The following is a 108527-nucleotide window of genomic DNA, read 5'->3' as shown; positions in this document are numbered from 1 at the left end:
CGTTCGACGACTTGGTCGTCTGCGAAAACGACTACAACAGTCTCGAACTGAGCATGATGCTCGACCTCTGTGTGACCCAGCACGACGGCGACGTGCTGCTGTTCACGCACAAACAAGAGGAGTAAGGGCCGCGGCGGTGAGCGCCTTTCGGTCGCTTCGGTACGTCGCTGACTGAGCCCGTGGTCTCGCGTTCGTCTCCCGGCCGCGGGCGACGAGGACGACCGCCCGGTTATGCCCGGTTATTCGCGCGGCGGGAGGCCGTTTTCGTCGATGACCTCGCCGTCGTCGTCGACGGTGACGATGCCGCGGTTGTTGACCGCGTAGGGGTCCAAGCCGACTTCTTGGAGGAACTGCTTGTAGAGCCGCTCGGCCGTCTCGGCGTCCTTCTGACGGTCGGAGGCGCGGTCGCAGAGCTCGACGAGGTCTTCGGGCACGTCGTTCTCGTGGACGATCCAGTGGTTGATGAGGTCCGACAGCCGCCGGATGGGCGAGGTGAAGTGGCCGTAGATGTCGAAGTTGAGCGCGTAGTGGCCGCCGAAGGGGTCGTTCATGTACTTCGCGCGGGGCATGACCTTCAGCACGGCGCGCTGAATCTTGTTCAGCGTGCGGGAGTTCGCGCTCTCCAAGGCGTCGTTGACGGCCTTCCGGGGCTCGTCCCACGACGTGGACTGGATGCTCACGCCGTCGAGTTCGGTGATTTCGCGGAGCGCCTTGTCCCACTGGTCGGGAGTGGGTTGCGGGTGGACGCGGTACATCGCCTCGACGCCGCGGTTCCACATGAGTTCGTGCGTGACGGCCTTGTTCGCCTTCAGCATGCACTCCTCGATGATGGTGTGGGCGCGGTCGCGGCTCGGGTTGAGAACGAGCGAGCCGTCTTCCTTGCGCTGTTCGTGGAGTTGGTCGGCGAGGTCGAAGACCAGCGCGTTCTCCTCGTGGAGGGGGAGGTCGGGGTCTTCCAGCCGGTTTTCACACTGCGTGTAGGTGAGCCGTTCGTTGGAGTGGATGACGGACTTGTAGATGTCGATAGACTCGAACGAGAGCGTGTCCTTCTTGATCTCCATCTCGACGGTGTGGGCGAGTCGGTCCTCCTCGGGGACGAGAGAACAGACCGTCTCGGCCAGCGCCGGCGGGAGCATGTGGATGGTGTAGGCGGGGAGGTAGACGGTGTTGCCGCGCTTGACGGCCTCGGCCCACATCTCCGAACCGGGGTGGACGTAGTGGGTCACGTCGGCGATGTGGACCCACAGCGTGTACGTCTCCTCGTTCTCGCGGATGCTCAGGGCGTCGTCGAAGTCCTGGGCGTCGACGGGGTCTGTCGTCCACGTCGTGAGGTCTCGGAGGTCCTTGCGGTGTTCCAACTCGTCTTCGATCTCCTCGTGGACGCCGTCGGTGCGCGCACGCGCCTCCGAGAGGACTTCCGGCGGGAACTTGTCTCGAATCTCGAACTCCTCGAACAGGTCCTCGCGCTTGTTCTGGAGGTGTCGCGCGAGTTCGGCGTCTATCTCCACCGGTCCTTGCCCTTCGGCGGTCCCGGCGTACGCCTGCGCGTCGTCTGACATAGCCCCGACTAGACGGGGCAGGGAGAAATGAGTGTCGGGCACGAGCCGCGACGAGAGGGAAACGACGTCACTCGTGAGCACGCTCGCGCGCGCCCCGGCGGCGGGCCAAGGAAAGCGACCTCAGCGGCCGCGCTCGCCGGGAGATTCGTACCGCTCTTTGACCGCGTCGAAGTAGCGAAGCAGGAACTCCTCGTTGGTGATGCCGTGTTCTTCGATGTCGATGAGGAGGCCTTCGAGCTCCTCGCGGGGCTGGTGACAGAGCCCCCGATAACAGGACTTACAGAGGTGTTCGAACCGCTTGCCGTGCCGTTCCCAGCGGTTCCCCTCTTTGTCGTACTCGCGCGCCGCCGACCGGAGGACCGCGTCACCGCATGCGATGCACACGACACGTTTCCGGTCCCGGTTCGTCCGGGAGCGCCACATATCGTTGGAGTGGACCCAATCGTACTTAGCAGTTTATCCTGTCACAGTCTGACGCGCGTCAGACGCCGACGCGGTTCGGTTCGGGTTGCTTCGGGTTGCTTCGGGTTGCTTCGGGTTGGTTTTGGATTGGCTCGGGTCGACTCGCGTTCGACCGGCCCCCGGAGTCGTCGCCGACACTCGATGCGGAGCGGTCGATTTATCGGCCGTGAGCGTCCACGACCCGGTATGAAGGTCAAGTCTCGCCACCACCTCCGAAGCGACGAAATCGACGCCCTGTGTGATTCCATCGAATCGTCCCTCGGCGTCGCCCTCGACGGCGACGCGTTCGAGGCGGTCGAGTTCGCCGACGCCGACTACGAGGTCGTCCTCGTCGACGGCGAGCCGGCGGTCATGTACGTCGACGACCAGCCGTTTCTCACGGTCAAGGGCGCGAACCAGTTCCCGCCGACGACGAACGTCGTCACGGTCGACGCGGGCGCGGTCTCGTTCGTCTCCAGCGGGGCCGACGTGATGCGCCCCGGCATCACCGAGGCGGACGACACCATCGAGGCGGGCGACCTCGTCGTCATCGCCGAGGAGACCCACGGCAAGGTGCTCGCCGTGGGTCGCGCGCTCGAAGACGGGGCGGACCTCGTCGGCGACTCCGGCAAGGTCGTCGAGTCCATCCACCACGTCGGCGACGACCTCTTCGAGTTCTCCGTCTGAGCCGACTGTTTCTTGCCCCGGCGCGCGCGGCTCTCGGCCGCGTCGGCTACTCTTCGGCGTACTTCTCCAGCGCCGCCTCGTACCCCTCTCGCGCCATCGAAAACGTCTCCCGCAGGTCCCGAAGCGGCGTCTCCGTCGCGTCGACCCGGAGGTCGTTGTAGTACGGCTCCATCTCGCGGTCCTCGGTCGTGGTCACGACGACGGCCGCGCTCTGGACGTCGAGGTCGTCGCGCTTGTCGCCGCCCGCGGCGTGTCCCGCGCCGAGCGCGTCGATGAGCCGCTTCGCGAGCGGCTCGTCGCTGTCGCCGTCGACGCTTCGCTCGTAGGCGTCGGCGGCGGCTTCGACGACTGCCGCGCCCGTGAGCAGGTTGCCAGCGACCGTGTAGTCGTCGCCCTCGCGGTGGCCCGCCCAGCCGAGGCAGTCGTCGCCGGTGAAGGCGAACGTCGTCTCGGAGCCGACGCCGTGGAGCTGTCGCTCCGCCCGGCCGTCGTCGGCGTTCAACAGCGCCTGTAGGGCGTCGTCGACGGCGAGGCCGTCTTCGAGGTAGTCCATGCCCTTCTCCCCGAGTTCGACGTTCGTCAGCGCCTGTGTCGCGACCGCGCCGTGTTCACTTGCAAACGGACAGAGGGCCCCGACGCCCGGCAGGCGGGTCGTCACGGCGACGCCGAAGCGGTGCTGGTCGTCGCCGCCGTCGTCGACGTACGACTCGCGGACGCAGATGCTGAAGGTCATCGTGTTCGTCTGCTCCCGCGCGCCGCGAGGTAAAAACACCCGGCGAAACGACGCGGATGGCGCACACGTCGGGCGTCCGCCGGCGTCGTCGCCTCCCGCGGCACTACCCTCCTGTGGCCGTACTGCCGTCGATTCGCCCCGTCTCAGCGCCCAGACATGTCTGGTGAGAGACAATCGTCTGACGTAAGAACTAACCCCGTTGTGGCCTCTCTACGTCCTATGGGTATCATGAGTAAGATTCTCGGTGGTGGTGGTTCCCGAACGACCGAGGACTACGTCGAACTCGACCTCGACGACTTCGACACCGCTCGCGGCGACGCCGGCCTCTCGGTTCACATCGCCGAAATCGGCGGCCAGCAGGACGTTATCGCCATCAAAGACGCCGTCTACGACGGCAATCTGGTCATCGCGGACATCACCCGCCACACGACCTCCGACAACACGATGGAACACATCATCGACGACCTCCGGCAGGTCGCGCGCGAGGTGGACGGCGACATCGTCCAGAAGGGCGACGACCAGATCGTCATCACGCCGACGGGCATCTCCATCTCGCGGCAGAAGCTCAACGGCTGACGCCGGCGGACGACACCCCGCTTACGCTCCGATTTCTCCCCGAGTCGCCGACGCGAGCGATGCGGCTCGAACGGCCCGAACCGATGCCTATTCGGTCCTCTCGTTCCTAGAGTCGTCCGAATGAGCAAGGACTACATCGAGGTTCGCGGTGCCGAAGAGCACAACCTCAAGAACCTCGACGTTCGCATCCCCCGCGAGACGTTTACCGTCGTCACCGGCCTGTCGGGGTCAGGCAAGTCCTCCCTCGCGTTCGACACCGTCTACGCGGAGGGTCAGCGGCGGTACATCGAGTCGCTTTCGGCCTACGCGCGGAACTTCCTCGGCCAGATGGACAAGCCGAAAGTCGAGGCCGTCGAGGGCCTCTCGCCCGCCATCTCCATCGACCAGAAGAACGGGGCCAACAACCCCCGGTCGACCGTCGGGACCGTCACCGAACTCCACGACTACCTCCGCCTCTTGTACGCCCGCGTGGGCACCCAGTACGACCCCATCACGGGCGAGGAGGTCGGCGAGCAGTCCGCACAGGACATGGTCGACCAGATTCTCGAACTCCCCGAGGGCACCCGCGCGAAGGTCGTCGCGCCGGTCGTCCGCGACCAGAAAGGCGAGTTCAAGGACCTGTTTTCGGACCTCGTCTCCGAGGGCTACGCCCGCGTCGAAGTCGACGGCGAGGAGTTCGACCTCTCGTTCGAGACGCCCGAGCTCGACAAGAACTACGACCACACCATCGACGTGGTCGTCGACCGCGTGAAGGTCGCGCCCGAGGCGCGCTCGCGCATCGCCGACTCCGTCGAGACCGCCCTCGAAGAGGCCGGCGGCGTCCTCAAACTCATCGTCCCCGACCCGCCCGAGGACCTCCCCTTCGCGTCCAACACCCGTTCGACCGGGTCGCTCGCGGGCGAGGGCGATGACCGCCTCGTCGTCGAGTTCTCTGAGGAACTCGGCAACCCGAACTCGTCGTTCCGCTTTTCGGAAATCGAGACGCGGTCGTTCTCGTTCAACAGCCCCCACGGGGCCTGCCCGGAGTGCGAGGGCCTCGGCAAGGCGAAGGAGGTCGACCCCGACCTCGTCGTCACCGAGCCGTCGAAGCCGCTCAAGCACGTCTTCGAGCCGTGGAGCTACAACCGGACGTACTACCGCCGCCAGCTCGACAACGTCGCCGACCACTTCGGGGTCAGCGTGGACACGCCGTTCGAGGAGCTTTCCGACGAGGTGCAGGACGCCTTCCTGTTCGGGACCTCCGAGGACGTGGTGTTCGAGTGGACGACGAAGAACGGCACGCGCCACAAGGAACACCCCTTCGAGGGCGTCGTCGGCAACCTCGAACGCCGCCACGTCGAGACCGACTCCGACCGGACGCGCGACCACATCGAGGAGTTCATGGCCGTCACGACCTGCCCCGACTGCAACGGCTCGCGGCTCAAAGAGCAGTCCCGCCACGTTCGCGTCGGCGGCACGACGCTCCCCGAGGTCAACCGCATGACCATCGCGGGCGCGCTCGAACACTTCGAGGGCCTCGAAGCCGACCTCTCGGAGCGCGACCGCACCATCGCACAGGAGATTCTCAAGGAGATTCGCGCCCGCCTCGGTTTCATGACCGAGGTCGGCCTCGAATACCTCACCTTGGACCGCGAGGCCGCCACGCTCTCGGGCGGCGAGTCCCAGCGCATCCGCCTCGCCACGCAGGTCGGCTCCGGCCTCGTGGGCGTCCTCTACGTCCTCGACGAGCCGTCTATCGGCCTCCACCAGCGCGACAACGACAAACTGCTCAACACGCTCGAAGGCCTCCGCGACCTCGGTAACACGCTCATCGTCGTCGAACACGACGAGGAGACGATGCGCCGGGCCGACGAGATTATCGACATGGGCCCCGGCCCGGGCAAGCGCGGCGGCGAGGTCGTCGCGCAGGGCGACTTCGACGATATCGTCGCGGCCGACGACTCCATCACGGCCGACTACCTCTCGGGCCGCAAGGACATCGACGTGCCCGACGCGCGGCGCGAGGGCGACGGCGAACTCGTCGTCCGCGGCGCGCGCCAGCACAACCTCGACGACCTCGACGTGCCGATTCCCCTCGGGACGTTCACGGCCGTCACCGGCGTCTCGGGGTCGGGCAAGTCCACCCTGATGCACGAGATTCTCTACAAGGGACTCGCCCGGCGGATGAACGACAACACCTCCGTCGACCCCGGCGAGCACGACGCCATCGAGGGCTACGACGAAATCGAGACCGTCCGGCTCATCGACCAGTCGCCCATCGGCCGCACCCCGCGGTCGAACCCGGCGACGTACACCGGCGTCTTCGACTACGTCCGCGAACTGTTCGCCGAGACGAAGCTCTCGAAACAGCGCGGCTACGAGAAGGGCCGCTTTTCCTTCAACGTCAAGGGCGGCCGCTGTGAGGCCTGCAAGGGACAGGGCAACGTCAAAATCGAGATGAACTTCCTCTCGGACGTGTACGTGCCCTGCGAGGAGTGTAACGGCGCGCGCTACAACGCCGAGACGCTCGACGTGACGTACAAGGACAAGACCATCGCCGACGTGCTCGACATGGAGGTCGACGAGGCGCTCGACTTCTTCGAGGCGAACTCGCAGATTCGCCGACGCCTCCAACTGCTCCACGACGTGGGCCTCGGCTACATGCAGCTCGGCCAGCCGTCGACCACGCTCTCCGGCGGCGAGGCACAGCGCGTCAAGCTCGCCGAGGAACTCGGCAAGAAGCAGACCGGCGACACGCTCTACCTGCTCGACGAGCCGACGACCGGCCTCCACAAGGAAGACGAGCGGAAGCTCATCGAGGTGCTCCAGCGCCTCGTCGACAACGGCAACACCGTCCTCGTGGTCGAACACGAACTCGACCTCGTGAAGAACGCCGACCACATCGTCGACCTCGGTCCCGAGGGCGGCGCGGGCGGCGGCACGGTCGTCGCCAGCGGCACCCCCGAGGAAATCGCCGAGAACCCCGACTCCCACACGGGTCGGTACCTCCGCGACTACCTCCCCGACGTGGACGAAGAGGGCCCGCGCTCGGACCGTCGCAAGCCCGCGAAAGTGGCGAACGACGACTGAACGCGCGCCGATTTTTCTTCAGCGCCGACGGTGCCCTCAGCGACGCCGATACCACCAGTAGCCGACGCCAGCGAGCGCGAGAACCACGACGAGCGCCGGGAAGAGGGGGAACGTCGTCGCCGGTTCGACCACCTCGACGGCGACCCGCTGGGTGCCCGTCGAGAGCTGTCTGCCGGCGTCGTCCTCGTAGCTCACGTCGACGCCGACGACCTGCGTCTTCGGGACGGCGTCGCCGCTCACTTCGAGGTCGAAGACGACGAGGCGCGTCTCGCCGGCGTCGAGCCGCGGGACGAACGCGACGGCGTCCTCGCTCGAAAGCGGCTCCTCGGCGACGAGTCTGACCGTCACGTCGGTCTGCGGCGTCGCCTCGGTGTTCGTCACCGCGAGAACGAGCCGACCGTTCGAGTCGACTTCGAACGTCGCGTTCCGCGGTTCGACCGCGACGGCGGGGTCGCCGGTGCTCACGGCCGCGAGCACGTCGGTCCGGTCGGCCGCGCGCAGTTCGTCGCCCGGCGGTCGGTACTCGACGACGAACGGGAGTCGGCGCGTCCCCGGCGTCGAACCCGCGGCGAGGCCGATGGCGTACTCGAACTCGGCGGCCTCGCCGGGCGCGAGCGTGCCGACGGTCACGTCGAGGTCGGTCGGCGTCAGCGCCGCGTCCTCGGATTCGAGGCGGAGCACCACGTCGCGGGCCTCGCCCTCGCCGACGTTCTCGACGGTGCCGATGACGCGGCCGACGCCGCCGACTCTGAGCGTGCTCTCTTCGACCGTCACGGCGAACGCCGGGCCGGCTCCGGGGTCGAGACCGGCGACGAGCGACTGGACCTTCCGGTCGCCGCCGGGGTTGCGGAACGAGACGGCCACGTCGAGCGAGTAGGGCCGGTCGAGCGCGTCGTCGGCGACGCGGGCGCGGAAGCTCACGCGCCTCGTCTCGCCGGGTTCCCACGCGCCGACGTAGGCCTCCGCGGCGGGCGCGCCGGCCCCGAACGTCACCTCGGAGTCGGCGGACGAGACGCCGACGGTCGTCGCCGCGGCCGTCGCGTCGCCGACGTTCACGAGTCCGAGCGTCAGCGTACCGGTGTCGCCGACGGCGACCGCGGCGTCCACGTCCGCGAGTTCGAAGTCGGCTCCGCGGGTCGGGCGCACCCCGGCGACGAACGACCGCGAGGTCCGCGCTTGGCCGTCTTCGTCGCGGTAGCTCACGGCCAACTCGACCGAGTAGTTGCGGACGATGGCGTCGTCGGCGACGCGGGCGCGGAACTCGACGCGCTCTGTCGCACCTTCCTCCCACTCGCCGACGAACGTCTCCGCGGAGGCGACGCCGCTTCCGAACGTTATCTCCGGGTCGGTCGAGGTGACGGTCACCGTCGCGTCCGCGGCCCCGACGGGGCCGACGTTCTCGATGTCGACCGCGACGGTCCCGCTGTCGCCGACCGCGAGGGCGGCGTCGACCGTCCGGACCGCGAACGCGGGGCGGCGCTCCACGACGACTTCGAGCGTCCGCGTGATGGTCCGACTCCGGTGGGTCGTCCGGACCGTCTCGCCGTCCACGTACACCGAGGCGGTGTAGTCGTAGGTGAACTCGACGGGGACCTCGTAAGTGTCGGGACGCGCCCCCTCGGCGACCCGGAGGCGGAGCGACGCCGGCCCGGAGACGCCCTCTGGGACGGTCCCGACGGGAATCTCGCCGCTGACGACGGTGATGGGGCCCTTCGACTCGCCGCGGATGGTCAGCGCGCGGGCCGTCTGCACGAGCGCCTCGTACTCCTCGGGGCCGTCGTCGGTGACCGTCCCGCTGTTGACGACGAACACTTCGACCGCGGTCTCGGTGCCGGCGACGAGCCGGTTCTCCGGCGCGATAATCGAGAGGTCGGGACTTCCGGTCACTCGGCTGGCGGCCGCGGCGCTCCCGGTTGCGCCGGCGAGGGCGGACAGGACCAGTAGCGTGGCGAGGAGCGCCGCGCTCGCCCGCCGGGGACGACGAGTCATGGTGTAAGGGACGACGTGATCGGCGGGCGAGCCCGCTTCAGTCGCGCTAGATACGCGGTATGTAAGCTTAACAACACGCTCGGCTCTCAGTCGGTGGTAACGTCACGCAAGGGATACGTCCGGAGCGCGCCTACGTGTCGGTATGTCCGTCCCCGCCATCGACATCGACGGCCTCACCAAGTTCTACGGGGACGTTCGCGGGGTCGAGGAGCTCTCGATTTCCGTCTCGGAGGGCGAACTGTTCGGCTTCCTCGGCCCCAACGGCGCGGGGAAGTCCACGACGATTCGCCTGCTTCTCGGCCTGCTCAAACCGACCGACGGCACGGCGAGCATCCTCGGCGTTCCGGTGGACGACCGCGCGGCCTTCCTCGACGTGCTCGGACGCGTCGGCCACATCCCCGGCGACCCGCGGTTCTACGACGACGTGACCGGCCGCAAGACCCTCGACTACTTCGCCGGGCTCTCCGGCGACGACCGCCGCGACGAACTCCTCGACCGCTTTCCGGTGCCGCTCGACCGGCCGGTCCGGGCCTACTCCCGCGGCAACCGGCAGAAACTCGCCATCGTGCAGGCGTTCATGCACGACCCGCGGGTGGTCGTGATGGACGAGCCGACCTCGGGGTTGGACCCCCTCGTCCAACAGGAGTTCTACGAGTTCCTCCGCGAGGAGCGCGACCGCGGGGTGACGGTGTTCTTCTCGACGCACATCCTCGGGGAGGTCCGCGAGGTCTGCGACCGCGTCGCCATCATCCGGAACGGGCGGCTCGTCGCCGTCGAGGACATCGACGACCTGCTCGCCCGGAGTGGGAAGGTCGTCACGGTCCAGTCGCCCGACTCCATCGACCTCGCCGACTTCGACTTTCCGGAGACCATCGACGCCCGCATCGAACCCGACGGCTCCCTCCGACTCGTCACCTCGGGCAACTACGACGCGCTCGTGGACGCGCTCGAGGGCTACCGAATCGACGACCTCGAAGTCCGCGAGACGGCCATCGAGGACGTGTTCATGCACTTCTACGACGAGGGCGACGGAGAAGACGGCGTTGACGCCGGCGACAGCGCCGCCACCGACGACGAGTCGGGCGAGACCGACGACGATGCGGAGCCGTCGCCCGCCGACGCCGAGGAGTCCGCGAATGCGTGAACTCGACATCGCGTCCTTCGAGTTCGCCCGGCGACGGCGCGGCCTCGTCATCGTCTGCGTGCTTCTCGTGGCGACCGCGGGGCTCACCATCGCCGTCTTCCCGTCGTTCGGCGAGTCCGACATCGACTTCGCCGAACTGCTGGAGTCGTACCCCGAGGAGTTCCAGGCGGCCTTCGTCGGGAGCGTCACCGACATCTCCTCGCTCGAAGGCTACCTCGTGGTCGAACTCTACCAACTCGTCTGGCTCCTCATCGTCGGGAGTTACTTCGCCTACGCCGCGGGGTCGCTCGTCGCCGGCGAGGTCGACCGACAGTCGGTCGAACTCGTCCTCGTCCGGCCCGTCTCGCGCACCCGGTTCGTCGTCGGCAAGTTCCTCGCGATGCTCCCGGCGGTCGCCGTCGTCGACCTCGCGCTCCTCGCGGCCGTCGTCGTCGGCGCGGGCCTCATCGACGAGGAGATTCACCTCACTCGCCTCCTCGCGGTCCACGCCGTCGGCGGCCTCTACCTCGTCGCCTGCGTCGCCGTCGGCCTCCTCGCGTCGGCGTTCTTCGGGCGCGTCCGCCGGGCGCAGGGCGCGGCCATCGGCGTCGTCTTCGGGACGTTCCTCCTCGACTCCCTGACCGTCGACACCGACTACGAGTTCCTCGGAGCCCTGTCGCTCACGCGCTACCTCGACCCCGGCGAACTCCTCGTCGCCGGCGACGTGGACTGGGGCGGCATCGCCGTGCTCGTCGCCGTGACGTGCGTCCTCGTCGTCCTCGCGGCCGAGGTGTTCGAGCGGCGCGACCTGTCGTAGTCGTCGGTCCGCTCTCAGTCGCCCGCGGCCCGCGCGACCGCCGCGAGCCACGCCCCGCGCCCGCTTTTTCACCGTCGAGCCCCTACGTCCCCCCATGCACCTCTACGCCGCCGCGAACGGCGCGGTCCTCTCGGTCTCGGGGTCGCCCGACGACTCGACCGCCCGTCGGCGACTCGCCGACCACCGCATCGAGTGCGTCGCGGCCGACCCGCGCGCGCCGGACCGGGCGTTCTGCGGGACCTTCGACGCCGGCGTCTTCCGAACGACCGACGGCGGGGCGTCGTGGCACGCGGTCGGCACCGACGCGCTCCCCGAGTCGGTGACGAGCCTCGCCGTCTCGCCGGCCGACCCGGGCGTGGTCTACGCCGGCACCGAGCCCTCGGCCGCCTTCCGCTCTCCCGACGGCGGCGACACGTGGGCCGAACTCGCGCCGCTTTCGGACCTCGATTCGGCGTCGTCGTGGGCGTTTCCGCCCCGCCCGCACACCCACCACGTCCGCTGGATAGAACCGGACCCGACCGACCCCGACCGGCTGTTCGTCGCGGTCGAGGCCGGGGCGCTCGTCCGCTCGCTCGACGGCGGGGAGACGTGGCAAGACCGCGTGCCGTCGAGCAAGCGAGACACGCACTCGATGGCGACGCACCCCGACCGACCGGGTCGCGTCCGGGTCGCCGCGGGCGACGGCTACGCCGAGACCGACGACGCGGGCGAGACGTGGACGACGCCGACCGCGGGGCTGGGCCACGGCTACTGCTGGAGCGTCGTCGTCGACCCCGCGGACCCGGACTCGGTGCTCCTGTCGGCCGCCTCCGGGCCGATGCGCGCCCACCGGGTCGAGTCGGCGGCGGCGTACCTCTACCGCCGGGCGGACTCGTCGGAGGACGGCGGCGAGTCGTGGGAACGCCTCGACGAGACCGGACTCCCGACCGGGCCGGGCGCGACGCGGGCGGTTCTCGCCGCCGGTCTGTCCGGCGGCGAGTGCTACGCCGCGACCGACCGCGGCCTCTACCGGACGACCGACTTCGGCGACTCGTGGGACCGAATCGAGGTCCCGTGGGACGGGACACGACGGACTGCGGCGGGGCTGGCGGTCGTCGAGTAGTCGGGCGGTTTTTCGTCCGAGTCGTCTCCTCGTCCGAAGCGAGAAGATTCATGGGTCGGCGCGGCAACGGCCAAGCATGTACGATTTCGCCGTCGTCGGCGTCGGTCCCGCCGGCGCGCGGTTCGCCCGCCGCGCGGCCGACGCGGGCTACGACGTGCTCGCGCTGGAGAAAGGCGAGGTCGGGACGCCCCTCGCGTGCTCCGGACACGTCAGCACCGACATCTGGGAGTACGTCCCCGACGAGGCGCGCGACCGCCTGTTTCAGAACCGCATCTACGGGGCGAACTTCCGCGTCGGCGGCCCGAACTCCAAGGCCTACCCGTTCTACAAGCAAACCGAGGTCTCGAACGTCATCGACCGCGTCGAACTCGACCGTACCCTCGCCGACTGCGCCCGCGACGCCGGAGCAGACGTGCGCGAGGGCCACACCGTGACCGCCGTCGAGGAACTCGACGACCGGGTCCGACTGACTGCCAGCGTGGCCGGCGAGGCCGGCACCGTCCGGTTCGAGGCGAAGATGGTCGCCGGGTGCGACGGCCCGACCTCGCGGGTCCGCCGAGCGCTCGACCTCCCGGAGCCCTCGGAGACGCTTCACGGCGTCCTCGCGTTCGACCCCGACCCGGACGACGGCGACTTCGTGGACGTGCACCTCACGGTCCCGCGCTTTTTCGCGTGGCGCATCCCCCGCGGCGACGCCGGCGTCGAGTACGGCCTCGCGGCCCCGCCGGGCGCTGAGGTCAACGAGATGTTCGACGCGCTCACCGACACCTACGACGTGGAGACCGAGCACTTCTGTTCGGGTGCCATCCCCATCGGCCCGCCGGACCGGACGACGACCCGTCGGGCGTTCCTCATCGGGGACGCGGCCGCCCAGACCAAGCCGTTCACCGGCGGCGGCATCCTCTACGGGATGACCGCGGCCGACATCGCCGCGTCGACCATCGACCCCGACGACCCCGAGACGCTGTCGGCCTACGAGGACGCGTGGCGCGACGAACTCTCCCGGGAGATTCGGCTGGGCCACCTCGTGCGCCGGTGTTACTCCTTCCCCGAGTGGCTCCAGCGGGTCGGGCTCCGGTCGCTGTCGGGGGAAATCGGCGTCCACATGGACAAACCGAGCTCGTTCTTCTCGCGCGAACACCTGAAGAAGCTGTTCTGAGGGACTGCGACCCCCGAGCGTTCCCTCTCAGTTCTCGCCCGGATACGTCGGCAGCCGCGCCGACACCGCGCTTCCCTCGACGAACGGGAGCGACTCGCGGGTCGCGCCGACGCGGTCGCCGTCGACGACGACTTCGAGGGCATCGGCGTCGAGGCCGTAGTCCACGAGCGCGAAGCCGATGGGCGAGTCGAGCATCGGGCTCTCGACGGCGCGGGTGACGGTGCCGACCGACTCGCCGTCGGCGGAGACCTCGGCGCCCGCGTCGGGGAGGTCGTCGGCGCGGAAGCCGACGAGTCGGCGCGAGGGCCGGCCGCGGTTTTCGACCTTCGAGACGACCTCTTGGCCGACGAAACAGCCCTTGTCGAAGTCGAGCGCGTTGCGGACGCCGACGACGTTCGGGAGGTTGCCGCGGAGTTCCGACTCGAAGAGCGGCGTGCCGGCCTCGGCGGTGAGGCTGTCCCACGTCTGATAGCCGACGGGGACCGAGGGGTTGCCGTAGAACAGCAGCGCGTCGAGCACGTCTTCTGCGTCCTTCGCGCGGCAGATGACGTCGTAGCCCTCCTCGCCGGTCGGGTTGTCGGAGGCGACGACCGTGACGCCGAGTTCGCCGCCGATGGAGCCGCGGACGAAGGAGAGCTCCGGTTCGGGCGCGCCCGCCCCCGAGAGGATGCTCGCCACCTTCTCGGTCGACTGCGGGCCGTGGACGCCGAAGACGCCGAACTCGTCGGACGCGTCGCGGAGTTTGACGCGCTGGAGGAACGTCTTCGAGCGCCACTCCTCGACGAGCGGTTCGGCGCGGTCCCGCGGGGTGAAAATCAGCAGTCGCTCGCCCGCGTTGTAGACGTACATCTCCGTCTCGATGCGGCCGTCGGGGTCTAAAAGCAGGGCGTAGACGCCCTCGCCGTCCTCGTCCGGGACGGTGTTAGTCACCGCGTTGTCGACGTAGTCGACCCGGTCTTCGCCCTCGACGACGACGACGCCGTAGCCGTGTTCGATGACGCCGACGCCGTTTCTGACGGCGCGGTGGGTCCGCTCGGGGCGGCCGTAGTGGCTCACGACCTCGATTCCGCCGCGCGTCTCGAACGTCGCACCGTGTGCCTCGTGGATGTCGGCGACGAGTGTCATTACCCCCCGTTTCGCCTTCGGCGCGTAAAACCCTCCCACTCCCGGACGACTCGCCCGGCTTTCGGTCGGCGGTCCGCCGGCGGCGGCCGCGGGCGGACCGGACAGTCAAAACGAGACCGTTCTCCGCGCTGGCTCGCTCAGAGCCCGAACCGCTCGCGAAGTTTCTCGAACAACGACGCGTCCTCTTCGACGGCTTCGCTCGGGTCCGGAACGACGCGCTCGTCGGCGTGGATGAGCACCCGCGTGTCGGCCTCCTCGACCACGATGAGGCCCTCGTCTTTCAGCGCCGACAGCGCCTCTTCGATGGTGTCGATGTCGGCGTCCACGGCGGCACGGAGTTCGAACACCGTCATCCCCTCGTCGTGGCGGTCGACGAGCGCGTCGAGCACCGCGACCTCGATGTCGCGGCGGTTCCGGAACTCCCGCCTCGCTCTCATAGCGGGTACATCGTTCGCCTCCTGTTTACTTGTACCGCCCGTCTGACGGACGTCCGACAGGCAGGGGGTACCTTTTTGTTTCCGAACCCCGGAATCCTCGCGTAATGGGACTTACTTGCCGTCTTCTCGGGCACTCCTACGGAGACCCCGAGACGGAACGGGAGCGAGAGGAACGCGGCGACGAGGTGGTCGTCTCGATTCGGGAGATACAGGTCTGTTCGCGGTGCGGACACGAACAGGTGATGAGCGAGAACAAGGAGGTCACGGCCATCCGAACGCCCGAGGAGGTCGGGATGACGGAGGGCGAAGTCGAGACCGCGGCCGCGGGCTTCGAACCGGCGAACCCGCAGCCCGGCGTCTCCGACAGCGAGGACGCCGCCATCGAGACGGCTCCGGACGCGGAGACGCGGGCCGAGGTCGACGACGCCAACGCCGCCGCCGACGCCGCTGCGGACGCCGACGCCGACGCCGGCGCGGACCCCGCGGCGCAACAGCCGGCCGAGGCCGCGAACGCCGCCGACGCCCAACCCGCAGACGGGCCGGACGCGGCTGACGACGCCGGGAGCGTCGACGCCCCGCCGGTGACCGACGACGGCATCATCCTCGACGACGACGAGGAGCAGTCGGCCACCCGCGACCGGACGCAGTGGCCCGACGAGGTCGACGAGGTCGAGACCGACGACCCGACGCCGCCGGCCGACGGCGACGACGCGGAGTTCATCGACGCGGACGCCGAGGCGGGCGTCGAAGCCGACGCCGAAGCGGAGCCCGAACAGACACAGACCCGCGAACGCGGCGCGTGGCCCGACGCGCCGGGCGACGACGAGGGATGGAACGCTCAGCCCGACGACGGCGAGCCCGTCTCCGTCTCGTTCGGCGGCGGACTGGCCCCGGAGGGCAACAGCTCGCCGAGCCAGCAGTCGAACGGTCAGTACGTCGAGGCGGAGGAAGACGACTTCGTCCGCGCCGACGAGTCGAACGTCGGAAACGAGGCCCCCGACGACGCCGTCGAGTACTACTGTCCGAACTGCGGTCACGCCCGCGGCGCGTCCTCGTCGTCGATGCGGGCCGGCGACATCTGCCCCGAGTGTAAAAAGGGCTACATCGCCGAGCGGGAATCCTGACCGCGGCACGCCCTCGCAGGCGTCGCAGAGTCGCGAAACAGGTAAACCATCCCCTGTCGAAAAGGCGTCCATGAAGGAGTACAAGATGCGTCGTGGGGAGACGCTCGAAGAGCGAATTCCGGACATGAAAGCGACGGTCGAAGACTACTTCGGCCCCATCACGGACACCGAGGAGTTCAAAGGAAGCGACCTCTACGTCGTCGGCGAGCCCAAGAACCCCGTGTTCACCCGCATCGTCGCCGGCGCGGTCAAGTACAGCGGCAAGAAGGACAAGCTCGCGGTCAACTTCGAGGAGGCCGACCCGGCCGACCTCGCTCCCGAAGACCTCGAAGCCGCGGGCGAGGCCGTCAGCGCGAAGAACGACTTCCTCCTCGAGGCGACGGGCCGCGACGCGAAGTCCCGCCGCGACTCGATGAAGCGCGCGGTCGAAGACGACGCGCCCGACGTCTGAGCCGTCCGACGCGGGCTGGTTTTTCTCGCGCACCCACCCGCCGAGCGGTGGTGCCGCCAGCGAAACGTACATATTGCTACCGCGTGACACTCCCGCTGTCAGCGACTGCGAAACCGTCGAACACGAATTTTTATTTCGATTCTGAGTAAAAATCCCCGGCACGATTAAGTGACGCCGGGGCGAACGGGCTGGTATGGCTATCGAAACTATCCTGCTCGCGGTCGGCGCGGGCGACGCCGAGCGAATCGACAGACTCGCCGAGGAGACAATCGACGTGGCCGGACCGACCGGCGCGACGGTCGTCATCGGGCACGTTTTCACGAGAGACGAGTACGACGAGGCGCTCGACAACCTCGATTTCGACATCACGGCCGAGGAGGTCTCCGCGGACGACGTGGCCCGACGACACGCCATCGTCCGAGAGCTCACGCGGCGCTTCGACGACGCGGACATCGACTACGTCGTCCACGGCCGAGTCGGCCACCACGGCGAGAAGCTCGTCGAACTCGCGGGCGAGGTCGACGCCGACCGCCTCATCGTCGGCGGTCGAAAGCGCTCGCCGACCGGTAAGGCCGTCTTCGGCAGCGTCGCACAGGAGGTCATGCTCGAATCGTCGTGTCCCGTGACGTTCGTCCGCGCGGACACCAAGTGACGGCGTAACGGACGAGCGCCGGCGAGACCACCGACTCGACCGGGTTTCGCAGGCAACTACATATCTTAGCGCGCCGTCATCTCCCGCATGGACCACTCCATCGATTACCGCCCGTCGTTCGCCCTCCTCACCGTCTCGCTCGACGAGGGCGAGTCGCTCCGGTCGGAGGCCGGCGCGATGGTCAGCTACTCCGACGGCATCGACATCGAGACGAACGCGAAAGGCGGCCTCTTCGGGTCGCTCAAGCGGAGCGTCCTCGGCGGCGAGTCGTTCTTCCAGAACACGTTCAGCGCGCGGCAGGCGGGCGAGGTCTCCTTTGCGCCCCCGCTCCCGGGCGACATCGTCCACCACCGCCTCGAAGACGAGACGCTCTTCGTGCAGTCCGGGTCGTACATCGCCTCGGACCCCGCGCTCGACCTCGACACCTCCTTCGGCGGGGCGAAGACCTTCTTCGGGAGCGAGGGGCTGTTCCTGCTCAAACTGACCGGCACCGGCGACAGTTTCCTGTCGAGCTACGGGGCCATCCACGAGGTCGAACTCGGCGAGGGCGAGCGTTACACGGTCGATACCGGCCACATCGTCGCCTTCGACGAGACGACGAGCTTCTCGGTCGAGCGCGTCGGCGGCCTGAAGTCCACCCTGTTCAGCGGCGAGGGGCTCGTCTGTACGTTCACCGGACCGGGAACCGTCTGGATACAGTCGCGCAGCATGGAGTCGTTCCTCTCGTGGCTCATCCCCAAGCTCCCGACCAACAACTCCGCGTAGGCGGCGGCCGCCGACTTACATCGCGGCGAGTAAATCTACCGAGAATCCCGCTTAGTTAAGTGGAGGGCGCATCGCTATGGGAACGATGGCGTACTACGTGGGCGTCGACCTGGGGGCGACGAACGTCCGTTCCGTGGTGGGCGACGACGATGGAACTATCCTCGGGGAGGCCCGTGACAACACTCCGCGCGGCCCGACCGGAATCGCGGTCACCGAGGCAGTCCTCGGCGTCGTCCGCGAGGCGTGTGCCGAGGCGGGTATCGACCCGAGCGACGCGGTCGCGGCCGGCATCGGTGCTATCGGCCCGCTCGACCTGGCCGAGGGCGCGGTCGAGAACCCGGCGAACCTACCGGACACCATCGACCGCATCCCGCTGACCGGTCCCCTCTCGGTGCTCTTGGAGACAGACGAGGTGTACCTGCACAACGACACGAACGCCGGGGTCATCGGCGAGCGGTTCCACTCCGACCGCAACCCCGACGACATGGTGTATCTCACCATCTCCTCGGGTATCGGCGCGGGCGTCTGCGTCGACGGGCACGTCCTCGCCGGTTGGGACGGCAACGCCGGTGAAGTCGGCCACCTGACGCTCGACCCGAACGGCTTCATGACGTGCGGGTGCGGCCACAACGGTCACTGGGAGGGCTACTGCTCGGGGAACAACATCCCGAAGTACGCCCGCGAACTCCACGAGGAGGACCCGGTCGACACCGCACTCCCCGTGTCGGACCCCGATTTCTCCGCGGTCGACGTGTTCGAACACGCCGGCGAGGACGAGTTCGCCGACCACATCATCAACCAACTGGGCCACTGGAACGCGATGGGCGTCGCCAACATCGTCCACGCGTACGCGCCGCTCATCATCTACGTCGGCGGCGCGGTCGCGCTCAACAATCCGGACCTCGTGTTAGAGCCCATCCGCGAGCAGATGAGCGAGATGGTCATGTCGAACATCCCCGAGATTCAACTGACGACGCTCGGCGACGAGGTCGTGGTCGAGGGGGCGTTGGCGAGCGCGATGACCGGCGGGACTGGCGACCGCTCGCGGCTGTGATGCCGCGAGGATTCGCCAGTTCCGGCGCAGGTGGCACCGGCGACCGGTCTCGACTGTAACGCGGTGCTTCGCTTCTCCGCCCCGAGTTATCTCGATTGATACTCGGTGGCGCACTCTTATAACCCCGGTCGAGAAACGCGATGACGTGCACCCGACGACGCCGAGTCGCTCGGCGCGCCGGTCGGCGCGTTCCCGTTCTCGCCGAACCGAACGGTGCACGGGCGTTCCACCGGAAGCCTAGAACGGGACTGGTCGACAACCCCCACCACCATCGTCGACCGACCGACGCCGACGGGGTACCCACACCCACCCACCCACCCNCCCATCCCCGCCGGCGTCGCTTCAGTTCTCACGCAACCCAGTGCAGACTGAGCGGTCCCCGCTTTCCCCCGGTTCCCGGGCCCTCCGGCTACCCAAGGACCTCCGTCCGATTTTTCTCCTCGGCACTCTCAGACTCACCGTGGACCGCCGCCAGTTCCTCCGCTCCATCGGCGCGAGCGCGGTCGCCGCCACGACCGTCTCCGTCGCCGGTTCCCGCCCCGTCACCGCCCACCCCGGTCCCTTCGAGCCGCTGGGTCGAATCGACATCGACGGCGCGAAAGAGGCCGTGGTCTCCGCCGACGGCCAGACCGTCTTCGTCGCCGCGACCAGCGGCTACGCCGTCGTCGACATCTCCGCGCCCGACCGCCCCGAACTCCTCGCCGAGCGCCGCGACCCGCTTTCCGACCGCGAGGACGGTCCCTTCCGCGGCATCTACGACGTGAAGCTCGACGGGGACACGCTCCTCGTCGTCGGCCCGGCCAACCCGATACCGGGCGCGCCGGCGGGCGTCCTCGTCGTCGACGTGTCCGACCCCGCGACCCCCGAGGAAATCGCCTTCCACGAGACGGAGTTCCCCATTCACAACTGCTTCGCCGCCGACGGGCGGGCGTACCTCACCGCCAACGACGGCGACCGGAACCCGCTGGTCGTTCTCGACACCGACACCGGCGACGAACTCGGCCGCTGGTCGGTCGTCTCCGCGGACGACCGCTGGGCCGACGTACCCGCCTCGGTCCGGTCCGTCCACGACGTGTGGGTCCGCGAGGGAGTCGCGCACGTCGCCCTCTGGGACGCCGGGACGTGGCTCGTCGACCTCTCGGACCCCGCGTCGCCCTCGGTCCTCGGGTCGGTCTCACCCGGCGACCCCGAGGAGCTGTCGGGGTTGGGTGCCCGCGACCGCCACCGCGAGGGGCGGACGCCGCCCGGCAACCACCACTACGTCGCCACCGACGACTCGGGCGACCTCCTCGGAGTCGGCATCGAGTCGTGGGCCGTCGAAGTCGAACGCGACGACGGGACGACCGACCTCGTCGGCGGGCCGAGCGGCGTCGAACTCTGGGACGTGTCGGACCCCGCGAATCCGACGATACTCTCGACCATCGAGCCGCCGACCAGTCCGGACCCGACGGTCGGCGGCGTCTGGACCACCGCGCACAACTTCGACTTCCGCGACGACAGGCTCTACACCTCGTGGTACCGCGGCGGCGTCAAGCGCCACGACGTGTCGGACCCGACCGACCCCGTCGAACTCGCGTGGTGGCGCGACCCCGAGCGCGCGAGCTTCTGGACCGCGCGGTACGCCTATCCCTTCGCCGACGAGGGCGTGTTCGTCGCGTCGAGTTGGGGCGTCGGCGACGCGTCGCCCGCGCTCTACACGTTCCCCGACCACGCCGGCGACCAGCGCGACCCGCCGACGCTCGGTCCCGAGACGACCACCGAATCGCTCGTCAACACGCCGACGCCGACCGCGAACGAGACGACCGCGCCCGAACCCGGAGACGAGTCGTCGGAATCGACATCGACGACCGACGCGCCGGGGTTCGGACTCGGTGTCGGCGCGGCGGCCCTCGGCGTCGCCGGCTGGTTGGCCCGTCGTCACCGGCGGCGCGACTGAGGGCGGCGCGACTGCGGGCGACCGGCTCCGACGCCCGACGCGCCGGTTTCCCGGCTTCCGTGGTTCCCCCGCCGAATCTATCACGAACGACCGAGACAGCCTTTCTCTCGCCGGCCGGCGCGTTGGGAGAACCGTTTCATTCTAATCCGTGGGGTTCGAAGCGTCGGGGTATGAGCGACGAGTCGGAGAGCCTCAAAGAGCGCGTCGAGACGTGGATGGTCGGCCAGATGCCCATCATCCAGATGCACGGCGGCAACAGCGTCGTGCGCAAGGCCGATGCGGAATCGGGGGAAGTCGTCGTCGAACTCGGGGGCGCGTGCGCCGGGTGCGGCATCTCGAACATCACCGCCCAGAACATCCAGTCGGACCTCATCATGACGTTCGACGAGATTACCGACGTGCAGGTCAAGGTCCCCAGTTCCGGCGACCACGGCAGCAGCACCGTCGAGGGCGGCCGCGGCGGCGAACTGCAGTACGGCGACGAGGGACCGGGTCACTTCTAGCCCACTTTTTTACGGCTCGGGGTCGCTTTGCGACCCACTCACCGTAAAAACCTGGAGGAAAAAAGGCCGAACCTCACTTCGTTCGGTTCGGTCGGTTCCTCGGTTCGGTAACTACTGTCTGGTAGATGCAGTCCTACAGCAGTTCGGTGACGACCCGCGGTAACTCGTCGAGGCTGTCGATTGTGTAGTCGGGCTCGCGTTCGGGTCCGCGTGATTCCGCTGAACCTCCCGAGAGATAGACCGTCGTCATACCGACTTCCGCCGCCCAGGTGTCCTCGTCTATTCGGTCTCCGACCATCACACAGTCTGTCCCGTCGAGTCCGGTTTCATCTAAGAAGATTTCGAACGGTTCGACGGTCGATTTCTCGGCTTGGACGCCGGTCGAACACAGTACGACGTCAAATTCATCTGCGATGCCGGCGGTTTCGAGGCGAGTTTCAGTCATCATCCGGTTTCCGTTCGTGATGACTCCTGTGACGAGGTCCTGACGGCGACAGAATCGAAGGACGGACTCGGCATGTTCGTCGAGAGATTGGTGTCTCAGCCGCGTCTGCCAGAACAATCGATCGAAGGATGCTCGCTCTTCCGCTGTTGTGTCTACGCCCCATACGTCGAAAAACACCTCCGAGAACGCCCCGAAGTGGAACCGGCGATAGTCTCCGTGGTACTGCGCCGCGAACCGCACACTCGCTTCTCGCAAAATCGACTCGAACTTCGATGAGTCGAGTTCGTATCCTCGCTCACACAAACGCTCGTACAGCACTGATTTCGCTTTCGAGACGTCGTCCTCTCCGTGAAACAACGTCCCGCCCAAGTCGAATGCGACTGCTTCGACCATTCTTGGGAGTGGTTTCATCCACCCGAGGAAATCTCTTCGTACTGACTGACGCGGCTACCCCGACAGCGCCGACTCCAGACTCGACGCCACCGACCGCGCTTTTTCGGCCAACTCCTCGGAGATGTGGCCGGCCTCGACGGCTTCGTCGAGTTCGTCGTCGTCGACCCGCTCGACCGTCCCGTCGGCGTGTTTCACCACGTCAACGTGGAGGTCGATATATCGAATCTGGTCGGGGAAGCACTCGACGGGCGTGCAGATGTTGACGTAGGTGCCCTTGACACCGCCGTCGGAGTCGCGGTACACCGTCGGGTACCACCAGCGCCCCTCGCGGAACTTCGTGACCGCCACGTCGCCGGACTCGCGGTCGACGCCGAGGGCGTCGTAGGTGCCGCCGCCGGTCATGCCGCGCCGGAGTTCCACCGTTCCCTCGGGGTCGCGGTCCGTCACCTCGCCGGAGCCGAGCGTGATGAGCCGACCGTCCGGCTTCCCGTGGCCGATTTCCACGTCGTCGCCTTCCAGCGGGCCGAACTGCGCGGTCACCACGTCGAAGGGGAACTCGCCGTCGCCGACCGACTCGCAGAGCGACTCCGCGAGGTCGACGCCGGCGGAGGCCTTCGGCGAGGCGGCCTTCGTCCGGTGGTGGCCGGGCATCGTCGTCTCGACGGCCCGGCGCTGGGCGTCGAGTTCGAACCGGGTCTCGCGGCCGAACCAGACCCACGTCGTCGCGGTGGGAGCCGCGACCGCCCGCGGGGCGTCGACGGGTTCGGAGAGCGCGCCATCGAGTTCCGCGGCCACCTCGGCCGCCCGGTCGAGCGCGTCGTTCAGGGCGCTCATGTCGGCGTCGACGGCGTCGCGGTGCCAGCGGATTCCCCAGCCCTCGGGCGGGTCGCCGCCGAGGAGGTCCGTCATTCCCGCCAGTTCGCGGGCTGCGGCCTCGTCGCGGGTGTCGACGCGGACGCCCTCCGAATCGGGGTCGAGCGTCGCCAGCCCCGCGACGGCGCGGACGTCGCCGGTCAGTTCGGCGCGGCGGGAGTCCCACGGCGGGGCCGACTCGGCGACCTGCACGCGGACCTCGTCGCCGACTTCCACGTGCCCGTCGAAGTCGCCGTACGAGAGGTAGCCCTCGGCCTCGCCGAGGTCGCAGACCGCGCCGCCGCCGAGGGTGTCGGTCACGCGGGTGTCGAACACCGCGCCGGTCGGCGCGGGGTCGTCCCACGCGAAGGTGTCGATGCCGAGTTCGGTGAGTCGCTCTGTGGCCGTTGCGACCGCCTCGGGCGCGCCGGTCGCGCCGACGCCCTGTCGGTTCCGCGTCGTCTCGACCGACACGTCGTGGTCCGACGAGTCGAACTCGGCGTCGAAGCGCTCCCGAATCGGGCCGGACGCCTGCACCACGTCGTGGCCGTCGTCGAGGAAGACGCCCGTGAGCGCGGTGGCGTAGATGCCGCGGACGCGGACCCTCATAGCTCGTCGGGGTCGCGGGCGAAGGTGACGCGAGCGTCGACCGTCGGGCCGAGCGTCAGTTCGATTCTCTCCTCGCTGAGCACGCGGCCGCCCTCGATGGGGACGCCCCACGAGTCGAACTTGAGGTAGCCGCGGAGGTCCGCGCCGTGGGTGTAGAGGTCGACGTGGTCGACGGCGTGTTCCTGCACGTCACTCGCGCTGTGGGCCATCTCCATGTCCGAGTAGACCGTCCCGCCGTCGCCGAAGAACGCGGCGATGGCGTCTGCGTCCGATTCGACTGCGTCGCTCACGAGGTCCGACGCGGCCCGGAGGTCGTCGGTGTCGAGGCCGACCTCGCGGAGCGCCGCCTGTTCGCGGGGGTCGAAGTGCATACCCGCCCTTCGGAGCGGAGGCATTAACGTCGTACGGTCGGCAGTCGGTCGCTGGGCCGGACGAACGGTCGCCGGCCAGCCGACTATTGACCGTTCAGCCGGTCGGCCGCGGGGTGCCGTGGCCGAAGCTATTACCAGATGCGATACCCTTTATGCCACGTGATGGACCAGCAGGACCCAGTCGAGCAGGCGTCCGACGGCTCGGACGACCTCTACGACATCGCCACGTGGGAGGAACGAACCTCGGTTGACGGGCTCGCGGTCGCGCTCTACCGGGTGCTGGTCGCGTCGACCCGCGCGGTGGTCGTCCTCGCCGCGTTGCTCATCCTCGTCGGTATCGGCGGCCTCTCGGCGCTCACCGACCCGCAGGTCGGCGCGCTCACCCTGCTTTCGGCGCTTCCGGCGCTCGCGCTCGCGGGCTACGTCTACTACTCCGACGTGACCCAAAACGAGCCGCTGTCGATGCTCGTGGTGACGTTCCTCCTCGGCGTCCTCACGGCCACGTTCGCCGCGATTCTCAACTCGCTTCTGAGCAACGTCGGTCAGACTATCGCGGCCGAGTTCCAGCTGTCTATCGGCTTCCTCGGCAGTATCGTGTTCTACTTCCTCGTGGTCGGTCCGGTCGAAGAGACCGTCAAGCTCCTCGCGGTCAGGCTGTACGCCTACTCCCACGACAGTTTCAACGCCGTCATCGACGGCGCGGTCTACGGCGCGATGGCCGGTCTCGGCTTCGCCACCATCGAAAACGCCCTGTACATCACTCGGAACCTCACCTCGTCGGGACTCGACGTCGGGTCCGGCGGCGTCGGCATCATCGCCGCCGGCGGGACGATTACCGCGGTCCGAGCGCTCGCCGGTCCGGGCCACGTCATCTACTCGGCCATCGCCGGCTACTACCTCGGCCTCGCCAAGTTCAACAAGGAGAACGCCGGGCCCATCGTCATCAAGGGCCTCATCCTCGCGGCGCTCGTCCACGCGACGTACAACTCGACGGTCGGCCTCGGCTCGTCCGTCATCGCGGGGATAACCGGCATCGGTGGTCTCGCGGCCTTCCTCGTCTACGTCATCATCTACGACGGCATCTTCGGGCTCTACCTCATCGGGAAGCTCCGCAGCTACAGTCAGGCCTACCACAGCGCTCACGCGCCCGGACCGAGCGCGGCGTCGTTCGCGTCGGAGCAGACGGAGTTCGAGGACTGAGCCGGCGACGGCGCGGGAACGTACGAAACGAAAGAACCGGTCGCCCTACTCGGCGACCAACCGCTCGGCGTAACCGTCGAGCATCGACTCGACGTACTTCGCCACCACGTCGACCTCGACGTGAATCGGGTCGCCGACCTCCTTTTCCGAGAGCGTCGTCAGGTCGTAGGTCGTCGGGATGATGGCCACGGCGAAGGAGCCCTCGCGGCGGTCGGCCACGGTGAGGCTGATGCCGTCGAGACACACCGAGCCCTTCTGGACGACGTACTTCGCCAGCGACTCTGGGAGGTCGAACTCGAAGAACCAGTCGTCGCCGACGCGCTCGACGTTCGCGACCGTCGTCGTGCCGTCGACGTGGCCCTGGACGATGTGGCCGTCGAAGCGGTCGTCGGCCGCGAGGGCGCGTTCGAGGTTGACGCGGTCGCCCTCGACCGCGTCGCCGAGGTAGGTCTTCTCGACGGTCTCCGCCGCGAGGAACACCTCGAACCAGTCGTCGCCGAACGCCTCGACGGTCAGACAGACGCCCGAGACCGCGATTGACTGGCCGTGGTGGAGGTCGTCGAACGCGAGGTCGGTGCGGATGCGGAGGCGGCGACCGCCGTCGGTGTCGGCCACGTCGACGATTTCGCCCGGCCCCTCCACGATTCCCGTGAACATACCCGCGGCTTCGGACGGGTGAAGTTAATGCCTATCGTTTCCGTTCTCTATCACGTTTCTGTGACACTCTCGCCCATACAATTTTACGCCCGTCGTCCGGAGAGTCGGTATGGACGTTCTGGCCCGACTGCGGAGCAGTTTCGTCACCGGTCTCATTCTCGTCACCCCGCTGGCCGTGACCGTGTTCGTCCTCCAGTTCGCGTTCAATCGAATCACCGCCGCGCTCCGTCCGGTCGTCCGTCAGGTGTCGCCATTCCTCGCCGAGGCGCTCAACTACTCCGGCGACATCGTCTTCATCTCGCAGGTGTTGTCGGCGCTCATCATCGCGGTGGCCGTCTCGCTTCTCGGCTACCTCGCGTCGATGAGCCTCGGCCAGCGGCTCTTCGGGAGCTTCGAGCGCGGCGTCCGGCTCCTCCCGCTCGTCCGCACCATCTACTTCGGCGTCCGGCAGGTCTCCGAATCGCTCACGGAACCGACCGCCGGCTACGACCGCGTGGTGTTGGTCGAGTACCCGCGCGAGGGGCTGTTCTCCATCGGCTTCGTCACCAACGAGGCTCCCCCGTCGGTCTCGGCGGTGTCCGACGACGAACTCTTCACCGTGTTCGTCCCGCACAGCCCGAACCCGACCGCCGGGGCGCTCATCATGGTCTCGCCCGACGAGATTCGCGAACTCGACATGCCGGTCCGCCGGGGTCTCAGACTGCTCGTCACCACGGGCCTGAGCGTCGACGACCCCGAGACGCTCCCCTCGGGACCGGCGGCCTACGACCCGTCGAACGGCGACGGCGTCCGCGACGGTGTCCGGTCGGAGTCTGAGCAGCGACGGAACGCGGGCGAGACCCAAAAGCGAGCCGAGTGAGTCGCCGCGGCGGCCTCACAGTCCCCAGATGAGGACGATTCCGGCAGTCGTGACGACCGTGAGTAACAGTTGGAGCGGCGCGCCGACGCGGAGGTAGTCGGTAAAGCGGTAGCCGCCGGGACCGTACACCATCAGGTTCGTCTGGTAGCCGATAGGCGTCATGAACGCCGTGCTCCCGCCGAAGGTGACCGCGATGGCGAAGCCGAAGGGGTCGGCACCGAGGCCGAACGCGGTGTCGATGGCGACCGGCAACAGGAGGACGACGCTGGCGACCGGCGTGATGACGTTCGCCAACAGCCCCGTGAGCAGGTAGAACGCGGCGACCACGACGACGACGGGCAGGTAGGTCGCGGCGACGCCGACGAACTCCGAGAGCAGCGCGACGCCGCCGGTCAGTTGGAGCGCCCGACCGAGCGGGATGACGCCCGCGAGCAGGAAGATGACGTTCCAGCTCACCGCGTCGTAGGCGTCGCTCGCCGACAGACAGCCGAGCGAGACCATCGCGGCGACCCCGCCGAGCGCGGCGATGGCGATGGGGACGACGCCGAGGGCGGCCAGTCCGATGACCGCCGCGATGACGGCGAACGCGCGGAGCGCCGTGGGCGACAGCTCGCCGTTGTCCTCGATGAACTCGTCGGCGACCTCGCTCGTCACGACGAAATCGCCGCTGTCGCGGAGGTACCGCGCCGTCTCGTTCGTCGTCTGGAGGAGCAGCGAGTCGCCGACCTGGAGGTCCACGTCTCGGAAGTGCTCGCGGATGAGGTCGCCGCCGCGCCGCCGGACCGCGAGCACGGTCGCGTCGTACCGCTCGCGGAGTCGCGCCCCGCCGATGGTCTCGCCGACGAGTCCTGACTCGCGGGGGACGACGAGTTCGACGAGCGCCACGCGGTCGGGAAGGTCGAGTTCGGCGTCGGTGACCGACGCGCGCGGGAGGAACCGCAGGTCCGCGAGGTCGCAGAAGCGCCGAATCGTCGCCGGGTCGCCCCGGATGGTCAGGATGTCCCGCGACTCGACCTCGCGGTCGGAGTCGGCGGCGATGAAGTGCTCGCCGCCGCGGAGCACGTCGAGGATGTCGACGTTGAGGTCGCGGTAGGTGTCGTCGGAAACCTCGCCCGCCGGGATGCCGACGAGCGGCGACCGCGCGGGGACGAGCACGCGGGCGAGAAACGGCTCGACGCCGTAGTTGCCGGTTCGGTTCCCGGGCTCGATTCGCTCGGGCAGGAGCCGCGGCGCGACCGTCAGCAGGTAGCCCGCGCCGACGACGAACACCACCGCGCCGAGGGGGGTGAACGTGAACATCGAAAACGGCGGCAACCCGGTCGCCTCGGCGTAGGCCTCGCTGGCGACGAGGTTCGTCGCCGTCCCGACGAGCGTGAGCGTGCCGCCGAGCATCGAGGCGTAGGAAAGCGGGATGAGGAGCTTCGACGGCGAGACGTTCGCCTGGTCGGCGAGGTCCGAAACCATCGGGATGAACACCGCCACGACCGGCGTGTTGTTCACGACGCCCGCGATGGGACCGGTGAGGCCGACGACCGCGCCGAGCAGTCGGTTCTCGCTTCCGTTCGTAAAGGACGCGACCGCGTCGCCGAGGACGCGAATCGCGCCGGTCTGTCGAATCCCCTCGCTGAGGGCGTACATCGAGAGGATGGTGATGGTCGCGGCGCTCGAAAACCCCGACAGCCCCGTCTGGAGGTCGACCCCGGTCCACGGTTCGAGCACGACGAGCGCGACGATGACGCCGATTGCCGTCACGTCCGGCGGGGCCGCCTCCGTCACGAAAAGCGCCATCGTGACGACGACGAGACCGAAGACGACGAGCATCCCGGACGTGATGGCGACCATGCGGGCAGTCGATTCGGAGGCGGCTTAATCCTACCCCGCGAGACTGTCGGCCGCGGCGACGGGTCGTTCGGTTCTCCACGAGCGAGAACGCCCCCGTTCATCGCCGGTCGCGACGCTTTTAGTCGCCCGCGGAGTACCCTCGGGCGATGCGACTCGGAATCTTGGAGATGGTCGGTCTCGCGGCGACTCTCATCTTCGCCATCCCCGTCGGCGGCTTCGGACTCACGCTCCTCGCCGACGGCCAGACCGTCTTCGGCGGCGCGATGCTCCTTCTCGCGGTGCTGATGGTCGCGCTCCCGAAGTTCCTCACCATGCCGCAGGACATCCCCTCGCTCGCGGCCGAGAAAGTCATCGGCGGCGTGGCGAAAGAGCCGGACGAAGAGGAGTAACTACCAGCGACTCGGGTCGAGACCGGTCGGCGCGTCGCCGAGCAGTCGCGGCCCGTCTTCGCCGACGACCAGCACGTCGGTCAGCTCGACTCGCCCGTGGTCCGGGTGCGTGACCGCGGACCGAACCCGAAGGACGTTGCCGGCGACGAGTTCTCTATCGCCGCCGAGCGGCGGGTCCTCGCGGGCCGCGAGGCCGATTCCGCCGCCCACGTCTCTCGTCACCTTGTCGGCCATCGAGAAGCCGAACGCGGCGGTCTCCGCGCGGAGTTCGCTCCCGAGGAAGCCGGCGTCGTCGCCGGGGTCGGCCTCGACCAGACTGACCTTTCTGGCGGCGTCGCAGGCGACGTGCGCCCGGCGCTCCCACCCGCCGTCGGGGTCGACGACGAACGTGCGGGCCAGCGCGCCGCGGTAGCCCGTCGGCCCGCGCGGGCCGACCGAGACGACTACCGGTTCGCCCGGCCGGAGTTCGACCGGTTCGTTCCCGTCGCCTCGGGTTCCCGCGCGGACCGTCGTCGCGCCCGCGGAACCGACGCCCTCGGCCGCGAGCGTCGCGTTCACCTGTCGGCGGAGTCGCTCGGTCGACAGCGGCGCGCCGTCCCAAGAGAGGACGGCTTCGCCGTCGTCGTCGCGGTCGTCACCCACGCGGCCGCCGTCGCGGTCGTCGGCCGCTTCGACCGTCGCCGCCGACAGTATCGCGGCCGCGCGACCGACGCCGCGGGTCGCCGCGCGCTGGGCGGCCTCGATGGCGTCGCGCTCGTCGTCGTCTTTCACCGCGCGGGCGTCTTCGACCGCCGCGGTCGACGCGAGGTCGTAGCCCGCCGCTTCGAGGTGGAGCGCGGCGTCGTGCGGAATCATCTGCGGCGCGAGGACGGTCCCTTCGGAAGCGGCGTGTTCCGCGAGGACGGCCGCGGCGGCCTTCCCCGGCGGTCTGTCGTCGACGCGGACCGAGGCGACCGGGAGGGACGGCGGTTCGACGGTCGAGGGCACTCGAAGATGCGTCTCGCCGGCGACGCGGACGAACACGAGGTCGGCGTCGAAGTCACGACCCGTGAGGTAGCGACTCGTCGGGTCGGGGCCGCGGGGGACGGCGACGAAGCCGACGGCGTCTCGCTCGTCGACGGCGGCGTCGATGGCGTCGCCGCCGCGAGGTCTCCCTCGCACGGGACGTTACGCCTCGGGCTCGGGCGCGGGCGGTTCCTGCGCGTCGTCGACGAGCTCCTGTGCGGGGTCCTCGCGGATCTCGTTGTGGAGGAGGACGCTGATGGGGAGCGTCGGCGCGCCGGTGACGAGGTTTTCGAGGACGATGAGGCGCTCTCTGGCGCGGGACATCCCGACGTAGAAGACGCGGCGCTCGTTGTCGGTGATGAGCGGGACGGGGCTCGTCGTCGCGGTGAACTCCTCGATGCCGCGGGCTTCGAGCTCCTCGTCGGAGACGGAGGCGGCCATCTGCTCGACGACCTTCTCGGTCAGGTCGGTCGCCATGAACACGTGGTCGGCCTCGCGACCCTTCGCGGAGTGGATGGTGCCGACGCGGACGCGGCTGGGGTCCATCCCCTCGTAGTCGCCGCCGAAGTACGCGTTGACGGACTTGCGCTGGAAGCTCGTCACCTTGCGCACCATGTCGCTTGCGGACGCGCTGTCGGGGGCGAAGGGCGCGAAGTTCTTGATCTCCTTCGGCGTGAACTCGATGTTCGTGATGTCGTCGACGCCGGCTTCCTCCTGTCTGTCGTCGATGGCGTCGAAGAGGTCGTCGCGGTCGTTCGTGCCGAACGCGGAGTCCTGAAGCATGTCGGCGAGCCGGCGGGCCTCCAGCCCGTCGACGGGCTCTTCGGCCTCCAGCGCCTCGACCGCGCGGACGTACTGCGTGAGCCGGTCGGTCCACATGCGCTGGTCGGTCAGCGTCGAGAAGGGGATTCCCGACGGCAGGAACTCATCGATGAACTGGAACATCTGGTAGCGCGCGCGGAACAGCACCATCACGGTGCCCTCGTCTTTCTCGACGGTGTAGCGGACGTTCCGGGCGAGTTCGAGCATCGACGGGCTCTCGACGGCCTCGACCGCGCCGCCTTCCTTGCGGGGCTTGAGGTCCTTCTCCTGTCGCTTGTCGATGTGGCGAATCTCCCGGTTGACGACGTTGAGGACGTTCGACGGGAGCCGGTAGGAGTTCGGGAGAATCTCGTCGTTGTCGCGTTCGGCGTCGAGGAGGAGGTTCGGGTCCGCGCCCTGCCACGCGTAGACGACCTGGTCGTCGTCGCCGGCGATGAGGACGCCTCGCATGTGGGGCTTCCACTCCTCGTACACGTCGTACTGGAGGGTCGTGATGTCCTGGAACTCGTCGATGACGAGGTAGTCGACGTTGGGGACGAGCGCGCGCTGCTTGACGCGTTCGAGCATGTCAGCGAATCCGACCAACCCGTGTTCGCCCTTGTAGGCGCGCCACGCGCGGATGGCCTCGGGGATGTCGATGCGGTCGTCGTCGGAGGGCCACGTCGGCGTGTACTTGTTTCCTTCCTGCGCGTTCGGGTCGACCTCAGGCGGGAGGCGGACCTCCTCGACGTTCCACTGGAACGGCACGTCGTACCAGTCGGAGACGTCGCGGCGGGTGCGCTGGAGCCACTGGCTCGTGGCGATGACCTTGTTCCCGATGGTGGTCGAGCGGGCGGTCCGACGGCCCGCGCCGCCGTACTCGTCTTCGAACTCGATGCCGTAGTCCTCGCAGAACTCCTGTTTGTCGTTCTCGCCGACCACGTCGTTCCGCGAGAGGCTCAGCAGTTCGTACGCCTTCGCGTGCATCGTCGAGACGTTCCCCTTCAGCGACCGCGGGTTGATGTCGAGACGCTCCGCGAGCCGGTCGCGGACCTCGGCCGCCGCGGCTCGAGTGTAAGAGACAACGAGAATGTCGCGGATGGTGACGCCGTCTTGTTCGAGAATCTCCTCGACCTTGTCGAGCAAGGCCGTGGTCTTCCCGCTTCCCGGGCCGCCGAACAGCCGGGTGACGGTCACGTCGGATTCGCTCATTGTGGACGTTCACGGCCTTATCGGTGATAAGCGACGTGCTTCGGACGAGGGCGAACGCGCCCGGAGTAGTGTAACTCGCCGGGCGTTCGCGGACGGCTCACCGAACGGGTGAGAAACCGTCGAGAACAGGTGCTTGTGGCTTGGTCAGTTCGGACGCGTCAGGCCTCCGGCACCCACCCGCAGACGGAGCAGGTCGCCGCGCCCATGTCGTGCAGGGCCCCGCAGTCGGGACACTGCAGCTTGTTATAGGATCGGTCCCAGCGTACCGGTTCTGTCTCGTGACCGCGGTCGGTCAAGAACTGGTCGAACAAGTCGTCACTGGGTGCTGAGGCCATACGTGGTATGATATGGCATACCCCTATTTAGTTCCTGCGACGACTCCGAAGCGTCGAAAATCGGGGGACTGCGGCGGACTGTCAGTCTCGCCTACAGGTCGTACAGCGACCCGTACTTCGACTCGACGTAGCCGAGGAAGTCGTCGGCGGCGAAGTCCTCGCCGGTGGCCCGCTTCACGAGGTCGTTGGTCTCGTAGCGCCGGCCGTGGCGGTGGATGTTCTCGCGGAGCCACTCGCGGAGGTCGCCGAACTCGCCGTCGGCCAGCTTCCCGTCGAGGTCGTCGATGTCCGCCTCGGCGGCCGCAAACAGCTGGGCGGCCATGACGGAGCCGAGCGAGTACGTCGGGAAGTAGCCGAAGTTCCCGTAGGCCCAGTGGATGTCCTGCAGACAGCCCTCGGAGTCGGTGTCCGGCCGGATGCCGAGGTACTCCTCGTACTTGTCGTTCCACGCCTCCGGCACGTCCTCGACGGCGAGGTCGCCGGCGATGAGGTCGCGTTCGAGTTCGAACCGGATGACGATGTGCAGGTGGTAGGTCAGCTCGTCCGCCTCGACGCGGATGAGGTTGTCGTCGTACACCTGATTAGCCGCCTCGTAGGCCTCCTCGACCGTCGCGTCGACCTCGGGGAACCGCTCTTCGAGCGTGGGCAGGAAGTGCCGCCAGAAGGCCCGCGAGCGCCCGACGTGGTTCTCCCAGAGCCGCGACTGCGACTCGTGGACCGAGAGGTTGCGGTTCTCGCCGAGCGGCGTCGCGTAGTGCTCGTCGGGCAGGCCGAGGGTGTACAGCGCGTGGCCGAACTCGTGGACGGTCGAGAACAGCGACCCGAGCACGTCGGACTCGTCGTAGCGGGTCGTCACGCGGGCGTCGAACTGCGTCCCCGACGAGAACGGGTGCGGGGCGGTGTCGAGGCGGCCGCGTTCCCACGGGTAGCCGAGCGTCGAGAGCGCGTCGCGGACGAGCGCCTCCTGGTCGTCCTCGGGGAACTCGCCCTCGAAGGCGTCCACCGCGAGGTCGACGTCGGACTCGCGGATGTCATCTATCATCGGGACGAGCACCTCGCGCACCTCGGCGAGAATCTCCTCGGCCTGTTCGAGGGGGAGACACGGCTCGTAGTCCTCGAACAGCACCTCGTAGGGGTCGCGGTCGGGGTCGATGTGCTCGGCGTACTGCCGCTTCAGTTCGACGTGCTTCTCCAGATGCGGCGCGAACGTCTCGAAGTCGTCTTCGGCCTTCGCCTGCTTCCACGCCGGGATGGCCTCCGACGACGCCGCGGAAATCTTCTCGACGAGGTCGTTCGGCACGCGGGCCGCCCGCTCGTAGTCGCGGCGGAGTTCGCGCAGCACGTCGGCCTGCTCGTCGGTCGGGTCGTCGGCCTCGGCCGCGTCGAGCAGGTCGCCGAACTCGTCGTCGGTCAGGAGTTCGTGGCTCAGCGCCGACAGCGCCGACATCTGCTGGGAGCGCGCGGGCGTCCCCTCGTCGGGCATCATGACCTGCTGGTCCCACGAGAGGATGCCGCCGGCGTTCTCGACGTTGGCGATTCGCTTGTACTTCTGGAGAAGTTGTTCGTACGCCGACTCCGAGTCGGACTCTGCGGAGGATTGCGCCATGGTACGAATGGTGGTCTCGGAGGCGTATTAAATCGCAGGAGCCGGTTATCCGTGGTGGGCTTTTGATACGCGGTTGTCGCTTGTCGCTCCGTCCTCGGGGATACCGCAATCGCCCCCGCCGTAACGGCCGCGGTCGATACCACCGCGAAAGCCCCCGCGAGCGACGACTCCCGCGGCGACGCGCGCTCCTCGGCCTCCGGCCTGCGGTGCTCACGCCGCCGGGGTTCGCCCTCGCTCGCGGCCCCTTTCAGTCCCGCCCGGTGGTTTGTCGGGAGTCGTCGTGGGTGGGGTGTTCAGGCGTCGTCGCCGGCGGATTTGACCGCTCTCACCAGTCTTCAACGAGGTCACGGTACGTCTCGTAACACCGCGCCAGCACGTCGAGCGACACGCTCTCGTCTTTCGTGTGCGCCTCGCCGGGTTCCGAGGGGCCGTAGACGACGCAGGTCGTCCCGGCCTGCGCCAGCCACCCGGCGTCGGTCGCGTGGGGCTTCGTCGTCTGCTCCGGCTCTGCGTCGCCGCGGGCCTCGTGGACCGACCGGGCGGCGTCGAGGACGCGCTCGGCGAAGTCGGCGTCGTCGCACGCCATCGGCGGGAGGTCCTGTTCGACGACCCACTCGACGCCCTCGATTGCCTCCGTCCGGGCGAGGTCGGCGAAGCCGCCGGGGACGGTCCGCTCGTCGATGGTCACCTCGCAGCGGTCCGGGATGACGTTCCACGCGCTCCCGCCGTCGATTTCGGTGACGGCGATGCTCCCCGAGACGGGGTGGCCGAGGACCTCGGCGTCCGGCACCGAGAGGTCGCGGACCACGTCCACGGCGTCGGTCGCGCGGTAGACGGCGTTCTCGCCGCGCTCGGGTTCGCTGGCGTGGCAGGCGGTCCCCGACGCGACGAGGGTGCTCGCCCGGCGGCCGCGGTGGGCGACGACCACGTCGGTCCGGTCGGGGCCGGTGTAGTTCGTCGACCCCTCGGCGACGACGGCGTAGTCGAGTTCGAAGCCGTCGTCGAGGGCGGCGCGGACGCCTTCCCCGCCGATTTCCTCGCCGACGAACGAGGCGAAGACGACCTCTGAATCGGCCTCGGCGGCGGCGTCGCGGAAGGCGAGCATCGAGGCCGCGACGGCCCCTTTCATGTCCGCCGAGCCGCGGCCGTAGAGTCGGCCGTCGCGGGTCTCGACCACGTAGTCGCCGTCGTCTGCCGTCTGTCGGTCGGCCGGCGGGACCACGTCGTGGTGGCCGACGAGCGCGAGCGACTCGCCGACGCCGGGGTTGACGCGGGCGACGACGTTCCCCGCGTCGTCTCTGGTCACGCCGGCGTCGGTCTCCTCGCGGAGCCACGATTCGATGCGGTCGCCGACGGCGGTCTCGTCCTCGTGACTCGGCACCGACACGAGGGACACCGTGAGGTCGCGGAGTTCGTCCATGCCGGCCCCTCGGGGGGTCGCTTCAAAAGCGTGTGGCGTCCGGCAGTCCGCGCGCTGCCCGCCGCGCCGGAGGACGACTGCCGCCGCTCGGCACCCCCGCGTTATCAAAATACGAGAATGCACGGGCCGGCTTATTGTGCGTTCCCCGCACGTCCGAGTATGCGACTCGTCTCGACGTACGAACGGTTGCTCTGGGGAAGCATGGACGCGCTCGGAATCTCGGATTCGGTCGAGAGAAAGGTCGTCGCAGCCGTCGCCATCCAGTTCGCGGTCTCGCTCGCACAGGCCGCGCTCCCGTGGGTCGCGACCGGCGCGCTCCGACTCGAACTCTCGGCGCTCTTCCTGTTCGGTGCCGGCCTCGCGTTCGTCAACACGATTATCATCACGCGAAAAGACATCGTCTCGCCCATCGAGTCCATCTCGTCGGCGGCCGCGGGCGTCGCGGCGGGCGACCTCTCGGCCCGGCCCCCGGACGTGCCCGGGAACGACGAGGTGGCCCGCCTTGCCGACGACTTCGGCGCGATGCACGACCACCTCTGTATCGTCGCCTCGCAGGCAGGCGCGCTCGCCGACCAGCGGTTCGACGACCCGGCGCTCGACGAGGACCTGCCGGGCGAGTTCGGCGACGCGCTCGACCGGATGCAGCGCGACCTCGCCGACTACACGCGCAACCTCCAGCACCTCGTGGAAGCGTTCGCCGAGGCGACCTCGCGGGCGCAGGCGGGCGACCTCACCGCCACCATCGACACCGACGACTGGGGTGTCGACGACGAGCGATACGAGGAGGTCGCGGCGACCTACAACGACCTCGTCCGCACCCTCTCGTCGACCATCGGCGAGGTGCAGTCGTTCGCGCAGGCGGTGTCGGAGATGAGTTCGACCGCCCGCGAGCACGTCCGCCGGGCCGACGCCGCCAGCGAGGAAGTCGCCGCCTCGGTCACCGAAATCTCCGACGGCGCGGGGGCGCAGACCGAGCACCTCCAGACCGTCTCCGACGAACTCAACACGCTCTCGGCGACCGTCGAGGAGATAGCCGCCTCCGCGGACGAGGTCGCCACCACCGCCGAGACCGCCTCCGAGCGCGGCGAGGTCGGCCGGGACGCGGCGACCGAGGCGATGCGGGAGTTGGACACCGTGGAGGCCCGAATCGACCGCACCGCCGACGCGGTCGCCGAACTCACCGAGAGCATCGAGGAGATAGACGAAATCGCGGCGTTCATCGACCACGTCGGCTCTCAGACCGACCTGCTCGCCATCAACGCGGCCATCGAGGCCGCCCACGCGGGCGAGGCCGGCGACGGCTTCGGCGTCGTCGCCCAGGAGGTCAAGTCGCTCGCCGAGGAGACCCGCGACTCGGCCGACGAGGTGTCCGGCCTCATCGCCGACATCACCGACCACTCCGAGGAGACGCTCGCCGACGTGCGGGAGATGAACCGGCAGGTCGCCGACAGTTTGGAGACCGTCACCGAGGCCATCGGCGAGTTCGAGAGCATCGTGGACATGGTGACGGACATCGACGCCAGCGTGGCCGAGGTGAGCGCCGCGACCGACCAGCAGGCAACGTCGGCGGCGGACATCGCCGCCCGCGTCGACGACGTGGCCAACATCTCCGAGGAGACCGCCGGCCAGTCGCGGACCGTCGTCGAGACGGCACGGGAGCAGTCCGCGTCCATCGGCGACCTCGCGGACCAGACCGAGGTGCTGTCGTCGCGGGCGGCCGACCTCGACGGCCTCGTCGGGTCGTTCGAAGTCATCGGCGGGAGGCGAGCGGTCGCGCCCGGCGACGACTGAACCGAAGTCGAGAGCCGCGGTACCACCCGCCGCCCCGTCGGCGGTGTCACCGCTTTTATCTACAACCTTATCCGTCACCCGCCCAAACCCACGCGCATGAAGATAGTGCCGGACACGAGCGCGGTCATCGACGGTCGCGTGTCCGAGCGAGTCGACGACGGCACCTACGAGGGTGCCGACGTACTCGTCCCCGAGGCGGTCGTCAGCGAACTCGAATCGCAGGCCAACGACGGCCGTGACACGGGCTGGGAGGGCCTTTCGGAGCTCCAGCGTCTCGCGGAATTCGCCGACGACGGCGTCATCGACCTCAAGTACGTCGGTCGCCGCCCGAGCTCCGGCGAGACGAAGGGTGCCGGCGAGGGCGACATCGACGCGCTCATCCGCGACATCGCCACCGAGCGGTCGGCGACGCTCCTGACGAGCGACGTGGTGCAGGCCGAAGTGGCGAAGGCGAAGGGCGTCTCGGTCGAGTACGTCGAGGCCGCGGTCCGCGGCTCCGGCGGGCTCATCATCGAGCGCTTCTTCGACGACCAGACGATGTCGGTCCACCTCAAGACCGACACCCGCCCGAAGGCCAAACGCGGCGCGGTCGGCGAGATGCACTACCAGCCAATCGCCGACGAGCCGACCGACGAGGCGACGATGAAGGAGTGGGCCGACGACATCATCAACTCCGCCCGCGCCGCCACCGACGGCTTCGTCGAACTCTCCGAGCCGGGCATGGACATCGTCCAGTTCCGTGACTACCGCATCGCGGTCGCCCGCCCGCCGTTCGCCGACGGCATCGAAATCACCGCCGTCCGGCCCATCGTCAAGACCGAGCTCGACGACTACGAGTTCGCCGACGAACTCCGCGACCGACTCGCCGAGCGCCAGCGCGGCGTCCTCATCGCCGGGTCGCCCGGTGCCGGGAAGTCCACGTTCGCGCAGGCGGTCGCCGAGTTCCTCAACGACAGCGACTACGCGGTCAAGACGATGGAAAAGCCCCGCGACCTGCAGGTCGGCCCCGACATCACCCAGTACACCGCCCTCGGCGGCGATATGGCGAAGACGGCCGACTCCCTGCTCCTCGTGCGCCCGGACTACACCATCTACGACGAGGTCAGAAAGACCGAGGACTTCTCGGTGTTCTCCGACATGCGCCTCGCGGGCGTCGGCATGGTCGGCGTCGTCCACGCCACCCGCGCCATCGACGCGCTCCAGCGCCTCGTCGGCCGGGTCGAACTCGGCATGATTCCGCAGGTCGTCGACACCGTCGTCTACATCGAGGACGGCGAGGTCCACACGGTGTACGACGTGAGCACCGAGGTCAAGGTGCCCGAGGGCCTCTTCGCGGAGGACCTCGCCCGCCCGGTCATCCAGATTCGGGACTTCGAGACCGGCACGCCGGAGTACGAGATTTACACGTTCAACCGGCAGGTCGTCACCGTCCCGCTCGGCGAGGGCGGAGAAGAGAAAGAAAGCGGCGTCTCCCGGCTGGCGAAACAGGAGATCGAACGCGAGATTCGCTCCATCGCCCGCGGCCACGTCGACGTCGACCTGAAGGGACAGAACCGCGCGGTCGTCTACGTCGAGGAAGACGACATCTCCTACGTCATCGGGAAGGGAGGCGGCCGCATCTCGGACGTCGAAGACCGCCTCGGCATCGACATCGACGTGCGGACCCACGACGAAAAGCCCTCGTCGTCGGGCCAGCACGCGGGCGCGAACGCCGGCGGTCAGTCCGGCGCGTCCGGTTCCGGCGGCGGGGCCGGCGGGGCCGGCGAGGGCGTCGTCGTGACGCCCGAGGTCACCTCGCGGCACGTCATCGTCCGGATGGACGGCCACGTCGGCGAGACCGTCGAGGTCCGCGCGGACGACGAATACCTGTTCACGGCGACGGTCGGCCGCGGCGGGGACATTCAGGTCTCGCGCGGCAGCGCCATCGCCGAAGAACTGGAGAACGCTATCGATAGAAAACAGCAGATTACGGTCGTTCCGGCCTAGGAGAACGGCCGAATCGTCGTTTTCGTCGTCTGTCGGTCGTTTTCGACCGGGGCGACGCGTCGCAACTGGTCTCTTCCGACACCGACTGCGAAGCGTGCGGTGGTTCCGCGGCGGTTCTAGTTACTCGGCGCAGCAGGCCTTTTCCTTGCCGCCGTCGGCTTTGGCCTGCGCCTGCTGCGGCGCGAGATCGGTCAACTGATAGAGGTTCTGTCGGGCGTCGGCGAAGTAGACGTCCTCGTCGACGATACCGATTCCCTCGAGTCGTTCGAGCGCGTAGCGAACGGTTCGCGCCGAGAGCATCGACTCTTCGACGATGCCTTTCTGGGTGAGCGGACCGTTGTATTCGAGCACTTTGAAAACGAGCTTCGCACTCGGTGGGAGGTCGTCGAGACTCTCCTCTTCTGTTCCAGCCATCGTTACGAATCGAAACGCGCTACCAGCATAAACCTTGTTGGCCCGCGACCGGCCGACAACGCTTTATCCGCGCGGCGGCGGCAGGAACGAACGCCTTTTGACGCCGGATATCGCAGAGGAACACATGGCCACGGAAACGCAGACCGGTCTCTCCAGTCATATTCGAGGAGTGACGGTCACGACACTCTCCTGCCTCGCCGGCATCGCCGCCGCGGTGCTCTCCGGGGCTGTGGTGGGGACGAGTCCCGAGGCCGCGACCAATCAGTTGGCCGTGGGTATCCTCGGGGCGTTCGTCCTCGTCCAGTTCCCGGTGCTTCGCGTCGTCGGCGTCGACGTCAACGGGTTCGGCGCGAAGGACTACCTCTACGTGGTGTTCATGACCTTCGCGCTCTGGTTCATCACGTTCGCCATCCTCCTGACTTCGGGTGTTCAGATCTAACGATGGCCGACGATAGTATCGCCGTCGTCGACTTAGACCGGTGTTCCCCCGACCGCTGTAGCTACGAGTGCTCGAACTTCTGTCCGCCGAACCGGACGGGCAAAGAGTGCATCACGCTCCGCGGCGAGGACGCCGAGCAGGGCGGTCCCGACCAGGTGCGAATCTCCGAGGAAATCTGCCTCGGCGAGACCTGCGGCATCTGCGTCGAGAAGTGCCCCTTCGATGCAATCGAAATCATCAACCTCCCCTCGGAGCTCGACGAGGAGCCGACCCACCGCTACGGCGAGAACGCTTTCTCGCTGTACGGCCTTCCGGTCCCCGAGTCCGGCTCGGTCACGGGTATCCTCGGACCGAACGGCATCGGGAAGACCACGGCCGTCCGCGCCCTCGCAGGCGAGATGGTCCCCAACCTCGGCAACTACGGCGACGAGCCGACGTGGGAGGCCGTCCTCGACCGCTTCCGCGGGACCGAACTCCAGAACTACGTCGAGCAGGTCCGCGACGGCGAGGTCTCCATCGCGCGCAAGCCGCAGTACGTCGACCAGATTCCCAAGCAGTTCGACGGCTCGGCCCGCGACCTCCTGGAGGCGACCGACGAGCGCGGCGCGCTCGACTCCTACATCGACCGCCTCGACATCGGTCCCGTCGTCGACAACGACATCGAGACGCTCTCCGGCGGCGAGCTTCAGCGGGTCGCCCTCGCGGCGACGCTCGCCCGCGACCGCGACTTCTACTTCCTCGACGAGATTTCGCCGTACCTCGACATCGGCCAGCGCGTCACCGCCGCGCGGCTCATCCGCGAACTCGCGGAGGAAGAAGACCGCGCGGTGCTCGTGGTCGAACACGACCTCGCCATCCTCGACCTGCTCGCCGACACGCTCCACGTCGCCTACGGTGAGCCCGGCGCGTACGGTGTCATCACCGACCCCAAGTCGGTCAGAAACGGCATCAACGAGTACCTGAAGGGGTATCTCTCGAACGAGAACATGCGCATCCGCCCGGAGGCAATCACCTTCGAGGAGCACGCGCCGCGCGAGACGACGAAGGCCGAACCCCTCGTCGAGTACCCCGAACTCGCCAAGTCCTACGGCGACGGCGAGTTCTCCCTCGACGTCGAGGCCGGCACCATCTACAACGGCGAAGTGCTCGGCATCGTCGGTCCCAACGGCATCGGGAAGTCCACGCTCGCACAGCTCTTTACGGGCGACCTGACGCCCGACATGGGCGAACTCGACTTCGCGCTCGACATCTCGTACAAGCCGCAGTACATCGAAATCGACCAGCCGATGCGGGTCGACGCGTTCCTCTCGTCTATCACCGACCAGTTCGGTTCGTCGTACTGGAACACCGAAATCGCGAACCCGCTCCAGCTCAACCGCATCATGGAGCGCAACCTCACCGACCTCTCCGGCGGCGAGCGCCAGCGCGTCGCCATCGCGGCGTGCCTCTCGCAGGATGCCGACCTCTACCTGCTCGACGAGCCGTCGGCCCACCTCGACGTGGAACAGCGCGTGCAGGCCACCTCGGCCATCCGCCGCTACGCCGAGAACCACGACGCGACGGTCATGGTCATCGACCACGACATCTACATGATGGACCTGCTCGCGGACCGCCTGATGGTGTTCGACGGCGAGCCGTCCATCGAGGGCCACGCCTCGAAGCCCCAGGAGATGCGCGACGGCATGAACGACTTCCTGTCGGACCTCGACATCACGTTCCGCCGCGACGAGCGCACCCAGCGCCCGCGCATCAACAAGCCCGACTCGCAACTCGACCGCGAGCAGAAGCGCGCCGGCGAGTACTACTACGCCGAATAGCGACCCGTTCGCTCGCGTTTCCACCCCTCCGTTCTTCGCTCTCTCACCCTCGGTTACGCCTCGCGCCGCGAGTGACTCCGATGTTACTACGGGCGTTTTCACGGTCACGCTCGAAGACGTGGGTATGACGAACGCTTCCCCCTCGGATGGCTCGCTCACGGACGACTCCCACCTCGGCCGGGTCGCGCTCCGCGTCGGCTCGCTCGACCGCGTCGTCCCGTTCTACCGCGACGTGGTCGGCCTCGCGGTCGAGCGCGAGCGCGACGGTTCGCGGGCGGTCCTCTCGGCCGGCGAGACCCCCGTCGTCGTCCTCGACGAGGACCCCGACGCCCCGGAGCGCGGTCGCCGGGAGGCCGGGCTGTTCCACCTCGCGGTTCGCGTGCCCGACCGGGGCGCGCTCGGCGACGTGCTCTCCCGCGCCAGAACCCGCGCAACCGACGCCGGCGCGACCCTCTCCGGCGCGTCCGACCACCTCGTCAGCGAGGCGCTGTACTTCCGCGACCCGGAGGGAAACGGCGTCGAGGTCTACTACGACCGGCCCCGCGAGGAGTGGCCGTGGACCGACGACCGCCGGGTGTCGATGGACACGCTCGCGCTCGACCTCGGGTCGCTCGCCGACGACGCCGCCGGCGGGGACCGCGCGCCCGACGGCACCGACCTCGGCCACGTCCACCTCGAAGTCACGAACGTCCCCCGTTCGCGGGACTTCTACGTCGACGCGCTCGGCATGCGCGTCCGCGACGAGGGTTACCCCAGCGCGTCGTTCGTCGCCGCCGGCGAGTACCACCACCACGTCGGTCTGAACAGTTGGAACACCCGAAGCGCCCCCGCCGGCGAGGGCCGCGGCATCGAGTGGTTCGAAGTCGTCGTCCCCGACGCCGCGACGCTCGACGCGGTCCGGGAGTCGCTGGTCGACGGCGGCCACGAGTTCGACGAGGGCGGGTTCGGCGGGGACGAACCCGGCGACGGCGACGCGGCCGGCGCGGCCGGCGCGACCGACTCGCTCGTCGTCTCCGACCCTGATGGAATCGAAATCCGCGTCGTTCACGGCCGCTGACGGGTCGATTCGGCCGAACGAATCGTTTTGTCGTTGGTCGCCCAACGGGCGGGTAATGATATCGAGTGATTCGAGCGAGCGCCGCCGCGGGCTCACCCTCCGAAGCCCGGCGTTCGACGACGGAAGCCCGATACCCCGCACCCACGGCTACGCGACCGAAAACGAGAGCCCGCCGCTCCGAATCGGGGGCGTTCCCCCCGGGACCGCCTCGCTCGCGCTCGTGATGGACGACCCCGACGCGGTGAAACCCGCGGGCAAGGTGTGGGACCACTGGCTGGTCTGGAACATCGACCCCGACACCGACGCCATCGAGGCGGGCGAGACGCCGCCGGACGCGGTCGAGGGAACTAACAGCTACGGCGAGACGGGCTACGGCGGCCCGAACCCGCCGGACGGCGAGCACACCTATCGGTTCCTGTTGTACGCGCTCGACACCTCCCTCGACCTCGACGCCGGCGCGACGAAAGCCGACCTGAAACGCGCCATCGCGGGACACGTCACCGCCGAGACGCAACTGACCGGAAAATACGCGCCCTGAGGCTGCCGAAGCCGGAGCTTCGGGTCAGCGGCCGCCGTCTGACTCGACGACTGCGCCGGTCCTCGCCTCCGTCTCCGCCCCCGGACCTGCGCCAGCGCCCGCCCCCGCGCCGCGGTCCCCGTCTTCGCCCGCCCGGGGCGTCACGTCGTAGCCGAAGGCACGAATCACGTCGAGGTTCGTCCGCACGTGGTCCGTGACGGCGGGAATCCGCACGCGACCCCCGGCGAGCGCGACCCAGACGAGCAGTTGGTCGGCCATGTGGCGGTCAACCGGCGCGTCGCCGCCGAGCCAGTCGAGAAGCGAGTCGGCCGCCCGCGACCCGACCGTCTCGGCCGGCGTGCCGCGCTCGCCGTAGGCGTCGAAGCCGGCGACGAGCGACGCGGAACCGTCGCCTGCTCTCTCGTCTTCTCCGCCCCGAGCGACGACGACCACAGCCGAACCGGGCGAGTCGCTCTCGGCCGACGAGACCGACGACCGAATCGGGAGGTCGACGCCCGCCTCGGCGAGCGCGTCGCGGACGCCCTCGACCTGTCGCTCGGCCACCGCGGCGTCCGCGAGCGACTCGCTCGCGACCGAGTAGACCCGGAGTTCGTCGGGCTCCGCGCGGCGGGTCAGTTCGACCGGTGTCGGCTCGGCCGGCGCGATGCGGAGCGAAAGCGTGCCGCCGCCGGCCGGGTAGAAGCCGCGACGAGGCACCGAGAGGCCGAACTCGACGCCGAACGCCGAACACAGCGGGCGCTTCGCGTACCGGAGGTAGTCCGTCGGCGGCGACCACCGAACGTCGGTGCCGCCGGTGACGGTGAGGGAAAGCGGGTCGTCGAGGGCGACGGCCGCGGGGAGCAGCGTCTCGCAAACGAGCGTCGCGCTCCCGGCGGTGCCGACGGCCGCCTCGACCGGGTCGGCTCGGACCTCGCGGGGCGAAAAGCGGAGCGTCGACGACCCGACCTCGTCGCCGGCGACGTCGGCGTTCGAGACGGCCGCGGCGACGGAGACGCAGGCGACGTGCTGGGCCTTCAGTCCGGGCGTCGAGCGGTTCCCGCGGACGTTCGTCATCTCGAACGGCTCGCCGGTCACGACCGAGAGCGCGAGGGCGGTCCTGAGGGGCTGTCCGCCGCCGTCGCGCCCGTCGAGTCGGCGCATTCAGCGGACGACGGTGACGGGGCAGGACGCCCGCTCGACCAGTTCCTTGGCGACGCTGCCGACCAGCCCCTCGTAGCGCTTCGAGAGGCCGCGGTGGCCGACGAAGATGCCGTCGGCGTCCGCCTCGTCGGCGTAGGTCGGAATCGCCTCCACGGGGTCGCCGTAGAGGAGTTCCGTGGTCGCTTCGACGCCCGCGTCGGCCGCGCGTTCGGCGGCCGCTTGCAGGACGCGTTCGGCGCGCGATTCCGCGTCTTCGAGGCTCTCGGCGACGATTCGGTCGCCGGTTCTGGCGACGCCCGCGACGGGTTCCTCGCCGCCTTCGACGAGGACCTGCGGTTCGACCGCGTGGACGATGGTGACCGTCGCACCCAGCGGTTCGAGCATCGTGAGCGCGTGGTCGAGCGCTCTGTCGGCGGCCGCAGAGCCGTCTACTGCAACGACGAAGTTCATGGTTGTACACACGTGCCGCGACGAGAAAAAGGGTGAGACGAGACGGGGCGAGCCGAGACGGGGCGAGCCGAGACGAGACAAACCGAGCCCAGACGAACCGAGCCCAGACGAACCGAGACCGGTTCCCGAGCGCTAGTGGACGAGCCGACTGCAGGTGCCGCAGAGGTTCTCTTCTTTCACGTCCACCTCGCGGACCGTCGGCGAGAAGGACATGACGCACTTGTTGTTGTCGCAGTGTTCGAGGCCGAGGGTGTGGCCGATCTCGTGGACGACCTCCTTTCGCACGCGGTCGGACAGCACCTCGTCGGCGGGTTTGTTCGTGATGCCGCCGTCGGTGGAGGTCTGGAGGCGGTACGTGGAGATGACGGAGCCGTTGCCGTTGAGGTACGCGAGGCCGAAGACGTAGTTTCGGCGGCGGTAGTAGAGGTCCTTTTCGGTGATGCCGATGTTCTTCTCGCCGCGACCGATGCGGCTCGCCAGCTCGATGAACTGCTCGGCCCGGTACTGGTTTCGGCTCCGGTCGAACGCGCCCTCGGGTATCGCCTGATTCGAGTGCACGGTCACGTCGCAGTCGTAGACGGAGCGGAGTCCGGCGGATGCCTCCCGCTTGACGGCCGCAGAAATATCCCCGATAGGCACGATATCGACGAGCATGCGAGGGATTAAGCGGGGACGCTTCATAAATATCCCGACGTGAAAAAATCGCTGCGCGACGCGCTCGTCGGACGGTTGTCGGGGTACGACCGCGCGGTCGAACTCGGGGTCGGTCGGGAGCCGTCGGTGGCGGCCGCCCTCGCCGACCGCGGGGTCGACGTGGTCGCCGTCGACGTGCACGAGTTCCCCGTTCCCGAGGCCGTCTCGTTCGTCCGCGACGACGTGTTCGCCCGCGCTGACGCCTCCGACCTCGGCCCCTACGCCGACGCCGATGTCGTCTACGCCCTGAACGTCCCCGTCGAACTCCACGGACCCGCGGTCGAGGTCGCCCGCCGCGCCGACGCCGACTTCCTGTTCACCACGCTCGGCTACGACGAACCCTCGATTCCGGTCGCCCGCGAGACGCTTCCGGGCGACACGCTGTACGTCGCCGAGCACGGGCGACGGGGCCAGCGCGCCCGGCGGGACTAGCCCGCCCGGGCCCAAGAGTAAGGCACTTGCCCGCTCGCCGCGCGCTTCCGGTATGCACGCGGACGCTGTCGTCCTCGATATCGACGGAGTGCTCGTCGACGTCGCCGACTCCTACCGGCGCGCCATCGTCGAATCCGTGGACCGACACTACGGCACGACCATCTCCCGCGACGAGGTCCAACTGTTCAAGGACGCCGGCGGCTTCAACAACGACTGGGAACTGACGTACGCGGCGGCGCTGTACGTCCTCGCCGCCCGCGAGACCGACCTGTCGGTCGCCGAGTTCACCGACGAAATCGAGGCCCGCGGCGGCGGCCTCGACGCCGCCGAGGCGACTGTCGAAGCCCTGTTTTCCGACCCGAGCGTCGTCTTCGACGAGTGGGACCCCGAGGCGCTCCGGGAGACGTTTCAGGCGCTCTACCTCGGAAGCGACCTTTACGGCGACCTCGAAGGCGGCGACCCGCCGTTCGAGGCCGCCGGCTACATCCACGACGAACCCGTGCTCCTCCGCCCGGAGACGCTCGACGCGCTCGGCGACCGCGAACTCGGCGTCGTCACCGGCCGCCCCAGCGCCGAGGCCGACATCGCGCTCGACCGCGTCGCCCTCGACGTGGCCGACGACCACCGGTTCACGATGGACGACTGGGAGGAGGGAAAGCCCCACCCGGCCGCGCTCGTGACGGTCGCGGAGCGCCTCGGAGCCGAGTCGGTCGTCTTCGTCGGCGACACCCTCGACGACGTGAAGACGGCGCTGAACGCCGACGCCGCGGACCCCGACCGCGTCTACTACGGCGTCGGCGTCCTCTCGGGCGGCCTGACCGGCGACGACGGCCGACGGAAGTTCTCCGAAATCGGCGCGGCCGCCGTCGTCGAGGACGTGAACGAGGTTCCGGACCTCCTCGACTGATGGCACCGACTCCGACTCCGACTCCCGTTTCGCCGCCGGAGGGCCGCTGATGGGACACCTCCGCGCCTTCGTCGTCACGCTGCTCGCGCTCGACGCGCTCGTGGTCGTCGTCGGGACGTACCTCCTCCCGCCGGACCCGTTCACGCAGTTGTTCCTCGTCGGGCCGCTGTTGCTGTTGGCCCCGGTGGTCGCGTGGTGGCTCGTCTACCGCGACGGCTTCGAGCGGGTGCAGGCGCTCGTCGAGTCCGACGACGACAGTCGATAGTTCCCCCCGGTCGCGGACACAGGCAGAACCGACCGGTCGCACAACCCTTTAGGTCGGCTCGGTCCGGAGGTGTGAGTATGCGAATCGCACTCCTCGGTGGGACCGGCGACATCGGCGAGGGCCTCGCCCTCCGCTGGGCCTACCACACCGACCACGAGGTCATCATCGGGTCGCGCGACCCCGACAAGGCCCGCGAGAAGGCCGACGAGTACGAGACCGAACTCTCCAGCCGCGGCCGCGACGTGAAGGTAAACGGCTTCACGAACGAGATGGCCGCCGACCGCGCCTCCGTGGTCGTCCTCGCCGTGCCGCCGTACCACGTCTCCGACACCGTCGAGGCCGTCGCCGACTCCCTGTCCGAGGGCGACGTGCTCGTCACGCCCGCCGCGGGCATCAAGCGCGACGACGACGGCTTCCACTACCACCCGCCGAAAGCGGGGAGCGTGACGGCGCTCGTCGCCGACGCGGCCCCCGACGACGTGCCGGTGGTCGGCGCGTTCCACAACCTCGCGGCCGGTCGACTGGCCGACCTCGACGCCGACCTCGGCATCGACACGCTCCTCGTCGCCGACGACGAGGACGCAAAGGAGACCGTGCGCCTGCTCGCCGAGGGCATCGACGGCCTCCGCGCCCTCGACGGCGGCGGCCTCGCCAACGCCGCCGAAATCGAGGCGGTGACGCCGCTTCTCATCAACGTCGCACAGAACAACGACGGCATGCACGACCTCGGCATCGAGTTCAAGTAACGGCGTTCGACCCGCGCCTGACGCGATTTCTCACGACGGTTCCGACCGCGGCACCGTCGCCGCCTCCCCGTAGAGCGTCCGCGCCACGAGCAGTCCGACGACGGCGACGAGCGCGACGCAGGCGAGGTACTCGACGCGGAAGCCGACCACCTCGGCCATCGGAACGGCCACGAGCGGGCCGAGAGTCGACCCCGAGTCGCCGAAGACGTTGTAGACGCCGCCGAGTTTGCCCACGTCGTCGGCCGGGCTGAGGTCGCCGAGATAGGCTAACAGCGGCGGGTTCGACCCGCCGACGCCGACGCCGATGAGCGCCACGCCCGCGAGCGTCGACGGGAGCGTCGGCACGAGCGCCAGCAGGGTGAATCCGGACGCGAGGACGCCGAGCGCGGGCAGCGTCAGCGCCGCGCGGTTCGACAGGCGGTCGGAGTACCGCCCGACGACGAGCGTCGTGACGCTCGACGCGACGACGCCGACGGCCATCACGACGCCGCTGACGCCCGCCCCCGAGAGGCCGCCGAGCGAGATGTCGTTCGCCGTCGCGTACAGCACGGCCGTCGAGAGGAGGACGCCCGCAAACAGAAAGCGGACGGCGAAGTTCACGGTGCCGACGGTGAAGATGCGGATGTCCGACCGCACCAGCCGCGGCACGTCGCGGAGCGAACTCGCCGCCGTCACGTCGGTCTGCACGTCCGGGAGGACGGAGATGGCGACGAGGGCGGCGAACAGGCCCGCACAGCCCGCGACGGCGAACGCGGTGGCGTAGCCGAACGCGTCGGTGACGAGACCGCCGACGACGAGGCCCGCGGGGAACCCGAGGCTCTGGCCGCCGCGCATGTAGCCGACCCACTTCCCGCGGTTTTCGCCCGAGGTGACGTGCGTGATGGTGCTGAACGCGCCGACGAAGACGAACGCCGAGCCGACGCCCCAGCAGGCCCGCGACAGGAGGAAGATAGTCGCGCTGTCGAGCGGAATCGGGCCGGGGTTCAGCCCGAGGACGTAGCCGAACGGCGACAGCCCCTGCACGACGAACCCGGCTATCATCGGCCGGCGCGTCCCCATCCGGTCGAGTATCTGCCCGGCGGGCGTGTTCACGACCAGCCGAGTGAAGCGGTTCGCCGAGAGGATGAGGCCGACCACGAACGGCGTGATGCCGATGATGGGACCGAGCGTCGGCAGCGTCGGGAAGGCGACGCCCGCGCCGACGCCGCCGAAGAAGACGCCCGCGATGAGGCTCCCGGCGACGAACTCGACTGACGGCTCGTCGCCGCCGAACAGCCGACTCACGCGGCCGACCCTCGGGTGACGGGCGCGGCGCGGTGGGGCGTGGAGGGCGCGGGAGCGAACTGGCGGACGCGGCTTCGGGAGGCGTGCATCGAGAGAGTGCGCTATCGTGGGTGCACGCCCTTGGTGCTTTGCAATCGGGCCGTCTCGTCCGGGAACTGCGGGCGGCGAGCGGCGGCGGTCGAACGTTGCGGTCGCGGGAGCCGCCGCGGCCGTCTCAGAAGCGGGCTTTCAGCTCTTCGCGCAGGTCGTCGAGCGAGGCGTCCTTCATCGACAGCAGGACGAGCAGGTGGTAGACGAGGTCGGCGCTCTCGTAGAGCAGTTCCTCGCGGTCGTCGTCCTTGGCCGCGAGGATGGCCTCGGTCGTCTCCTCGCCGAGCTTTTCGAGGACGTAGTTCTCGCCTTTCTCGTGGGTGAAAAGCGTCGTCGTGTAGGAGCCCTCGGGGAGTTCCGCCTTGCGCGACTCGATGGTCGCAAAGAGCTCGTCTAGGACCTCGTCGGTCGGGGTGTCGGCGTCCATGGTCGCACGACGGGCGGGCGCGGAAAAAGACCCTCTGGTTCCGGTGACCGGCGGCACCCCCGTCGGGGAGTCCGCGCCGCCGGTCGAGCGCTCCGCTCAGGCGTCGACTTCGACCGCCAGTTCGTCGAAGAACGCGAGGTCGTGGATGCGGCTGTCGGGCGTCAGTTCGGGGTGGAAGGAGGTGCCGACGACGGGGCCGTCGCGGACGGCGACCGGGTTGCCGTCCCACTCGGCGAGCACCTCCACGCCGTCGCCGACCTCGTCGATGAGGGGCGCGCGGATGAACACCGCGGGGAACGGCGAGTCGAGGCCGGCCACGTCCAGCGGAGCCTCGAAGCTGTCGACCTGCCGGCCGAAGGCGTTGCGGTCGACCGTCACGTCGAGGAGGTCGAGCGTGGTCACGCGGTCGTCCTTGGCGTCGCGGGAGGCGACGATGAGGCCGGCGCAGGTGGCGAGGACGGGTTTCCCGGCGTCGACGTGGGCGCGAATCTCGTCGTCGATGCCCTCGCGTTCGAGGAGTCGGGAGATGGTCGTGGACTCGCCGCCCGGCATGAGTAACACGTCGCAGTCGGGGACGAGGCCGTCGCTTCGAATCTCGACGATTTCGGCGTCGACGCCGTGGGCCGCGGCGGCCCGCTCGACGGCGTCGGCGTGCTCGGACACGTCGCCCTGCACGGCGACGACGCCGGCGCGTAGCGTGGTCATGGAGGGGTCTCGGGAAGCCGCGGACAAAAAGCGTCCGTTCGGCGGTCGGCGCGGTTCAGAGCGCGAGCGCGTTCAGCACCAGAATGCCGATGCCGAACAGCGCTCCCGTGGCGACGACGGTCTTGGGGTCGACTCGAATCGCGTTGCGGTCCTCCGCGTCGAAGTAGCGGACGAGGCCCGCGCTCGACATCAGACCGCCGCTGTTCTGGCCCTTGCTCATGTTCCACCGTCCGTGCGTCCGCCGCGTAAACGTTTCGGCTCGCGCTCGGAACGCGCCCCGCCGCGGCCGGAAAACCTCGCTCATCGGACGAGCCCGCTCGCGGCCGTCTCGGGGGTCGACGGGTCGGAATCCGTTTTGAATGACCGGAAGCACAACCGGAGAGGTGCGGGCCCATGAGTAATCCTTATGCGCGGGGGCAGGCAAGTTGCGTCGGGATACGATGACTGTTCGACTCTTGGACTTCTACGCGGACTGGTGCGGCCCTTGTAAGACGCAGGACCCGATTCTCGACGACCTCGAGGGCGACTACGAGAACGTCGAGTTCGTCAAGGTCGACGTCGACGAGGAACAGGACGTTGCCAACCAGTATCAGGTTCGCTCGCTCCCGACGCTCATCGTCGAGAACGACGACGGCATCGTCGACCGCTTCGTGGGCGTCACCCAGCGCGACGACATCGAATCGGCGCTGAGCCAGGCCGGCGCGTAGGCGCGCCGCGGACCGCCGCGTTTTCCGACCCATCCAGATGGCCGCCGAGAGCGCCGCGAGCGCCGGCGGTGTGTCTCGCAAGCGTTATACGACCGGCGGGGGGACTCGTATGCATGGCTAGTGACGCTGCGACGAAGCGGACGCTCGAGAAGCAGATCTGCATGCGGTGCAACGCGCGCAACCCCCAGAAGGCAAAGCAGTGCCGCAAGTGCGGCTACAAGCACCTTCGACCCAAGTCGAAGGAACGCCGCGCCGCGTAAGCCCGCACGCTTCTCTCTCAGGCGTCTCGCCGATACAGTTCGACCAGCACCGCGAGCAGCGCGAGCTGGACGAGCTTGTCCACGATGCCGCCGATTCCGAAGATATTCGGCCAGTTCAGCGCGACGTAGAGGACCACCTGTCCGACGGTGAAGGGGATGCCGAGCAACACCACCCGCGAGCGGAGGCGCTCGTCGCCGCGCAGGACGCCGACGATGCCGGCGGCGAAGCCCGCCGCGGCCCCGATGAACGCGATGCCGAGCGGGTCGGCGAGGTTCGCGGCCAGCGCGCCCGCCCCGAGGACGAGGTGAATCACGCCGGTCACGGCCGCGAGGCCGACGCCGACGTAGTGCAGTCGCGTCAGGTCGCCGCCCGCGCCCCCGGTCGTGTCGGTCGCCATCTCAGGCCTCCGGGTACTTCGGTTCGCGGCGCTCCGCGCGTTCGAGCGCGCGTTCGAGCGCGTCGCGGACGGTGTCGCCCCCGACCTCGTTCTCGAAGGGGTCGCCGTGGCCGGCGTACAGCGCCTCGACGGTCGACGGGAGGCGGTCGAGGAGCGTGTGCAGGCTGCTGATGAGGCGCTCGCGGGACTGTCCCGGCATGTCGGTGCGACCGAAACTGCCGTCGTCGAACGCGCCGTCGTTGTAGACGAACACGTCGCCGGAAAACAGCGACCGCCCGCTCACGAGCGAGACGTGGTCGTCGGCGTGACCCGGCGTGTAGATGACCTCGAACGTCTCGTCGCCCATCTCGACGCGGTCGCCGTCTTCGAGTTCGTGCGTTCGAAGCGGGTGGTCGGCGTAGGCGTACACGTCCGGGGCGAACCGCTCGACCACCGCGTCGAGTTCGCCCACGTGGTCCGAGTGCTGATGGGTGACGACCACCGCGTCGAGGTCGTCGGTGTGCTCGGCGACGACCTCCTCGACGCCGGGCATCGTTCCGGCGTCGACGAGGACGGTTCGCGCGCCGAGGACGAGATAGGCGTTGCAGGTGAAGCTCTCGGCGTCGGCGGTGACTGGGATGACTTCCATACCTCCGCGTACGCGCCCGAACGGAAAAAGTCGGACGGGCGAGACGTTCCCCGCGACACCGCAACTCGCCCCCGAACGTCGAACTCGCGCGACAAATCCTTTTTGGGGCTCGGTCGTGTACGTATGACTGTATGGGATTTGGGAGCTACGACGAGTCCGAACAAGGAGACCAGAACGTCGACTTCGACGAGGAAGACGGCGTCACGACGAGCGAGGAGAAACACGAGGGCGAGGTCGATTTCGAAATCGGCGCGTCCAACGACGAACTCCTCGACCGGCTCCAGGAGATTAAAGACGAGTGAAGCCGGGGTCTCGCGCCCTCGGGGTCGCGGAATCTTTCCCCGGGGCGGCGCGCGCACCCACAGACGACGCTGACGACGTTCATTTTTCGACAGACCCGTCTCCGGAGAGCGTCCTCTGCGGCGCGGTCGTCCGCGCCGACCGGGTCGTCGACGGCCTCGCCTTCGAGACGTGCACCGTCGGCGGCGACGACGCGACCGACGCCATCGCCTCGCTGTACGCCTCGCTCGACCGCGAGGACGTGCGCTACCTGCTCGTCTCCGGCATCGCCCCGGCGTGGTTCAACCTCGTCGACGTCGAGCGCCTCGCCGTGGACCTCGACCGCCCGGTAGTCTCGGTCTCCTTCGAGGAGAGCGATGGGCTCGAACCCGCGCTCTCGGCTCACTTCTCGGGCGCGGCGCTCGACCGGCGACTCGCCACGTACCGCGCGGCCCCGCCCCGTCGACGGCTCGATGTGAACGGCGAGACGGTGTTCGTCCGGGCCGCCGGCTGCGACGACGACGAGGCCGCGCGGGTCGTCCGCGGGTTCACCCCGGTCGGCGGTCGTCCCGAACCGATTCGCGTGGCCCGGATGGCCGCCCGCGCCGCGCGACGCTTCGCCGGGGATTAAGCCGTCCCCGCCCTCGAACCGAGTATGGAACACATGGAGGGCCTCTGCGTGACGGGCTGCGAGCAGTGCCCCGAACTCGTCGACTCGCGGAGTCGCATCGTCAACGGGGTCGGTCCCGACGACGCCGACCTGCTCTTCCTCGGCGAAGCGCCGGGCGCGAAGGAAGACGAGGGCGGCGAGCCGTTCGTGGGCCGCTCCGGCTCCGTGCTGGACGACGCGCTCCGCGAGGCCGGCCTCGCCCGCGCCGACGTTCGCATCACCAACTGCGTGCGCTGCCGCCCGCCGGACAACCGCGACCCGACGAGCGACGAACTGTCGAACTGCCGGGGCTACCTCGCCCGCGAACTCGAACTCGTCGACCCCGAGCTAATCGTCACCCTCGGGAAAGTGCCCTCGCAGCACCTGCTCGACCGCGGCGTCGCCATCACGAACGAGTCAGGGTCGGTCGTGGACGCCCGCGTCGGCGACGCCTCCTACCGCGTCCTCCTCTCGGTTCACCCCGCGGCGACGCTCTACGACCGGAGCCAGCGCGAGGGCTTCTTCGAGACCATCGCGCGCGCCGCCGACCTCTCGGGACTCGCCGACTCCTCGGACGGACAGGCCAGCCTCGGCGACTTCTGAGTTCGCGAGAGCGCCCGTTCACCCCGGCGCTCAGGCCGAGGCGTCGTTGACTTCGATTCGCTCGCCTACCGGTTCTTCGGGCCGTTTTGCCCGCTTTTCTGCCCGGGCGTGTTCCCTGAGGTGCGCGCCCGCGTCGAGCGCGGTTTTGACGACGACCATGACGACGAGCGCCGCGGCGGGCGCGCCCGAGGCGGCGACGAGGAACGCGCCGAGGATGATGGTCAGGTGGAGGACGATGACCCGGCGGTAGGGCTCGGACATCTGCGTGCCGGGCGAGACGCTCCGGTACTCCTCGCGGCCGACGAAGTTGGCGGCGAACGACCCGCCGTGGCTGAGGACCGTCGCGCCCGCCGCGAGGAGGACCGCGCCGAGCGGGACGTCGCCGACCGCGCCGGCCGCCCCGCCCGCGAAGGCGTCGAACGACCAGACGAACACGCCGTGGACGACCCAGAAAATCCCGTAGTGCATGGCGAAAAAGCCCGCGATGGGGACGTTCGAGGGGTAGAAGTGAAAGCCGTCGCGGGGCGATTCGGGCGGCGAGAGGTCCACCCGCCGACCGTTGATGGTGGCGTTGATGCTCGACCCGCCGTCGCCGCGGCCGCTGGCGGCGAGAATCTTCGGGACGTTCAGCAGGCCGACGACGCCGCTTTCGAGCCAGTAGGCGACGAGCAGCGCCTTCAGGCTCCAGTCGAACCAGACGACGCCGACGAGGGGGACGAGGTTCGCGACCACGAGCGCGGCGAGGGCGACGGGCGAGGCGGCGAGACCAGACCCCGAGGAGGCGGCGTGCGACGGCGAAGGAGTGGAACGCGGCGACGACGGCATAGGCTACGCTGTGAGACGCGACGGACCGATAAAAACCGTACCGCGAGAGAACCGCCGAGTCGGGTCGCCGGGGTTACTCCCAGATGGAGCGGACCATCCGCTGGGGGAACTCGATGACGAGTTTGAGGACGCTCATGCCCTCTTCTTCCTCGCCGCGGATGTACGAGCGAACGCGCTGGCTCACGAACTCGACGGAGACGACGAGCACGAAGATGACGAGAATCGTCGCCATCATGTTCGTGTACTTGAACAGGCTCCGCTGGGTCTGCAGGACGTAGCCGATGCCACCGCCGCCGATGAGCCCCATCGTGACGGCGATACGCGTGTTGATTTCGAGGATGTACATCGTCCACGCGATGAAGGGCGTAAAGACCTGCGAGAGCATCCCGAAGACGACCGTCTGCCGGCGGTTCGCGCCGGTCGACTCGATGGCCTCTATCGGTCCGTCTTCGACCTCTTCGAGCGCGTCGGTAAACAGGCGGCCGAGGTTGCCCATCGTGTCGGTCCCGATGGCGAGCGTCGCCGTGAACGGCGAGACGCCGCCGAGCGGGATGTAGATGAGCGCCCAGACGAGCGCCGGGATGGCGCGGATGACGCTCATCGTGCCGCGGAAGATGAAGTTGAAGGGGTAGGGCGTCACGCGCTCGGAGCCGAGGACGCCGAGGAGGAGCGCACCGGGGATGCCGAGGACGGTTCCGGCGAAGCCCATCGCCAGCGTGACGATGGCCGCGCCGAACAGGTCCCGCTCCTGGATGAACTGCCAGTAGGAGCCGAAATCGACGAACGGGAGGCCGAACAGCGTCGTCCGCGGGAAGAAGTCCCCGAGCGCCTCCTGGAACTCGGGCCAGTAGTAGAGGATTTCCGCGACCGAGAAGCCGACCTCCGAGAGCGCCTCGAAGAAGAAAAAGCCGAAGACGACCGAGATGAGGAACGCCATCCCCCACTTGATGCGCTTGGTGAGGGTGATGTCTCGGAGCGCGCGGTCGAGCGTCCCTGACTGGGCCTCGGTGCCGCCGTCGGCTCGGGCGTCGCGGGGTCGGTCCTCGCCGCTTCGCGCGCCGTCGTCCGAGGTCGAGTCGCCGCCGCTCATGCGCTCACCTCGGTCCCCTCGCGGATGTCCGCGGTCTGGACGTCGCCGTAGATGCGGTCGATGACGTCGACCGTCAGGTCCTCGCGGTAGCCGTCGAAGACGAGCTTCCCGTCGCGGAGCGCGAGGAACCGCTCGCCGAACTCCCGGGCGAGGTTCACCTGGTGGAGGCTCGCGAGCGTCGAGAGGTCGCGCTCCGCGGCCGCGCTCCGGATGTACCCCATCACCGTCTCGGCGCTGGCGGGGTCGAGGCTGGCGACGGGTTCGTCGGCCAAAAGCAGGTTCGGCCCCTGGACGAGCGCGCGGGCGATGCCGACGCGCTGTTGCTGGCCGCCGCTCATGCTTCGGGTCCGCTGGTTCGCCTGGTCGAGCAGTCCGACCGTCTCCAGCGCGCGGAGCGCCTCGAACTTGTCTTCTTCCGCGTGCCAGCCGACGAGACTACGGAAGAACGAGGTGCGGTTGAGCGCGCCGGTCAGCGCGTTGCCGTAGGCGCTGAGCTGTCCCAGCACGTAGTGTTGCTGGAAAATCATGGCCACGTCGTCGCGCGGGCCTTTGACCGGCTCGCCGTCGATTCGAATCTCGCCGGACGTCGGGTTCGTCAGGCCGTTCAGACAGCGAAGGAGCGTGGACTTCCCCGCCCCCGACTGCCCGAGGAGCACGGCGAACTCGCCGTCCTCGATGGTGAAAGAGACGTCGTCCAACGCCCGGACGTCGCCGAACGCTTTCGTGAGGTTACGTACTTCGATGGTACTCATAGTGTGTGGGCGGACTTCCCGCGTCTACGGTTCGTGGGCGCGGCACCGCCAAAATGATACTGCAATGGAATTGTTTGTGAGTTGATTACTGTCCGAGAGAGATTCCGAGCGTGTCGATGACGTTCTGAATCGGCTGGTAGTCCTCGACGGTGCCCGGCTCGACGCCGGTGAACCAGAGCTGTTGGTCGTCGGAGAGGTCCTCGTTGATGAGGTCGTCCTGCGTGACGCTCGTGAGCGCGTCCGTCAGCGACGACTTCAGTCCGGACTCCAGCTCGGAGCGCACGATTATCGGTGCGCGGGGGATGGGGTCGGAAGCCGCGAGCAGTTGGAGTTCGGGGTCCGCGGTTCCGAGGTCGCCGTCGTTCTCGGCGGAGGTGTCGAGGAACTGCTGGGGGAACTGGTCTTTCGGGACGTGCGGCGCGGTCGAGAACGCGCCCGTGCCGGCGGCGACGACCTCGTCGCGGTTGACGAGCGTCTCGCGGGCGGTCGCGTGGTCGGACCACTGGCCGGTGAAGTCGACGGGCTCGCCGTCGGGGGCGTTGCCCGTGTCGAGGCCGGCCTGATTCAGCATGAAAAGCGGGAACAGCGACCCGCTCGTCGAGAGGCGGTCGGCGAACGCGACGGTCTCGCCTTCGAGGTCGGCGAGTTCCTCGATACCGCTGTCGGGCGTCGTCGTCATGATGGAGAAGTACTTCGCCGCGCCGTAGGCGACGCGGATACCCATGACTTCGGTCACGCCCTCGTTGCCGCCCTGAATGGCGATGGTCGGCGACGAATCGGCGAGGTCGGCCTGCCCGGACTTGAACGCCTGGTACACCGCGGCGTAGTCCGCGGCGACCGACGATTCGACCGTCACGTCGGCCTCGGATTCGAGGTACTCGAACAGCGGCTGATACTGCTGTTTGATGTCCACGTCCGATTCGGACGGCGTGAGGAGGAAGTTGACCGAGTCCGACCCACCCGTGACGCTGCCGATACACCCGCTCAACCCCGAAACGCCGAGCGCGCCGAGCGCGCCGGTCTTCTTGAGGAAACTCCGTCGGGAAGACATGTGATTCGTCAGAACACTCAGACACACTGAGGTTAAATCTTCCTATTCTTTCTCCGTATAGATACATAGATATAAAGTCATATTGCGTACTCTGTGAGTAAACATAGAACAGTCGGGCGATTTTGTGATACCGCGTCGGTTCCGCGGTCATCGGGCGACCGTCGCCGCGACGGAAACTCACTTGCCTCCCGGTCTCGCACGTGTACGCATGAGCACGACACAGTCGCCCGAAGAGACCCTCGCCGACGTGGTGATGGTCGACTACGGGCTCGGAAACCTCCGGAGCGCCATGCGAGGACTCGAACGCGCGGGGGCGAACGTCGTCGTCTCCGACGACCCGGCCGACTTCGACGACGCCGACGGCATCGTTCTCCCCGGCGTCGGCGCGTTCTCCGAGGGGATGGAGAACGCCGGCCCCTTCCGCGAACCGCTCGCCGAGGCCGCCGCCGACGGGACGCCCATCTTCGGTATCTGTCTCGGGATGCAGATGCTGCTGACCTCCTCCGAGGAGGCCGACCACGCGGGCGAGGGCGAGGTCGAGGGGCTCGACTTCATCCCCGGCCGCAACGTCCGCTTCGACGAGGGACAGAAGGTCCCGCACATGGGCTGGAACGAACTCAACGTCCGGCGCGACCACCCGCTCGTCGAGGGCGTCGACGGCGAGTACGCCTACTTCGTCCACTCGTACTACGCCGACCCCGACGACGAGGACGCGGTCGTCGCGTCGACCGACTACGGCGTGGAGTTCCCCGCGGTCGTCGCCAACGAGGAGGGAACCGTCTTCGGCACGCAGTTCCACCCCGAGAAGTCCGGCGAGACCGGGCTGACCATCCTCCGCAACTTCGTCGAGTTCTGCGCGGAGCGATAGGCCGAATCTGCCTGCCCCGACGGTCTTTTGTCGCCGCTTCGTGAAGGGGTGTCCATGCAGGCAGTCACGCTCGGCCCGGCGGGCACGTACTCCCATCGCGCCGCCCGCGCGGTCGCCGACGACGTCGCCTTCCGAGAATCGGTCACCTCCATCGTCCAAGCGGTCGCCGACGGGTCGTTCGAGCGCGGCGTCGTTCCCATCGAAAACAGCATCGAAGGGAGCGTCACCGAGAGCCTCGACGCCGTGGCGAACTCGGACGTGAGCGTCGTCCAGGAAATCGTCACGCCCATCCGCCACGCGCTGTTGGCCCAGAGCGCGAACTTCGACGTCGTCGCCAGCCACTCGCAGGCGCTCGCGCAGTGTCGGTCCTACCTCGAAGAGAACTACCCCGACGCGAAGCTCGAAGCCGTCGCCAGCACGGCCCGCGGCGTCGAACGCGCCCGCGCGGACCCGTCGGTCGCGGGCATCGGTCACCCCGACAACGTTGGCGACGACCTCGAAATCATCGCCGAGGACATCCAGGACCAGTCGTCGAACGCGACGCGGTTCCTCGTCATCGCGCCCGAGTCCGCCCGCTCGGACGCCGGCGGCAAGAGTTCGCTCGTCGTCTACCCCAACGCCAACTACCCCGGACTCCTCTTGGAACTGCTCGAAGCGTTCGCCGAACGCGACATCAACCTCTCGCGCATCGAGTCGCGCCCGAGCGGCAACCGCCTCGGCGACTACCTGTTCCACATCGACGCCGACGCCGGCCTCTACGAAGAGCGGATGCAGGAGGCGCTCGAAGAGGTCGAGGGCATCGCCCGCAACGGCTGGGTTCGCGTCCTCGGGTCGTACGACACGCGGCACGTCCTGTACTGAGCATCCGCGGCCCCCGTTCCGCGGTCCGGCCGGGCGCTCTCGATATGTGGGTCTGAGCACATCTTTCTTTGCCGTCGGCGACGTACTCGGACGCGTATGCAGCGAAACCCGTTCGACGAGATAGAAGACCTGTTCGACCGGATGGGCCGGTCGTTCGAGGAGTCCGGTATCGGTCGGTTCCAAGACATCTCCCTCGACGTCGTCGACGACGACGAAGCAATCGAGGTCGTCGCCGACCTCCCCGGCTTCGAGAAGGACGACCTCGACGTGAGCGTCAGCGGGCGGCGACTCACCATCGCGGCCGACCACGAGGAGTCGTCGGAGGTCGACGACGACCGGTACGTCCGCCGCGAGCGGAGCCAGCGGTCCGTCTCCCGGACGATTACGCTCCCCGCCCAGGTCGTCCGCGACGAGGTGACGGCGTCGTACAAAAACGGCGTCCTGACCGTGACGCTCCCGAAGGCCGAACCCGCGGGCGACGACTCCACGCAAATCGACATCGAGTGACGCGGCTCACCGTTTGAATATCGGTGTCTCCAGTCCTGTAGCGTGCGAATTGCTATCTACGTTCCGGAAACGATTATCTCCTCAGACGGCGTCCATATGCCTCGGTGAAAACACACATGATGCGACGTACCAACCCCTTCGACGACTTCGAGGAACTGTTCGAGCGAATGTCCCGCCAGTTCGACGAGATGGGACGGCAGTTCGACCGTTCGGGCGTGATGGCGCAGGTCCGCCACGAGATGGCAATCGACGTCACCGACCACGACGGCGAAATCGTCGTCACCATCGACCTCCCGGGCTACGAGAAGGAGGACATCTCCCTGTCGGTCGCCAACCGCACGCTGACGGTCGACGCGACGCGCGAACTCGACGAGGAACGCGCCGACGGCGAATACCTCCGCCGCGAGCGCCGCCACGAGTCCGCCCGCCGCACGATTCGCCTCCCCGAGTCGGTCGACGAGGACGGCGCGTCCGCCGGCTACCACAACGGCGTCCTGACGGTCACCCTCCCCAAGCGCGACGTCGAACCCGACGACTCCCGCCGCATCGACATCGACTGAGCCGGCGTCGCCGCCCCGATACCCGCTGGCGCATCGCCCGCGACAGGCTCTCTCTTGGTGGGTCGCTCGCTGCTTTCGTTCCCGTTTTCGTTTCCATTTTCGTTTCTTTGCCCGCACGGCGGCGCGTCACGGTCGCGATTTGCGCCGTCAGTTCTGTACCGGTCCCGATTCTGGCGAAACGAGGACTCGACGCCGTTTCGCGGCCAGTCTCTCCCGTTTGTCTCGTGCCACCGTGTGGCAATATCTGCCGCAATCAGACGGCCACACAAGTCGAGTATAGGAGTTATTTTAGGCCGGGGTACCACTACCACGGATATGGACTACGACCCGCAGGAACTCGAAGCGCGTTGGCGGGAGCGCTGGTCCGAGACCGGCCGATACGAGGCCGACCCGGACGCAGACGCCGACGACGCGACGTTCGTGACGGTGCCCTATCCGTACCCCAGCGGCGGGATGCACATCGGGCACGCGCGGACGTACACCGTTCCCGACGTGTACGCTCGCTACCGACGACAGCAGGGCGACAACGTCCTGTTTCCCATCGCGTGGCACGTCACCGGAACGCCCATCATCGGCGCGGTCGAGCGCCTGAAAAACCGCGAGGAGAAACAGCTCTCGGTTCTGACCGACACCTACAACGTCCCCGAGGACACGCTTTCGGACCTCGAATCGCCCATGGGCTGGGCGCGGTACTTCATCGAGGAACACTACAAGAAGGGGATGCAGTCGCTCGGTCTGTCGGTGGACTGGCGGCGCGAGTTCACCACGAACAACGAGCGCTACTCGAAGTTCGTCGAGTGGCAGTACCGGACGCTCCGCGAGCGCGGGCGACTGGAGAAGGGCCTCCACCCCGTCAAGTTCTGTACGAACGAGGAACAGCCGGTCACGACCCACGACCTGCTCGAAGGCGAGAACGCCGAGTTCCAAGAGTACACGCTGGTCCGCTTCGGCTGGGAGCGAGACGGCGGCGACGTGGTCGTCCCGATGGCGACCCTGCGCCCCGAGACGGTCCGCGGCGTGACCAACGCCTACATCGACCCCGAGGCGACCTACGTGGTCGCCGAGGTCGACGGTGAGACGTGGTTCGTCTCCGAGTACGCGGCCGACAAACTCGAATATCAGGCCCGCGACGTGGAGATTCTCGAAACCGTCGAGGGTGCCGAACTCGTCGGCCAGACGGTCGAGAACCCCGTCACCGGCGACGACGTGCTCGTCCTGCCGGCCGACTTCGTCGACGCCGACAACGCGACGGGCGTCGTCATGTCCGTCCCGGCCCACAGCCCCGACGACTACGTGGCGCTGCAGGAGGCCAAGGCCGACGCCGACTACCTCGAATCGTTCGGCATCGACCCCGCCGACGTGGCGGCCATCGAACCGATTCCGATTCTCGACATCGACTCCGAGGACGACGCGTACGGCGAGATTCCCGCGAAGTCGGCCGTCGAGAACCGCGGAATCGAGTCCTCTGACGACCCTGCCCTCGAAAAGGCCACGAAGGACCTCTACAACAAGGAGTTCCACGCGGGTCGCCTCAAGGAGTTCTACGGCGACTACGCCGGCGGCCTCGTCGAGGAGGTCCGCGACGACTACAAGGCCGACGGCATCGAGGCCGGCCAGTTCGACGTGATGCAGGAGTTCTCCGAGGAGGTCGTCTGCCGCTGCGGCGGCGACGTCGTCGTCGCCGAACAGGACACGTGGTTCCTCTCGTACGACGACGAGGACTGGAAGCGACTCGCCCACGACGTGGCCGACGGGCTGGACGCCATCCCCGAGAACACCCGCGACGAGTACCACCACACCATCGACTGGCTCAACGGGTGGCCGTGTATCCGCAACTACGGCCTCGGAACCCGCCTGCCGTGGGACGACCAGTTCGTCATCGAGCCCCTCTCGGACTCGACCATCTACATGGCGTACTACACCATCGCCCACCGCCTGCAGGAGATTCCGACCGAGGAACTCACCCAGGAGTTCTTCGACGCGCTGTTCTACGGGGCCGACGCGGTCGACGACGCCCCCGAGAAAGCGCTCGAACTGCGCGAGGAGTGGGACTACTGGTACCCCGTCGACTACCGGTTCTCCGGGAACGACCTCATCACGAACCACCTGACGTTCTACCAGTTCCACCACGGCGAACTGTTCGACGAGCCGCAGTGGCCCCAGGGCATCGTCATCATGGGCATGGGCCTGCTCGAAGGCCAGAAGATGTCGTCCTCGAAGGGTCACGTCGTCCTCCCCGGCGAGGCCATCGGCGAGTACGGCGCGGACACCGTCCGCTTCTTCCTGCTCAACTCCGCGGAGCCGTGGCAGGACTACGACTGGCGCGACGACCTCGTCGGCTCGGTCCACGACCAGCTCGAACGGTTCTGGAACCGCGCGCAGGAGATTATCGCCGACCCCGGACCGGACGAGCGGCCCGAACTGGAGACGGTCGACCGCTGGCTCCTGTCGAAGCTGCAGGACACCGTTCGCGACGTGACGACCGCGATGGACGAGTCCGAGACGCGCTCGGCCAGTCAGGCGGCATTCTACAACTTCGAGGAGTCGCTGCGGTGGTACCGCCGCCGGACCGACCTCGACCGCCCGGCCGCGAAGTGGACGCTCCGGACGGTCCTCGAAACTCGTCTGCGCCTGCTCGCGCCGTTCATCCCGTTCATGACGAACGAGCTGCACGAGCAGTTGACCGGCACGCCCGCGGAGGACGCGCCATGGCCCGAACCGGACGCCGAGTTCGAAGACGAGTCGGTCGAACTCGAAGAGCGACAGGTCGAGCGCCTGACCGAGGACGTGCGCGACATCATCGACGTGACCGACTCCGACCCCGACACCATCCGGGTCTACGTCGCCGCCGACTGGAAGCGCGACGTGTTCGAGACGGTCGTCGACAACGGCGACAACGTCGGCGCAATCATGGGTCAGGTCATGCAGGACCCCGACCTCCGCGAGAAGGGCAACGACGTGAACGACCTCGTGCAGGACCTCGTCGACCAGACCCGCGGGCGCGACGAATCGACGCTCCGCGCGCAGCTCGAACTGGACGAGGCCGGCACCTACGAGCGCGCGGCCGACTTCCTCGCCCGCGAGTTCGACGCCGAGGTCGAGGTGTTCGCCGAGGACGACCCCGACATCGTCGACCCCGCCGACCGCGCCTCGAAGGCGATTCCGTTCCGCCCCGCGGTCCACCTCGAATAGCCGGGCGCGCCGAGACACGACCGGGTTCTATTTTTCAGCGCTGATACGCAGCCGCGAGCACTGCTAAGAATGCCAACTAAGCCGACTATCCGGGCGCTCCCCTAGATTTACGGTATCACATACGATAATTAATACATGCTGTGCGAGGCATGCGAAGTCGAGATGTATCGCGTGGACGACGAAAAGCGGACCGACCTCGAAGACAGGCGGACCTACGAGTGCCCCGACTGCGGCGCGACCGAAGAGCGGGCGAAGTACCGACATTGGTGAGGTCGGCCCCGCGGTCCGGCGTTCGGTTTATCGTCTCGCCGAACTAACACTATTTCATGAGCGAAGACGACTCGCTGAGCCTCGCACAGAAGGCCTACCACACCGTTACGCCGGGGACCCGACCGCGGACGAACAGCGAGATGGACTCCATCGGGTGGACGATGTTTCTCATCCTCGTCGTCCTGATGGTTCCGTTCTTGCCCTTCATCGCCATCGTCTACGTGCTCTCGAAGGTGTTCGGCTACCTCAACGCACAGCGGGGGCCGAGCCCGTAGCTCGGGGGTCGGACCGCAAAAGAGAACGGTGAATGCCAGCAGCGTCGGGTCGGTCGACCTTACTCGGCGAGACCGAGGAGGTCGAACGCGTAGCCGTTGTCGTTCTCGAACGCGTGCTCGTAGGCGACGTGGGCCGCCGCGACGTCCTGAATCGCGAGTCCCGTGGAGTCGAAGACGCTGATGCCGTCGGCGTCGGTGCGGCCGTCGAGGTTCCCGAGGACGATGTCGCCGATTGCGCCGTAGATGTCGTCGTCGGTGAGGACGCCCTGATTGTACGGGACGTTGATTTCGCCGGAGTGGGTGGTCTGGGCGTGGTCGTCGATGACGAGCTTGGCGTCCAAGAGCACCTCGTCTGCGAGTTCGTGTTTGCCTTCGGCGTCGGCACCCATCGCGTTGATGTGGGTGTGGTCGCCGACCGCGTCGCGCGGGACGATGGGCGACTCGACGGGCGTCACCGTCGACAGCACGTCACAGCTTGCGGCCTCCTCGATGGAGCCGGCGCGGATGTCGAACTCGTCTTCGAAGGCGTCGATGAAGTCGGCGACGCGCTCCTCGTCGAGGTCGGAGATGACGACTTCCTCGATGTCGCGGACCTCGCTGATGGCGCGAAGCTGCGTGTACGACTGGACGCCCGCGCCGACGATACCCATCGAGGAGGCGTCCTCGACGGCGAGGTAGTCGGTGGCGACGGCCGCGGCCGCGCCGGTGCGGAGCATCGTGAGCTCCGTCCCGTCGAGGAGCGCCAGCGGGAAGGCGTTCTCGGGGTCGGAGTAAATCATCGTGCCCATGACGGTGGGCAGGTCGTACTTGTCGCCGTTGTCGGGGTGGACGTTGACCCACTTGATGCCCGCGGCGTCCCAGTCGCCCGCGTCTAAGTAGGCGGGCATCGACCGGAAGTCGCCGTTGTACTGCGGCAGGTCGATGTAGGACTTCGGCGGCATCTGGGCGTCGCCGGACTCGTAGGCGGCGAAGGCGTCCTCGATGGCCGAGATGAGCTCCGGCATCTGGACGTTCTCGTGAACGTCGTCCTTGTTCAACAGCAGCGTCTTGCGCATAGAGACACGTTGCCGTACCTGCTACTTAGTTCGTTCCATTTCTGAACACAACTGCAAGTGTATCTGAGAAAGTGAGATAATTATCCAACTTCTCTGACATCGGTGAATCAGCGTGGGGCTCTCGTCCGATCGTCGCGAGAGTCGGAATCGACGCTCATCGGTTGCTTCTCCCCCGCGTACCGTCGTTCGGAGGCGCAGCCGCGGCTCTTCGGATGCTCGGCAGCCGCTTTGCGCCAAAAAATGAGTGATTCGTCGCGCGGTGCAGGCGTCGGGGGATGGGTGAAAGGCGTTAGCCGATTTTCACATCGCGCCGCCCATACCGCCCATGCCGCCCATGCCACCCATGCCGCCGGGTGCGCCGCCCTCGTCGTCGTCGTCGCCGCCGGTGGAGAGGTCACCGGCCGCGATGATGTCGTCTATCTTGAGGACGAGGTTCGCGGCTTCGGAGGCGGAGGCGACGGCCTGCTCCTTCGCGTGAGCCGTCTCGACGACGCCCGCTTCGAACGCGTCTTCGACCTCGCCGGTGAAGACGTTCAGACCGGCGCGGACCTGACCCTCTTCGTGGGCCGCGCGGAGGTCGACGAGCGTGTCGATGGAGTCGAGACCGGCGTTCTCCGCGAGGACGCGCGGGACGAGTTCGAGCGCGTCGGCGAACGCCTCGACCGCGAGCTGCTCGCGGCCGGAGACGGAGTCGGCGTAGTTGCGGAGGCGCGAGGCGAGTTCGACCTCGATAGCGCCGCCGCCGGCGAGCACTCGACCGTCGGCGACCGTCGACGCGACGACGTCGAGGGCGTCCTGGACGCCGCGTTCGAGTTCGTCGACGACGTGGTCGGTGGAGCCGCGGAGCAGGAGCGTGACGCCGTGGACGTCGTCGCCGATGCCCTCGACGTAGAACAGCTCGTCGGCCTCGTCGCGGCGGATGGAGGCGCGACCGAGGTCGCCGGCCTCGATGGAGTCGAGGTCGGAGACGACCGCCGCACCGGTGATGTTCTTGAGGAAGCGGATGTCGGACTTCTTCGTCCGGCGGACCGCGAGGATGCCCTGCTTCGCGAGGTAGTGCTGGGCGAGGTCGTCGATGCCCTTCTGGCAGAAGACCACGTCAGCGCCGGAGTCGACGATCTGGTCGACCTTCGCCTTCAGCTGGGCCTCCTCCTGGTCGAGGAACTTCTGGAGCTGGTCGGGGCTCTCGATGGAGACGTTCGTGTCGATGTCGGTCTCCTCGACCTCGACGGGCTCGTTGAGCAGCAGCACGTCGGCCTCGTCGAACTGGACCGGCATGTCGTCGTGGACGGGGTCCTTGTCGATGACGGCACCGGTGAGGAGCTCGGACTCGGACGCCGAGCGACCGGTCTGCGTCTCGATGGAGATGTTCTCGAGGTCGACGACGTGGGAGCCATCGTTGGCTTCGACGGTGACCTGCCGGACGGCGCGGACGATGAGGTCCGCGAGCAGCTCCTTGTTGAGCTCGGAGCTCTTGCCCGTCATGGAGGTCTCGGCGACCTTCTTCAGGAGTTCCTCGTCGTCGGGGTCGACGCGCTCCGCGATGTTGTCGATTTCCTCGCGCGCCTTCTCGGAGGCGAGGTTGAAGCCGCGGATGATGGCCGTCGGGTGGATGTCCTGTTCGAGGAGGTCCTCGGCGTTCTTGAGGAGTTCACCCGCGATGGCGACCGCCGTCGTCGTTCCGTCGCCGGCTTCGTCCTCCTGCGTCTCGGCGACCTCGACGATCATCTCGGCCGTCGGGTTGTCGATGTCCATCTCCTTGAGGATGGTGACGCCGTCGTTCGTGATGGTGACGTCGCCCATCGAGTCGACGAGCATCTTGTCCATCCCCTTCGGGCCGAGTGTAGAACGTACCGCCTCGGCGACTGCTCGTGCGGCGCGGATGTTGTACGCCTGCGCGTCGCGGTCCTTGACGCGCTGTGCATCCTCGCCCATGATGATCATCGGCTGACCCTGCTGCATTCGCTGGCTCATAGACAGGCCTTGATTGTTTGTGATTCTATAAAAAAGCTTCGCCGACGAATCGAGCACTGAACTCCGCGCGTTCGCCGCGTTATCCCGGTAACCGCGCGACAGATGCCTCCTCTCGGGTGTTCGGGGAGTTACTGTGGTACGTCATTTCACACCACAATTCTGTCCCGGCCGGGGCGCTTTATACGCTACTCTTCGACCGGCTCTTTCCAGTGGACCGTCACCGTTCCGACGGCGAACGCGTCGTCGCCGTCGTCGTCGCGGACGACTCGGATGGTGTTCGAGCCCTCGACGAGGCTCGCGCCGGTCACGGTGTCGACCCAGTACTGCCAGCCGTCGCCCGGCGGGATGTCGAACCCCGAAAGCGAGTCGCCGTTGATTCGAATCTCGTGGCCGTACTCGCCCACGTCGAACGCCTGGATACCGAGGTACGGCTCTCGCGGGTCGTCGGTCGGGACGTCGAACTCGAACGTCGCCGTCTCGTTTCCGGCGTCGTCCGCCCAGTCGAGGTCCAGCGTCTCTCCTTCGGGGTGGAGGTGCGACCCGATAAACACGGTCGCGTAGTTCGCGCGGTGGTGCACGCTCACACGTTCTGTTGCGCCCGATAAAAATTCGCGTGGTCGGCGGCAGCGTTGGCCGCGCCGTCAGTCGTCGTCGGGGAGTTCGTCCGCGAGGAACTCGCCGTCGGTCTCGTCTCTCGCGGCGTCGAGCGGGGGCTCGTCGTCGTCTTCGTCTAACACCGATAACTCTCGTTCGTACAGCCGCTCGGTGAGCTGGGTCCGCTTGTTGAGGCCCTTCTTCTCGCGGCCGGTCTTGGTGTCAGGCATTGTCAATCATGGTATCGTATCCCATGGGGATGAATGTTTTGTCCGAACAGTTGATACGGTCGCTTCTGTGGTGGTACCGTAGGTTGGGTCTGTGGTAGTGCCTCGGGTCGCGTCGAACTGGGGGTGCCCTGCCAGTTTCGACGTAAGTGGTCCTTGGCGAGTGGGGCCATAGACTCCGGCGACGGTTCTCGCCGGCCGGCGATTGCGGGAGAAGCTATGTGCACCGGATGCGAAGGTGAGGGATTTGAACCTCAGTCGCTCACGACTCGCGGCTCCGCCGTTCGTCTCACTGCGACACTTCGTGTCGCACATTGCTCACTCTGTTCGCTTCGCTCCTTGGTTCAAATCCTCCGGCGGCGTTCTCCCGAACTCGCCGCCCGCAGCGCGACGAGACGCGCTGCTACGTGAGTTGAGTTCGGAAGAAGCGCCAGGAGAGGGATTTGAACCCCCGATCCCAGAGGGAACACGCTTTCCAGGCGTGCGCCTTACCGCTCGGCCATCCTGGCTTACAACGCAACGTTCCCGCCTGGATAATTTAAGCCCTTCCTTTCCGTTCGAGTCGGGGTTCGATGACGTATGTCACGGACCCGACGGCGACGCCGGACGCGACCGCCACCGCGGCGACCGCCCCGAACGACACGTCGATGCCGAGTCCGAGGAGGACCGCGCCCTGCGCGAGGACGCCCACGAGGAGGAGGCTCGCTGCGCCCCACGCGAGCGCGGACCGGACGCGGCGGGCCACGTTACTCCTCGTCGACGACGGCGACGGCCTCGATTTCGACGCCGACGCCCTTCGGCAGGTTGCCGACCTCGACCGCCGAGCGGGCCGGCGGCTCCTCGTCGAAGTAGGTCGCGTACGTCTCGTTCATCTCCTCGAAGTCGTCGATGTCGGCGAGGAACACGGTCGTCTTCAGCACGTCGCTCGCGTCCGCGCCGGCCTCCGCGAGGATGGCCATCACGTTGTCGAGCGACTGCGTCGTCTGCGTCGTGATGTCCTCGTCGTCGAGGAGTTCGCCGTCCGGCGTCAGCGGAATCTGCCCCGCCGTGTAGAGCAGCGAGCCGTTGGTCGTCGCCTGACTGTACGCACCGACCGCGGCCGGCGCTTCGTCGGTCTCGATGACGCGCTTCATACGCGGTGGATTTCGCCACGACGTGATAAAATAGGGTGGAACGACCGGGTCCGCGGCGGAGCGAGCCGGTCGCAGCCCGTCAGTTAGATCGACTTCCCGGAGAGGCTGATGCCGGTCGTGAGGACGCCCGAGGCGAACAACAGCCCCATCCCGAGGGCGGTGACGACGTCGCCGTCTCGGAGCGCGAACCCCGCGACGGCGACGCTGACGGCGACCAGTCCGAGGCCGAGGAGGGTCAGCGGTTTCGTGAGCGATTCGGCGGTGGGGGTTGTGTTGGGGAGCGTAGCCATGGGTGGATTGGTTGTGGGGGATGGGTCGATTGCAGTCGGTCAGGAGTACGATTCGCCGGTCTCGATTGGCCCGCTGAACGTCGAGTAGAGGATGCCGAAGTAGGCGAACACGAGCGGCAGGAGGAGCGCCGACGCGACGCTCATGATGTTCAACGGGAGCACCGAGACGATGGCGTCCGCGACGGTCAGTCCGGTCGCGGGGTCGGCCAAGGGGAACATGAGCGTCGCCACGAGCGCGACGAACGCGAACACGAGGACCGGCACGGTCGCGAACGCGAGCGTGTAGCGCCCGTCGCGGAGCGCGAGCAGGTAGCCCGCGGCGGCGGCGAGACTGACGACGACGAGCGCCAGCGGAATCGGCGCGAGGACGCCGAGGTCGGGCCGGACGGCGACGAGATAACCCAGCGTGACGACGACGAGCGCGAGGTAGGCCGCCATCGCACGGGGGCCGTAGTCGGCCACGTCGCGCTGGAGGCTCCCGCGGGTCTTCATGGCGAGGAAGCCGACCCCGGCGACGACGGTGAGCGCGACGACGGCGAGGCCGACGACGACGCCGGGGAGCGACAGGAGCGACTCCACGCCGAGGAGCCAGTGAGCGGCGAACACGCCGAGCAAAAAGGGCGTGCTCACGCTGCCGACGACGAACGCCCGGCCCCACCACGTCTGCCACGCCTCGTCGTGGCGCTGTTCGTACATCTCGGGGGCGAGCCCGCGGAGGATGAGCGCCCCGAGGATGGCGAACATGAGCAGGTAGTGGCGGCTGAAGAGGTTCGCGTACACCGCCGGGAACGCGGCGAACAGCGCGCCGCCGAACACGACGAGCCACACCTCGTTGCCGTCCCAGAAGGGGCCGATGGCGGCGAGCAGCGTCTCGCGCTCCTCGTCGTCGTCGCGGGTCGCGAAGATGGCCCCGACGCCGAAGTCGAAGCCGTCGAGGAACAGGAACATCCCGAGGATGAAGAACACGAGCCCGAACCACAGCTCTTGCAGCGGCAGGCCGAAGAGCGGGCCGGTGGCGAACGCGCCGTAGTCAGTCATCGCCGCTCACCCCCGCGGGGGAAGCGGTCTCCGCGCCCGCCGCCGTCTCGTCGACGCTCGGCGGCCCCTCGCGGATGATGCGGCGAATCACGTAGGTGTAGAGCGCGAGCAGGCCGGAGTACACGACCGCGAAGCCGACGAGCGTGAGCGTCGCCTCGAAGCCGGTGAGCCCCGGTGAGACGCCGTCACTCGTCTTGAGGACGCCCTGGATGACCCACGGCTGTCGGCCCACCTCGGTGACTATCCAGCCGACCTCGACGGCGAAGATACCGAGGAGCGACGACCCGACGAACGCCTTGTGCAACAGGTCGTCGTCGTACAGGTCGTCGGTCCACCAGCGGTAGGCCGCCCAGAAGGCCAACAGGATGAACCAGAAGCCGGCGGCGACCATGAGCCGGAACGACCAGAAGACGATTGCGACCGGCGGGGCCTCCGTGTCGAACTCGTTCAGGCCGGTGATTTCGGCTTGGGGGTCACCCCCGCTCGCCAGCCACGACGCCCCGCCGGGAATCCCGATGCCGAGCAGTTCCTTGGCGCGCGGGTCGGTGATGTGTTCGAGGCTCGTCGGGATGGCGAAGATGTACTCCGGGACGTAGCTGTCGGTCTCCCAGACAGCCTCCATGGCGGCGAACTTCTGCGGCTGGGTCTCGTAGACGTGGCGGCCGTAGGCGTCGCCGTGAATCGCCTGAAACGGCGCGGTCACGAGCAGGACGACGAGCGCGATTTTGAGCGTCTTCCGCCAGAAGCGCGCGGCCTCGCGGTCGTCGTCGGCGTCGATGCCGCGCTGCCAGACGTGGTACGCCGCGACGCCGGCCATGAACAGCGCGACCGACAGCACCGCGGCGTTCTGCATGTGGACGAACATCCACGGGAACCGCGGGTTGGCGTACGCCGCGATGGGGTCGACGAGCGAGACGACGAGTTGGCCGCTCTCGCTGGCGAGTTCGTACCCTCGCGGCGTCTGCATCCACGAGTTGGCGACGAGAATCCACACCGCCGAGAGCCACGTACCGAGGCCGACGGCGACGGCCGAAACCATGTACAGGGCGTCCGAAACCTTCTCGCGGCCGAAGACGAACACCCCGAGGAACGTCGCTTCGAGCATGAACGCCATCATCCCCTCGGTGGCGAGCGGGCCGCCGAACAGCTCGCCGGCCGCCGTCGAGAACGCCGCGAAGTTCGTCCCGAACTCGAACTCGAGGACGATGCCGGTCACGGTGCCGACGACGAACGAGACGGCGAAAATCTTCGTCCAGAACCGCCTGAGCTGTTCGTACACGGGGTCGTCGGTTCGGATATCCTTCCACGTGAAGTAGATGAGGAAGGGCGCGAGGCCCATGCTCATCACCGGGAAGATGATGTGGACGATGGTCGTGAGCGCGAACTGCAGCCGACTGGCGATGACTGGGTCGAGCATGGTTGGGTGCGGGGTCGCTGGCGCCGAGGCGAACCGGGAAGCGGGGACTTCCTTCTTAAAGGCCTTCGTATTGGGGGAGAGTCAATCCCCGCATGCTTCCCACGAACTGAAAATCATCGTAGGCGGGGTCTCCCGCCCGAATTCGACATAATCGTCCGGGTAAAAAAGGCGGCGTTCGTCGGATACCGCGAACCGACGAAGATATGTCCGAACAGTTCGGATTTAGAACATGAACTTCCTGTGGCAGGCCGGGTACGCCGGAGCCGTGGTTCTCGGCGTCGCGTACCTCGTTTTCCCCGCGCGAATCCACGCGTTCGGGTTCGAGTTCCTCCGCCGCTCGCCCGCGGAGGAGTCCCGCGAGTCCGACGCCCCCGTCTGGCTCTACCGCGGCATCGGCGCGCTCCTCGTGTTTATCGGCGTTACTGGACTCGTCTGAGCGGCCGGCCTCGAACCCGGTTCCCGACCGCCCCCGGCGACGCGGTCAGTCGAGGACTTCCACGTCGTAGCCCGCGTCGCGGAGCTCTCCGAGGAGCGAATCGACGTGGTCGGGCCCGCGCATTTCGAGGTCGATTTCGACCTCCGTCGCGTTCAGCGCGATTTTCCGGGAGGTGCGGTCGTGCCTGACGGCGTAGATGTTCGCCTTCTCCGCGGCGATTATCTCGATGAGCTGTTCGAGCGAGCCGGGGCGGTCCTTCAGCTCGGTCCGAATCTTGAGGTACCGGCCGGTCTCGACGAGCCCGCGCATCACCACGGTCGTCAGCGTGTTCATGTCGATGTTGCCGCCGCACAGCGCGGGGACGACGACCTCGCCCTCCTCGTAGTCGAACTTCTGGAAGACCAGCGCCGCGAGCGCGACGGCCCCCGCGCCCTCGACCAGCGTCTTCGAGCGTTCGAGCAGGTAGGTCAGCGCCACGGCGATTTCCTCGTCGGAGACGGTGACGACCTCGTCGACGCGCTCGCGGATGACCTCGAAGGGTTTGTCGCCGATTCTGCGGACGGCGATGCCGTCGGCGATGGTGTCAACCTCGTCGATGGTCTGAATCGACCCCTTGTTCAGCGAATCCGCGGCGCTGGAGGCCTGTTCCGCCTGCACGCCGATGACGCGGGCGTCGGGGAACTGCGCTTTGATGGCCGTCGAGATGCCGGAGATGAGGCCGCCGCCGCCGATGGGGACGACCACGGTGTCGAGGTCGGGGCAGTCCTCCGCGATTTCGAGACCGATAGTTCCCTGTCCGGCCATGACGTACTCGTCGTCGAAGGCGTGGACGTAGGTCCGGCCCTCGTCCGCCTCGATTTCGTGGGCCTTGGCCTGCGCCTCGTCGTAGTCGTTGCCGTAGAGGACCACGTCGCCCCCGTAGCGCTCGGTGGCTTTCACCTTCGAAATCGGCGCGTACTCCGGCATGACGATTTTCGAGTTCACGCCCGCTCGCGACGCCGCGAGCGCGACGCCCTGCGCGTGGTTGCCGGCGCTCGCGGTCACGACGCCGGCGTCTTTCTCCTCGTCGGAGAGCGTGGTGATGCGGTTCGTCGCCCCGCGAATCTTGAACGACCCCGTGCGCTGGGAGTTCTCCAGTTTCAGGTACACCTCTGCACCCGTCATCTCCGAGAAGGTGTGCGAGTACTCCAGCGGTGTCCATCGGGCGACCGCTTCGACGCGCTCGCGGGCGGCGCGTACGTCGTCAAGCGTGAGCATGGTCAGAAATCGCCCGTGTCTGTGTTTAATCGTTCGGGAACTCGTCCGTATCAGGGCCGTGATGTCAACCCTCATGGTCGTCGGTTGAGGACTCGGATTCGGCTCCGTCGACGCGCGCCGTCGCCGTCGCTCGCCGGTCGGGAAAGGGGAAAGGGGGAATGCACGCGTGTGACGTGCAACTGTCTTTCTGGTCCCCGTGCATATAAACGTCCCCCACCCGGAGTGAAAGTGAAACCGCACGACAGCGGAGACCCATCGCTCGCGTATGACACCCGTCATTCGCGCGTCGCATCGAGAGTGCCAGACGGGACCGCCGCTTCCGATACCGTCAACTGCGCGAGGTCCGTGGCCTCGGCATGAACCTCGGCCGCCTCCGGCGGGTCTGGAAGCGTATCTTCTCGCTCGCCTGGCCGGTGATGGCCGAGCAGACCGCCCAGACGGCGATGCGGACCGTGGACGTGGCCGTCACCGCCGCGCTCTCTCCCGCCGCGGTCGTCGCTATCGGCCTCGCCGACCTCTACGCTCGGTTTCCCCTCCGAATCGGTCTCGGACTCGGCGGCGGCGCAATCGCGCTCTCCAGTCAGGACACGGGGAGCGGCGCGGACGCCAACCGGAGCGAGGCAATCTCGACGGCGCTCCTCCTCGCGTTCCTCGCGGGCGTCCCGTTCCTGATTTTCGGGTTCACGCTGGGCGAGGCGGCCATCGGCGCGTTTCCCGCGAGCGACAGGGCGGTCGCCTTGGGCACGACGTATCTCGCGGTCATCTTCGCCACCTCGCCCGCCCGGTTGGTCTCGCTCGTCGGCTCGCGGTCGCTTCAGGGCGTCGGCGACACCCGGACGCCGATGCTGGTCAACGTCTTCGCCAACGTCGTCAACATCGGGCTGTCGGTCGGTCTCGGCTTCGGCCTCGTCGGCCTGCCCGCGCTCGGCGTGCTGGGTGTCGGACTCGCGACCTCGACCGCCAACGTCCTCTCGGCGGGACTGCTCCTCGCCGCGCTCGCCCGACCCGCGTCGCCGACCTCGCTGGTTCGGCCCCGCGACCGGACGGTCGCCAGCCAACTCGTGCGTATCGCCACCCCGCGGGTCGGCGAGGGCCTCGCCGCCGAACTCGCCGAGTTCCCGTTCAACGCCCTGCTCCTCGGCTTCGGCGACGCCGTCAACGCCGGCTTCCAAATCGGCCGCCGGGTCTACCAGCAGGTCGCCAGCCCGCTGGCGCGCGGCTACAACGTCGCCGCCAGCGTCCTCGTCGGGCAGGCGCTCGGGGCGGGCGACAGCGAGACCGCGCGGTATCAAGGCGGGGCGGTGGCGCTCCTGTCGGTCGCCACGGTCGGCGGTATCGGGCTCTTCCTCGCGGCGTTCACCGAGCCCATCGTCGGCCTCGTCGGCTCCGGCGGCGGCGCGGACCTCGAATGGGCCGTGAAGTTCGCCGTCGCCTACGGCCTCGCCGCGCCGGGACTGGCGCTCTTCGTCGGTCTCTCCGGGTCGCTTCAGGGCGCGGGCGCGACGCGAATCCCCTTCGTCGCTCGACTGACCGGGGTGTTCGGCTTCTTCGTCGGCGCGTCCTACCTGCTCGTCGAGGTGTTCGACTACGGCCCGCTCGGCGCACGCATCGGCATCGTCCTGTCGTTCACGTGGATGGGGCTGTTCGCGCTCGTCGCGTTCTACTACGCCGACTGGGCGGGCCACGCCGACTCGCTCATGGTCGAACGCGGGAGCGTCGGCGTCGACGACGCGGGCGAAGACGACTGACCGCGAGACGGAACCGGCGACGCGGAACGGCGCGGAGAACGCGGAAGCGGGAACGGGAGCGACCGCGGGGGACGACGCGTCGCTCCGGGAGACGGGGAACGGGAAAAAGTCGCGTGCGATTCGTCGACTCGCTGCCTATCGCTCGTCGACCGACGGGAAGTCGAGACCCTTCTCGCCGGTGTAGCGGGCGCGGGGGCGGATGAGGCGGTTGTCCTCGTACTGCTCGAGGACGTGCGCTATCCAGCCGCCGACGCGCGAGACGGCGAAGATGGGGGTGTAGAGGTCGATGGGGATGCCCATCTGGTAGTACGTCGACGCGGAGTAGAAGTCCACGTTCGGCGCGAGGCCCTTCTCCTCGCCGATGTACTCCTCGATGGCGACCGACATCTCGTACCACTTCATGTCGCCGGCGGCCTCGCCGAGCGCCTCGGACTTCGCGCCGAGAATCTTCGCGCGGGGGTCCTTGACGTTGTAGACGCGGTGGCCGAACCCGGCGACGCGCTCGCCGCGGTCGAGGGCGTCTTTGACCCACTCGGTCGGGTCCATGTCGCTGTCGTCGACGTCCTTCAGCATCCGCATGACGTTCGCGTTCGCGCCGCCGTGGAGCGACCCCGAGAGCGTGCCGATGGCGGACGTGACCGCGCTGTAGAGGTCAGAGAGCGTCGAGGACGTGACCATCGCGGAGAACGTCGAGGCGTTCAGGCCGTGGTCGGCGTGGAGCACGAGCGCCATGTCGAACGTCTCGGCGAGCACCTCGTTCGGCTCCTCGCCGTTGAGCATGTAGAGGAAGTTCGCCGCGTGATTCAGGCTCTCGTCGGGTTCGACGTAGTCGTCGCCGCGACGGAAGCGGGCGTAGGCCGCGAGCACCGACGGCATCTTCGCCGTGATGCGCTTTGCCTTCTCGAGGTTGACCTCGCGGTCGGTCACGTCCTCGAAGTCGGCGTTTTCGTCGTACGCCGACATCGAAGAGACGAGCGTTCGGAGCGCCGCCATCGGCGACTCGTCCTGCTCTGCGAGCTCGCGCGTCACGTCGAGAATCCCGTCGTCGAGGCCCCGGTGGGCCGCCAGCTCGTCGGAGAACGCGTCCAGTTCCTCGCGCGTCGGAAGCTCTCCGTGCCACAGGAGGTAGAGTACCTCCTCGTAACTTGCGTCCCGTGCGAGGTCTTCGATGTCGTAACCGCAGTAAACGAGTTGTCCCGCGTCGCCGTCGATGAAGCTGAGTTTCGATTCGGTGACCAGCACACCTTCCAGCCCCCGCTTCAGTTCGCCTGACATACCCAGAACGTTGCCTACCATATCAAAAAAGCGTTATCGTTTTCACTCATATGTTATCGACCGCCATACACATACAACGGCAGCCCCGTCTGCCGATTTCGTGGGCAGTCGGTGTCTAAAATAGTGTTCGACAATTGTCGTTGTTTTCGGTCCCCTTATACGGGGGCTCCCGAGAGCGCCGCGCGCGCCGTTCTGGCGACCCACGAAGTCATATGCGCCGGCGACGTAGTTCTCTCGAACTACGGTGGCACCACTACTCCTGGCAAGCCTTTTGCCGTCCCGTCGTGAAGGCGGGCGCATGAATCCGGAGGACATCGAGTACGAGCCTGTCAGCGTCAAGGCCGTCCTCGCCGAGATGAAAGACACCGCGGAGTTACTCATCGACCTCTCGTACTCCGCCGTCCTCCACGGCAACGAGGACCTCGCGGCCGAGGTTCTCGACCTCGAAGAGCGGATGGACATCCTCCAACTACAGGCGCGCATGAGCCTGATGATGGCCGCCCGCAGCCCCGAAGACGCGGAGGAACTCGCTCCCGTCCTCGGCGTCGTCGGCGCGGCGGAGAAGATTTCGGACGCCGCGGGCGACATCGCCAAGGTCGTCATCGAGGACATCGGCCTCCCGGACGCCATCCGCGCGGCGCTTCCGGAGGCGGTCGAGACGACGATCCGGTGCGAACTCACCGACGAGTCGCCGTACGCGGGTCGCACGCTCGGCGACATCAACATGGAGACCGAGACGGGCGTCCGCGTCGTCGCCATCCACCGCGCCGGCGAGTGGGTGACGAACCCCGACCACGAGACCGCGCTCCGCGCCGACGACGTGCTCCTCCTCCGCGGCCGCGACGACGGCCTTCAGACCGTCCACGAGGCCGCCACGGGCCTCCGATACGACCCGCCGGACGTGCCGGAGTCGACCATCGAGGACCTCGAACGCGCCGTCGACTCCATCGTCCTGATGAAAGACATGAGCGAACTCGCGGTCGACCTCGCCTACGGCGCGGTGCTGTTCGACAGCGAGGGCGTCGCCGAGGAGGTCGAGGAGCTCGAAGCCGAGGTGGACGCGCTCAAGTCCCGGTTCGAGGCGTGGACGCTCCGCGCGGCGAGCCGCGTCGAAGACCCTGTCTCGCTCCGCGGACTCGTCCAACTCGCGGGCGCGACCGAGATGATTTCCGACGCCGCGCTCGAAATCGCCGAGGGCGTCCTCCGCGGCATCGACGCCCACCCGGTCGTCGCCGCCGCGGTCAAGGAGTCCGACGAGGTCATCATCCGCCTGCGGGTCGCCCCCCGGAGCGACCTCGCGGAGGCGACCCTCGGCGACCGGCGCGTCAAGACCGAGACGGGGATGCGCGTCATCGCGGTCCGCCGGGCCGGCGGCCGCGAGTGGGTCGTCTCGCCGGGGTCGGAAACGCGGCTCCACGGCGGCGACCTCATCATCGCGAAAGGGACCAGAGCCGGCGCGGAGCGACTGGGCGAACTCGTCGGCGACGAGCGCGAGTTCGACGAGTAGGCCGAGGACGAACTGTCGGAACCGACCGAACCGACGGCTCAGAGCGTTTTACTCAGTCGATACGCCGAGACGAGCGTGAGCACTGTCGCGACGAGCAGCGCCGTCGCTGAGGCGAGGACGAACGCGAGGATGAGGAACCAGCCCTCGGGGCCGAGTATCGGGTACTCGCGGGTGCCGGCGAACGGGCCGAACAGTTCGAGGACCCGAAAGAGGTAGGCGACGACGGCCAACGCGAGGCCGACGGCCGCCCCGATAGCGGCGTTTCGTGGCACGTCAAGCGCCTGTACCAGTCCCCCCGTCGGCGGCCGTTCGGGAACGTCGTCTGTCACGGTCGCCGGTAGCGGCCGCGAGACCATAGCGGCAACGCTTTCCTCGGGGGCTCAGCGGACCGAACCCCTAAAGGGAGGCCGGTCCGAGGTTGGCGATATGATTACCTTGGGAACGGCGAGTGCGGCCCCCGGGGAGATGGACGTGGGCCGTCTCGAAGTCGGCGAGTCCCGCGACGGCGGGAGCGTCGGCCTACCCGTCGCCGTCATCAACGGCGCGTCGTCGGGCAAGACGCTCTACATGCAGGCGGCCTCGGACGGAGACGAACTCAACGGCGTCGGCGTCATCCAGCGGGTCGTCCCGCAGCTCGACCCCGCGGAGATTTCCGGCGCGATTCTCGTCGTCGGCATCGTCAACTACCACGCCTTTCAGGTCGCACAGCACCGCAACCCGATAGACGACACGAAGATGAACCGGGCGTACCCCGGCGACGAGCGCGGCACCTCCTCGGAGCGCATCGCGGCCGCGACGTTCGCCGCCGCCCGCGACGCCGACCTCATCGTCGACCTCCATCAGGGCTCGACGAGCCAGATGATAGACGAGGTCCGCGTCCGCTGCGGCCGCCACCACCGGATGCACGCGAAATGCCTCCGGCTCGCCAAGACGTTCGGCTGCGGCTACGTCCTCGACCAGAAGGGCCCGGACGGCCAGCTCGCCCGCGCCGGCCCGGACGCCGGCATCCCGACTATCGACCCCGAACTCGGCGGGTGCGTCGGCTGGGACGAAGAGAGCATCGAGAAGGGCGTCCGCGGCGTCTACAACGTCCTCCGCGGCTACGACTTCCTCGACGGCGACGTGGAGCTCGAAGCCCAGACCCGCGCCCGCGGCTTCGACCAGTACGGTTCGCCGGTCGGCGGCCTCGTCCGGTTCAAGCGTGACCTCGGCGAGCGCGTCTCCGCCGGCGACGTGGTCTTCGAGGTGACGGACGTGTTCGGCAAGCTCAAAGCCCGCGTCACCGCCGACCACGACGGCATCTTCTGGCGGGCGCGCCGCCTCCCGCAGGTCGCCTCCGGCGAGTACGTCTGCTCGGTCGGCATCGACCTCGACACGTACTGACTGCTGGCTCACTTCACCCGTACCACCTCACCTCACCCCTACCCCACACCCACCTCACTTCCCATGACGACATCACACGACCTCCCCGCTCGGCTCCGACTCGCGTGCGACGCCTGCGGCGAGACGTACGACGCGTGGCGCTGGCGCTGCACCTGCGGCGAGCCGCTGGACTTCGCGGCCGACCCGACGCCGTCGGCGGCCGCCCCCGGCGACGCCGACCTCGACTACCGCGACGGGCTCTGGGCGTTCGACGAGTTCCTTCCGACCGAGCCGCACGCGACCCTCGGCGAGGGGATGACGCCCCTCGTCGACGCCGCCGAGTGGGAGGCCTCGTTCAAACTGGAGTACGTCTTTCCCTCCGGTTCGTTCAAGGACCGCGGCGCGACGACGATGCTCTCTCTCGCCTCCGAACTCGGCGTCGAGCGCGTCGTCGAGGACTCGTCGGGCAACGCGGGGGCCGCCGTCGCGACCTACGCCGCGCGCGCCGGCATCGACGCCGAAATCTACGTGCCCGCGTCGGTCAAGCCCTCGAAGCTCCGCGCCATCGAGCGCGCCGGGGCCAAACCGGTCCGCATCGAAGGCACCCGGCAGGACGTGACCGACGCCTGCGTCGAGGCCGTCGAGGCCGACGACGCGTGGTACGCGAGCCACGCGTGGAACCCCGCCTTCTTCGCGGGGACGGCCACCGTCGCCTACGAAATCGCCGCCCAGCGCGACTGGTCTGTCCCCGACGCGGTCGTCACGCCGCTCGGCCACGGGACGCTCTTCCTCGGCGCGTACCGCGGCTTCCGCGCGCTCTACGAGGCGGGCTGGACCGACCGGATGCCCGAACTGTACGGCGCGCAGGCCGCCGGCTACTCGCCCATCGCCGACGCCCGCCACCACACGCCCGACGAGACCAACGACGTGGCCGACGGCATCCAGATTCTCGAACCCGTCCGCGAGGCACAGATTCACGAGGCGCTCGACGACACCGGCGGCGACGCCATCGCGCTCTCGTCCGACGCGGTCGAAGACGAACTCGACAGGCTCCACCGCCACGGCTTCTACACGGAGCCGACCTGCGCCGTCGCGCCCGCGGCGCTCCGCGAACTGCGGCTCTCGGGCGTCCTCGACCGCGACGCCGACGTGGTCGTACCGCTCACCGGAAGCGGACTCAAGTCGTGAATCAGCTCAGAACACTGCTAACGTAGCGTCGCTCGCGACCGAAGCCAGTCGAACAGCGACCACCCGCGCCCCACTTTTTCGTCTCTCTCTCCGGCCCCGCCGCCGCGTCCCCGGGCTTCGAGGTCGCGTCGTCGCTCGCGCTCCGCGTCGAGTTCGTCGCGGAGTCGCTGGTTCTCGTCGACAGCCTCGTCGAGCCGCGCCCGGAGCTCGCTGAAGCGGTCGAACGCGTCGCGCTCGCCGACCGGCGACGCGGTGGTCGGCGGCGGTCCCCGCGGTTCACTCTCCGGGTCGTCGGACCGCCCGTCGAGCGCGCTGTCGGACCGGCCGTCCCCCCGTCGGTCCTCGTCCGTGGGCGTCGCCGCGGGCCGAACCGCGCTCGACCAGCCGGACGGGTCGTAGAACTCGCTCGTCTCTCGAATCGCGCGGTGGACCGTCTTCGCGCCGTAGGTCGACCCGTCCGCGTGCGCCACCTCGTCCCACTTCGGCCGAAAGAGCCCGCAGTCCCGAAACAGGCGGCACATCTGGCGCGCGTCGCCGGCCGTCCAGAACGCGAGAATCGAACACAGCGCCGCGTCAGCCTCGTCGCGGTCGTCGTAGCCGCTCGTGTCCCCCCGCCACAGATGGGTGAACTTCACGCCGTTCACGGCGGTCGACGCGCGGTCGATAACCTCGTCGTCAGCGAGGTCGTTGCCCGGGCCGCTCACCTCGTCGAGACGTGCGTCGACGGGCGCTCGGTCCGAATCCGGCGCGACCGACTCGACCGCCGGGGTCGGCGACGGCTCCGGGTCGGATTCGAAGTACGCGCCGTGAATCGCTGCGAGCACGTCGCTCCGCTCGGCAATCGCCGCGGACGTGCCCTCGAGGCGGTCGCCGATCACGGGGAAAAAGCCCGCACCGTCCGAGAGTTCGAGGTTCCCGGTTCGGCCGCCCCCCGACGGAAGCGTCCCGCGGACGAGGACGCGATACCCCGTCCCCGAGGGCGTTACCTCCGTGCGGGAGTCGAGGCGGTCGACGAGTTCCCACGCCCAGCGCTCGGTCGCGCCGGTCTCGCTGTCGCGGCACTCGCCGATGTCGACGACGACGAATGGGTCGTCGTCGGTGAAAACGTACCCGACCCCGTCGGTGGGGCCGTCCCGCGCGGACGCGAGCGCTTCGTCGAACGTCGTCCACGTCGACGGGTCGGTCACCGACGCGGGCCCGCCGGTCGCGTCCTCCAGAACCGTCGTTTCCGCTCCACCGCGCGTCTGTGTTCGCCACCCGACCCAGTTGGCCCGTTCGAGGAGGTCGTCCGGGAGCTGTTCCCGCGTCGGGAGTGGTGGCGTCATCGCTACTCCTGGTCTCGGGAGGGGCGAGAAAGGTGTTTCCCGCGAGCTATCTGTTTTGATAATCCGGGCTGGCTGCGAGGCGTCCGCTTGCGCGGCTCACACATCGGAACACGGGCCGATGCCCGCATCTCACTCGAAAATGATTATTGCGCGCGGGGCTTGCCCGCGGATTCAGTCTCGGTCGTCTTCGCGCCCTCGTAGGTGTTGAAGCCCAGCAGGGCGTTCAGCGGGCACTTCTGGGTGACCGCCGTGGCCGCGAGGACCGCTCCGACGAGGAGCGCCGCGACCGCGACGACGAGTCCGAGGGTTCCGGCCGCGATGGTCAGGAAGCCCGCGAGGCTCGCCGCCCCGACGACGATGAGCACCGGTCCGAGGACGGCGCGCGCGATACGGTCGTAGCCGCCGACGTTCTTTTCCATGGTTAATTCACCGGCTCTAACTACGCGCTCCGTAGCTAAATCGTAGGTTGGTGATTCCCGCGCCCGGAGAAGCGTGACTGTCGCGCCGGCCGACGCGTCGGAGCGTCCCGCTTTCGCCTCACTCTACCCGCGACCGCCCCAGTCTATCCAGTCTTGTTCCCAGCCGTGGCCGGCGTGCCAGCCCCGGCCCTCGTACTCGGGGTCCTCGCGTCGCGTCCGGTTTCTGACGATGCTCCCCGTCTGCTCGCCGTCCACGAGCAGCGGTTTGAACGACAGCGGGCCGAACGATTCGGCCACCTCGCCGTCCTCGACGGCGACGAGCGTCTGCTCGCCGACGCCTTTCGGCATGACGAGTCGGCCGTCGTCGGCGAGTTGCGCGAGGAGTCGCGCGGGCGGGCGGACCGCCGAGGCCTCGACGAGGATGCGGTCGAAAGGCGCGTAGTCGGCCAGCCCCTCCGCGCCGTCGCGGCAGTCCACGAGGACGCCGCCGTAGCCGGCGCGCTGGAGGTTCTCGCGCGCCTCGTACACCAGAGAGCGCGTGATGTCGACCGCGTGGACGTGAGCGTCGCCGACGATTTCGGCGAGGACCGCGGCGGTGTAGCCGACGCCCGCGCCGACGACGAGCACCTCGTCGTCCGGCTGGGGGTCGAGCGCGGAGAGGAGGCGCGCGACCGTCGTCGGCGCGAGGATGGTCGTGTTCGTGTCGCGGTGCTCGGTCGGGCGGTTCTGATACGGCGAGTCGGTGACGAACTCGTGTCGCGGGACGCTGCGCATGGCGATGGAGACGGCCTCCGGGAGCGACTCCAGCGAGTGCTCCAGGCCGTCGACCATGTCGTCGCGCAGCACCGAGTTGTCCATAGCCGAACTCGGAGGTCGGTCCTAATCAACCGCACGCTCGCCGACGACCGCCTGCAGGTCGGTTCCCGGCACGTCTCGGACCGTACAGCCGCCGAATCCGGCCGATTCGACCCACGAGCGAACCGTCGGCTCGTCGTGGAGGTCGCCGCGGCCCGTGGCGAGCGCGTCCACCGCCCGCCCCGCGGTCGCCTCGGTCGAGCAGCGCCCGTGGAGACTATCGACGAACACCGCCGCACCGCCGGATTCGAGGGCGTCGTGCGCGCCCGAGACGAGCGCCCGCGCGGCCTCGGGGTCGCGCCCGGCGAAGGCGTCGCCGGCGAAGACGAGGCCGAATCCCGTCGCCGGCGGGTCGGTCGGGTCGCCCGCGACGAGGTCAACGCCGGCGCGCGAGAGGAGCGGCCGGACGACTTCGACGGTGTCCGCGTCGTCGACGAGCGTCACGTCGCGGCCGCGGACGACGAACTCGCGGGCGAAGACGCCCGACGCGCCGCCGAGGTCGAGGACGCGCGTCGCGTCGGGGGCCTCGCGGACCGCGGCGGTCACGCAGGCGCGGACGACCGACTCCCCGGCGGCGTCGTGCGCGCCGAGTCGGTTCCGAAGCCAGTCGTCCGGAAACGCAGGCGACTCGCCGGTCGCCATCGTCTCCGGGAGGTCGGCGTAGAGCGAAAAGCGGTCGAGCGCGTGCGGGAGGCGACCGATGGAGCGCACGTCGCGCTTGGCGAGGAAGCCGAGCGCGCGGTTGGTTATCTCGTACTCGTCGCCGACGCGCTTGATGAAGCCCATCGCGGCCAGCGCCTCGACGGTGATGCGGGCGGCTCGGGGGTCGATACCGGCGGTCTCGGCCACGGCCTCGGCGGTGCCGGCGCTCGTCGTGAGCGCGTCGATGACGCCGCTCTCGCGGGCGGCCCACAGGAGTGCGAGCGATTCGACCGACGACTGCGACCGGTCGCGGGTAGGCATGGTCGCACCGACGGGTCGGGAGACAAAAGGTCGTGCGTTGGGCGAGCGGAACGGCTCGTCGGCGGGTCGGTGTGGTTCGGTTCCGTCTTACCAGGCCGACCACGCCGCCGAGCTCTGGTCGCGGGCGTAGACGCGTTTCGCGTCCTTCGCGTACACCATGTCGCCGGGGTGGTCGAGCTTGCCGTGGCGGTACTCCGGGGCGTCCGAGCGGACGACGAGGCCTTCGATTTCGACCTCCTCGTCGCCGAACGACTCGGTCTCGCCGACGACGAACTCGTAGTCGCCGGGGACGTTGACGGTGACGCTGCGGGTGTCCTCGCGCTTGCCGTCCTTCGGGTGGATGGTGACGTTGACCGCGACGTTGTCGACGACGCGGGTCCAGACGGTCTTCACGTCTCCGACCGCGGCCTCGTCGGCGCGCTGTTCGGGGCCGACTTCGATGCCCGTGATGCGCACGAGCTGAATCGCCTCGGGCGTGTCGACGATGAACTCGTCGCCGACCTCGACGGTCGCGCCGACCGGCGCGGGCACCCCGGTCGAGACGGAGTCGCCGTCCTGCGAGACGACGACATTCATCTCGATTTCGTCGGGAATCTCGACGTTCTCCTTGTGGACGTGGCCGCATTCGGTACACCGGACGGTCGAGTGACCGCCGGGCTTCAGCACCTCGTGGACGGTGGGTTCGTCGGGCGAACACGTCGGGCAGGAGAGGGGGACGCGCTCGCCGGCGTCGGGTAGGCTCATACGGGTCGCTAGCCCATCAGGCCGTAAAAAGCCGCCTTTCTCCGTTTCGGCGTGGGAGTCGGTGGCAGGTGTCCCGTCGGACGCACGGACGAACCGGCCGCGGTCGCGGCGCGAACCCGCTCAGGGCTGCGGCAGGTCGACTTCCTCGCCGTCGGCGTACACCGTCGGCTCGCGGATGATGCCGTCGAGGTGGAGCGGCGCGTCGGTGTCGCCGCCGATGCCGGCGTCGTCGCCGATGGCGATGTGGACCGTGCCCGCGGCCTTCTCGTCGAGCAGGACGGAGCCGACGAGGTCGGTCACGCCGACGTTCGTGCCGATGCCGATCTCGGCGAGGTTGTAGGCGTCGTCGCCGACCTCCTCGGCCGCGGCCTCGACCTGCTCGCGGATGTCGTCGTCGGAAATCTCCGTGACGTAGCCGTCTTCGACCTCGAAGCGGAGTTCCCGTCCCTCGTCGAGGAGGCCGTGGGGCATCATCGTCCCGTCGACGACGTAGGTGCCCGTCGCGGACGCGGGGCTGAGGAAGATTTCGCCCGCGGGGAGGTTCGAGAACGAACCGGCCGCTGCGATTGCGCCGGTGTCGGCGAGCCACTCGCGGTCGCCGCGGACGAACGTGATGTCCGTGCCCTTCTCGGTCGTGACGCGGAGTTCGTCGGCGTCGCCGACGGCGTCGAGCATCGCCGCGCTGTGGTCGTAGATGGCGTCGTAGTCGGCGTCGAGGCCGGTGACGAACACCTCCTCGGTGATCCCCGGAAGCGTCGCGCCGCGAGCGCCGGCGTCGCAGGCGTCGCCGCGGGCGCGGGTGTGGCTCAGGCTCTTCGTCGTCGGCGCGAGGAAGGCGTCGCAGGACTTCATCGCGGCGGCGACCGGCGCGGGCGGCTCCTCGCCGTGTTGGTTGCCCGGCGGGTAGCGGACGATTGTGGCGTCGTCGGTCACCTCGCCGGCGACCTCGTAGAGCGCCTCGCCGATGCGCTCGCGCTTGTCGTCGGTGACGACGACGAGCGACTCGTCGGGCTGGAGGTCGAGACACTGGCGGACCGCCGTCTCGCTGGCGGCGCGGAGGTCTGCGTCGGATTCGGGCATGGGAGAACCTGCGCCGGCGGCGCTGTTAGGCGTTCCCATCTGCCCCCTCGCGCTCGGTTCCCGCCCCGTCGCCCCGAACCGTCGGTTTCACTCGCCTCGGAGGTAATCGAGGGACTCACTCGCCCGAGAGTTAATTTCTAAGTATTAACCATCGAAATAACTATGGTCGGGCCCGGTCGTTTGTCACCCATGATACGAGTGGGTGTCAACGGCTACGGCACAATCGGAAAGCGCGTCGCCGACGCGATCAACGCGCAGCCCGACATGGAACTCATCGGCGTGGCCAAGACCCAGCCCAACTTCGAAGCGCACACCGCGGGCGAACGCGGCTACCCGATGTACGCCGCGATTCCCGAACGTTCACCGCTGTTCTCCGAGGCCGGCGTCGACCTCGCCGGCGAGGTGGACGAACTGGTCGCCAAGGCGGACGTCATCGTCGACTGCACACCGTCGGGCATCGGCGCGGAGAACCGCGAACTGTACGAGACGCACCACACGCCCGCCATCTTCCAGGGCGGCGAGGACGCCGACGTGGCCGACGTGAGCTTCAACGCGCGGGCCAACTTCGACGCCGCCCGCGACGCCGACTACGTCCGCGTCGTCTCCTGTAACACGACCGGTCTCTCGCGCATCATCGCGCCGCTCGAAGCCGAGTACGGCGTCGAGAAGGTCCGGGCGACGCTCGTCCGCCGCGGCGGCGACCCCGGTCAGAACTCCCGCGGGCCGATAAACGACATTCTCCCGAACCCCATCAAGATTCCCTCGCACCACGGCCCCGACGTGAAGACCATCTTCCCGGACCTCGAAATCGACACGCTCGGACTGAAGGTCCCGGCGACGCTGATGCACGTCCACGCGCTCAACGTCACGCTCGAAGACGACGTGACCGGCGCGCACGTCCGGCAACTGCTCGAAGGCGAGAACCGCGTCTACGTCATCCCGGAGGGAATGGGCATCGACGGCGCGGGCAAGCTCATGGACTTCGCGCTCGACGCGGGCCGCCCGCGCGGCGACATGTGGGAGAACTGCGTGTGGGGCGAGTCCATCGGCGTCAACGGCCGGGATCTCTACCTGTTCCAGGCCATCCACCAGCAGTCCGACGTGATTCCCGAGAACGTCGACGCCATCCGCGCGATGTTCGACGTCGAAGACCAGCAGACGAGCATGGAACTCACGGACCAGACGCTCGGTATCGGTATCTCCGGTAGTCCGTCCGGATTCGCTGAGCAGGCGCGCGCGGAGTTCGCCGACGACTAACCGGCGAATCGCCCGCTCAGTTCGGTGCAGTCGCGGCTTTTTCACCCATTCGGCTGTTCGAATCCGCAGCAGACGGTGTCGTCTGACGCTGTGCGGTTAGTACAGAGAAACCACATCTCAACTAGTCCAGCGCGTGGGGTGTCGGATTCATCGGTATCAGGTTAGAATAAATATATGACGGCAGTAGCGTCTGTTACTGATATGAGCCCTCCTCTTCCCCGCCGCCGATTTCTCGCACTCGCCGGTGCAATCGGAACGGCGGCCCTGTCTGGGTGCCTCAATACTATTACGCGACGTGACCAGAACGTCTGTTCTTCGGGTTATCGAGACGTTGGGGACGTGTTTACCAATCGACCGATAGTGGACTACCTTCGATATGCGTCTCTGACAGTGCCACAATCTATCTCGCCAGGTGAGCAATTCGTCGCGACGCTCACAAACGAGTCTACTGACTCCCTCACCACACTCGGGAAACCACGATACATGATTCAGCGCTTGGTCGATAAGGGGACGTGGCGAAACACAATCGGTGTGCGAGACGAGTACGAGTGGTCATCCTCTGAACAAATACTGGCCCCTGGCGACGAGCTCCGATGGGAGATGGAACTCAGTGCGAACGACTTCTGGGGGCCATTTCAACGGTGTACGATACATACGGCAGGAACGTACCGATTCATCTACTGGGGATTCTCCGATAACGATACGGGAATCGCACTCGCCGCACCATTCGAGATCGTCGAATAAGAGTCGGAACGTTCGTACGCACTACCGAGCAGCTGTTTCACACGACAAACAGCTGACTGGGAAAACCAAACGGGCCTCCCACTCGCTTCGCTCCCTCAGAGCGACCGCGACGCCACGTTCCCGGTGTCGAGGTCCACGACCGCGACGTGGAACGCGTCGTCAGCGCCGGGAATCGGCAGGCCGCCGGGGTTGATGTGCGTCGTCTTCCCGCGGTGTTCGACCACCCGCTCGTGGGTGTGGCCGCGCAGGACGAAGTCGTACGTCTCGGACTCGACGAGCGCGTCGACCAGGCCGGCCTCGGTGCCGTGGTAGACCGCTATCTCTTGGCCGTCGAGCGTCAGGTGCGCGAAGTCGTCGTGGTAGGTGCCGAACGAGTCCACCGTCTCGCGGAGCGCCCACTCGCCGTCGTTGTTGCCGCGGACGGCGTGGAAGTCGAAGTCCGCGTCGAACGGCGCGGCCGAGAAGGGCGCGACGATATCGCCGCAGTGGACGACCGCGTCCACGCCCTCGGATTCGAAGTGCGAGACCGCGGCTTCGACGTAGTCGAGGTTGTCGTGCGTGTCGGAGACGACGCCGAGTTTCATGCGCGTCGGTTCGGCGGCGTCGGCTATCAACGTTGGGTGACACTTATGTCCCGCGCGGTCCCCGTTCGGGGCGTGTCAGAACGAGACGGCACCGACGGCGACGCGAGCGAGACGGACGGCTCCGACGAGACCGCCGCCGACGACGCCGGGGAAGTCGGGTCGCCGGCGCTCAGCGTGACGCTCGGCGGCGGCACGAACGTCGTCATCGGCGCGGCGATGGCGGGCTACGCGGCGTTCAGCGCCGGGTGGACGCTGGCGGTTCGCGCCTCGGGAAATTTCCCCGACGACAACGCCGTCGGCGGACTCCTCACGTTGTTGGTCTTCGCGGGCGGCGTCGCGATTCTCGTCGATGGCGCGGCCGGCGTGTTCGCCGAGAAGAGAGACGGGTGACGCTGCGCGGATTCAGTCCTGCTGCAGCGCCTCGACGCCGGCGAGCGGCGCGCCGGTCAGCGCGCGGATGTACGCGCCGCCGGCGATGGAGACGTGGCCGAAGTCGCCTTCGTCCATGCCGTACATCTCGATGGCGCGGGAGGTGTCGCCGCCGCCGACGACGGAGAAGCAGTCGGTCTCGGCGATGGCGCGGAGGACGCCGGTCGTGCCGACCGCGAAGCGCTCGTCTTCGAACAGGCCGAGCGCGCCCTTCACGAACACGGCCTCGGAGTCGCGGATGATGGGGTCGTACTCGTCGACCGTCATCGAGCCGACGTCGAGGTACGCGCGGTCCTTCTCCGTGATGTTGGCGACCGCGATTTCGCCGCGGTCGTCGGTCTCGTCCTCGTAGGCGAGGTCGACGGCGAGCTTAATCTGGTCGCCGCGCTCGTCGAGGAGCGACTCGATAGTCTCGCGGTTCGCCTCCCACTGGTCGTCGAAGAAGTCCATGCCCTCGAGGTCGAAGCCCACGTCGTTGCCGGCGGCGCGGAGGAACAGTTCGCCGGCGATGCCGCCCAAGAGGAACTGGTCGACCTTGTCGCCGAGGTTGTTCATCACGTCGATGACGTCGGTGGCCTTCGTCCCGCCGACGACCATCGTCACCTGCCCGTCGAACTCGCGGGTGGCGATAGATGAGTTGGCCTCGTACTCCGTCTGCATCACGCGCCCCGCGTAGGCGGGGAGCACGAGCGGGAAGCCGACCAGCGAGGCGTGCGAGCGGTGGGCCGCCGAGTAGGCGTCGTTGACGTAGGCATCGACGTGCTCGGCGAGGGTCCGGACGAACTCGGTGTCGGCCTTGACCTCGGGGTCCTCCTCGGGAAGCTCCTCGTCGCACATCCGCGTGTTTTCGAGGAGGAGCACCTCGCCGGCTTCGAGCGCGTCGATGGCGGCGATGGCCTCGTCGCCGTAGGTGTCGGCGACGAATCCCACGTCGCGGCCGATGTGGCTCGCGAGGATGTCGGCGTGCTGTTCGAGCGAGACGAAGTCGTCGTCGCCGGGACGGCCCTGGTGGGCCATGAGGACGACGCGGTGGCCGGCCTCGGCGAGTTCGCGGACGGTCTCCGCGTGGCGGTCGAACCGTCGGTTGTCTTGGACCTCGCCGTCTTCGACCGGCGAATTGAGGTCGAGTCGGACGAGTACGCGCTGCTCCGGGTCGAGGTCATCGAGGGTCTTGAACATCGGGTGGATGGACGTAGAGGAATTACTTAGTGGTGGGTAAGTCGCGCTGAAAGGGCGGGCAGTTCGTGGGGGCGTCTACTGGTGGGTGACGAAGTGGGCGACGTCGAGCATCCGGTTGGAGAAGCCGTACTCGTTGTCGTACCACGTCAGAATCTTGTAGAGGCCGCCGTCGTTGACCTGGTTCGTCGTGTTGAGGTCGACGGTGCTGGAGAACGGCAGGCCGAGGATGTCACGCGAGGTGACTTCGTCGTCCGTGTAGCCGAGGACGCCCGCGAGCGGGCCGGAGTCGGCCGCGGCGCGGAAGGCGTCGTTGATCTCCTCGACGGAGGGCTTGTCTTCGAGGCGGACGACGAGCTCGGTGAGCGAGCCGTTCGGCACGGGGACGCGAATCGCCATGCCGTCGAGCTTGCCGTCGAGCTGGGGCAGAATCTCGGTGGCCGCCTGCGCCGCGCCGGTCGTCGTCGGGACGATGTTCTCGGCGGCGGCGCGCCCGCGGCGCTGCTTCGCGTGGGGGCTGTCGATGAGGTTCTGGCTGCCCGTGTAGGCGTGGACGGTCGTCAGGAGACCGTTCTCGATTCCGAACTCCTCGTCGAGCACCTTCGCGACCGGCGTGACGGAGTTGGTCGTACAGGAGGCGTTCGAGACGATGTCCTCGCCGTCGTACTCGTCGTGGTTGACGCCGTAGACGATCTGCTTGACCGGCTCGTCGCCCTTCGGCGGCGCGGAGATGACGACCTTGTCCGCGCCCGCTTCGAGGTGTGCGGAGGCGTCTTCCTTCGTGCGGAAGATGCCCGTACATTCGAGCGCCACGTCCACGTCGAGTTCGCCCCACGGAAGCTCCGCGGGGGACTGGACGTTGTAGAGGCTCACCGAGGTGCCGCCGATGGACAGCGAATCGCCGTCGCGCTCGACGCCGTCGAGTCGGCCCATGACGGAGTCGTACTTCGCGAGGTACGCCATGTCGTCGAAGTCCATGACGTCGTTGATGGCGACCAGTTCGACCTTCGGGTTGTCGAGGACGGCACGGAAGATGTTTCGGCCGATGCGGCCGAAGCCGTTGAGTGCCACCCGCACCACGTCCGATTCATCCACGTTCTCGCCCGCGCTGAGGTAGGATTTTTCACTCATGTTCGAGTAGTATCCGTATTGATATGCCGGGCGCAAGAGTATATCTGTTTCGGTAAATCCGACTGAATCGAACGTTACCTTTCATCAGCAATCAATATTGACACAGAAACAAACACAACCAATCAGACACGGACGAGAATTGACACGCCCGCACGGGGACGCGCCGTCCGTCCGTAGACGGTCGCTCGCGGCCGAATACTGGCGGTTCGCTGCCAGGTGACTGTCACAGGCAGAAACGTTTTATCCTCCGATTTCATAGCGGCCCCCATGGTCAGAGACGACCGCGACGACCCGTTCGACAACATCTTCGACGAAATCGAACGGATGATGAACGACATGACCGGAGGCGACGCCGGATTCGCCTCCGAGACCCACATCGACGTGTACGATGAGGGCTCTACACTCCGACTCGTCGCGGACCTCCCGGGCGTCGACAAAGACGCCATCGACCTCAAGTGCGACGGTGAGACGCTGACTATCAGCGCCGCCGGTGACCGCCGCGAGTACGACGAACGCATCCGCCTCCCGGCCCGCGTCGACGAGCACTCCGCATCGGCCACCTTCAACAACGGCGTCCTGCAGGTCACGTTCGACCGCGCCGAGGACTCCGCCGCAATCGACGTCGAGTAGCGACTCGACTTCGCGCGGCCCGCTCAGGACTTCTTTGCGACCCGCTCGACGAGCGCCGCCAGTCGGTCGAAAAAGCCGTCGTCGTACTTCGCGTCGTCGTCGATGGTCGGCCGGGCGTTCGTCTCCGAGACGACGACCCGCCCGTCGGATTCCAGCAGGTCAACCCCGAGATAGCGGATGCCCAACTCGTCGGCGACCGCTTCGGCGAGGTCGCGGTGTCGCTTCGGGAGGTCCGTCCCGACCGCCTCCGCGCCCCGGTGGACGTTGTGCTTCCAGCGCCCGCCGTCGCGCGCGCCCTCCGTCAGTCGGCGCTCCACCGCGCCGACGACCTCGCCGTCGAGCACCATCGCGCGGTAGTCGCGGGCGTCCGGCAGCCATTCCTGAATCAGGAACGACTTGTCGCCGGTCGCGCGGAAGTCGTGGACGAGGCTCAGCACGTCCGCGTGCCCCGAAAGCGAGTCCGGGTCGTGGGCCTTGGCGATGCCGACGCCCCGCGTCGTGGAGTTCGGCTTGACGACGACCGGATAGTCGAGACCCGCCGACTCGACGGCGTCGAGCAGGTCGGACTCGTCGGCCGGGTTGGAGACGTAGACGCTCCGCGGAACCGGCAGCCCGGCGCGTTCGAGCGTCGCGATGACGCCCGCCTTGTTCCGCGAGGTGAGCACGTCTTCGCGCGTGTTCACCCACGGGATGTCGTGTCTGGCGGTGACGACGCCGCCTTCCATCGGACGCGAGGGGTAGACGAAGCCGGCGTCGAACGACTCGGCCGGCGGCGTCGAGAGGTCGAGCGCGAACCCCTCGGCGGGGAGGTGTCCCACGTCGATGCCGCGGTCGCCGAGCGGGCCGCGCATTCGCTCGAACGTCTCGCTGGAGGTGGTGACCGCCAACCGAAGCATACGCTACGAGGCGGGGTCCCGGGGGAAAAATGGTGGGTTCGAGGCGAGGCGCGTTCCGAGCACGCGCCGGCGCGAGGTCGCGAACTTACGCGACGAGCAGCTCTTCGCCGCGCTCGACGACGATGCGGCACGGCGGCGACATCTTGTTGTACGCGCGGCGGAAGGCGTCCTTCGCGGTCGCGGCGTCCTCGACGTCGCAGTAGATGGTGAACACGGTCTCGCCCTTGGGGATGCGAGCGGCGGTCCCGACGACCTTCCCGAACGACTGGCGCATCCCGTCGGAGACACGGTCCGCACCCGCGCCGGTCGCCTGCTTGTTCTCGCGGATGACGTGGTGCGGGAACTTGCGCAGAATCATCTTGTACTGCTTTTCGCCCGCGTGCTTGAGCATGAGACGGTTGGCAGACAGACGCGCGGATTCGAGCGAACCGTGGCGAATCTGCACTTCCTCTTCGACCTTCAGGCTGATCTGGACGGGGTAGTCCTCGGGGTCAGCTTTCAGGTCGCCCATGTTGTGCTGTGCGATCTTCGAACCGGGGATACCCGTGATGTACTCGCGTCGGGTGTACGCCGGGTTCGTAATCTCCCGGTACATAGAGGCGGGTTTGTCTGACATGGTTACTTGTGAAACCGAAGGGTCAGGCGGGCTAAAAACGCTTCGAAGCTTCATTCGCCCGCCGCGGTCGTGTCAGGGGCTCGCACGTCGGTTCGCCGCGATGGGCCACCGAACCGTATCGAGTCCCGCCGGTCCCCGGCGGCGGGCGAGTCGACCCCGCGACCGGGAGACACGCTTATGCGCCGCCGTCGCTACGGTTCGGACCATGTTGCTCGTCTGCGACTGCATGCCTGCGGACGGCCCCGCGTACTTCACCGACGCGCTCGCCGACCTCGCCCTCGACGGCCGCGAGGGGACCGTTCACTCGCTCCCCGACGACGGCCTCCCGACGCTCTCGAACGTCGACGCCGTCGTGCTCACCGGGAGCACCGCGGGCGTCTACGAGGCCGACGAGCGCCCGTGGCTCGCCGACGCGCGCCTGCTCGCTCGCGACCTCGTCGCCCGCGAACTGCCCACGCTCGGCGTCTGTTTCGGCCACCAGCTCGTCAACGACGCGCTCGGTGGCACCGTCGAAGCCGGCGACCAGCGCCGCGGCATCGCCGACGTCGACCTCGGCGACGACCCCCTGTTCGATGGCGTCTCCGGGCGCATCCCGATGGTCCACGGCGACTACGTCGTCGCCCCCGGCGACCGCATGGAGACCGTCGCCGCCGCGGACTACTACGACCACCTCGCGACGCGCCACGAGGACGCGCCCGTCTGGACGGTCCAGTACCACCCCGAGTTCACGGCCGACCTCCTCGACCGCATCGCCGACGACTTCGGCTGGCCCGACGGCGACGCCGACCGCGACTTCGACGACGTGACGGCCGCTCGGACCGTCGAGAACTTCGTCGCCGCCGCCGGTCTGGACTGATTAGTCGCCGTCGCCGTCGGTGTCATCGCCGTCTTCTTCCGCTCCGTCCCTCTCCCCGTTCCCGTCCGACCCGTCGGTTTCGCCGTCGTCCTCCTCGACCGGCGGTGCGCCCGTCTCGGGGTCGAGCGCGACGAACTCCAGTCCCTCGCGGTCGAGCATGTCCGCCGCTCGCTCGGTCACCGAGGGAGCGACGAGGACGCCGCGAACCGGCTCGTCGTCGCCGAACTCGCGGTGGAGCGCGTCCACGTACCGCCGGAGCTGACTCGCCGCCGAGGGGCCGACGCGCCGGCGCTTCAACTCCACGACGACCGGGACGCCGTCGGCGTCCTCGCCGAAGATGTCGATTGCGCCCGCGTCGCTCTGCCGCTCGGTCTCGAGCGGCTCGAAGCCCGGTTCGAGGATGTCGGGGTCCGAGAGGATGTGCTGCCGCAGGTCCTCCTCGCTGCCGACCAGTTCGAGGTCGCTGCGGTCGTTCACGGCGTAGGCCGAACACTGCTCGACGCGCTCGAAGTGCACGTCGAGTCGCTCGTCGGGGCTCGTGCGCGTGCTCCGGACTCGAAGCCGGCCGTCGCGGACGCTCGCGGAGTGGGTACACCCCGGCGGCTGCCAGTTGACGGGCGTCCGCTTCTCGTCGGTGTGGACCAGAATCGAGCCGTCCGGCTTCAGGACGACGAGCCGGTCGCCGGGGCCGAGTTCGCTCGTCGCGCGGCCGTCGTAGTCGACCGTGCACCGGCCGAACACGGTCACCATGTCGCCGCGTTCGAAGGCGGCTTCGAGGTGGACGAGGGCGTCGCGGTGCGTCGGCCGGTGGAGTGTGTTCACCGTCATCCGGGTGTCGTCCCGCGGTTCGTCGCCGTCGGGGATAAGCCCCGCGTCGCGCGTCGGGGCCGAGCGAGCGAGCGCGCCGAGGCCGCCCGTCGGTCGCTGGTCGCCGGTCTCCGGGTCGATGGCAGGCTTATGCCATCTCCGTGCGTATATTTCCCATGGCCCCTGACTTCGCCGAACACAACCGAATCGAGATGCCGTCGGAGGAGATAGACCGCCTGCTCCGCGAGGAGGGCGTCGGCGTTCTCTCGCTCGCCGACGACGGCGTCGCCTACGGGATTCCCCTCTCGTTCGGCTACGACGCCGACCGGGGACGACTCTACTTCGTCTTCCTCCGTCCCGGCGAGTCCTCGAAGAAGACCGAGTTCGCCGAGCGGACCGCCCGCGCGAGCTTCGCCGTCTGGAACGCTCCCTCGCGGGACGAATGGGAGAGTGTCGTCGTCGACGGCGAACTCCGCCGGGTCGACGACGGCGATTGGGACCGCGTCCACGACGTGCTCGAAGACAACGCCTGGTATCCGACCCTCTTTTCGGAGACGGAGCCGATGCAGGACATCCTCGGGTGGGAGCTTCGCATCGACTCGCGGTCCGGTCTCCAGCGACGGGCGTGAGCGTCCCACCCGCGGATTCTCGGCCACGAGCGCGTGCGCGCCGGTATCGTTATCGAAGGCGGGACCGTCTGGACGGCCAACCCATGCGACGGACGACGTTCGAGGAGGGACGAAAGCTCGCGGCCGCGGTGCGGACGCCGAACCCGTCGCTCGCCGGCGTCGCCCGCGACGCGACCGAGGAGGTTCTCGAACTCGTCGACGCGCCGTTCCGGGACGTGGCCGACGCCCACGAGCGGCTGTCGGCGCTCGAATCGCTCCTGTACGAGCGTGGCGACCGCCGCGCCGCCTTCCTGACCATCTACGTCCGCGTGACCGCCGAGGTCGACCGCGGACTCGGCGGCGGCGAGTTCACCGACCCCGAGTGGGTCGCCGACTACCTCGTCACCTTCGCGGACCACTACCGCCGGGCGTTCCGCGCCTTCGAGCGCGGCGACCACGACGACGTGCCCGACCCGTGGCAACTCTCCTTCGAGACGGCGCTCGCCGGGGAGTCGCTCGTGGTGCAGGACGTGTTGCTCGGCGTCAACGCGCACGTGAACTACGACCTCGCGCTGGCGCTCCACGAGGTCGGCATCGACCCCGACCGACCCGCGAAGTACGACGACCACCGCCGGATAAATCGGGTCCTCCGCCGCCTCGTCGACGAGGAACAGGACCTCATCGCCGAGCGGTACGCCGACGGCGTCGCCGACATCGACGAGTCGCTGGGTCGGTTCGACGAGGCGCTGTCGTTTTTCACGCTCCGCGAGGGACGGCGGAACGCGTGGCGCGGCGCGGTCGCGCTGACCGACGGCCGGTTCCGCCCGGTCGAGCGCGCGGTCTACTGGTACCTGCGGAGTCTCACGATGGGTGCGGGCCACTTCATCCTCGCGCCGAGTTCGAACCCCGCGGTGCGCCGCAGACTGGCCCAACTCGAAGCCGGAGACGGGTCGAGTACTTAAACCTCCCCGGATAGCGCGGGCGGAGATACCTCCCGTTGTCCGTCGTCTATCGAAGTATGAACTCCTCTTCCGCTTTCGCCGCACGTGGTGCATCGACGCTCGACCTGACCCGACCCCAGCAGGTCGCCGCGGAGCCGTCGGCCGTCCTCTCTGCGCTCAGCGACGGCGACAGCCGGCGAATCCTCGCCGCCTGCGACGGGGCCCCGCGGACCGCGCAGGAGTGCGCCGAACTCTGCGACGTGCCGCTGTCGACGGTCTACCGGAAACTCGACCTGCTCACCGAGGCGTCGCTCCTCGACGAGCGACTGCGGATTCAGACCGCGACGCACCACCCGCGGGAGTTCGCGACCACCTTCGACACGCTCTCGTTTTCGTTCGACGACGCCGGCGTGTCGCTCGCGTTCCGGCAGGTCGCCACGGACGGCGGCGAAGACGGCGAAGAGGGGCGGTCGCGATGACGGCGACGCTCGCACCGCCGGAGGTGGACTGATGAGCGCCACGTCGCCGACGGACGACTACGAGTTCACGTGCCCGCAGTGCGGCGAGGGGTTCGCCGTCAACGACGGGATGCGGGCGGCGGTCCTCGAACGCGGCTGTCCCATCTGCGGGAGTCCGACCTCGACCGAGGCGTTCGCTCCGTGTTCCGCGTGAGGTTCCATTCTTCTCCGTGCCCGGTTGGGGCGTTCGCTCCACCGCGCCCTCGGCGTTCGAAAAACAGTAGGCTACATATACGTGTGCCACGCGTACTACGAACCACATGAGCGACAGCGCGGACTACACATTCGTCTGCCCGGAGTGTGCGGAGTCCATGCTGGTCAACGACTCCATGCGCGACGCCCTCCTCGAAAACGGCTGTGTCATCTGTAGCGCCGCGCTCACGACCGACGCCTTCTCGACCACCTGATTTTCGACCGCCTGAGCGACTCGCGCCTGCGACCGACCCCGCCGATATCGCCCGATTGGGGTCTCTCGGACACCGCCGAGAAGTAACAGTAATTACGTCGGCCGCGAGTCTGGTGGTACGAACCGATGTCTCTGGACCAACAGACCGAACTCTCGCCCGACGAGATACGCGAGGTCCTGTCCCGTCACGAGACGGGCGTCCTCTCGCTCGCGAAGGCGGACGAACCATACGCGATTCCAATCTCCTACGGCTACGACGGCGAGAGCGGTCGCTTCTATCTCCGTCTCGTCTCCACGCCCGAAAGCGAAAAGCGGCAGTTCCTCACGTCGTCCCCGCGGGCCCGACTCGTCGTCCACGAGTCGAACGACGGGAGCTACCGGAGCATCATCGCCGAGGGGACGCTCGAACGCGTCGACCCCGACGAGCTGACCGTCGAACGCATCGTCCAGTACGGCAAGGCCAAGCGCCCGCTGTTCGAAATCTGGGGCGAGACGAAGCGCGACCTCGACATCCAGCTGTTCGAACTCGACCCCGAGACGCTCGGCGGCCGGGCCGTCGAACTGGACGCCGCGGAGTCCGACAAGTAATGTCCGCGGTCGTCGCGTCCCGCGGCGAGCACCGGCGCGCCCGCGCGTAACACATGCCCGCCGGTATCCGCGCCACGGTCGAATTCGACTCGCCGTCGGTCTGCCCCGTCGCCTCGGTCGCTCACTCGACGGACTCCGTCGTCGACTCCGTCTCGACCAGCGTCGTCTCCACACCGGGCGACGTCAGCGTCTCCGAGTTCGTCCTCGAGGCCGACGACCCGCCGGAGGCGTCCGCGCTCGACCCCATCTTCTCCTACGGCTCGAAGCACCTCTACCGCTACACCCACGACGGGAGCGCCGGCTGCCCGTGCGAGTGCCTCGGCGAGTTCGGCTGTCCGGTCGACCGCTACTTCGCCCAGCGCGGCAGTCTGACGCTCGTCTTCCACGCCGCCGACTACGAACAGCTGCAGGCCGTCATCGGCGAGCTTCGCGACCGCTTTCCCGGACTCGACATCAAGCGCCTCGTGCGCTCGCCCACCGGCGACGCCCCCGGCGACAGCGTCTTCGTCGACCGCGGGAAGCTCACCGCCCGTCAGCTCGAAGTCCTCCAGACGGCCTACGACATGGGCTACTTCGAGCGCCCGCGCGGAGCCAACGCGACCGAGGTTGCGGCCGAACTCGAAATCAACCAGTCGACCTTTTCGGAACATCTCGCGGCCGCCCTGACGAAGCTGCTCGGCGACGTCCTCGAAGAGGGGTAGCGGTCGAGACGGCCGCGCCCGCGTCCGCCCGAGTATATAAACGTCCCACGCTATCGTGGTTATCCGTTGGTCCCCGTCCGTCGAGTCTACAGAAGTATGAGTCAGGCCTCGTTTCCCTTCGCCGTCCGCTCCCCGACCGCCTCGTCCGAACCCCGCGTCGTCGACGACCACGCCGCGGTCGACGCGCTCTTTTCGCTTCTCGAAGACGACGACTGCCGATGCATTCTCGACGCGACAGACGGCGTCGCCCGGTCCGCGAGCGAACTCTCGGAGGCGTGCGACCTCCCGCTCTCGACGACGTACCGAAAACTCGACCCGCTCGTGGACGCCGGCCTCCTCTCGAAGCGCCTGCGCGTTTCCCGGTCCGGCAGCCACACCGCCGAGTACGAACGCACCGTCGACGACGTGACCGTCTCCGTCACCCCGTCGGGCGTCGAGGTCCGCGTCTCGCACCGCGACGTGGCGAAGTCGGCGTCGGTGACGGTCTGAACGCTCCGCTCACCTCTTCACTCGTGAGTTTCCCCGCCGGCCGCGCCGAACCGACGCGATTTGCGGTACCTACTTAAGATTCTACTCGTCGTATGGTTGTCGTGTATTCCAACCGTATCCCCGTCCTGATTGTCGCGGTTCTCGTGCTCCTCGCCGGCTGTACCGGCGGCGCGGACGTCGCGCCGGCCGCCCCAACCGACGACATCGACGAGCCCGATGGAGGCGGCGACAGCGCGGATTCCGACGCGAGCGGAACCGACGACTTCGAACTGAGCGACCCCGAGCGTCTCCTCCGCGACGCCGGGAGCTTCTCCGTCAGTTGGTCGTACACCGGCGTCGACGCGAACGGCGTCGAGACCGAAGTCACCCGCGAGTTCTACGCCGACCTCGAAGCCGAGCGGTCGTACAGTCGAACGACCTCGGCGACCGACGGCCAACCCGACGCGGGAGGCGTCGAGCAGTACGTCGCCGACGGCGTGACGTACGTCCGGATTGGCGACGGCGACGAGGCCACGTACACCTCTTACGAGGGGTCGATGGAGGTTCTCGCCACCGCCATCGCGCTCTCGCAGGCCCGCGCGTACGGCGCTGACGACGACCTGACGTTCGCCGGCACCGAGACGTTCGACGGCGTGTCCGTCGAGCGCTACGAACTTTCGTCCGCGAGCGAGGCGCTGATTCTCGCCGGGTCGGCCGCGGCGCAGGGCGAGCCCGGGAACCTGGAGGTTACGAACTTCGAGTACGCCGTCCTCGTCGACGAAGACGGCCTCTCGCGTCACGAATCGTGGGCGTTCTCGGGGCGGATGGACGACGGCACCGAGGTCCGCGGGTCGTGGGAGTACTCGCTTACGGGCGTCGGTTCGACGACCGTTGACGAACCCGCGTGGCTCGACGAGGCGCGGGCCTAAGCGGGGTGTCGGTTTCGTTTTTCTCCCGGATTTGAACTCAGTCTGAGAAGGGTCGCCTCCCGGATTTGGACCTCACTCGCAAATCTTCGATTTGCTCGCTGGTTCAAATCCGGTCGAGTCGCATCTCCACTGCTCACGGCTCGGTCGCTCCACTCCCTCGGTAGTTCGCAGGAATATGCCGCCTCCCGGATTTGAACCGAAAGAAGACTAACTCCGTTCGACTTCTTGGGTTCAAATCAGTCCGGCGTCGTTTCTTCGATTCTTCGCTCCGCTCAGAATCTCAGAATATGCCGCCTCCCGGATTTGAACCGGGGACAGCTCGATCTTCAGTCGAGTGCTCTCCCAGTCTGAGCTAAGGCGGCGCGGTTCGACAGACGCGCAGGAGCGAAAAAACCATTTCGAATTGCGACGCTACGAGTCGCCGTACTCCGACTGCTCCCATCCCGTGACGTCGCTCGGGATGAGTTCGCCGTTGACGTGCCACTCGCGCGGGCGGAACGAGATGCCGAGCAGGGTCGCGTAGAACCCGGCGACGAGGGCGACGACGATGTTTCCGGGGACGCCGCCGACACCGGCGCTCCCGACGAGCGTCGTCCCGTCCGTGTACGCCGTGAGCTGGATGACCCACGCGACGAGCATCACGATGAACAGCGGCAGGTACACCCGGCGGAGCCGGTGGGCAAGCGCCTCCTCGAAGGGTATCTTCATGTTCGGCGTGCGGTAGTCCTCCCCGAGTTTCTCCCGCCAGTCCTCGTCGAGGACGCCGCCGTCCGGGTCGAGCGCGTACGCCCAGACGTTCTGCTGAATCATCCGGACCCGAGAGCGCCAGATGTCGTACGCGCGGAAGCGCCGCGCCTCGATACAGAGGAAGATGCTCAGCGTCACTACCCCGAGGAGGATGATGTAGTGCGGGTGCGTTTGTGCGGAAAACGACCACGTCAGAATCCCGGCCATCAGCGTAATCGCCCAGTTGCTGGTCCGGTCGAGTCGCTCGCGCCACGACTTCATCCGGTGTATCTCACCCCGGTATAGGTGCGCAAACGACGAGCCAGGGCCCATCGTCTCGTCGAAGACGCCCGCGCCGATGTGGGAGTCGTCTATTCCCGCGGGAGGTTCCAGCTCCCCGTCGTCGGACATTGTTGTTCGTTTGATGCACAACTACGAGAGGATAAGAGCCTTCTGGGTTCGACAGGTTCGTGACGCCCGGTCGGGACTGCGTCTACTCGCGGCGGGGGTCCTACAGCACAGCCTCACGGCTCAGGGGTGCGTAAAAAAACTCTCAGAAATCGATTCGTCTGTTACTGAATTCGGAAACCGAATTACAGGCGCGTGACGTTCGTCGCGCGCGGGCCCTTGGGGGCCTGTTCGATGTCGAACTCCACTTCCTGACCCTCTTCGAGGTCCGGACCGCCAACATCTTCCATGTGGAAGAACACGTCGTCGTCCGCGTCGTCAGTAGAGATGAAACCGTAGCCNCGCCAACATCTTCCATGTGGAAGAACACGTCGTCGTCCGCGTCGTCAGTAGAGATGAAACCGTAGCCGCCAGTGTCGTTGAAGAAGTCGACCTTACCTTTCGCCATTGCGACTGTACAACGACCCTGCGGACGGATAACCCTTCCGCATGTCTGTGACTCACTCACCCGGTCGCCGAAACGCCGTCGCTCGCGGTCGTGAAAAACGGAGGAAAGTTCGTCAGTTTGTGAATGTACTGCGGTGAACGGAAGCCTGCTTAGAGGCGGGTGACGTTCGTCGCGCGCGGGCCCTTGGGGGCCTGCTCGATGTCGAATTCGATTTCCTGACCCTCTTCGAGGTCCGGACCGCCAACATCTTCCATGTGGAAGAACACGTCGTCGTCCGCGTCGTCAGTAGAGATGAAACCGTNCGCCAACATCTTCCATGTGGAAGAACACGTCGTCGTCCGCGTCGTCAGTAGAGATGAAACCGTAGCCGCCAGTGTCGTTGAAGAAGTCGACCTTACCTTTCGCCATTGCCTTTGAATCCAGCGACCTCACGCGGATAAGTCTTCTGAAGAACGCCGCAGGTCCCTGTGCTGCTGTGTGTTCGAGTATACGGGTCTGAGCCGCCGGACTCGGGCGTTGTTCCGATTGGTCGTCGAGGACTCGACTGCCGCCTCCCGGATTTGAACCTCGCTCGCAAATCGGAGATTTGCTCGCTGATTCAGAATCCGGTCGGGTCGCATTTTCACTGCTCACGACTCAGTCGCGACGCTCCTTCGGTAGTTCGCAGGAAAATGCCGCCTCCCGGATTTGAACCGGGGACAGCTCGATCTTCAGTCGAGTGCTCTCCCAGTCTGAGCTAAGGCGGCTCGCACTCTTCCGAAGCCGGACCGCATCAAAAAGACTTTCGAATCGCCCGTCGGCGCTGGGTCAGCGGTGCCGACCGCCCGTCGCGCTCGCCCGCGCCCGCTCCGCCCGCGACCGAATCCCCTTGAGCATCTTTCGTTCCATGGCGAACTGGACCGGCTCGACGACCAAGCGGTTCATCGCGCGCCCGCGGAGCGTCTCCGACCGGCCGCGGTATCTGATGATCAACCGCGTCGCGCCGGGTGCCACCTCGTGCAACGCGAACGTCCACACCGCCGGGCTCTCGCCGGTCTCCCAGCCCGGCGCACTCAACACGAGCGTCCGCTCGGGTTCGACCAAGGCGACGCGGAACGACGGCGCGCCCGAGCCCGGCGGGCCGAGTCGTATCTCGTCGCCCACGTCGAGCCGCTGGTGTTGCGGGAGGATTTGGTCCGCGTCGTGAATCTGTAACCCGAACAGGTTCTCCAATCGCTCGTAGCTGTAGAAGCCGCCGCGGTCCTGCCCTAACTGGACGAGCCACGGCCAGACAGCCCGCGCGGGGGCCGCAATCGTAATCGCCCGCGTCGAGGTGACGTCCGCGTCGCCGACGAAATCATCGCCGGGGAGCCAGCCCGTCGCCTCGTCGTCGGTGGTCCCCCAGCGCCTGTGCCACGGTCGAACCGCGAGGAGGTACGTCCCGACGACGCCGATTCCCGCGAGACCGAGTGCCCGGATGAGTCGTCTCGTGCCCATTGCGTTCACCGTTCGTTCGCCCTTCGTGAGGGGGTGAGATAACCCTACCTCCGGGGTTCCGCGACCCACGCGACCGCGACCCAGAGCGCCCCGCCCACGACCGCACCGAGGAGGTTCGCCCCCGCATCGGCGACGCCGAACGACCGGTACGGCAGCACCGCCTGCACGAGTTCGATACCCGCCCCGAACGCGGCGGCGACGACGACGGCTCCAACGACCTCTTTGCGTCCCCTGGCGCGCACCGCGGACGCGAAGGCGAACCCGAGACCGGCGTACCCGGCCGCGTGGACCCACTTATCGAGGCCGACGAGTCCGAGCGGACCCATCGGTGTGAGGCTCCCCGGCGGCGTCGGAACGATCGACGCCACGAGGACGACGAGCGCGTAGCCGAGCGCGACGGCCGCCCGCCGAGGGGTCTCACGGAGTCGTGCGACTGTGTTCACTACTCGGTGGTGGGTTCGTGTCGGGCTAAAAGGGTTCGCGTCCTCGTGGCTCTGAGCGCGACCACACAGAACTAAATGGTCTGTGGGGCAACACTTCCGAGACGACTGTGTCACAGATGCTCCCCCGCTGGTTCACCTCCAAACCGTTCGCAGTACAGCTCATCATCCTCGCGTTGGTCTTCGACCCGCTCGGGTTCGTCGGCGGCTACCTCCTCGCCCCGTCGCTGGGTGTCGAACCGCTCCTCGGCGGCGCGTACGGTCTCGTCGCCGCCAACGTCCCGATGTCGCTTTTGGTGATGCAACGGAGTGTGTGAGTCGGCTCAGACGACACAGACTCCTCGCTATGCTCACGGCTCTGCCGTTCGCTAGCTCGTCGTGGCGTGTCGTCAGAAGTGGGCTCGGGCGGATTCGAACCACTCCGTCAACCTCGCTACGCTCGGTTGCCGCAAGGTTCTCCCGCCCTCACGGAACAGATTTGTGACTCACCGTTCGGTTCGTCACAAAATCTGATGGGCTCGGGCGGATTCGAACCACCGACCTCAGCCTTGTAAAGGCCGCGTCATAACCAACTAGACCACGAGCCCTGCATCTCAATCGAACCGGTTCGCGCTCATAACGGTTTTCGTTTCGACCGGTCCCCCGGAACCCTTAGACCCGCGGCGACCGTCACGTCCGGCAATGACCTCCCGCGCGCGAACCGCGCTGCTCGTCGTCGCCGTCGTCGTCGCGGTCGCGAGCGTCGCGTACCTCTCCAACCCCGCGGTCGTCCCCGGCTCGACCGACGACTACGAACGGACCACGCTCACCGTCGTCGACGACGAGACCGGCGAGACGCTGGCGACCGTGGACGCCCGCGTCGCCGACACCCGCGCCAAGCGCTTTACCGGCCTGAGCGACACCGAGTCGCTCGCCGAAAACGAAGGGATGTGGTTCGTCCACGACTCGTCTGGCACCTACGCCTACGTGATGCGCGACATGGACTTCCCGCTGGACATCGTCTTCGTCGCCGAAAACGGCACCATCACGCGCATCCACCACGCCGAACTCGACCCCGAGGGAACGAGCGAGTCCGACCTCACCCGCTACCGCGGAACCGGGAAGTACGTCCTCGAACTCCCGTACGGGTACACGAACGAGACCGGCATCGACGCGGGAGACCGTGTCGAAGTCGAGTAGATGCGAAACACCCGAAGGGCCGGCGACCGTTGACCCCACTATGACAGCACACGTCGCGGCGCTCTCGGAACTCGAAGGGTGGCGCGCCGAGGGGTTCGCCGCGCGGGTCCACTACCGCGGGGCGGACGACGCCTACAGCATCGAGTACTACGAACCGTCGGACTGCGTCCTCTACTGGAAGGTGAAAGGCGACGGCGAGGTCGCGGTCCCCGTCAGTCGCGACACGGTCCCAGACCCGTTGCGCGAGCGCGTCCGACAGGACCTCGTCGAGGCGGGTATCGACCCAGAAGTGGAAAAACGAGTCGTCTGAGCGCCGAGTCCGAACCCCACTCGACCCCGCCGGTCGGAATGACAGTACGTCACGAATTCTGATACGTAATTGGTATGTATCTCACAATATCTGTATTTGTGCCGACGTGTTGTAGTTGAGAAGGTGTCATGTCGACTCGACTCACGAGGAGAAGAGCGCTTCGGGGGCTGGGCCTCGCCGCAGTTCCGGCGCTCATGCCGGGCGTACTGCAATCGGGGTCCGACGGAACGGTACTCTCGGGATGCGCGAGCATCACCGAGCCGGGGCGGTACGTCCTCGACGGCAACCTCGACTGTCTGGAGGTTCTCGCCGACAACGTTCGCATCGACGGCCGGGGGTACGCCGTCGTCGGCGAGACGACGGTTTCGGGAAGTCGCGTCTCGATAACCGACATCGTGCTGACGAAGGGCGGCCGAATCACCGATTCGAGCCGGGTGTCGATCGCGGACTCGCGCGTCGTCGGCCATCCGGGTGACCAGTATGACCCGCTCTCGCAGTTCGTCCTCGCGGACTCGACGCGGTGTGAGGTGAGGAATACGAGCTTTTTCATCTTCGAGTCGGAGAGCGTGGTTCTCAGACGAACCACGCAGACGCGGTTCGAGTCGTGTACACTCATCAGTCCCGTCGTGCTCACGCTCACTGACTCGCACCGAAACGAGTTCGTCGACTGCGAGTTCCTCACCGAGGACTTCCCGGTGAGACTCGTCCGAAGCAATCGAAACCTGTTCCGACAGAACCTCGCCGACGGCGGTGGTCCCGGCTTCCAACTCCGCGACAGCCACCGGAACCGCTTCGTCGAGAACGAGGTCGATATTCTCATCGCCGGCTTCGAACTCGCGGGAAGCGACCGAAACGCGATTCACAAGAACGTCGTCACGACGGGACTCTTGGCTCACGGCGTCACGCTGGAGGACTCTCACCGCAATCGGCTCATCCAGAACGACCTCTGCGGCGTCAGCCAACAACCGGTCGTCGAATCAGGCGGTTCGACCGGGAACACGGTCCGGAACGCCCGGTGCTAATCTACCGGCGGACCCCTCCCGCACCCGAGTACTTTACTTCGAGCGCCCCCTGAACCGTTGTCGTGCCCCCTGATATCGACGACGACGACCCGTTCGAGGACCAACGAGCGCGGGTCGACAACCCGATGCGGCGGCTGTTCGCCGAGTACGGCCGCGAGAACACCTTCGAGTTCGTCGTGGGCGTCCTCGCGAGCGTCGCCGCCCGCGTGCTCGACCTCATGCCGCCGGTCATCCTCGGCCTCGCCATCGACGCCATCATCCGGCAGGACAAGTCCTTCGCGGCCGGGTTTCCCGTCCTCCCCGAGGCGTGGATAGCGCCGTACGTCCCCGCGACCAGAGACGGTCAGTTCTTCTTTGCCGTCGGCATCATCGTGTTCAGTTTCACCGCCGGCGCGCTGTTCCACTGGCTCCGAAACTGGGGCTGGAACGCCTACGCCCAGCAGATTCAACACGACGTCCGGACCGACACCTACGACCGGATGCAACTGCTCAACATGGACTTCTTCGCCGACAAGCAGACCGGCGAGATGATGTCCATCCTCTCGAACGACGTGAACCGGCTCGAACGGTTCCTCAACGACGGGATGAACTCGTTTTTCCGCCTCTCCGTGATGGTCGTCGCCATCGCGGTGGTCCTCATGTCGTACAACTGGCAACTCGCGCTCGTCGCCCTGTTGCCGGTCCCGCTCATCGCGCTGTTCACGTGGAAGTTCGTCGATATCATCCAGCCGAAGTACGCCGACGTGCGCTCGTCGGTCGGCAAACTCAACTCCCGGTTGGAGAACAACCTCGGCGGCATCCAGGTCATCAAGACGTTCAACGCCGAACCCCACGAGTCCGACCGCGTCGACGGCGTCTCGATGGACTACTTCGACGCCAACTGGGACGCCATCAACACCCGAATCAAGTTCTTCCCCGCGCTCCGAATCCTCGCGGGCATCGGCTTCACCCTCACCTTCGTCGTCGGCGGCCTGTGGGTCATCAACGGAGAGGGCCCCGGTCCCTTCACCGGCGACCTCGCGGTCGGCGAGTTCGTCACCTTCATCCTGCTCACCCAGCAGTTCGTCTGGCCGCTCGCCCAGTTCGGGCAGATTATCAACATGTACCAGCGCGCCCACGCCTCCAGCGCCCGCATCTTCGGCCTGATGGACGAGCCCGCGCGGCTGGCCGAACAGCCCGACGCCCCCGACCTCGCCGTCTCCGAGGGCCGCGTCGAGTACGACGACGTGACCTTCGGCTACGGCGACGGCGAGACCATCGTCGAGGACATCTCCTTCGAGGTCGACGGCGGCGAGACGCTCGCGCTCGTCGGCCCCACGGGCGCGGGGAAATCGACGATTCTCAAGCTCCTGATGCGCATGTACGACCCCGACGAGGGGCACGTCAACATCGACGGCCAAGACGTGCGCGACGTGACCATCTCCAGCCTCCGGGAGTCCATCGCCTACGTCAGCCAGGAGACGTTCCTGTTCTACGGGACCGTCCGCGACAACATCACCTACGGGACGTTCGACGCCGACGACGAGGCGGTCGTCGCGGCCGCGAAAGCCGCCGAGGCTCACGAGTTCATCTCGAACCTCCCCGAGGGCTACGACACCAAGGTCGGCGAGCGCGGCGTGAAGCTCTCGGGCGGCCAGCGCCAGCGCGTCTCCATCGCCCGCGCCATCCTGAAGGACCCGGACATCCTCGTCCTCGACGAGGCGACCTCGGACGTGGACACCGAGACGGAGATGCTCATCCAGCGCTCGCTGGACGAACTCACGGCCGACCGGACGACGTTCAGCATCGCCCACCGCCTGTCGACTATCAAGGACGCGGAGCAAATCGTCGTCCTCGAAGACGGGCGCATCGTCGAGCGCGGGGCGCACGACGACCTCCTGTCGGAGGACGGCCTCTACGCCCATCTGTGGGGGGTTCAAGCCGGCGAAATCGACCAACTCCCCGACGAGTTCGTCGAGCGCGCGGCCCGCCGGCAGGCCGAGGTCGACGCCGGCGACGACTGAGGCTTCGCGTACCACTAAGAGGGGGCAAACACTTCTTTGCGCATGCGACTCTCCGAAGCCACTTGGACCGAGGTCGCTGCCCTCGACGG

119 protein-coding genes, 4 tRNA genes and 3 pseudogenes (2 of these 126 only partly in view) are annotated in these 108527 nt (G+C 67.8%); 63 read left to right on the top strand and 63 right to left on the bottom strand.

Translation table 11 applies throughout. The features are described from left to right. Window positions 1-125: the 3' portion of a DUF7385 family protein gene (locus C454_RS05650; protein WP_004065334.1), read on the top strand. 115 nt of this gene lie to the left of the window's left edge; the window shows 125 of its 240 coding nt (coding positions 116-240); the start codon falls outside the window, past its left edge; the stop codon is at window positions 123-125. A 114-nt stretch (window positions 126-239) separates the two neighbouring features. Here the strand turns inward: C454_RS05650 and C454_RS05645 are convergent, their stop codons facing one another. After that, window positions 240-1559 carry an RNB domain-containing ribonuclease gene (locus tag C454_RS05645; RefSeq protein ID WP_004973558.1) on the bottom strand — a complete coding sequence of 440 codons (1320 nt, stop codon included), beginning with the start codon at window positions 1557-1559 and terminating at the stop codon, window positions 240-242. A gap of 120 nt (window positions 1560-1679) precedes the next feature. Then, window positions 1680-1982, bottom strand: a complete 303-nt coding sequence (locus tag C454_RS05640; protein ID WP_004973556.1) for a DUF7562 family protein — start codon at window positions 1980-1982, stop codon at window positions 1680-1682. A 225-nt stretch (window positions 1983-2207) separates the two neighbouring features. Here C454_RS05640 and C454_RS05635 point away from each other — a divergent pair, with 225 nt between their 5' ends. After that, window positions 2208-2687: an RNA-binding protein gene (locus C454_RS05635; RefSeq protein ID WP_004969073.1), complete on the top strand. Its 480-nt coding sequence runs from the start codon at window positions 2208-2210 to the stop codon at window positions 2685-2687. Window positions 2688-2733: 46 nt separating this feature from the next. On the opposite strand, the gene C454_RS05630 is transcribed toward C454_RS05635, so the two are convergent. Further along, window positions 2734-3420, bottom strand: coding sequence for a DUF1028 domain-containing protein (locus C454_RS05630; protein ID WP_004973554.1), 687 nt, complete (start codon window positions 3418-3420; stop codon window positions 2734-2736). A 219-nt stretch (window positions 3421-3639) separates the two neighbouring features. On the opposite strand from C454_RS05630, the gene C454_RS05625 reads away from it, so the two are divergent. Next, window positions 3640-3996, top strand: coding sequence for a cell division protein SepF (locus C454_RS05625; protein WP_004969075.1), 357 nt, complete (start codon window positions 3640-3642; stop codon window positions 3994-3996). 120 nt (window positions 3997-4116) lie between these two features. Beyond that, window positions 4117-7065 carry an excinuclease ABC subunit UvrA gene (uvrA, locus tag C454_RS05620; RefSeq protein ID WP_004973551.1) on the top strand — a complete coding sequence of 983 codons (2949 nt, stop codon included), beginning with the start codon at window positions 4117-4119 and terminating at the stop codon, window positions 7063-7065. A 36-nt stretch (window positions 7066-7101) separates the two neighbouring features. On the opposite strand, the gene C454_RS05615 is transcribed toward uvrA, so the two are convergent. After that, the gene (locus C454_RS05615; RefSeq protein WP_004973549.1) at window positions 7102-9054 is read right to left on the bottom strand and encodes a COG1361 S-layer family protein; all 1953 of its coding nucleotides are present in this window, start codon (window positions 9052-9054) and stop codon (window positions 7102-7104) included. Between the two features lie 142 nt (window positions 9055-9196). Between C454_RS05615 and C454_RS05610 the strand changes: the two genes are divergently transcribed. From C454_RS05610 to C454_RS05595, 4 genes are all read left to right on the top strand, one after another. Then, window positions 9197-10198 (top strand): ABC transporter ATP-binding protein, encoded by a 1002-nt coding sequence (locus C454_RS05610; protein ID WP_004973548.1) that lies wholly within the window; start codon window positions 9197-9199, stop codon window positions 10196-10198. Further along, a complete protein-coding gene (locus C454_RS05605) occupies window positions 10191-10994 on the top strand; it encodes an ABC transporter permease subunit (protein WP_004973546.1) in 804 nt (267 codons plus the stop codon). Before C454_RS05610 ends, C454_RS05605 begins: the two co-directional genes overlap by 8 nt. Before the next feature lie 94 nt (window positions 10995-11088). Beyond that, on the top strand, window positions 11089-12096 hold the full coding sequence (locus tag C454_RS05600; protein ID WP_004973544.1) for a WD40/YVTN/BNR-like repeat-containing protein: 1008 nt from the start codon (window positions 11089-11091) through the stop codon (window positions 12094-12096). 76 nt (window positions 12097-12172) lie between these two features. Beyond that, entirely contained in the window at window positions 12173-13255 is a 1083-nt protein-coding gene (locus tag C454_RS05595) for a geranylgeranyl reductase family protein (RefSeq protein WP_004973541.1), read from the top strand. 27 nt (window positions 13256-13282) lie between these two features. Here C454_RS05595 and ygfZ read toward each other — a convergent pair whose 3' ends face one another. Beyond that, window positions 13283-14380 carry a CAF17-like 4Fe-4S cluster assembly/insertion protein YgfZ gene (ygfZ, locus tag C454_RS05590; protein ID WP_004973538.1) on the bottom strand — a complete coding sequence of 366 codons (1098 nt, stop codon included), beginning with the start codon at window positions 14378-14380 and terminating at the stop codon, window positions 13283-13285. 137 nt (window positions 14381-14517) lie between these two features. Beyond that, a pseudogene (locus C454_RS05585) lies at window positions 14518-14901 on the bottom strand (DUF6432 family protein); the annotation flags it as partial. Between the two features lie 20 nt (window positions 14902-14921). Between C454_RS05585 and C454_RS05580 the strand changes: the two are divergent. The 7 genes from C454_RS05580 to C454_RS05550 all read left to right on the top strand — a co-directional run bounded on the left by C454_RS05580 (window position 14922) and on the right by C454_RS05550 (window position 21302). Continuing rightward, window positions 14922-15941 (top strand): DUF7093 family protein, encoded by a 1020-nt coding sequence (locus C454_RS05580; protein ID WP_004973534.1) that lies wholly within the window; start codon window positions 14922-14924, stop codon window positions 15939-15941. A 70-nt stretch (window positions 15942-16011) separates the two neighbouring features. After that, window positions 16012-16392, top strand: a complete 381-nt coding sequence (locus C454_RS05575; RefSeq protein ID WP_004973531.1) for a DUF5611 family protein — start codon at window positions 16012-16014, stop codon at window positions 16390-16392. 193 nt (window positions 16393-16585) lie between these two features. Continuing rightward, window positions 16586-17044: a universal stress protein gene (locus C454_RS05570; protein ID WP_004973529.1), complete on the top strand. Its 459-nt coding sequence runs from the start codon at window positions 16586-16588 to the stop codon at window positions 17042-17044. A gap of 87 nt (window positions 17045-17131) precedes the next feature. Continuing rightward, the gene (locus C454_RS05565; protein ID WP_004973527.1) at window positions 17132-17809 is read left to right on the top strand and encodes a TIGR00266 family protein; all 678 of its coding nucleotides are present in this window, start codon (window positions 17132-17134) and stop codon (window positions 17807-17809) included. Window positions 17810-17894: 85 nt separating this feature from the next. Then, entirely contained in the window at window positions 17895-18863 is a 969-nt protein-coding gene (locus C454_RS05560) for an ROK family protein (RefSeq protein WP_004973524.1), read from the top strand. 460 nt (window positions 18864-19323) lie between these two features. Beyond that, window positions 19324-20799, top strand: a complete 1476-nt coding sequence (locus tag C454_RS05555; RefSeq protein WP_004973521.1) for an LVIVD repeat-containing protein — start codon at window positions 19324-19326, stop codon at window positions 20797-20799. Between the two features lie 170 nt (window positions 20800-20969). Continuing rightward, on the top strand, window positions 20970-21302 hold the full coding sequence (locus C454_RS05550) for a NifU family protein (RefSeq protein WP_004058105.1): 333 nt from the start codon (window positions 20970-20972) through the stop codon (window positions 21300-21302). Window positions 21303-21435: 133 nt separating this feature from the next. On the opposite strand, the gene C454_RS05545 is transcribed toward C454_RS05550, so the two are convergent. From C454_RS05545 to C454_RS05535, 3 genes are read right to left on the bottom strand one after another with little or no spacing between them, the layout of a single operon-like run. Beyond that, window positions 21436-22140 carry an HAD family hydrolase gene (locus tag C454_RS05545; RefSeq protein WP_004973519.1) on the bottom strand — a complete coding sequence of 235 codons (705 nt, stop codon included), beginning with the start codon at window positions 22138-22140 and terminating at the stop codon, window positions 21436-21438. Between the two features lie 54 nt (window positions 22141-22194). Then, a complete protein-coding gene (locus tag C454_RS05540; protein ID WP_004973518.1) occupies window positions 22195-23601 on the bottom strand; it encodes a DUF402 domain-containing protein in 1407 nt (468 codons plus the stop codon). After that, the gene (locus C454_RS05535) at window positions 23598-23972 is read right to left on the bottom strand and encodes a DUF7532 family protein (RefSeq protein WP_004973515.1); all 375 of its coding nucleotides are present in this window, start codon (window positions 23970-23972) and stop codon (window positions 23598-23600) included. The genes C454_RS05540 and C454_RS05535 overlap by 4 nt, the downstream gene beginning before the upstream one ends. Window positions 23973-24134: 162 nt before the next feature. Between C454_RS05535 and C454_RS05530 the strand changes: the two genes are divergently transcribed. Then, window positions 24135-25172 (top strand): PrsW family intramembrane metalloprotease, encoded by a 1038-nt coding sequence (locus tag C454_RS05530; protein ID WP_004973514.1) that lies wholly within the window; start codon window positions 24135-24137, stop codon window positions 25170-25172. 45 nt (window positions 25173-25217) lie between these two features. Here the strand turns inward: C454_RS05530 and C454_RS05525 are convergent, their stop codons facing one another. Then, window positions 25218-25829 (bottom strand): riboflavin synthase, encoded by a 612-nt coding sequence (locus C454_RS05525; protein WP_004973513.1) that lies wholly within the window; start codon window positions 25827-25829, stop codon window positions 25218-25220. Between the two features lie 109 nt (window positions 25830-25938). Here C454_RS05525 and C454_RS05520 point away from each other — a divergent pair, with 109 nt between their 5' ends. Next, window positions 25939-26688: a DUF502 domain-containing protein gene (locus tag C454_RS05520; protein ID WP_004973511.1), complete on the top strand. Its 750-nt coding sequence runs from the start codon at window positions 25939-25941 to the stop codon at window positions 26686-26688. A 15-nt stretch (window positions 26689-26703) separates the two neighbouring features. Here C454_RS05520 and C454_RS05515 read toward each other — a convergent pair whose 3' ends face one another. Then, on the bottom strand, window positions 26704-28530 hold the full coding sequence (locus tag C454_RS05515) for an SLC13 family permease (RefSeq protein ID WP_004973510.1): 1827 nt from the start codon (window positions 28528-28530) through the stop codon (window positions 26704-26706). A gap of 146 nt (window positions 28531-28676) precedes the next feature. Here C454_RS05515 and C454_RS05510 point away from each other — a divergent pair, with 146 nt between their 5' ends. Next, window positions 28677-28919: a DUF7533 family protein gene (locus C454_RS05510; RefSeq protein WP_004973507.1), complete on the top strand. Its 243-nt coding sequence runs from the start codon at window positions 28677-28679 to the stop codon at window positions 28917-28919. Here the strand turns inward: C454_RS05510 and C454_RS05505 are convergent, their stop codons facing one another. The 5 genes from C454_RS05505 to C454_RS05490 form a co-directional block, all read right to left on the bottom strand. After that, the gene (locus C454_RS05505) at window positions 28920-30080 is read right to left on the bottom strand and encodes a M24 family metallopeptidase (RefSeq protein WP_004973504.1); all 1161 of its coding nucleotides are present in this window, start codon (window positions 30078-30080) and stop codon (window positions 28920-28922) included. It lies immediately after the preceding gene. A 6-nt stretch (window positions 30081-30086) separates the two neighbouring features. Continuing rightward, on the bottom strand, window positions 30087-31937 hold the full coding sequence (locus C454_RS05500) for a UvrD-helicase domain-containing protein (protein WP_004973502.1): 1851 nt from the start codon (window positions 31935-31937) through the stop codon (window positions 30087-30089). A 158-nt stretch (window positions 31938-32095) separates the two neighbouring features. Continuing rightward, window positions 32096-32272 carry an HVO_0416 family zinc finger protein gene (locus C454_RS21175; RefSeq protein WP_004973500.1) on the bottom strand — a complete coding sequence of 59 codons (177 nt, stop codon included), beginning with the start codon at window positions 32270-32272 and terminating at the stop codon, window positions 32096-32098. A 91-nt stretch (window positions 32273-32363) separates the two neighbouring features. Next, window positions 32364-33878, bottom strand: coding sequence for a carboxypeptidase M32 (locus C454_RS05495; RefSeq protein WP_004973495.1), 1515 nt, complete (start codon window positions 33876-33878; stop codon window positions 32364-32366). Between the two features lie 325 nt (window positions 33879-34203). After that, complete coding sequence (locus C454_RS05490) at window positions 34204-35298, bottom strand: M20 family metallopeptidase (RefSeq protein WP_004973494.1); 1095 nt, start codon at window positions 35296-35298, stop codon at window positions 34204-34206. A gap of 159 nt (window positions 35299-35457) precedes the next feature. On the opposite strand from C454_RS05490, the gene C454_RS05485 reads away from it, so the two are divergent. Both C454_RS05485 and C454_RS05480 read left to right on the top strand, forming a co-directional pair. Continuing rightward, window positions 35458-37089 (top strand): methyl-accepting chemotaxis protein, encoded by a 1632-nt coding sequence (locus tag C454_RS05485; protein WP_004973492.1) that lies wholly within the window; start codon window positions 35458-35460, stop codon window positions 37087-37089. Window positions 37090-37185: 96 nt separating this feature from the next. Then, window positions 37186-39075, top strand: coding sequence for a PINc/VapC family ATPase (locus tag C454_RS05480; RefSeq protein ID WP_004973489.1), 1890 nt, complete (start codon window positions 37186-37188; stop codon window positions 39073-39075). A 120-nt stretch (window positions 39076-39195) separates the two neighbouring features. On the opposite strand, the gene C454_RS05475 is transcribed toward C454_RS05480, so the two are convergent. Beyond that, a complete protein-coding gene (locus C454_RS05475; RefSeq protein WP_004044502.1) occupies window positions 39196-39489 on the bottom strand; it encodes a MarR family transcriptional regulator in 294 nt (97 codons plus the stop codon). 124 nt (window positions 39490-39613) lie between these two features. Between C454_RS05475 and C454_RS05470 the strand changes: the two genes are divergently transcribed. The 4 genes from C454_RS05470 (at window position 39614) to C454_RS05455 (ending at window position 43340) form a co-directional block, all read left to right on the top strand. Further along, entirely contained in the window at window positions 39614-39928 is a 315-nt protein-coding gene (locus tag C454_RS05470) for an EMC6-like membrane protein (RefSeq protein ID WP_004973486.1), read from the top strand. Between the two features lie 2 nt (window positions 39929-39930). Then, window positions 39931-41745, top strand: a complete 1815-nt coding sequence (locus tag C454_RS05465) for a ribosome biogenesis/translation initiation ATPase RLI (protein ID WP_004973485.1) — start codon at window positions 39931-39933, stop codon at window positions 41743-41745. Window positions 41746-41869: 124 nt separating this feature from the next. Further along, window positions 41870-42802: a VOC family protein gene (locus tag C454_RS05460; protein ID WP_004973482.1), complete on the top strand. Its 933-nt coding sequence runs from the start codon at window positions 41870-41872 to the stop codon at window positions 42800-42802. 55 nt (window positions 42803-42857) lie between these two features. Beyond that, on the top strand, window positions 42858-43340 hold the full coding sequence (locus C454_RS05455; RefSeq protein WP_004973480.1) for a YbhB/YbcL family Raf kinase inhibitor-like protein: 483 nt from the start codon (window positions 42858-42860) through the stop codon (window positions 43338-43340). A gap of 24 nt (window positions 43341-43364) precedes the next feature. On the opposite strand, the gene rtcA is transcribed toward C454_RS05455, so the two are convergent. The 3 genes from rtcA to C454_RS05440 form a co-directional block, all read right to left on the bottom strand. Then, window positions 43365-44480, bottom strand: a complete 1116-nt coding sequence (gene rtcA / locus C454_RS05450; RefSeq protein WP_004973475.1) for an RNA 3'-terminal phosphate cyclase — start codon at window positions 44478-44480, stop codon at window positions 43365-43367. Then, complete coding sequence (locus C454_RS05445; RefSeq protein ID WP_004973474.1) at window positions 44481-44930, bottom strand: universal stress protein; 450 nt, start codon at window positions 44928-44930, stop codon at window positions 44481-44483. It lies immediately after the preceding gene. A gap of 132 nt (window positions 44931-45062) precedes the next feature. Then, on the bottom strand, window positions 45063-45584 hold the full coding sequence (locus C454_RS05440; protein ID WP_004969113.1) for an archaemetzincin family Zn-dependent metalloprotease: 522 nt from the start codon (window positions 45582-45584) through the stop codon (window positions 45063-45065). 39 nt (window positions 45585-45623) lie between these two features. On the opposite strand from C454_RS05440, the gene C454_RS05435 reads away from it, so the two are divergent. The 4 genes from C454_RS05435 to npdG all read left to right on the top strand — a co-directional run bounded on the left by C454_RS05435 (window position 45624) and on the right by npdG (window position 47973). After that, window positions 45624-46055: a UPF0146 family protein gene (locus C454_RS05435; RefSeq protein ID WP_004973472.1), complete on the top strand. Its 432-nt coding sequence runs from the start codon at window positions 45624-45626 to the stop codon at window positions 46053-46055. Between the two features lie 52 nt (window positions 46056-46107). Next, the gene (locus C454_RS05430) at window positions 46108-46962 is read left to right on the top strand and encodes a TIGR01548 family HAD-type hydrolase (RefSeq protein WP_004973470.1); all 855 of its coding nucleotides are present in this window, start codon (window positions 46108-46110) and stop codon (window positions 46960-46962) included. A gap of 49 nt (window positions 46963-47011) precedes the next feature. After that, window positions 47012-47227, top strand: a complete 216-nt coding sequence (locus C454_RS05425; protein WP_004973468.1) for a DUF7534 family protein — start codon at window positions 47012-47014, stop codon at window positions 47225-47227. 77 nt (window positions 47228-47304) lie between these two features. Next, entirely contained in the window at window positions 47305-47973 is a 669-nt protein-coding gene (gene npdG, locus C454_RS05420) for an NADPH-dependent F420 reductase (RefSeq protein WP_004973466.1), read from the top strand. A 30-nt stretch (window positions 47974-48003) separates the two neighbouring features. Here npdG and C454_RS05415 read toward each other — a convergent pair whose 3' ends face one another. From C454_RS05415 to C454_RS05400, 4 genes are all read right to left on the bottom strand, one after another. Next, window positions 48004-49257 (bottom strand): MFS transporter, encoded by a 1254-nt coding sequence (locus C454_RS05415; RefSeq protein WP_004973464.1) that lies wholly within the window; start codon window positions 49255-49257, stop codon window positions 48004-48006. Between the two features lie 214 nt (window positions 49258-49471). After that, complete coding sequence (hisE, locus tag C454_RS05410) at window positions 49472-49774, bottom strand: phosphoribosyl-ATP diphosphatase (protein WP_004973463.1); 303 nt, start codon at window positions 49772-49774, stop codon at window positions 49472-49474. 96 nt (window positions 49775-49870) lie between these two features. Then, on the bottom strand, window positions 49871-50479 hold the full coding sequence (gene pdxT, locus C454_RS05405) for a pyridoxal 5'-phosphate synthase glutaminase subunit PdxT (RefSeq protein WP_004973460.1): 609 nt from the start codon (window positions 50477-50479) through the stop codon (window positions 49871-49873). A gap of 55 nt (window positions 50480-50534) precedes the next feature. Beyond that, entirely contained in the window at window positions 50535-50699 is a 165-nt protein-coding gene (locus C454_RS05400) for a preprotein translocase subunit Sec61beta (protein WP_049904986.1), read from the bottom strand. Between the two features lie 205 nt (window positions 50700-50904). Between C454_RS05400 and trxA the strand changes: the two genes are divergently transcribed. Together trxA and C454_RS05390 are read left to right on the top strand one after the other, a co-directional pair. After that, on the top strand, window positions 50905-51186 hold the full coding sequence (gene trxA / locus C454_RS05395) for a thioredoxin (RefSeq protein ID WP_394295171.1): 282 nt from the start codon (window positions 50905-50907) through the stop codon (window positions 51184-51186). Window positions 51187-51299: 113 nt separating this feature from the next. Beyond that, window positions 51300-51446, top strand: a complete 147-nt coding sequence (locus C454_RS05390) for a 50S ribosomal protein L40e (RefSeq protein WP_004044485.1) — start codon at window positions 51300-51302, stop codon at window positions 51444-51446. A 17-nt stretch (window positions 51447-51463) separates the two neighbouring features. On the opposite strand, the gene C454_RS05385 is transcribed toward C454_RS05390, so the two are convergent. Both C454_RS05385 and C454_RS05380 read right to left on the bottom strand, forming a co-directional pair. Further along, complete coding sequence (locus tag C454_RS05385) at window positions 51464-51844, bottom strand: hypothetical protein (RefSeq protein WP_004973454.1); 381 nt, start codon at window positions 51842-51844, stop codon at window positions 51464-51466. A 1-nt stretch (window position 51845) separates the two neighbouring features. Continuing rightward, window positions 51846-52472, bottom strand: a complete 627-nt coding sequence (locus C454_RS05380; protein WP_004973453.1) for an MBL fold metallo-hydrolase — start codon at window positions 52470-52472, stop codon at window positions 51846-51848. 131 nt (window positions 52473-52603) lie between these two features. Here C454_RS05380 and C454_RS05375 point away from each other — a divergent pair, with 131 nt between their 5' ends. Genes C454_RS05375 through C454_RS05365 form a run of 3 tightly spaced genes read left to right on the top strand, consistent with a single transcriptional unit; the run spans window position 52604 to window position 54003 of the window. Further along, the gene (locus C454_RS05375; RefSeq protein WP_004044482.1) at window positions 52604-52774 is read left to right on the top strand and encodes a DUF5786 family protein; all 171 of its coding nucleotides are present in this window, start codon (window positions 52604-52606) and stop codon (window positions 52772-52774) included. Then, the gene (locus C454_RS05370) at window positions 52771-53382 is read left to right on the top strand and encodes an endonuclease dU (RefSeq protein WP_004973452.1); all 612 of its coding nucleotides are present in this window, start codon (window positions 52771-52773) and stop codon (window positions 53380-53382) included. The genes C454_RS05375 and C454_RS05370 overlap by 4 nt, the downstream gene beginning before the upstream one ends. A gap of 24 nt (window positions 53383-53406) precedes the next feature. After that, a complete protein-coding gene (locus tag C454_RS05365; protein ID WP_004973451.1) occupies window positions 53407-54003 on the top strand; it encodes a uracil-DNA glycosylase in 597 nt (198 codons plus the stop codon). A gap of 30 nt (window positions 54004-54033) precedes the next feature. Here the strand turns inward: C454_RS05365 and C454_RS05360 are convergent, their stop codons facing one another. The 4 genes from C454_RS05360 to C454_RS05345 form a co-directional block, all read right to left on the bottom strand. Continuing rightward, entirely contained in the window at window positions 54034-54828 is a 795-nt protein-coding gene (locus C454_RS05360; protein WP_004973450.1) for a DUF6498-containing protein, read from the bottom strand. 73 nt (window positions 54829-54901) lie between these two features. Then, entirely contained in the window at window positions 54902-55918 is a 1017-nt protein-coding gene (gene phnE, locus C454_RS05355) for a phosphonate ABC transporter, permease protein PhnE (protein ID WP_004973449.1), read from the bottom strand. Continuing rightward, window positions 55915-56670 carry a phosphonate ABC transporter ATP-binding protein gene (locus C454_RS05350; RefSeq protein ID WP_004973448.1) on the bottom strand — a complete coding sequence of 252 codons (756 nt, stop codon included), beginning with the start codon at window positions 56668-56670 and terminating at the stop codon, window positions 55915-55917. Before C454_RS05350 ends, phnE begins: the two co-directional genes overlap by 4 nt. Window positions 56671-56755: 85 nt before the next feature. After that, on the bottom strand, window positions 56756-57721 hold the full coding sequence (locus C454_RS05345) for a phosphate/phosphite/phosphonate ABC transporter substrate-binding protein (RefSeq protein ID WP_004973447.1): 966 nt from the start codon (window positions 57719-57721) through the stop codon (window positions 56756-56758). Between the two features lie 208 nt (window positions 57722-57929). Between C454_RS05345 and hisH the strand changes: the two genes are divergently transcribed. The 6 genes from hisH to C454_RS05315 all read left to right on the top strand — a co-directional run bounded on the left by hisH (window position 57930) and on the right by C454_RS05315 (window position 64254). Then, a complete protein-coding gene (gene hisH / locus C454_RS05340) occupies window positions 57930-58589 on the top strand; it encodes an imidazole glycerol phosphate synthase subunit HisH (RefSeq protein WP_004973446.1) in 660 nt (219 codons plus the stop codon). A 54-nt stretch (window positions 58590-58643) separates the two neighbouring features. Continuing rightward, a complete protein-coding gene (gene pheA / locus C454_RS05335; protein ID WP_004973442.1) occupies window positions 58644-59450 on the top strand; it encodes a prephenate dehydratase in 807 nt (268 codons plus the stop codon). A 96-nt stretch (window positions 59451-59546) separates the two neighbouring features. Then, window positions 59547-59957, top strand: coding sequence for an archaeal heat shock protein Hsp14 (gene hsp14, locus C454_RS05330; RefSeq protein WP_004973440.1), 411 nt, complete (start codon window positions 59547-59549; stop codon window positions 59955-59957). 116 nt (window positions 59958-60073) lie between these two features. Then, window positions 60074-60517, top strand: a complete 444-nt coding sequence (gene hsp14, locus C454_RS05325; protein WP_004973439.1) for an archaeal heat shock protein Hsp14 — start codon at window positions 60074-60076, stop codon at window positions 60515-60517. Between the two features lie 315 nt (window positions 60518-60832). Next, window positions 60833-63709 carry a leucine--tRNA ligase gene (leuS, locus tag C454_RS05320; RefSeq protein WP_004973437.1) on the top strand — a complete coding sequence of 959 codons (2877 nt, stop codon included), beginning with the start codon at window positions 60833-60835 and terminating at the stop codon, window positions 63707-63709. 326 nt (window positions 63710-64035) lie between these two features. Beyond that, window positions 64036-64254: a DUF7535 family protein gene (locus tag C454_RS05315; RefSeq protein WP_004973435.1), complete on the top strand. Its 219-nt coding sequence runs from the start codon at window positions 64036-64038 to the stop codon at window positions 64252-64254. A gap of 59 nt (window positions 64255-64313) precedes the next feature. On the opposite strand, the gene C454_RS05310 is transcribed toward C454_RS05315, so the two are convergent. The 10 genes from C454_RS05310 to C454_RS05265 form a co-directional block, all read right to left on the bottom strand. After that, the gene (locus tag C454_RS05310) at window positions 64314-65309 is read right to left on the bottom strand and encodes an alanine dehydrogenase (protein WP_004973433.1); all 996 of its coding nucleotides are present in this window, start codon (window positions 65307-65309) and stop codon (window positions 64314-64316) included. A gap of 300 nt (window positions 65310-65609) precedes the next feature. After that, window positions 65610-67253 carry a thermosome subunit beta gene (gene thsB, locus C454_RS05305; RefSeq protein ID WP_004973432.1) on the bottom strand — a complete coding sequence of 548 codons (1644 nt, stop codon included), beginning with the start codon at window positions 67251-67253 and terminating at the stop codon, window positions 65610-65612. Window positions 67254-67468: 215 nt separating this feature from the next. After that, window positions 67469-67861, bottom strand: coding sequence for a DUF7383 domain-containing protein (locus tag C454_RS05300; RefSeq protein WP_049904984.1), 393 nt, complete (start codon window positions 67859-67861; stop codon window positions 67469-67471). Between the two features lie 63 nt (window positions 67862-67924). Next, window positions 67925-68107, bottom strand: a complete 183-nt coding sequence (locus tag C454_RS05295; protein ID WP_004973428.1) for a hypothetical protein — start codon at window positions 68105-68107, stop codon at window positions 67925-67927. 425 nt (window positions 68108-68532) lie between these two features. Then, window positions 68533-68613 (bottom strand) — tRNA-Ser (locus C454_RS05290). A 29-nt stretch (window positions 68614-68642) separates the two neighbouring features. Next, the gene (locus tag C454_RS05285; RefSeq protein WP_004973426.1) at window positions 68643-68849 is read right to left on the bottom strand and encodes a hypothetical protein; all 207 of its coding nucleotides are present in this window, start codon (window positions 68847-68849) and stop codon (window positions 68643-68645) included. Window position 68850: 1 nt separating this feature from the next. Then, window positions 68851-69237, bottom strand: coding sequence for a Rid family detoxifying hydrolase (locus C454_RS05280; protein WP_004973424.1), 387 nt, complete (start codon window positions 69235-69237; stop codon window positions 68851-68853). A gap of 83 nt (window positions 69238-69320) precedes the next feature. Continuing rightward, window positions 69321-69527, bottom strand: a complete 207-nt coding sequence (locus C454_RS05275; RefSeq protein ID WP_004973422.1) for a hypothetical protein — start codon at window positions 69525-69527, stop codon at window positions 69321-69323. A 39-nt stretch (window positions 69528-69566) separates the two neighbouring features. Then, entirely contained in the window at window positions 69567-70565 is a 999-nt protein-coding gene (locus C454_RS05270) for a cytochrome d ubiquinol oxidase subunit II (RefSeq protein ID WP_004973420.1), read from the bottom strand. After that, window positions 70558-71982, bottom strand: coding sequence for a cytochrome ubiquinol oxidase subunit I (locus C454_RS05265; RefSeq protein ID WP_004973418.1), 1425 nt, complete (start codon window positions 71980-71982; stop codon window positions 70558-70560). The genes C454_RS05270 and C454_RS05265 overlap by 8 nt, the downstream gene beginning before the upstream one ends. A gap of 229 nt (window positions 71983-72211) precedes the next feature. On the opposite strand from C454_RS05265, the gene C454_RS05260 reads away from it, so the two are divergent. Beyond that, a complete protein-coding gene (locus C454_RS05260; RefSeq protein WP_004973416.1) occupies window positions 72212-72418 on the top strand; it encodes a hypothetical protein in 207 nt (68 codons plus the stop codon). Between the two features lie 45 nt (window positions 72419-72463). Here C454_RS05260 and ilvA read toward each other — a convergent pair whose 3' ends face one another. Next, complete coding sequence (ilvA, locus tag C454_RS05255; RefSeq protein WP_004973413.1) at window positions 72464-73675, bottom strand: threonine ammonia-lyase; 1212 nt, start codon at window positions 73673-73675, stop codon at window positions 72464-72466. A gap of 356 nt (window positions 73676-74031) precedes the next feature. Between ilvA and C454_RS05250 the strand changes: the two genes are divergently transcribed. Continuing rightward, window positions 74032-75423, top strand: coding sequence for an MATE family efflux transporter (locus C454_RS05250; RefSeq protein WP_004973410.1), 1392 nt, complete (start codon window positions 74032-74034; stop codon window positions 75421-75423). 135 nt (window positions 75424-75558) lie between these two features. On the opposite strand, the gene citZ is transcribed toward C454_RS05250, so the two are convergent. After that, window positions 75559-76698 carry a citrate synthase gene (citZ, locus tag C454_RS05245; RefSeq protein WP_004973409.1) on the bottom strand — a complete coding sequence of 380 codons (1140 nt, stop codon included), beginning with the start codon at window positions 76696-76698 and terminating at the stop codon, window positions 75559-75561. A gap of 298 nt (window positions 76699-76996) precedes the next feature. On the opposite strand from citZ, the gene C454_RS05240 reads away from it, so the two are divergent. Next, a complete protein-coding gene (locus C454_RS05240) occupies window positions 76997-78205 on the top strand; it encodes a potassium channel family protein (RefSeq protein WP_004973407.1) in 1209 nt (402 codons plus the stop codon). A 38-nt stretch (window positions 78206-78243) separates the two neighbouring features. Here C454_RS05240 and C454_RS05235 read toward each other — a convergent pair whose 3' ends face one another. Then, on the bottom strand, window positions 78244-78561 hold the full coding sequence (locus tag C454_RS05235) for a DUF7536 family protein (RefSeq protein ID WP_004973404.1): 318 nt from the start codon (window positions 78559-78561) through the stop codon (window positions 78244-78246). A 70-nt stretch (window positions 78562-78631) separates the two neighbouring features. Here C454_RS05235 and C454_RS05230 point away from each other — a divergent pair, with 70 nt between their 5' ends. Both C454_RS05230 and C454_RS05225 read left to right on the top strand, forming a co-directional pair. Then, a complete protein-coding gene (locus C454_RS05230; protein ID WP_004973402.1) occupies window positions 78632-79588 on the top strand; it encodes a succinylglutamate desuccinylase/aspartoacylase family protein in 957 nt (318 codons plus the stop codon). A gap of 63 nt (window positions 79589-79651) precedes the next feature. Then, window positions 79652-80755, top strand: a complete 1104-nt coding sequence (locus C454_RS05225; protein WP_004973400.1) for a pyridoxal-phosphate dependent enzyme — start codon at window positions 79652-79654, stop codon at window positions 80753-80755. Window positions 80756-80772: 17 nt separating this feature from the next. Here C454_RS05225 and C454_RS05220 read toward each other — a convergent pair whose 3' ends face one another. From C454_RS05220 to C454_RS05195, 6 genes are all read right to left on the bottom strand, one after another. Further along, on the bottom strand, window positions 80773-82080 hold the full coding sequence (locus C454_RS05220; protein WP_004973399.1) for a phage NrS-1 polymerase family protein: 1308 nt from the start codon (window positions 82078-82080) through the stop codon (window positions 80773-80775). A gap of 143 nt (window positions 82081-82223) precedes the next feature. Next, window positions 82224-82499: a YgaP family membrane protein gene (locus C454_RS05215; RefSeq protein WP_004973397.1), complete on the bottom strand. Its 276-nt coding sequence runs from the start codon at window positions 82497-82499 to the stop codon at window positions 82224-82226. A 123-nt stretch (window positions 82500-82622) separates the two neighbouring features. Beyond that, a complete protein-coding gene (locus C454_RS05210) occupies window positions 82623-83357 on the bottom strand; it encodes a protein-L-isoaspartate O-methyltransferase family protein (RefSeq protein ID WP_004973396.1) in 735 nt (244 codons plus the stop codon). 21 nt (window positions 83358-83378) lie between these two features. After that, window positions 83379-84317: a class I SAM-dependent methyltransferase gene (locus tag C454_RS05205; protein WP_004973394.1), complete on the bottom strand. Its 939-nt coding sequence runs from the start codon at window positions 84315-84317 to the stop codon at window positions 83379-83381. Between the two features lie 87 nt (window positions 84318-84404). Then, window positions 84405-85061 (bottom strand): HVO_0476 family zinc finger protein, encoded by a 657-nt coding sequence (locus tag C454_RS05200; protein WP_004973393.1) that lies wholly within the window; start codon window positions 85059-85061, stop codon window positions 84405-84407. A 120-nt stretch (window positions 85062-85181) separates the two neighbouring features. Beyond that, complete coding sequence (locus tag C454_RS05195) at window positions 85182-86141, bottom strand: aminopeptidase (RefSeq protein WP_004973391.1); 960 nt, start codon at window positions 86139-86141, stop codon at window positions 85182-85184. A 189-nt stretch (window positions 86142-86330) separates the two neighbouring features. On the opposite strand from C454_RS05195, the gene C454_RS05190 reads away from it, so the two are divergent. Then, window positions 86331-87398, top strand: coding sequence for a type II glyceraldehyde-3-phosphate dehydrogenase (locus tag C454_RS05190; RefSeq protein WP_049904983.1), 1068 nt, complete (start codon window positions 86331-86333; stop codon window positions 87396-87398). An 839-nt stretch (window positions 87399-88237) separates the two neighbouring features. Here C454_RS05190 and C454_RS05180 read toward each other — a convergent pair. After that, window positions 88238-88726: a metallophosphoesterase gene (locus tag C454_RS05180; RefSeq protein ID WP_004973385.1), complete on the bottom strand. Its 489-nt coding sequence runs from the start codon at window positions 88724-88726 to the stop codon at window positions 88238-88240. A 72-nt stretch (window positions 88727-88798) separates the two neighbouring features. Between C454_RS05180 and C454_RS05175 the strand changes: the two genes are divergently transcribed. Next, window positions 88799-89116: a hypothetical protein gene (locus tag C454_RS05175; protein ID WP_231608292.1), complete on the top strand. Its 318-nt coding sequence runs from the start codon at window positions 88799-88801 to the stop codon at window positions 89114-89116. 12 nt (window positions 89117-89128) lie between these two features. On the opposite strand, the gene C454_RS05170 is transcribed toward C454_RS05175, so the two are convergent. Together C454_RS05170 and gap are read right to left on the bottom strand one after the other, a co-directional pair. Continuing rightward, window positions 89129-90334, bottom strand: a complete 1206-nt coding sequence (locus tag C454_RS05170; protein WP_004973381.1) for a phosphoglycerate kinase — start codon at window positions 90332-90334, stop codon at window positions 89129-89131. A 75-nt stretch (window positions 90335-90409) separates the two neighbouring features. Then, a complete protein-coding gene (gene gap / locus C454_RS05165; RefSeq protein WP_004044440.1) occupies window positions 90410-91462 on the bottom strand; it encodes a type I glyceraldehyde-3-phosphate dehydrogenase in 1053 nt (350 codons plus the stop codon). 267 nt (window positions 91463-91729) lie between these two features. Here gap and C454_RS05160 point away from each other — a divergent pair, with 267 nt between their 5' ends. Next, the gene (locus tag C454_RS05160) at window positions 91730-92092 is read left to right on the top strand and encodes an Hsp20/alpha crystallin family protein (protein ID WP_004970480.1); all 363 of its coding nucleotides are present in this window, start codon (window positions 91730-91732) and stop codon (window positions 92090-92092) included. Window positions 92093-92115: 23 nt separating this feature from the next. Here C454_RS05160 and C454_RS05155 read toward each other — a convergent pair whose 3' ends face one another. Together C454_RS05155 and C454_RS05150 are read right to left on the bottom strand one after the other, a co-directional pair. Then, window positions 92116-92988, bottom strand: a complete 873-nt coding sequence (locus C454_RS05155; protein WP_004973380.1) for an ATP-grasp domain-containing protein — start codon at window positions 92986-92988, stop codon at window positions 92116-92118. 85 nt (window positions 92989-93073) lie between these two features. Next, window positions 93074-93604 carry a 50S ribosomal protein L16 gene (locus C454_RS05150; RefSeq protein ID WP_004973379.1) on the bottom strand — a complete coding sequence of 177 codons (531 nt, stop codon included), beginning with the start codon at window positions 93602-93604 and terminating at the stop codon, window positions 93074-93076. 205 nt (window positions 93605-93809) lie between these two features. Between C454_RS05150 and C454_RS05145 the strand changes: the two genes are divergently transcribed. Then, entirely contained in the window at window positions 93810-94460 is a 651-nt protein-coding gene (locus tag C454_RS05145) for a type 1 glutamine amidotransferase (protein ID WP_004973377.1), read from the top strand. Here C454_RS05145 and nucS read toward each other — a convergent pair whose 3' ends face one another. Further along, the gene (gene nucS, locus C454_RS05140) at window positions 94461-95288 is read right to left on the bottom strand and encodes an endonuclease NucS (RefSeq protein ID WP_004973374.1); all 828 of its coding nucleotides are present in this window, start codon (window positions 95286-95288) and stop codon (window positions 94461-94463) included. Window positions 95289-95443: 155 nt separating this feature from the next. On the opposite strand from nucS, the gene C454_RS05135 reads away from it, so the two are divergent. The 9 genes from C454_RS05135 (at window position 95444) to C454_RS05100 (ending at window position 100426) form a co-directional block, all read left to right on the top strand. Beyond that, window positions 95444-95896 (top strand): pyridoxamine 5'-phosphate oxidase family protein, encoded by a 453-nt coding sequence (locus C454_RS05135; protein ID WP_004973371.1) that lies wholly within the window; start codon window positions 95444-95446, stop codon window positions 95894-95896. 83 nt (window positions 95897-95979) lie between these two features. Continuing rightward, window positions 95980-96837: a DUF5995 family protein gene (locus C454_RS05130; RefSeq protein ID WP_004973367.1), complete on the top strand. Its 858-nt coding sequence runs from the start codon at window positions 95980-95982 to the stop codon at window positions 96835-96837. A gap of 56 nt (window positions 96838-96893) precedes the next feature. Further along, window positions 96894-97295, top strand: a complete 402-nt coding sequence (locus C454_RS05125) for a winged helix-turn-helix domain-containing protein (protein ID WP_004973364.1) — start codon at window positions 96894-96896, stop codon at window positions 97293-97295. A gap of 31 nt (window positions 97296-97326) precedes the next feature. Then, a complete protein-coding gene (locus C454_RS05120) occupies window positions 97327-97488 on the top strand; it encodes a DUF7560 family zinc ribbon protein (RefSeq protein ID WP_004973363.1) in 162 nt (53 codons plus the stop codon). Window positions 97489-97594: 106 nt separating this feature from the next. Beyond that, window positions 97595-97741 (top strand): DUF7560 family zinc ribbon protein, encoded by a 147-nt coding sequence (locus C454_RS20675; protein ID WP_004973360.1) that lies wholly within the window; start codon window positions 97595-97597, stop codon window positions 97739-97741. A 125-nt stretch (window positions 97742-97866) separates the two neighbouring features. Beyond that, a complete protein-coding gene (locus C454_RS05115) occupies window positions 97867-98328 on the top strand; it encodes a pyridoxamine 5'-phosphate oxidase family protein (RefSeq protein ID WP_004973359.1) in 462 nt (153 codons plus the stop codon). A 53-nt stretch (window positions 98329-98381) separates the two neighbouring features. Then, complete coding sequence (locus C454_RS05110; protein ID WP_004973358.1) at window positions 98382-99029, top strand: DNA-binding protein; 648 nt, start codon at window positions 98382-98384, stop codon at window positions 99027-99029. 96 nt (window positions 99030-99125) lie between these two features. Further along, window positions 99126-99518: a winged helix-turn-helix domain-containing protein gene (locus C454_RS05105; RefSeq protein WP_004973356.1), complete on the top strand. Its 393-nt coding sequence runs from the start codon at window positions 99126-99128 to the stop codon at window positions 99516-99518. A gap of 101 nt (window positions 99519-99619) precedes the next feature. Next, window positions 99620-100426 carry a DUF7537 family lipoprotein gene (locus C454_RS05100; RefSeq protein ID WP_049905020.1) on the top strand — a complete coding sequence of 269 codons (807 nt, stop codon included), beginning with the start codon at window positions 99620-99622 and terminating at the stop codon, window positions 100424-100426. Between the two features lie 288 nt (window positions 100427-100714). On the opposite strand, the gene C454_RS05095 is transcribed toward C454_RS05100, so the two are convergent. The 7 genes and pseudogenes from C454_RS05095 to C454_RS05055 form a co-directional block, all read right to left on the bottom strand. Beyond that, a tRNA-Phe gene (locus C454_RS05095) sits at window positions 100715-100788 on the bottom strand. Window positions 100789-100837: 49 nt separating this feature from the next. After that, window positions 100838-101563 carry a DUF2270 domain-containing protein gene (locus C454_RS05090; protein WP_004973353.1) on the bottom strand — a complete coding sequence of 242 codons (726 nt, stop codon included), beginning with the start codon at window positions 101561-101563 and terminating at the stop codon, window positions 100838-100840. 182 nt (window positions 101564-101745) lie between these two features. Then, a pseudogene (locus C454_RS21245) lies at window positions 101746-102008 on the bottom strand (cold-shock protein). 149 nt (window positions 102009-102157) lie between these two features. Continuing rightward, window positions 102158-102416: pseudogene (locus C454_RS21240) on the bottom strand (cold-shock protein). Between the two features lie 264 nt (window positions 102417-102680). Beyond that, window positions 102681-102754: transfer RNA gene (locus C454_RS05065), tRNA-Phe, on the bottom strand. A 61-nt stretch (window positions 102755-102815) separates the two neighbouring features. Then, window positions 102816-103484: a hypothetical protein gene (locus C454_RS05060; RefSeq protein ID WP_004973350.1), complete on the bottom strand. Its 669-nt coding sequence runs from the start codon at window positions 103482-103484 to the stop codon at window positions 102816-102818. Between the two features lie 44 nt (window positions 103485-103528). Beyond that, window positions 103529-103927 (bottom strand): VanZ family protein, encoded by a 399-nt coding sequence (locus tag C454_RS05055; protein WP_004973346.1) that lies wholly within the window; start codon window positions 103925-103927, stop codon window positions 103529-103531. A gap of 116 nt (window positions 103928-104043) precedes the next feature. Between C454_RS05055 and C454_RS05050 the strand changes: the two genes are divergently transcribed. Then, window positions 104044-104241: a hypothetical protein gene (locus tag C454_RS05050; protein ID WP_004973344.1), complete on the top strand. Its 198-nt coding sequence runs from the start codon at window positions 104044-104046 to the stop codon at window positions 104239-104241. 196 nt (window positions 104242-104437) lie between these two features. On the opposite strand, the gene C454_RS05045 is transcribed toward C454_RS05050, so the two are convergent. After that, window positions 104438-104511: transfer RNA gene (locus tag C454_RS05045), tRNA-Val, on the bottom strand. A 94-nt stretch (window positions 104512-104605) separates the two neighbouring features. On the opposite strand from C454_RS05045, the gene C454_RS05040 reads away from it, so the two are divergent. The 5 genes from C454_RS05040 to C454_RS05020 all read left to right on the top strand — a co-directional run. After that, window positions 104606-105103, top strand: a complete 498-nt coding sequence (locus C454_RS05040; protein ID WP_004973342.1) for a DUF192 domain-containing protein — start codon at window positions 104606-104608, stop codon at window positions 105101-105103. A gap of 40 nt (window positions 105104-105143) precedes the next feature. Next, window positions 105144-105413 (top strand): DUF7538 family protein, encoded by a 270-nt coding sequence (locus C454_RS05035; RefSeq protein WP_004973340.1) that lies wholly within the window; start codon window positions 105144-105146, stop codon window positions 105411-105413. Between the two features lie 128 nt (window positions 105414-105541). Next, on the top strand, window positions 105542-106435 hold the full coding sequence (locus C454_RS05030) for a NosD domain-containing protein (protein WP_049904979.1): 894 nt from the start codon (window positions 105542-105544) through the stop codon (window positions 106433-106435). Window positions 106436-106560: 125 nt separating this feature from the next. Further along, a complete protein-coding gene (locus C454_RS05025) occupies window positions 106561-108438 on the top strand; it encodes an ABC transporter ATP-binding protein (protein WP_394324754.1) in 1878 nt (625 codons plus the stop codon). A gap of 42 nt (window positions 108439-108480) precedes the next feature. Continuing rightward, a protein-coding gene (locus C454_RS05020) for a creatininase family protein (protein WP_004973334.1) crosses the window boundary here: on the top strand, window positions 108481-108527 show its beginning. 676 nt of this gene lie beyond the right edge of the window; only the first 47 of its 723 coding nucleotides appear in the window; its start codon is at window positions 108481-108483; the stop codon falls past the right edge of the window.

Origin of the sequence: Haloferax gibbonsii ATCC 33959, assembly GCF_000336775.1 — an archaeon.
GTDB lineage: Archaea > Halobacteriota > Halobacteria > Halobacteriales > Haloferacaceae > Haloferax > Haloferax gibbonsii.
This window is presented reverse-complemented; position numbering and strand designations above follow the sequence as displayed.

What these genes read in the sequence shown, in the direction of transcription:
- C454_RS05645 (WP_004973558.1), bottom strand. Translation starts at nt 1,559, where the DNA reads ATGTCAGACGACGCGCAGGCGTACGCCGGGACCGCCGAAGGGCAAGGA.
- C454_RS05640 (WP_004973556.1), bottom strand. Translation starts at nt 1,982, where the DNA reads ATGTGGCGCTCCCGGACGAACCGGGACCGGAAACGTGTCGTGTGCATC.
- C454_RS05635 (WP_004969073.1), top strand. Translation starts at nt 2,208, where the DNA reads ATGAAGGTCAAGTCTCGCCACCACCTCCGAAGCGACGAAATCGACGCC.
- C454_RS05630 (WP_004973554.1), bottom strand. Translation starts at nt 3,420, where the DNA reads ATGACCTTCAGCATCTGCGTCCGCGAGTCGTACGTCGACGACGGCGGC.
- C454_RS05625 (WP_004969075.1), top strand. Translation starts at nt 3,640, where the DNA reads ATGGGTATCATGAGTAAGATTCTCGGTGGTGGTGGTTCCCGAACGACC.
- uvrA (WP_004973551.1), top strand. Translation starts at nt 4,117, where the DNA reads ATGAGCAAGGACTACATCGAGGTTCGCGGTGCCGAAGAGCACAACCTC.
- C454_RS05615 (WP_004973549.1), bottom strand. Translation starts at nt 9,054, where the DNA reads ATGACTCGTCGTCCCCGGCGGGCGAGCGCGGCGCTCCTCGCCACGCTA.
- C454_RS05610 (WP_004973548.1), top strand. Translation starts at nt 9,197, where the DNA reads ATGTCCGTCCCCGCCATCGACATCGACGGCCTCACCAAGTTCTACGGG.
- C454_RS05605 (WP_004973546.1), top strand. Translation starts at nt 10,191, where the DNA reads ATGCGTGAACTCGACATCGCGTCCTTCGAGTTCGCCCGGCGACGGCGC.
- C454_RS05600 (WP_004973544.1), top strand. Translation starts at nt 11,089, where the DNA reads ATGCACCTCTACGCCGCCGCGAACGGCGCGGTCCTCTCGGTCTCGGGG.
- C454_RS05595 (WP_004973541.1), top strand. Translation starts at nt 12,173, where the DNA reads ATGTACGATTTCGCCGTCGTCGGCGTCGGTCCCGCCGGCGCGCGGTTC.
- ygfZ (WP_004973538.1), bottom strand. Translation starts at nt 14,380, where the DNA reads ATGACACTCGTCGCCGACATCCACGAGGCACACGGTGCGACGTTCGAG.
- C454_RS05580 (WP_004973534.1), top strand. Translation starts at nt 14,922, where the DNA reads ATGGGACTTACTTGCCGTCTTCTCGGGCACTCCTACGGAGACCCCGAG.
- C454_RS05575 (WP_004973531.1), top strand. Translation starts at nt 16,012, where the DNA reads ATGAAGGAGTACAAGATGCGTCGTGGGGAGACGCTCGAAGAGCGAATT.
- C454_RS05570 (WP_004973529.1), top strand. Translation starts at nt 16,586, where the DNA reads ATGGCTATCGAAACTATCCTGCTCGCGGTCGGCGCGGGCGACGCCGAG.
- C454_RS05565 (WP_004973527.1), top strand. Translation starts at nt 17,132, where the DNA reads ATGGACCACTCCATCGATTACCGCCCGTCGTTCGCCCTCCTCACCGTC.
- C454_RS05560 (WP_004973524.1), top strand. Translation starts at nt 17,895, where the DNA reads ATGGCGTACTACGTGGGCGTCGACCTGGGGGCGACGAACGTCCGTTCC.
- C454_RS05550 (WP_004058105.1), top strand. Translation starts at nt 20,970, where the DNA reads ATGAGCGACGAGTCGGAGAGCCTCAAAGAGCGCGTCGAGACGTGGATG.
- C454_RS05545 (WP_004973519.1), bottom strand. Translation starts at nt 22,140, where the DNA reads ATGGTCGAAGCAGTCGCATTCGACTTGGGCGGGACGTTGTTTCACGGA.
- C454_RS05540 (WP_004973518.1), bottom strand. Translation starts at nt 23,601, where the DNA reads ATGAGGGTCCGCGTCCGCGGCATCTACGCCACCGCGCTCACGGGCGTC.
- C454_RS05535 (WP_004973515.1), bottom strand. Translation starts at nt 23,972, where the DNA reads ATGCACTTCGACCCCCGCGAACAGGCGGCGCTCCGCGAGGTCGGCCTC.
- C454_RS05530 (WP_004973514.1), top strand. Translation starts at nt 24,135, where the DNA reads ATGGACCAGCAGGACCCAGTCGAGCAGGCGTCCGACGGCTCGGACGAC.
- C454_RS05525 (WP_004973513.1), bottom strand. Translation starts at nt 25,829, where the DNA reads ATGTTCACGGGAATCGTGGAGGGGCCGGGCGAAATCGTCGACGTGGCC.
- C454_RS05520 (WP_004973511.1), top strand. Translation starts at nt 25,939, where the DNA reads ATGGACGTTCTGGCCCGACTGCGGAGCAGTTTCGTCACCGGTCTCATT.
- C454_RS05515 (WP_004973510.1), bottom strand. Translation starts at nt 28,530, where the DNA reads ATGGTCGCCATCACGTCCGGGATGCTCGTCGTCTTCGGTCTCGTCGTC.
- C454_RS05510 (WP_004973507.1), top strand. Translation starts at nt 28,677, where the DNA reads ATGCGACTCGGAATCTTGGAGATGGTCGGTCTCGCGGCGACTCTCATC.
- C454_RS05500 (WP_004973502.1), bottom strand. Translation starts at nt 31,937, where the DNA reads ATGAGCGAATCCGACGTGACCGTCACCCGGCTGTTCGGCGGCCCGGGA.
- C454_RS21175 (WP_004973500.1), bottom strand. Translation starts at nt 32,272, where the DNA reads ATGGCCTCAGCACCCAGTGACGACTTGTTCGACCAGTTCTTGACCGAC.
- C454_RS05495 (WP_004973495.1), bottom strand. Translation starts at nt 33,878, where the DNA reads ATGGCGCAATCCTCCGCAGAGTCCGACTCGGAGTCGGCGTACGAACAA.
- C454_RS05490 (WP_004973494.1), bottom strand. Translation starts at nt 35,298, where the DNA reads ATGGACGAACTCCGCGACCTCACGGTGTCCCTCGTGTCGGTGCCGAGT.
- C454_RS05485 (WP_004973492.1), top strand. Translation starts at nt 35,458, where the DNA reads ATGCGACTCGTCTCGACGTACGAACGGTTGCTCTGGGGAAGCATGGAC.
- C454_RS05480 (WP_004973489.1), top strand. Translation starts at nt 37,186, where the DNA reads ATGAAGATAGTGCCGGACACGAGCGCGGTCATCGACGGTCGCGTGTCC.
- C454_RS05475 (WP_004044502.1), bottom strand. Translation starts at nt 39,489, where the DNA reads ATGGCTGGAACAGAAGAGGAGAGTCTCGACGACCTCCCACCGAGTGCG.
- C454_RS05470 (WP_004973486.1), top strand. Translation starts at nt 39,614, where the DNA reads ATGGCCACGGAAACGCAGACCGGTCTCTCCAGTCATATTCGAGGAGTG.
- C454_RS05465 (WP_004973485.1), top strand. Translation starts at nt 39,931, where the DNA reads ATGGCCGACGATAGTATCGCCGTCGTCGACTTAGACCGGTGTTCCCCC.
- C454_RS05460 (WP_004973482.1), top strand. Translation starts at nt 41,870, where the DNA reads ATGACGAACGCTTCCCCCTCGGATGGCTCGCTCACGGACGACTCCCAC.
- C454_RS05455 (WP_004973480.1), top strand. Translation starts at nt 42,858, where the DNA reads ATGATATCGAGTGATTCGAGCGAGCGCCGCCGCGGGCTCACCCTCCGA.
- rtcA (WP_004973475.1), bottom strand. Translation starts at nt 44,480, where the DNA reads ATGCGCCGACTCGACGGGCGCGACGGCGGCGGACAGCCCCTCAGGACC.
- C454_RS05445 (WP_004973474.1), bottom strand. Translation starts at nt 44,930, where the DNA reads ATGAACTTCGTCGTTGCAGTAGACGGCTCTGCGGCCGCCGACAGAGCG.
- C454_RS05440 (WP_004969113.1), bottom strand. Translation starts at nt 45,584, where the DNA reads ATGCTCGTCGATATCGTGCCTATCGGGGATATTTCTGCGGCCGTCAAG.
- C454_RS05430 (WP_004973470.1), top strand. Translation starts at nt 46,108, where the DNA reads ATGCACGCGGACGCTGTCGTCCTCGATATCGACGGAGTGCTCGTCGAC.
- C454_RS05425 (WP_004973468.1), top strand. Translation starts at nt 47,012, where the DNA reads ATGGGACACCTCCGCGCCTTCGTCGTCACGCTGCTCGCGCTCGACGCG.
- npdG (WP_004973466.1), top strand. Translation starts at nt 47,305, where the DNA reads ATGCGAATCGCACTCCTCGGTGGGACCGGCGACATCGGCGAGGGCCTC.
- hisE (WP_004973463.1), bottom strand. Translation starts at nt 49,774, where the DNA reads ATGGACGCCGACACCCCGACCGACGAGGTCCTAGACGAGCTCTTTGCG.
- pdxT (WP_004973460.1), bottom strand. Translation starts at nt 50,479, where the DNA reads ATGACCACGCTACGCGCCGGCGTCGTCGCCGTGCAGGGCGACGTGTCC.
- C454_RS05400 (WP_049904986.1), bottom strand. Translation starts at nt 50,699, where the DNA reads ATGAGCAAGGGCCAGAACAGCGGCGGTCTGATGTCGAGCGCGGGCCTC.
- C454_RS05390 (WP_004044485.1), top strand. Translation starts at nt 51,300, where the DNA reads ATGGCTAGTGACGCTGCGACGAAGCGGACGCTCGAGAAGCAGATCTGC.
- C454_RS05385 (WP_004973454.1), bottom strand. Translation starts at nt 51,844, where the DNA reads ATGGCGACCGACACGACCGGGGGCGCGGGCGGCGACCTGACGCGACTG.
- C454_RS05380 (WP_004973453.1), bottom strand. Translation starts at nt 52,472, where the DNA reads ATGGAAGTCATCCCAGTCACCGCCGACGCCGAGAGCTTCACCTGCAAC.
- C454_RS05375 (WP_004044482.1), top strand. Translation starts at nt 52,604, where the DNA reads ATGGGATTTGGGAGCTACGACGAGTCCGAACAAGGAGACCAGAACGTC.
- C454_RS05365 (WP_004973451.1), top strand. Translation starts at nt 53,407, where the DNA reads ATGGAACACATGGAGGGCCTCTGCGTGACGGGCTGCGAGCAGTGCCCC.
- C454_RS05360 (WP_004973450.1), bottom strand. Translation starts at nt 54,828, where the DNA reads ATGCCGTCGTCGCCGCGTTCCACTCCTTCGCCGTCGCACGCCGCCTCC.
- phnE (WP_004973449.1), bottom strand. Translation starts at nt 55,918, where the DNA reads ATGAGCGGCGGCGACTCGACCTCGGACGACGGCGCGCGAAGCGGCGAG.
- C454_RS05350 (WP_004973448.1), bottom strand. Translation starts at nt 56,670, where the DNA reads ATGAGTACCATCGAAGTACGTAACCTCACGAAAGCGTTCGGCGACGTC.
- C454_RS05345 (WP_004973447.1), bottom strand. Translation starts at nt 57,721, where the DNA reads ATGTCTTCCCGACGGAGTTTCCTCAAGAAGACCGGCGCGCTCGGCGCG.
- hisH (WP_004973446.1), top strand. Translation starts at nt 57,930, where the DNA reads ATGAGCACGACACAGTCGCCCGAAGAGACCCTCGCCGACGTGGTGATG.
- pheA (WP_004973442.1), top strand. Translation starts at nt 58,644, where the DNA reads ATGCAGGCAGTCACGCTCGGCCCGGCGGGCACGTACTCCCATCGCGCC.
- hsp14 (WP_004973440.1), top strand. Translation starts at nt 59,547, where the DNA reads ATGCAGCGAAACCCGTTCGACGAGATAGAAGACCTGTTCGACCGGATG.
- hsp14 (WP_004973439.1), top strand. Translation starts at nt 60,074, where the DNA reads ATGATGCGACGTACCAACCCCTTCGACGACTTCGAGGAACTGTTCGAG.
- leuS (WP_004973437.1), top strand. Translation starts at nt 60,833, where the DNA reads ATGGACTACGACCCGCAGGAACTCGAAGCGCGTTGGCGGGAGCGCTGG.
- C454_RS05315 (WP_004973435.1), top strand. Translation starts at nt 64,036, where the DNA reads ATGAGCGAAGACGACTCGCTGAGCCTCGCACAGAAGGCCTACCACACC.
- C454_RS05310 (WP_004973433.1), bottom strand. Translation starts at nt 65,309, where the DNA reads ATGCGCAAGACGCTGCTGTTGAACAAGGACGACGTTCACGAGAACGTC.
- thsB (WP_004973432.1), bottom strand. Translation starts at nt 67,253, where the DNA reads ATGATCATCATGGGCGAGGATGCACAGCGCGTCAAGGACCGCGACGCG.
- C454_RS05295 (WP_004973428.1), bottom strand. Translation starts at nt 68,107, where the DNA reads ATGCCTGACACCAAGACCGGCCGCGAGAAGAAGGGCCTCAACAAGCGG.
- C454_RS05280 (WP_004973424.1), bottom strand. Translation starts at nt 69,237, where the DNA reads ATGAAGCGCGTCATCGAGACCGACGAAGCGCCGGCCGCGGTCGGTGCG.
- C454_RS05275 (WP_004973422.1), bottom strand. Translation starts at nt 69,527, where the DNA reads ATGGCTACGCTCCCCAACACAACCCCCACCGCCGAATCGCTCACGAAA.
- C454_RS05270 (WP_004973420.1), bottom strand. Translation starts at nt 70,565, where the DNA reads ATGACTGACTACGGCGCGTTCGCCACCGGCCCGCTCTTCGGCCTGCCG.
- C454_RS05265 (WP_004973418.1), bottom strand. Translation starts at nt 71,982, where the DNA reads ATGCTCGACCCAGTCATCGCCAGTCGGCTGCAGTTCGCGCTCACGACC.
- C454_RS05260 (WP_004973416.1), top strand. Translation starts at nt 72,212, where the DNA reads ATGAACTTCCTGTGGCAGGCCGGGTACGCCGGAGCCGTGGTTCTCGGC.
- ilvA (WP_004973413.1), bottom strand. Translation starts at nt 73,675, where the DNA reads ATGCTCACGCTTGACGACGTACGCGCCGCCCGCGAGCGCGTCGAAGCG.
- C454_RS05250 (WP_004973410.1), top strand. Translation starts at nt 74,032, where the DNA reads ATGAACCTCGGCCGCCTCCGGCGGGTCTGGAAGCGTATCTTCTCGCTC.
- citZ (WP_004973409.1), bottom strand. Translation starts at nt 76,698, where the DNA reads ATGTCAGGCGAACTGAAGCGGGGGCTGGAAGGTGTGCTGGTCACCGAA.
- C454_RS05240 (WP_004973407.1), top strand. Translation starts at nt 76,997, where the DNA reads ATGAATCCGGAGGACATCGAGTACGAGCCTGTCAGCGTCAAGGCCGTC.
- C454_RS05235 (WP_004973404.1), bottom strand. Translation starts at nt 78,561, where the DNA reads ATGGTCTCGCGGCCGCTACCGGCGACCGTGACAGACGACGTTCCCGAA.
- C454_RS05230 (WP_004973402.1), top strand. Translation starts at nt 78,632, where the DNA reads ATGATTACCTTGGGAACGGCGAGTGCGGCCCCCGGGGAGATGGACGTG.
- C454_RS05225 (WP_004973400.1), top strand. Translation starts at nt 79,652, where the DNA reads ATGACGACATCACACGACCTCCCCGCTCGGCTCCGACTCGCGTGCGAC.
- C454_RS05220 (WP_004973399.1), bottom strand. Translation starts at nt 82,080, where the DNA reads ATGACGCCACCACTCCCGACGCGGGAACAGCTCCCGGACGACCTCCTC.
- C454_RS05215 (WP_004973397.1), bottom strand. Translation starts at nt 82,499, where the DNA reads ATGGAAAAGAACGTCGGCGGCTACGACCGTATCGCGCGCGCCGTCCTC.
- C454_RS05210 (WP_004973396.1), bottom strand. Translation starts at nt 83,357, where the DNA reads ATGGACAACTCGGTGCTGCGCGACGACATGGTCGACGGCCTGGAGCAC.
- C454_RS05205 (WP_004973394.1), bottom strand. Translation starts at nt 84,317, where the DNA reads ATGCCTACCCGCGACCGGTCGCAGTCGTCGGTCGAATCGCTCGCACTC.
- C454_RS05200 (WP_004973393.1), bottom strand. Translation starts at nt 85,061, where the DNA reads ATGAGCCTACCCGACGCCGGCGAGCGCGTCCCCCTCTCCTGCCCGACG.
- C454_RS05195 (WP_004973391.1), bottom strand. Translation starts at nt 86,141, where the DNA reads ATGCCCGAATCCGACGCAGACCTCCGCGCCGCCAGCGAGACGGCGGTC.
- C454_RS05190 (WP_049904983.1), top strand. Translation starts at nt 86,331, where the DNA reads ATGATACGAGTGGGTGTCAACGGCTACGGCACAATCGGAAAGCGCGTC.
- C454_RS05180 (WP_004973385.1), bottom strand. Translation starts at nt 88,726, where the DNA reads ATGAAACTCGGCGTCGTCTCCGACACGCACGACAACCTCGACTACGTC.
- C454_RS05170 (WP_004973381.1), bottom strand. Translation starts at nt 90,334, where the DNA reads ATGTTCAAGACCCTCGATGACCTCGACCCGGAGCAGCGCGTACTCGTC.
- gap (WP_004044440.1), bottom strand. Translation starts at nt 91,462, where the DNA reads ATGAGTGAAAAATCCTACCTCAGCGCGGGCGAGAACGTGGATGAATCG.
- C454_RS05160 (WP_004970480.1), top strand. Translation starts at nt 91,730, where the DNA reads ATGGTCAGAGACGACCGCGACGACCCGTTCGACAACATCTTCGACGAA.
- C454_RS05155 (WP_004973380.1), bottom strand. Translation starts at nt 92,988, where the DNA reads ATGCTTCGGTTGGCGGTCACCACCTCCAGCGAGACGTTCGAGCGAATG.
- C454_RS05150 (WP_004973379.1), bottom strand. Translation starts at nt 93,604, where the DNA reads ATGTCAGACAAACCCGCCTCTATGTACCGGGAGATTACGAACCCGGCG.
- C454_RS05145 (WP_004973377.1), top strand. Translation starts at nt 93,810, where the DNA reads ATGTTGCTCGTCTGCGACTGCATGCCTGCGGACGGCCCCGCGTACTTC.
- nucS (WP_004973374.1), bottom strand. Translation starts at nt 95,288, where the DNA reads ATGACGGTGAACACACTCCACCGGCCGACGCACCGCGACGCCCTCGTC.
- C454_RS05135 (WP_004973371.1), top strand. Translation starts at nt 95,444, where the DNA reads ATGGCCCCTGACTTCGCCGAACACAACCGAATCGAGATGCCGTCGGAG.
- C454_RS05130 (WP_004973367.1), top strand. Translation starts at nt 95,980, where the DNA reads ATGCGACGGACGACGTTCGAGGAGGGACGAAAGCTCGCGGCCGCGGTG.
- C454_RS05125 (WP_004973364.1), top strand. Translation starts at nt 96,894, where the DNA reads ATGAACTCCTCTTCCGCTTTCGCCGCACGTGGTGCATCGACGCTCGAC.
- C454_RS05120 (WP_004973363.1), top strand. Translation starts at nt 97,327, where the DNA reads ATGAGCGCCACGTCGCCGACGGACGACTACGAGTTCACGTGCCCGCAG.
- C454_RS20675 (WP_004973360.1), top strand. Translation starts at nt 97,595, where the DNA reads ATGAGCGACAGCGCGGACTACACATTCGTCTGCCCGGAGTGTGCGGAG.
- C454_RS05115 (WP_004973359.1), top strand. Translation starts at nt 97,867, where the DNA reads ATGTCTCTGGACCAACAGACCGAACTCTCGCCCGACGAGATACGCGAG.
- C454_RS05110 (WP_004973358.1), top strand. Translation starts at nt 98,382, where the DNA reads ATGCCCGCCGGTATCCGCGCCACGGTCGAATTCGACTCGCCGTCGGTC.
- C454_RS05105 (WP_004973356.1), top strand. Translation starts at nt 99,126, where the DNA reads ATGAGTCAGGCCTCGTTTCCCTTCGCCGTCCGCTCCCCGACCGCCTCG.
- C454_RS05090 (WP_004973353.1), bottom strand. Translation starts at nt 101,563, where the DNA reads ATGTCCGACGACGGGGAGCTGGAACCTCCCGCGGGAATAGACGACTCC.
- C454_RS05060 (WP_004973350.1), bottom strand. Translation starts at nt 103,484, where the DNA reads ATGGGCACGAGACGACTCATCCGGGCACTCGGTCTCGCGGGAATCGGC.
- C454_RS05050 (WP_004973344.1), top strand. Translation starts at nt 104,044, where the DNA reads ATGCTCCCCCGCTGGTTCACCTCCAAACCGTTCGCAGTACAGCTCATC.
- C454_RS05040 (WP_004973342.1), top strand. Translation starts at nt 104,606, where the DNA reads ATGACCTCCCGCGCGCGAACCGCGCTGCTCGTCGTCGCCGTCGTCGTC.
- C454_RS05035 (WP_004973340.1), top strand. Translation starts at nt 105,144, where the DNA reads ATGACAGCACACGTCGCGGCGCTCTCGGAACTCGAAGGGTGGCGCGCC.
- C454_RS05030 (WP_049904979.1), top strand. Translation starts at nt 105,542, where the DNA reads ATGTCGACTCGACTCACGAGGAGAAGAGCGCTTCGGGGGCTGGGCCTC.
- C454_RS05025 (WP_394324754.1), top strand. Translation starts at nt 106,561, where the DNA reads ATGCGGCGGCTGTTCGCCGAGTACGGCCGCGAGAACACCTTCGAGTTC.